General features: G+C 67.3%; 99 protein-coding genes, 3 tRNA genes, 1 pseudogene and 1 riboswitch (1 of these 104 only partly in view). Of the genes and pseudogenes, 77 read left to right on the forward strand and 26 right to left on the reverse strand.

Going from position 1 to position 105,451, the window contains the following annotated elements:
* The 5 genes from Q331_RS22945 to hemB all read right to left on the reverse strand — a co-directional run.
* Positions 1-607, reverse strand: the 5' portion of a protein-coding gene (locus Q331_RS22945) for an endonuclease/exonuclease/phosphatase family protein (RefSeq protein WP_026380196.1). The gene continues 359 nt to the left of window position 1, outside the view; the window shows 607 of its 966 coding nt (coding positions 1-607); the start codon lies at positions 605-607; the stop codon falls past the left edge of the window.
* Positions 604-1,350 (reverse strand): arginyltransferase, encoded by a 747-nt coding sequence (locus Q331_RS0107635; protein ID WP_026380197.1) that lies wholly within the window; start codon positions 1,348-1,350, stop codon positions 604-606. The genes Q331_RS22945 and Q331_RS0107635 overlap by 4 nt, the downstream gene beginning before the upstream one ends.
* 25 nt (positions 1,351-1,375) lie before the next feature.
* On the reverse strand, positions 1,376-3,172 hold the full coding sequence (locus Q331_RS0107640) for an SLC13 family permease (RefSeq protein ID WP_026380198.1): 1,797 nt from the start codon (positions 3,170-3,172) through the stop codon (positions 1,376-1,378).
* 93 nt (positions 3,173-3,265) lie between these two features.
* The gene (locus Q331_RS0107645) at positions 3,266-3,751 is read right to left on the reverse strand and encodes an RDD family protein (protein ID WP_034491439.1); all 486 of its coding nucleotides are present in this window, start codon (positions 3,749-3,751) and stop codon (positions 3,266-3,268) included.
* Between the two features lie 97 nt (positions 3,752-3,848).
* Entirely contained in the window at positions 3,849-4,880 is a 1,032-nt protein-coding gene (gene hemB, locus Q331_RS0107650; protein ID WP_084174883.1) for a porphobilinogen synthase, read from the reverse strand.
* A gap of 122 nt (positions 4,881-5,002) precedes the next feature.
* On the opposite strand from hemB, the gene Q331_RS0107655 reads away from it, so the two are divergent.
* From Q331_RS0107655 to Q331_RS20535, 18 genes are all read left to right on the forward strand, one after another.
* Entirely contained in the window at positions 5,003-6,142 is a 1,140-nt protein-coding gene (locus Q331_RS0107655; RefSeq protein WP_026380201.1) for an isobutyryl-CoA dehydrogenase, read from the forward strand.
* Positions 6,143-6,144: 2 nt separating this feature from the next.
* Positions 6,145-7,206, forward strand: a complete 1,062-nt coding sequence (locus Q331_RS0107660; protein WP_026380202.1) for an enoyl-CoA hydratase/isomerase family protein — start codon at positions 6,145-6,147, stop codon at positions 7,204-7,206.
* Positions 7,203-7,613: a DUF6163 family protein gene (locus Q331_RS20520; protein ID WP_051630799.1), complete on the forward strand. Its 411-nt coding sequence runs from the start codon at positions 7,203-7,205 to the stop codon at positions 7,611-7,613. Before Q331_RS0107660 ends, Q331_RS20520 begins: the two co-directional genes overlap by 4 nt.
* Before the next feature lie 14 nt (positions 7,614-7,627).
* A complete protein-coding gene (mmsB, locus tag Q331_RS0107670) occupies positions 7,628-8,530 on the forward strand; it encodes a 3-hydroxyisobutyrate dehydrogenase (protein WP_026380203.1) in 903 nt (300 codons plus the stop codon).
* Between the two features lie 128 nt (positions 8,531-8,658).
* On the forward strand, positions 8,659-9,174 hold the full coding sequence (gene ldtR / locus Q331_RS0107675; RefSeq protein WP_026380204.1) for a transcriptional regulator LdtR: 516 nt from the start codon (positions 8,659-8,661) through the stop codon (positions 9,172-9,174).
* 282 nt (positions 9,175-9,456) lie between these two features.
* Positions 9,457-10,713 (forward strand): L,D-transpeptidase family protein, encoded by a 1,257-nt coding sequence (locus tag Q331_RS20525; RefSeq protein WP_051630802.1) that lies wholly within the window; start codon positions 9,457-9,459, stop codon positions 10,711-10,713.
* 202 nt (positions 10,714-10,915) lie between these two features.
* Entirely contained in the window at positions 10,916-12,220 is a 1,305-nt protein-coding gene (glyA, locus tag Q331_RS0107685) for a serine hydroxymethyltransferase (RefSeq protein WP_026380205.1), read from the forward strand.
* 18 nt (positions 12,221-12,238) lie between these two features.
* Positions 12,239-12,751 (forward strand): transcriptional regulator NrdR, encoded by a 513-nt coding sequence (gene nrdR / locus Q331_RS0107690; RefSeq protein WP_026380206.1) that lies wholly within the window; start codon positions 12,239-12,241, stop codon positions 12,749-12,751.
* The gene (gene ribD, locus Q331_RS0107695; RefSeq protein WP_051630804.1) at positions 12,744-13,847 is read left to right on the forward strand and encodes a bifunctional diaminohydroxyphosphoribosylaminopyrimidine deaminase/5-amino-6-(5-phosphoribosylamino)uracil reductase RibD; all 1,104 of its coding nucleotides are present in this window, start codon (positions 12,744-12,746) and stop codon (positions 13,845-13,847) included. Before nrdR ends, ribD begins: the two co-directional genes overlap by 8 nt.
* Positions 13,847-14,458, forward strand: a complete 612-nt coding sequence (locus Q331_RS0107700) for a riboflavin synthase (RefSeq protein WP_026380208.1) — start codon at positions 13,847-13,849, stop codon at positions 14,456-14,458. Before ribD ends, Q331_RS0107700 begins: the two co-directional genes overlap by 1 nt.
* Before the next feature lie 22 nt (positions 14,459-14,480).
* Positions 14,481-14,933 carry a 6,7-dimethyl-8-ribityllumazine synthase gene (gene ribH, locus Q331_RS0107705; RefSeq protein ID WP_026380209.1) on the forward strand — a complete coding sequence of 151 codons (453 nt, stop codon included), beginning with the start codon at positions 14,481-14,483 and terminating at the stop codon, positions 14,931-14,933.
* The gene (gene nusB, locus Q331_RS0107710) at positions 14,920-15,417 is read left to right on the forward strand and encodes a transcription antitermination factor NusB (protein WP_026380210.1); all 498 of its coding nucleotides are present in this window, start codon (positions 14,920-14,922) and stop codon (positions 15,415-15,417) included. The genes ribH and nusB overlap by 14 nt, the downstream gene beginning before the upstream one ends.
* Positions 15,418-15,424: 7 nt before the next feature.
* Complete coding sequence (gene thiL / locus Q331_RS20530; protein WP_034491441.1) at positions 15,425-16,399, forward strand: thiamine-phosphate kinase; 975 nt, start codon at positions 15,425-15,427, stop codon at positions 16,397-16,399.
* Positions 16,396-17,655 (forward strand): MFS transporter, encoded by a 1,260-nt coding sequence (locus Q331_RS0107720; RefSeq protein WP_245615544.1) that lies wholly within the window; start codon positions 16,396-16,398, stop codon positions 17,653-17,655. The genes thiL and Q331_RS0107720 overlap by 4 nt, the downstream gene beginning before the upstream one ends.
* 157 nt (positions 17,656-17,812) lie before the next feature.
* The gene (locus tag Q331_RS0107725; protein WP_026380212.1) at positions 17,813-19,927 is read left to right on the forward strand and encodes a sodium-translocating pyrophosphatase; all 2,115 of its coding nucleotides are present in this window, start codon (positions 17,813-17,815) and stop codon (positions 19,925-19,927) included.
* A gap of 317 nt (positions 19,928-20,244) precedes the next feature.
* Positions 20,245-21,075, forward strand: a complete 831-nt coding sequence (locus Q331_RS0107730) for a hypothetical protein (RefSeq protein WP_026380213.1) — start codon at positions 20,245-20,247, stop codon at positions 21,073-21,075.
* Positions 21,076-21,082: 7 nt separating this feature from the next.
* On the forward strand, positions 21,083-21,742 hold the full coding sequence (locus Q331_RS0107735) for a Fe2+-dependent dioxygenase (RefSeq protein ID WP_026380214.1): 660 nt from the start codon (positions 21,083-21,085) through the stop codon (positions 21,740-21,742).
* A gap of 27 nt (positions 21,743-21,769) precedes the next feature.
* Complete coding sequence (locus Q331_RS20535; protein WP_034491444.1) at positions 21,770-22,156, forward strand: DUF6746 family protein; 387 nt, start codon at positions 21,770-21,772, stop codon at positions 22,154-22,156.
* Between the two features lie 164 nt (positions 22,157-22,320).
* On the opposite strand, the gene Q331_RS0107745 is transcribed toward Q331_RS20535, so the two are convergent.
* Positions 22,321-22,396: transfer RNA gene (locus tag Q331_RS0107745), tRNA-Asn, on the reverse strand.
* 90 nt (positions 22,397-22,486) lie between these two features.
* On the opposite strand from Q331_RS0107745, the gene Q331_RS23400 reads away from it, so the two are divergent.
* The 8 genes from Q331_RS23400 (at position 22,487) to Q331_RS0107785 (ending at position 31,660) form a co-directional block, all read left to right on the forward strand.
* On the forward strand, positions 22,487-22,852 hold the full coding sequence (locus tag Q331_RS23400; protein ID WP_156953288.1) for a hypothetical protein: 366 nt from the start codon (positions 22,487-22,489) through the stop codon (positions 22,850-22,852).
* Positions 22,851-23,065, forward strand: a riboswitch (cobalamin riboswitch). Its footprint overlaps the gene before it by 2 nt.
* Before the next feature lie 29 nt (positions 23,066-23,094).
* Positions 23,095-23,277 carry a CbtB domain-containing protein gene (locus Q331_RS0107755; RefSeq protein ID WP_026380215.1) on the forward strand — a complete coding sequence of 61 codons (183 nt, stop codon included), beginning with the start codon at positions 23,095-23,097 and terminating at the stop codon, positions 23,275-23,277.
* A 7-nt stretch (positions 23,278-23,284) separates the two neighbouring features.
* The gene (locus tag Q331_RS0107760) at positions 23,285-23,986 is read left to right on the forward strand and encodes a CbtA family protein (RefSeq protein ID WP_026380216.1); all 702 of its coding nucleotides are present in this window, start codon (positions 23,285-23,287) and stop codon (positions 23,984-23,986) included.
* Positions 23,983-24,522, forward strand: coding sequence for a bifunctional adenosylcobinamide kinase/adenosylcobinamide-phosphate guanylyltransferase (gene cobU, locus Q331_RS0107765; protein WP_026380217.1), 540 nt, complete (start codon positions 23,983-23,985; stop codon positions 24,520-24,522). The genes Q331_RS0107760 and cobU overlap by 4 nt, the downstream gene beginning before the upstream one ends.
* Positions 24,519-25,580 carry a cobalamin biosynthesis protein CobW gene (gene cobW, locus Q331_RS0107770; RefSeq protein WP_026380218.1) on the forward strand — a complete coding sequence of 354 codons (1,062 nt, stop codon included), beginning with the start codon at positions 24,519-24,521 and terminating at the stop codon, positions 25,578-25,580. The genes cobU and cobW overlap by 4 nt, the downstream gene beginning before the upstream one ends.
* Positions 25,581-25,583: 3 nt before the next feature.
* Positions 25,584-29,537, forward strand: a complete 3,954-nt coding sequence (gene cobN / locus Q331_RS0107775; protein WP_026380219.1) for a cobaltochelatase subunit CobN — start codon at positions 25,584-25,586, stop codon at positions 29,535-29,537.
* Complete coding sequence (cobO, locus tag Q331_RS0107780) at positions 29,534-30,157, forward strand: cob(I)yrinic acid a,c-diamide adenosyltransferase (RefSeq protein ID WP_034491447.1); 624 nt, start codon at positions 29,534-29,536, stop codon at positions 30,155-30,157. Before cobN ends, cobO begins: the two co-directional genes overlap by 4 nt.
* 30 nt (positions 30,158-30,187) lie before the next feature.
* Positions 30,188-31,660: a cobyric acid synthase gene (locus tag Q331_RS0107785; RefSeq protein ID WP_245615547.1), complete on the forward strand. Its 1,473-nt coding sequence runs from the start codon at positions 30,188-30,190 to the stop codon at positions 31,658-31,660.
* Here the strand turns inward: Q331_RS0107785 and cbiB are convergent.
* Both cbiB and Q331_RS0107795 read right to left on the reverse strand, forming a co-directional pair.
* The gene (cbiB, locus tag Q331_RS0107790; protein ID WP_026380222.1) at positions 31,635-32,600 is read right to left on the reverse strand and encodes an adenosylcobinamide-phosphate synthase CbiB; all 966 of its coding nucleotides are present in this window, start codon (positions 32,598-32,600) and stop codon (positions 31,635-31,637) included. The genes Q331_RS0107785 and cbiB overlap by 26 nt on opposite strands.
* On the reverse strand, positions 32,597-33,592 hold the full coding sequence (locus Q331_RS0107795; RefSeq protein ID WP_026380223.1) for an aminotransferase class I/II-fold pyridoxal phosphate-dependent enzyme: 996 nt from the start codon (positions 33,590-33,592) through the stop codon (positions 32,597-32,599). Before Q331_RS0107795 ends, cbiB begins: the two co-directional genes overlap by 4 nt.
* A gap of 123 nt (positions 33,593-33,715) precedes the next feature.
* Here Q331_RS0107795 and Q331_RS0107800 point away from each other — a divergent pair.
* The 7 genes from Q331_RS0107800 (at position 33,716) to Q331_RS20545 (ending at position 42,803) form a co-directional block, all read left to right on the forward strand.
* A tRNA-Cys gene (locus Q331_RS0107800) sits at positions 33,716-33,789 on the forward strand.
* Between the two features lie 176 nt (positions 33,790-33,965).
* Positions 33,966-34,622, forward strand: coding sequence for a protein-L-isoaspartate O-methyltransferase family protein (locus tag Q331_RS0107805; protein ID WP_026380224.1), 657 nt, complete (start codon positions 33,966-33,968; stop codon positions 34,620-34,622).
* 148 nt (positions 34,623-34,770) lie between these two features.
* A complete protein-coding gene (locus tag Q331_RS0107810; protein WP_245615549.1) occupies positions 34,771-36,141 on the forward strand; it encodes a TolC family outer membrane protein in 1,371 nt (456 codons plus the stop codon).
* Between the two features lie 210 nt (positions 36,142-36,351).
* Positions 36,352-37,095, forward strand: coding sequence for a PopZ family protein (locus tag Q331_RS0107815; protein ID WP_026380226.1), 744 nt, complete (start codon positions 36,352-36,354; stop codon positions 37,093-37,095).
* A gap of 182 nt (positions 37,096-37,277) precedes the next feature.
* Positions 37,278-39,983 carry a valine--tRNA ligase gene (locus Q331_RS0107820; protein WP_026380227.1) on the forward strand — a complete coding sequence of 902 codons (2,706 nt, stop codon included), beginning with the start codon at positions 37,278-37,280 and terminating at the stop codon, positions 39,981-39,983.
* 335 nt (positions 39,984-40,318) lie between these two features.
* Positions 40,319-42,043: a dihydroxy-acid dehydratase gene (gene ilvD / locus Q331_RS0107825; RefSeq protein WP_026380228.1), complete on the forward strand. Its 1,725-nt coding sequence runs from the start codon at positions 40,319-40,321 to the stop codon at positions 42,041-42,043.
* Complete coding sequence (locus Q331_RS20545; protein ID WP_034491449.1) at positions 42,030-42,803, forward strand: tetratricopeptide repeat protein; 774 nt, start codon at positions 42,030-42,032, stop codon at positions 42,801-42,803. The genes ilvD and Q331_RS20545 overlap by 14 nt, the downstream gene beginning before the upstream one ends.
* An 83-nt stretch (positions 42,804-42,886) precedes the next feature.
* On the opposite strand, the gene Q331_RS0107835 is transcribed toward Q331_RS20545, so the two are convergent.
* Positions 42,887-43,165: a hypothetical protein gene (locus Q331_RS0107835; RefSeq protein ID WP_026380229.1), complete on the reverse strand. Its 279-nt coding sequence runs from the start codon at positions 43,163-43,165 to the stop codon at positions 42,887-42,889.
* 144 nt (positions 43,166-43,309) lie between these two features.
* On the opposite strand from Q331_RS0107835, the gene Q331_RS0107840 reads away from it, so the two are divergent.
* The gene (locus Q331_RS0107840; RefSeq protein ID WP_026380230.1) at positions 43,310-43,699 is read left to right on the forward strand and encodes a hypothetical protein; all 390 of its coding nucleotides are present in this window, start codon (positions 43,310-43,312) and stop codon (positions 43,697-43,699) included.
* Between the two features lie 60 nt (positions 43,700-43,759).
* Complete coding sequence (locus Q331_RS0107845; protein ID WP_026380231.1) at positions 43,760-44,233, forward strand: copper chaperone PCu(A)C; 474 nt, start codon at positions 43,760-43,762, stop codon at positions 44,231-44,233.
* Between the two features lie 16 nt (positions 44,234-44,249).
* Here the strand turns inward: Q331_RS0107845 and xth are convergent, their stop codons facing one another.
* Both xth and Q331_RS0107855 read right to left on the reverse strand, forming a co-directional pair.
* The gene (gene xth / locus Q331_RS0107850) at positions 44,250-45,038 is read right to left on the reverse strand and encodes an exodeoxyribonuclease III (protein WP_084174897.1); all 789 of its coding nucleotides are present in this window, start codon (positions 45,036-45,038) and stop codon (positions 44,250-44,252) included.
* A gap of 43 nt (positions 45,039-45,081) precedes the next feature.
* Positions 45,082-45,477 (reverse strand): HesB/IscA family protein, encoded by a 396-nt coding sequence (locus tag Q331_RS0107855; RefSeq protein WP_084174889.1) that lies wholly within the window; start codon positions 45,475-45,477, stop codon positions 45,082-45,084.
* A gap of 70 nt (positions 45,478-45,547) precedes the next feature.
* On the opposite strand from Q331_RS0107855, the gene Q331_RS0107860 reads away from it, so the two are divergent.
* The 14 genes from Q331_RS0107860 to Q331_RS22955 all read left to right on the forward strand — a co-directional run bounded on the left by Q331_RS0107860 (position 45,548) and on the right by Q331_RS22955 (position 60,261).
* On the forward strand, positions 45,548-46,747 hold the full coding sequence (locus Q331_RS0107860; RefSeq protein WP_034491452.1) for a deoxyguanosinetriphosphate triphosphohydrolase: 1,200 nt from the start codon (positions 45,548-45,550) through the stop codon (positions 46,745-46,747).
* A 68-nt stretch (positions 46,748-46,815) separates the two neighbouring features.
* A complete protein-coding gene (locus tag Q331_RS0107865) occupies positions 46,816-48,591 on the forward strand; it encodes an arginine--tRNA ligase (protein WP_026380235.1) in 1,776 nt (591 codons plus the stop codon).
* A gap of 47 nt (positions 48,592-48,638) precedes the next feature.
* Positions 48,639-50,690 carry an SPOR domain-containing protein gene (locus Q331_RS0107870; protein ID WP_026380236.1) on the forward strand — a complete coding sequence of 684 codons (2,052 nt, stop codon included), beginning with the start codon at positions 48,639-48,641 and terminating at the stop codon, positions 50,688-50,690.
* Positions 50,691-50,719: 29 nt separating this feature from the next.
* Positions 50,720-51,742, forward strand: a complete 1,023-nt coding sequence (gene nagZ / locus Q331_RS0107875) for a beta-N-acetylhexosaminidase (RefSeq protein ID WP_026380237.1) — start codon at positions 50,720-50,722, stop codon at positions 51,740-51,742.
* Positions 51,739-52,536 carry a segregation and condensation protein A gene (locus Q331_RS0107880; protein WP_026380238.1) on the forward strand — a complete coding sequence of 266 codons (798 nt, stop codon included), beginning with the start codon at positions 51,739-51,741 and terminating at the stop codon, positions 52,534-52,536. The genes nagZ and Q331_RS0107880 overlap by 4 nt, the downstream gene beginning before the upstream one ends.
* Positions 52,529-53,191, forward strand: a complete 663-nt coding sequence (gene scpB, locus Q331_RS20550) for an SMC-Scp complex subunit ScpB (protein ID WP_407637767.1) — start codon at positions 52,529-52,531, stop codon at positions 53,189-53,191. Before Q331_RS0107880 ends, scpB begins: the two co-directional genes overlap by 8 nt.
* 57 nt (positions 53,192-53,248) lie before the next feature.
* Positions 53,249-54,367 (forward strand): ABC transporter ATP-binding protein, encoded by a 1,119-nt coding sequence (locus Q331_RS0107890; protein WP_026380239.1) that lies wholly within the window; start codon positions 53,249-53,251, stop codon positions 54,365-54,367.
* Between the two features lie 64 nt (positions 54,368-54,431).
* Positions 54,432-54,659 carry a twin-arginine translocase TatA/TatE family subunit gene (locus Q331_RS0107895; RefSeq protein WP_026380240.1) on the forward strand — a complete coding sequence of 76 codons (228 nt, stop codon included), beginning with the start codon at positions 54,432-54,434 and terminating at the stop codon, positions 54,657-54,659.
* A 33-nt stretch (positions 54,660-54,692) separates the two neighbouring features.
* Positions 54,693-55,247: a Sec-independent protein translocase protein TatB gene (gene tatB / locus Q331_RS22950; RefSeq protein ID WP_051630807.1), complete on the forward strand. Its 555-nt coding sequence runs from the start codon at positions 54,693-54,695 to the stop codon at positions 55,245-55,247.
* The gene (gene tatC / locus Q331_RS0107905; RefSeq protein WP_026380241.1) at positions 55,244-56,065 is read left to right on the forward strand and encodes a twin-arginine translocase subunit TatC; all 822 of its coding nucleotides are present in this window, start codon (positions 55,244-55,246) and stop codon (positions 56,063-56,065) included. The genes tatB and tatC overlap by 4 nt, the downstream gene beginning before the upstream one ends.
* A gap of 116 nt (positions 56,066-56,181) precedes the next feature.
* On the forward strand, positions 56,182-57,486 hold the full coding sequence (gene serS / locus Q331_RS0107910) for a serine--tRNA ligase (protein ID WP_026380242.1): 1,305 nt from the start codon (positions 56,182-56,184) through the stop codon (positions 57,484-57,486).
* Positions 57,483-58,277: a 5'/3'-nucleotidase SurE gene (gene surE, locus Q331_RS20560; RefSeq protein ID WP_051630809.1), complete on the forward strand. Its 795-nt coding sequence runs from the start codon at positions 57,483-57,485 to the stop codon at positions 58,275-58,277. Before serS ends, surE begins: the two co-directional genes overlap by 4 nt.
* Before the next feature lie 5 nt (positions 58,278-58,282).
* Positions 58,283-58,945, forward strand: coding sequence for a protein-L-isoaspartate(D-aspartate) O-methyltransferase (locus Q331_RS0107920; RefSeq protein WP_245615555.1), 663 nt, complete (start codon positions 58,283-58,285; stop codon positions 58,943-58,945).
* Positions 58,946-59,061: 116 nt separating this feature from the next.
* Complete coding sequence (locus Q331_RS22955; protein ID WP_051630811.1) at positions 59,062-60,261, forward strand: M23 family metallopeptidase; 1,200 nt, start codon at positions 59,062-59,064, stop codon at positions 60,259-60,261.
* Between the two features lie 120 nt (positions 60,262-60,381).
* On the opposite strand, the gene Q331_RS0107930 is transcribed toward Q331_RS22955, so the two are convergent.
* On the reverse strand, positions 60,382-61,290 hold the full coding sequence (locus Q331_RS0107930) for an ATP-binding protein (protein ID WP_084174893.1): 909 nt from the start codon (positions 61,288-61,290) through the stop codon (positions 60,382-60,384).
* Positions 61,291-61,425: 135 nt separating this feature from the next.
* On the opposite strand from Q331_RS0107930, the gene yajC reads away from it, so the two are divergent.
* From yajC to Q331_RS20570, 5 genes are read left to right on the forward strand one after another with little or no spacing between them, the layout of a single operon-like run.
* Positions 61,426-61,761 carry a preprotein translocase subunit YajC gene (yajC, locus tag Q331_RS0107935; RefSeq protein WP_026380245.1) on the forward strand — a complete coding sequence of 112 codons (336 nt, stop codon included), beginning with the start codon at positions 61,426-61,428 and terminating at the stop codon, positions 61,759-61,761.
* A 27-nt stretch (positions 61,762-61,788) separates the two neighbouring features.
* Positions 61,789-63,393 (forward strand): protein translocase subunit SecD, encoded by a 1,605-nt coding sequence (gene secD, locus Q331_RS24130; RefSeq protein ID WP_026380246.1) that lies wholly within the window; start codon positions 61,789-61,791, stop codon positions 63,391-63,393.
* An 8-nt stretch (positions 63,394-63,401) separates the two neighbouring features.
* Positions 63,402-64,340 (forward strand): protein translocase subunit SecF, encoded by a 939-nt coding sequence (gene secF / locus Q331_RS24135; protein ID WP_026380247.1) that lies wholly within the window; start codon positions 63,402-63,404, stop codon positions 64,338-64,340.
* A complete protein-coding gene (locus Q331_RS0107950) occupies positions 64,340-64,753 on the forward strand; it encodes an Mth938-like domain-containing protein (RefSeq protein WP_034491455.1) in 414 nt (137 codons plus the stop codon). The genes secF and Q331_RS0107950 overlap by 1 nt, the downstream gene beginning before the upstream one ends.
* Before the next feature lie 17 nt (positions 64,754-64,770).
* On the forward strand, positions 64,771-65,613 hold the full coding sequence (locus tag Q331_RS20570; protein WP_051630813.1) for a phytoene/squalene synthase family protein: 843 nt from the start codon (positions 64,771-64,773) through the stop codon (positions 65,611-65,613).
* 10 nt (positions 65,614-65,623) lie between these two features.
* Here Q331_RS20570 and trmFO read toward each other — a convergent pair whose 3' ends face one another.
* Positions 65,624-67,018, reverse strand: coding sequence for a methylenetetrahydrofolate--tRNA-(uracil(54)-C(5))-methyltransferase (FADH(2)-oxidizing) TrmFO (gene trmFO, locus Q331_RS0107960; RefSeq protein WP_026380248.1), 1,395 nt, complete (start codon positions 67,016-67,018; stop codon positions 65,624-65,626).
* Between the two features lie 115 nt (positions 67,019-67,133).
* Between trmFO and Q331_RS20575 the strand changes: the two genes are divergently transcribed.
* The 4 genes from Q331_RS20575 to Q331_RS0107980 all read left to right on the forward strand — a co-directional run bounded on the left by Q331_RS20575 (position 67,134) and on the right by Q331_RS0107980 (position 71,230).
* Positions 67,134-68,093 (forward strand): cation diffusion facilitator family transporter, encoded by a 960-nt coding sequence (locus Q331_RS20575; protein WP_034491457.1) that lies wholly within the window; start codon positions 67,134-67,136, stop codon positions 68,091-68,093.
* A 225-nt stretch (positions 68,094-68,318) separates the two neighbouring features.
* Positions 68,319-69,377, forward strand: a complete 1,059-nt coding sequence (locus tag Q331_RS0107970; protein ID WP_026380249.1) for a cytochrome-c peroxidase — start codon at positions 68,319-68,321, stop codon at positions 69,375-69,377.
* Positions 69,378-69,541: 164 nt separating this feature from the next.
* Positions 69,542-70,375 carry an aldo/keto reductase gene (locus Q331_RS0107975; RefSeq protein WP_026380250.1) on the forward strand — a complete coding sequence of 278 codons (834 nt, stop codon included), beginning with the start codon at positions 69,542-69,544 and terminating at the stop codon, positions 70,373-70,375.
* A gap of 48 nt (positions 70,376-70,423) precedes the next feature.
* On the forward strand, positions 70,424-71,230 hold the full coding sequence (locus Q331_RS0107980) for a YdcF family protein (protein WP_026380251.1): 807 nt from the start codon (positions 70,424-70,426) through the stop codon (positions 71,228-71,230).
* On the opposite strand, the gene Q331_RS0107985 is transcribed toward Q331_RS0107980, so the two are convergent.
* Positions 71,227-72,171, reverse strand: coding sequence for a DMT family transporter (locus Q331_RS0107985; RefSeq protein WP_026380252.1), 945 nt, complete (start codon positions 72,169-72,171; stop codon positions 71,227-71,229). The genes Q331_RS0107980 and Q331_RS0107985 overlap by 4 nt on opposite strands.
* A gap of 93 nt (positions 72,172-72,264) precedes the next feature.
* Here Q331_RS0107985 and Q331_RS20580 point away from each other — a divergent pair, with 93 nt between their 5' ends.
* The 8 genes from Q331_RS20580 to Q331_RS20590 all read left to right on the forward strand — a co-directional run bounded on the left by Q331_RS20580 (position 72,265) and on the right by Q331_RS20590 (position 79,907).
* Positions 72,265-73,650 carry a mechanosensitive ion channel family protein gene (locus Q331_RS20580; RefSeq protein WP_084174895.1) on the forward strand — a complete coding sequence of 462 codons (1,386 nt, stop codon included), beginning with the start codon at positions 72,265-72,267 and terminating at the stop codon, positions 73,648-73,650.
* A gap of 523 nt (positions 73,651-74,173) precedes the next feature.
* On the forward strand, positions 74,174-74,302 hold the full coding sequence (locus tag Q331_RS24290; RefSeq protein ID WP_281173894.1) for a hypothetical protein: 129 nt from the start codon (positions 74,174-74,176) through the stop codon (positions 74,300-74,302).
* 155 nt (positions 74,303-74,457) lie between these two features.
* A complete protein-coding gene (locus tag Q331_RS20585; protein ID WP_051630817.1) occupies positions 74,458-74,907 on the forward strand; it encodes a rhodanese-like domain-containing protein in 450 nt (149 codons plus the stop codon).
* The gene (locus Q331_RS0108010; protein ID WP_034491459.1) at positions 74,904-76,520 is read left to right on the forward strand and encodes a carboxyl transferase domain-containing protein; all 1,617 of its coding nucleotides are present in this window, start codon (positions 74,904-74,906) and stop codon (positions 76,518-76,520) included. Before Q331_RS20585 ends, Q331_RS0108010 begins: the two co-directional genes overlap by 4 nt.
* A 136-nt stretch (positions 76,521-76,656) precedes the next feature.
* Entirely contained in the window at positions 76,657-78,093 is a 1,437-nt protein-coding gene (gene lpdA / locus Q331_RS0108015) for a dihydrolipoyl dehydrogenase (RefSeq protein ID WP_026380254.1), read from the forward strand.
* Positions 78,094-78,137: 44 nt separating this feature from the next.
* Positions 78,138-78,392 (forward strand): GlsB/YeaQ/YmgE family stress response membrane protein, encoded by a 255-nt coding sequence (locus Q331_RS0108020; RefSeq protein ID WP_026380255.1) that lies wholly within the window; start codon positions 78,138-78,140, stop codon positions 78,390-78,392.
* Positions 78,393-78,401: 9 nt separating this feature from the next.
* Positions 78,402-79,379, forward strand: coding sequence for a lipoyl synthase (gene lipA / locus Q331_RS0108025; protein ID WP_026380256.1), 978 nt, complete (start codon positions 78,402-78,404; stop codon positions 79,377-79,379).
* Between the two features lie 12 nt (positions 79,380-79,391).
* Positions 79,392-79,907, forward strand: coding sequence for a type II toxin-antitoxin system RatA family toxin (locus tag Q331_RS20590; protein WP_051630818.1), 516 nt, complete (start codon positions 79,392-79,394; stop codon positions 79,905-79,907).
* A gap of 33 nt (positions 79,908-79,940) precedes the next feature.
* Here the strand turns inward: Q331_RS20590 and Q331_RS0108035 are convergent, their stop codons facing one another.
* Both Q331_RS0108035 and Q331_RS0108040 read right to left on the reverse strand, forming a co-directional pair.
* The gene (locus tag Q331_RS0108035; RefSeq protein ID WP_051630820.1) at positions 79,941-80,471 is read right to left on the reverse strand and encodes a CinA family protein; all 531 of its coding nucleotides are present in this window, start codon (positions 80,469-80,471) and stop codon (positions 79,941-79,943) included.
* Positions 80,468-81,643 (reverse strand): bifunctional 2-C-methyl-D-erythritol 4-phosphate cytidylyltransferase/2-C-methyl-D-erythritol 2,4-cyclodiphosphate synthase, encoded by a 1,176-nt coding sequence (locus tag Q331_RS0108040; RefSeq protein ID WP_026380258.1) that lies wholly within the window; start codon positions 81,641-81,643, stop codon positions 80,468-80,470. Before Q331_RS0108040 ends, Q331_RS0108035 begins: the two co-directional genes overlap by 4 nt.
* A 124-nt stretch (positions 81,644-81,767) precedes the next feature.
* On the opposite strand from Q331_RS0108040, the gene dusB reads away from it, so the two are divergent.
* From dusB to hflX, 9 genes are all read left to right on the forward strand, one after another.
* A complete protein-coding gene (gene dusB, locus Q331_RS20595) occupies positions 81,768-82,799 on the forward strand; it encodes a tRNA dihydrouridine synthase DusB (RefSeq protein WP_281173895.1) in 1,032 nt (343 codons plus the stop codon).
* The gene (locus tag Q331_RS20600; protein WP_034491462.1) at positions 82,799-83,944 is read left to right on the forward strand and encodes a two-component system sensor histidine kinase NtrB; all 1,146 of its coding nucleotides are present in this window, start codon (positions 82,799-82,801) and stop codon (positions 83,942-83,944) included. Before dusB ends, Q331_RS20600 begins: the two co-directional genes overlap by 1 nt.
* Positions 83,941-85,377, forward strand: a complete 1,437-nt coding sequence (gene ntrC / locus Q331_RS0108055) for a nitrogen regulation protein NR(I) (protein WP_026380259.1) — start codon at positions 83,941-83,943, stop codon at positions 85,375-85,377. The genes Q331_RS20600 and ntrC overlap by 4 nt, the downstream gene beginning before the upstream one ends.
* 181 nt (positions 85,378-85,558) lie before the next feature.
* Complete coding sequence (locus Q331_RS20605; RefSeq protein WP_084174899.1) at positions 85,559-87,769, forward strand: sensor histidine kinase NtrY-like; 2,211 nt, start codon at positions 85,559-85,561, stop codon at positions 87,767-87,769.
* A 2-nt stretch (positions 87,770-87,771) separates the two neighbouring features.
* Complete coding sequence (gene ntrX, locus Q331_RS0108065; protein WP_026380260.1) at positions 87,772-89,133, forward strand: nitrogen assimilation response regulator NtrX; 1,362 nt, start codon at positions 87,772-87,774, stop codon at positions 89,131-89,133.
* 44 nt (positions 89,134-89,177) lie between these two features.
* Positions 89,178-90,554, forward strand: coding sequence for a Trk system potassium transporter TrkA (gene trkA, locus Q331_RS0108070; RefSeq protein ID WP_026380261.1), 1,377 nt, complete (start codon positions 89,178-89,180; stop codon positions 90,552-90,554).
* Positions 90,555-90,667: 113 nt separating this feature from the next.
* A complete protein-coding gene (locus Q331_RS0108075; protein WP_026380262.1) occupies positions 90,668-91,531 on the forward strand; it encodes a D-amino-acid transaminase in 864 nt (287 codons plus the stop codon).
* A gap of 101 nt (positions 91,532-91,632) precedes the next feature.
* Positions 91,633-91,878, forward strand: coding sequence for an RNA chaperone Hfq (gene hfq, locus Q331_RS0108080; RefSeq protein ID WP_026380263.1), 246 nt, complete (start codon positions 91,633-91,635; stop codon positions 91,876-91,878).
* Positions 91,879-91,937: 59 nt separating this feature from the next.
* On the forward strand, positions 91,938-93,278 hold the full coding sequence (gene hflX / locus Q331_RS0108085) for a GTPase HflX (protein WP_051630834.1): 1,341 nt from the start codon (positions 91,938-91,940) through the stop codon (positions 93,276-93,278).
* A gap of 48 nt (positions 93,279-93,326) precedes the next feature.
* On the opposite strand, the gene mazG is transcribed toward hflX, so the two are convergent.
* The 8 genes from mazG to Q331_RS20610 form a co-directional block, all read right to left on the reverse strand.
* A complete protein-coding gene (gene mazG, locus Q331_RS0108090) occupies positions 93,327-94,181 on the reverse strand; it encodes a nucleoside triphosphate pyrophosphohydrolase (protein ID WP_026380265.1) in 855 nt (284 codons plus the stop codon).
* Positions 94,182-94,459: 278 nt separating this feature from the next.
* A complete protein-coding gene (locus Q331_RS0108095) occupies positions 94,460-95,302 on the reverse strand; it encodes an MBL fold metallo-hydrolase (RefSeq protein ID WP_026380266.1) in 843 nt (280 codons plus the stop codon).
* A 2-nt stretch (positions 95,303-95,304) separates the two neighbouring features.
* The gene (locus Q331_RS0108100; protein ID WP_026380267.1) at positions 95,305-96,084 is read right to left on the reverse strand and encodes a TatD family hydrolase; all 780 of its coding nucleotides are present in this window, start codon (positions 96,082-96,084) and stop codon (positions 95,305-95,307) included.
* Complete coding sequence (metG, locus tag Q331_RS0108105) at positions 96,084-97,658, reverse strand: methionine--tRNA ligase (protein ID WP_026380268.1); 1,575 nt, start codon at positions 97,656-97,658, stop codon at positions 96,084-96,086. Before metG ends, Q331_RS0108100 begins: the two co-directional genes overlap by 1 nt.
* Before the next feature lie 16 nt (positions 97,659-97,674).
* On the reverse strand, positions 97,675-98,766 hold the full coding sequence (locus Q331_RS24085) for a DNA polymerase III subunit delta' (RefSeq protein WP_026380269.1): 1,092 nt from the start codon (positions 98,764-98,766) through the stop codon (positions 97,675-97,677).
* 3 nt (positions 98,767-98,769) lie between these two features.
* Complete coding sequence (gene tmk / locus Q331_RS0108115; protein WP_026380270.1) at positions 98,770-99,420, reverse strand: dTMP kinase; 651 nt, start codon at positions 99,418-99,420, stop codon at positions 98,770-98,772.
* The gene (locus Q331_RS0108120; protein ID WP_026380271.1) at positions 99,411-100,583 is read right to left on the reverse strand and encodes a D-alanyl-D-alanine carboxypeptidase family protein; all 1,173 of its coding nucleotides are present in this window, start codon (positions 100,581-100,583) and stop codon (positions 99,411-99,413) included. The genes tmk and Q331_RS0108120 overlap by 10 nt, the downstream gene beginning before the upstream one ends.
* Before the next feature lie 56 nt (positions 100,584-100,639).
* On the reverse strand, positions 100,640-101,644 hold the full coding sequence (locus Q331_RS20610) for a septal ring lytic transglycosylase RlpA family protein (RefSeq protein WP_245615551.1): 1,005 nt from the start codon (positions 101,642-101,644) through the stop codon (positions 100,640-100,642).
* 339 nt (positions 101,645-101,983) lie between these two features.
* On the opposite strand from Q331_RS20610, the gene Q331_RS0108130 reads away from it, so the two are divergent.
* Complete coding sequence (locus Q331_RS0108130; RefSeq protein WP_026380272.1) at positions 101,984-103,504, forward strand: undecaprenyl-phosphate glucose phosphotransferase; 1,521 nt, start codon at positions 101,984-101,986, stop codon at positions 103,502-103,504.
* Between the two features lie 28 nt (positions 103,505-103,532).
* On the opposite strand, the gene Q331_RS0108135 is transcribed toward Q331_RS0108130, so the two are convergent.
* Complete coding sequence (locus Q331_RS0108135) at positions 103,533-104,777, reverse strand: O-antigen ligase family protein (RefSeq protein WP_026380273.1); 1,245 nt, start codon at positions 104,775-104,777, stop codon at positions 103,533-103,535.
* 255 nt (positions 104,778-105,032) lie between these two features.
* Here Q331_RS0108135 and Q331_RS0108140 point away from each other — a divergent pair.
* A tRNA-Pro gene (locus Q331_RS0108140) sits at positions 105,033-105,109 on the forward strand.
* A gap of 44 nt (positions 105,110-105,153) precedes the next feature.
* Here Q331_RS0108140 and Q331_RS0108145 read toward each other — a convergent pair.
* Positions 105,154-105,451: pseudogene (locus Q331_RS0108145) on the reverse strand (IS5/IS1182 family transposase); the annotation flags it as partial.

A 105,451-nucleotide genomic window follows, 5' to 3' on the forward strand; every position in this document is an offset into this window, starting at 1 on the left:
AATGCGTCGCCCACAAGGTGACGGGCATGCCGTCCTTGACGATTTGCAGGCGTGCCAGGGCCGGAAAGCGCGGCTCCGGCGGATCGTCCGGCCCGGGCCGCCACACCTTGGCGGAGCGGAAGGGCAGGCGGCTCAGGACCGAGATATCGCAGCTCCTGGCCTCAAAGCAGTCGAAGCGGTAGGGCATCAGCTCCTCGACCCGGTCAAGGGTCGCAACGACATTGGGCCAGGCCTCGACAAGGACGAGAACATCGGGCCGCTCGCGCTCCACGAAGCTTACAAGCGCCTGCGGATCGGTGCGGGTGTCGAGCATGTTCAAGGTGACCAGCTTCAGCCGGGCATTGCTGGCGAGTGCCCGCTCCACGCCGATCTTGGGGGCAAGCTCGGTGGCCAGGAAGTAGAACTGGGCAGCCGCCAAGAACAGCGCGGCAAGCATGGCCGCGCGCGCCCGCAAGAACGCGGCGAAAGCCGCCAGCGCCAGGAAAGCGGCGAAGATGAAGGGCCGGAAATGGTTGATGGCGTCGAGATTGGGCGAGAGCGCACCAGCGAAGCTCAGAGCCGACAGGAAGAGCGCGGCGAACAGACCAAATCGTAGAACAAGCTTCAAGCAAAGCGCTCCCAGCCCCGCAGGGTCAAACGCTCCTGCGGGCGAAAGCGCGACTTATAGGCCATCTTCTTCGATCCCTCGACCCAGTAGCCGAGATAGACATAAGGCTTTCCCAACCGCTTGGCGCGCTCGATGTGGTCGAGAATGATATAGGTGCCGAGCGAGCGGTCCTTCTCCCTTGGGTCGAAGAAGGAATAGACCATCGACAGGCCGTCGGAGAGGATGTCGGTGAGAGCACAGGCGACGAGCTCGCCGTCGCCGCGCACGCCGGTCGCCGAATCGGGCGTGCGGCGACGATATTCCACCAGCCGCGTATCGGCGTGGCTGTCCTCCACCATCAGCGCATAGTCGAGCACCGTCATCTGCAGCATGCCGCCGCCGGAATGGCGCTCCTCCAGATAGCGATAGAACAGGGAGTACTGATCGCTGGTGGCCCGGTTCTCGCACCATTGGGTGACCAGATCGCGGTTGCGCTCGGCGATGCGGCGCATGGAGCGGGTGCGCACGAAAAGATCGGCGCAGACCCGCACCGAAACGCAGGCCGCGCAGCGGTCGCAGGCCGGCCGATAGGCGATGGTCTGGCTGCGACGGAAGCCGCCCTGGCTCAAGATATCGTTCAGTGCCGGCGCGTGCGGTCCGGCCATCTGGGTGAAGACCTTGCGCTCCTGGCGGTCCGGCAGATAGGGGCACGGGCTCGGCGCCGTCAGATAGAATTGCTGGGCTTCGGCAATCGGCCGCGTCATCGCGATAGTCTCTTATGAACCGGCTTCAAAAATCATAATACCATGGCGCAAACAGCGAAAACACAAGCCAGGCAATCACGGTGAGCGGTGCGCCGGTGATGAGAAAATCGCGGAAGCGGTAGCCGCCGGGACCCATGACGAGAAGATTGGTCTGGTAGCCGACGGGCGTGGCGAACGAGGCGTTGGCGGCGAAAATCACGGCCATGACGAAGGGCAGGACCGGCGCGCCGGCCGTCACCGCGGCGGAGACGGCGATCGGCGTGAAGAGAACGGCCGTGGCGTTGTTGGAAAGAAGATTGGTGAGCACCGCCACCAGCGCAAAAAGCGCCGAAAGCAGGATATGCGGGCCGCCGGCCTCCGTCACGCGCACCAGCTCGCCGGCGAGGAAATGCGCGCCGCCTGTTCGTTCCATGGCCGTGGCGAGGGCGATGGAGGCGCCGATCAGCATGAAGATGCGTGCATCGAAGGCGCGGCGCGCCTGACGCACGTTGAGGCAGCCGGAGACGAGCATGAGAAGCGCCGCGATGAGTGCGGCGATGGCGATGGAGACGAGCCCCGTCGCGGCGACCACAACGAGGCCGGCGAAGATGAGGATGGCGCGGGTGGCGTCGCGCCGGGCCGGCAGCGGCGCGAAGGATTTTTCCAGGATGAGGATGTCGCGGTTGCCGCGCTGGCGGTCGAAGGCGGCGTCGCTGCCGGAAAGAAGCAAGACGTCGCCGGCCTCCAGGCGGATATCGGAGAAGGCCTGACGCGTCATGCGTCCCCGCCGTTCCACCGCGGCGACGCGCAGGCCGGTGCTCTGCTCGATGCCCGTCTCTTCCGGAGAGCGCCCGATGATGCGCGCTCCCGGCGCCACGATGGCCTCCGCCACCGAGAGTGTGCCGGAAGCCTCGCCGCTCTTCTCCATCCGCGGCCCGCCGACGATGCCGAGACGGGCGAGATCCTCGCGGATGCCGCTGACGACGACCAGATCGCCCTGTTTCAGCGTCACGTCCTCGAAGGGCGGCAGGTGCACCGTGTCGCCGCGCTTGACGAAGCGCACGGTGACGTCGCGCAGGCCCGGAAAAAGACCGGCGACCGATTGCGTGCCGACGAGCGGATGCTCTTCGGGCAGAACCAGTTCGGCGATGAATTGCTTGCGGCTCAGCGCCTTCTCGGTCGCCGTCGGGGCGGCGGCGAAGAAGCGGGGAACGATGAAAAGAATATAGGGGATGGCGAAGAGGGCAATGACGAGGCCGGGCACCGTGAGGTCGAAGAGACCGAGGCGGATATCGGCCGCGTTGCGCGCCACCTCGGCCACCAGAAGGTTGGTGGAGGAGCCGATGAGCGTGGTGGAGCCGCCGACGATGGTGGCGAAGTTGAGCGCCATCAGAAAGCGCGCCGGAGAGGTGCGCCGCTCACGGGCGAGCGAGATGAGCACCGGTATCATCATCACGACGACCGGCGTGTTGTTGAGAAAGGCCGACAGGACGGCGGCGAAGAGGATGAGGAGCGCCACGACGGCCCAGGGCTTCAACGCCGTGGTGCGGGCAAGACGCCGGCTCGGCCTGTCCAGGGCGCCGGTCTGGAAGAGCCCCTGGCCGACGATGATGAGGCTGAGGACGGCGACAAGCGCCGGATTGGCGAAGCCGGCGAGAAGGTCGGCGAAGCCGAGCGGGCTGGCGAGCCCGAGAAGGTCGGGAGCGACGACAAAGACGAGGGTCAGCGCCACGAGGGCGGCGAGCGCCACGGTCTCCACGGCCAGCCGCTCCAGCGAGAAGCCGACGACGGTAAGGGCGATCACCGCGAAGGTGAGCCACATCTGCGCATCAAGAAAGCTCATGCCGCACCCCCTTCCAGATTATGCGGGGGCCGGGCGGCTCACAATGCGCGGCGGGCGCGAGCGCGCCGGGCTGTGGAGAGGGCGTGCCAGCGTTCAGAGATCGGCGCGGATGACGGTCGTGCCGATCGCCATGTCGTGCAGCATGCGCTTTCTCGCCGAGAACAGCGAGACGAGCAGGATGAAAGGCGTCAAAATGGTGACGGAGAACCAGTAGAGCGCGGCATGGACGGCCGCTAAGAGGCTGTACATGCGCCCGCCGTCATAGGTGCGCATCTCAAGTCCCATCATGCGCATGCCGACGGTCGCCGAGTTGGCGCCGCCCAGCGTGAACATGTTGTAGAGAATCGGCACGACCGGCCAGATCAAGGCGTAGAGAAGGAAGCCGAGGCCGAGCGTGAAAAGGCCAAGCACGGTGATGACGAAAAACGCGACCACCATCAGCACGAACATGATGACGGCGTCGAAGAGGAAAGCCAGTATGCGGCGCGTGCGCACATTGTCGTAAAGCTCGGGATGCAGCGCCGGATCGAGGCGCGGCGGGCCGCCGGCGTCGATAAGGTCGTTGGTCGTCGCGCTCATGAAGCATGAGCCTGCCGGCGAAGAAGTGGGGCCGGCAGGCTCATGCTTCAAGGTTTGCGCTTTCAAGCCGTCGGAGGCGAGCCGGGAGCCTGAGCGCTCAGGCGCCTTCCTTCAGGAGCGCGGCGGCGCGCGGGGCGAAATAGGTCAGGATGGAATCGGCGCCGGCGCGCTTGAAGGCGATGAGGCTCTCCAGCATGGCGCGCTCGCCGTCGAGCCACCCGTTGGCCGCGGCCGCCTCGATCATGGCGTATTCGCCAGAGGTGTTGTAGGCGACCGTCGGCATGCCGAAGGTCTGTTTGAGGCGGAAGATGATATCGAGATAGGGAAGGCCCGGCTTGACCATGATCATGTCCGCCCCCTCGGCGATGTCGAGCTCGGCCTCGCGCAGGGATTCGTCGGTGTTGGCGGGGTCCATCTGGTAGGTCTTCTTGTCGCCCGACAGCATCTTGCCGGAGCCGACCGCGTCGCGGAACGGGCCGTAGAAGGCGGAGGCGTATTTCGCCGTATAGGCGATGATCTGCACCTGGGCGTGGCCGGATGCGTCGAGCGTCTCGCGGATGGCGCCGATGCGCCCGTCCATCATGTCGGAGGGCGCGACGACATCGGAGCCGGCATCGGCCTGGACGATGGCCTGGCGGGTGAGCACGGAGACCGTCTCGTCGTTGATGATCTCGCCCTCGCGCAACAGCCCGTCATGGCCGTGGCTGGTATAGGGGTCGAGGGCGACATCGGTCATCAGCCCGACTTCCGGCACCGCCGCCTTGATCGCCCGGCAGGCGCGGCAGATGAGATTGTCCTCGTTCAACGCCTCGGAGCCGTCGTCGTCGCGCTTGTCGGGCTCGGTGTTGGGGAAGAGGGCAAGAAGCGGGATGCCGAGCTCGCGCGCATGGACGGCGGCGGCGACCGCCGCGTCGACCGACAAGCGCTCCACGCCGGGCATGGAGGGCACCTTGTGGCGCTGGCCCTCGCCCTCGATGACGAAAATCGGCCAGATGAGATCGTCCACCGTCAGAAGGTTCTCTCGGATGAGGCGGCGCGACCAGTCGGTGCGGCGGTTGCGGCGCATGCGACGGCGCCCGGTGATGCGGTCGATGTCCGGCATGGCTTCGCTGCCGAAGGTGACATTCATGAGAGCCCCCTTTGTCGGACCGACCATAGCCCCGGCGACCCGGCTAGCCAAGAGAGAGCGAAGCTGCGGCAAAAACGTGCCGCGATTGACGCTCCCTGAGGCTCTCAATAAAGCACGAGGGCATGGACTTCGAACTCTCCGAGGAGCAGCGCTCCTTCCTCGATCTGGCCGAAAGCTTCGCCCGCGACGAAATGGCGCCACATGCCAGACGCTGGGATGAGGAGCACCATTTCCCGATGGATGTGCTTCGCCGCGCGGCCAAACTCGGCTTCGGCGCCATCTATGCGCGCGAGGATGTCGGTGGCTCCGGTCTCGGCCGCCTCGACGCGGCGCTGATCTTCGAGGGCCTGGCGCAGGGCTGCACCTCAACGGCGGCGTATCTTTCCATCCACAACATGGCGACCTGGATGATCGATGCCTTCGGCAGCGATGAGCAGCGCCGACGCTTCGTGCCGAAGCTCGCCACCATGGAGCATTTCGCCTCCTATTGCCTGACGGAGCCGCAGGCCGGCTCCGACGCCGCCGCTCTTCGCCTGAAGGCCGTGCGCGAGGGCGGGGAATATCTCCTCAACGGCACCAAATCCTTTATCTCCGGCGCCGGCAGCTCCGACATCTATGTCGTCATGGCGCGCACCGGCGCGGACGGCCCCTCCGGCATTTCCTGCCTGGTGGTGGAGAAGGACACGCCCGGCCTCGCCTTCGGAGCGCAGGAGGCCAAGCTCGGCTGGCACAGCCAGCCGACGGCGCAGGTGATCTTCGAGGATTGCCGGGTGCCGGCGGAAAACCTCCTCGGCGCGGAGGGCGACGGCTTCAAGATCGCCATGGCGGGGCTCGATGGCGGGCGCATCAATATCGCCGCCTGCTCGCTCGGCGGGGCGGGGGCGTGCCTGCGCCAGTCGCGCGATTACCTGAAGGAGCGCAGCCAGTTCGGCAGAAGGCTCGCCGATTTCCAGGCGCTGCAATTCCGCCTCGCCGACATGGCGACGGATCTGGAGGCGGCGCGGCTGATGGTGCGCCAGGCAGCCGCCAAGCTCGACGCCAAGGCGCCGGACGCGACCATGGCCGCGGCGATGGCCAAGCGCTTTGCGACCGATGCCTGCTTCGCCATCGTCAACGAGGCGCTGCAGCTGCATGGCGGCTACGGCTATCTGCGCGACTATCCGGTGGAGCGCTTCCTGCGCGATCTGCGCGTTCACCAGATTCTTGAAGGCACCAACGAGATCATGCGGGTCATCGTCGCCCGCGCGCTCCTGAAGGACTGATCGTGAGCGAAGCGGAAATCTTCTGCGACAAGCGCGGCCGGCTCGGCCTCATCAGCCTCAATCGCGGCACGGTGCTGAACGCGCTCAGCCACGACATGGTGCGCGCCATCGGCAAGGCGCTTCAGGAATGGGCGCGCGATGACGACATCGCCCATGTGGCCATCCGCTCGCTCGACGAGAAGGCTTTCTCGGCCGGCGGCGACCTTAAGGGCCTGTCGGAATCGGGACTGAGGGCGAAGGCGGAGAACGCCCCGCCGCCCACCGACTTCTTCTTCGACGAATACCGGCTGAACCACGCCATCAAGACCTTCCCCAAGCCCTATGTGGCGCTCATCGACGGCATCGTCATGGGCGGCGGCGTCGGGGTGTCGCTGCATGGCAGCCATCGCGTCGCCGGCGAAAAGATCAGCTTCGCCATGCCGGAGGTCGGCATCGGCTTCTTTCCCGATGTCGGCGGAACCCATCTGTTGCCGCGGCTGCCCGCGTATGCCGGCACCTATCTGGCCCTGACGGGCGCGCGTATCGGCCGCGAGGACTGCCTGTGGGCGGGACTTGCGACGCATGGCGTGGCCGGCGCGCGGTTCGATGAGGTGGTTCAAGCGCTTGCCTCGGAGACCGATACGCAGGCGGTGCTCGACAGCTTCGTGGAGCCGGGTGGCCCGTCGCAGCTTGCCGAGGATGCGCCGCGCATCGAAAAGGCCTTCTGCGCGTCGAGCGTGGAAGAGATCGTCGCGCGGCTGGAGGCGATGCCGGATTGGCGGCGCGGCCAGAAGGCGCTGGAGGCGATGAGGCATAAATCGCCGACCAGCCTCAAGATCGCCCTTCGCCAGATGCGGCTCGGCGCCGGGCTCGATTTCGCCGAGGCGATGCGCACCGAATACCGTATCGTGCACCGCGTGCTTGCGGGCCATGACATCTACGAGGGCATCCGCGCCCAGATCCTCGACAAGGACCGGGCGCCGAAATGGCGGCCGGGCTCTCTCGCGGAGGTGAGCGAGGCGGATATCGACGCCTATTTTGCCCCGCTCGGAGATGAACTCGACCTGCCGGAGACGGCGCGATGAGCGACGTGGTGGAACTCGTCGACGCGAAGGCTCAGCCGGGGCAGGCGACGCGTCATTACCTGCGCTTCGTGGCGCTTCTGTTTCTGGCGCTGGGGCTGTTTCGTGCCGCCGGTCTGATGGGGCTGTCTCCGGACGGGGAGCATTTCCTCGCCCTTTCGCCGGCCTGGCGCACCGCGCTGGTGACGCTTTGTGTTCTCAATCTCCTGACTGCGGTCGGGCTCTGGGTGGGCGCGGCATGGGGGCCAGTGATCTGGGCCGTCGCGGCGGTGGCGGAAGTCGCCATGTATACCGTGTTCAGAGACGTCTACGGCAGCGCGCCGAGCCAGGTGCTTCTGCATCTCGGCTTCTTCGGCCTTTATCTGGCATTTCTTTTCGCCGATTGGCGCCGCTGGCGTCGGGAGGAATAGAACGGGAGGGGAGTATGGCACGCATTGCGTTTTTCGGCCTCGGCAATATGGGCGCGCCGATGGCCCGCAACCTTGCGAAGGCCGGGCACGAGGTCGTCGGCTACGATGTCAGCGAGAAGGCCGTCTCGGCCTTCGTGGAGGCCGGCGGGCGGGCGGCGGGATCGCTTGCGGAGGCGGTGCGCGAGGCGGGTATCGTGGTTACGATGCTGCCGGCAGGGCCGCAGGTCGACGCGGTTTATCGCGGCGAGGGCGGTATCCTCTCCAGTGCCCGCCAGGGCACGCTTCTCATCGACTGCTCCACCATCGACGTCGCCACGGCCCGCGCCGTCGCCGCCACGGCGGCGGAGGCCGGCATGGCGATGCTCGACGCGCCGGTCTCCGGCGGCACGGGCGGCGCGGAGGCCGGCACGCTGACCTTCATGGTGGGCGGCGAGAAAGACGCCTTCGCCACGGCCGAGCCGCTGTTCCAGGCGATGGGCAAGACGATCGTGCATTGCGGCGCCTCCGGCACCGGCCAGGCGGCGAAGATGTGCAACAACATGATCCTCGGCATCTCCATGATCGGCGTGGCGGAGGCTTTCGGGCTCGCCGACCGGCTGGGGCTGGACCGCCAGAAGCTCTTCGACGTCTCCTCCAAATCCTCCGGCCAGTGCTGGTCGCTGACGACCTATTGCCCGGTTCCCGGACCAGTGCCGACCTCGCCGGCCAACCGCGACTACCAGGCGGGCTTCACCGCGGCGATGATGCTGAAGGATCTGAAGCTGGCCCGCGCGGCCGCCAGCGAGACGGGTGCGGCGGTGCCGCTCGGCTCGGGCGCGACAGAACTCTTTAACCTTTTTTGCGCCACCGGCGGCGGGGAAACAGACTTTTCCGGGATTTTCCGCTTCCTGGAGGGCCAAGTCCCTAAACAAATGTGAAAATTTACCATTTCAAGCGCAAGCTTTCGTTCATCGTGACGCTTAAAGCTCCATTCAAATTGGCTCGCCTATGCTGCAAGCAAGGGTGGCAAGAACGCTACCGGCCAAGATGATAACGGAGAGGCGACATGTTGCTTGCAGAGAGGACGGCGCTTGCCTACGAGCAAGGCGATGCCGAGCCGGAGGATCTGAAGACCCTCTATCTTGACGCGCTGACGCTGGTGGAGCGCCTGCACCGGCGCCTGCTCGACGTCATCAAGGACGAGTTCGACCGCATGGGCCGATCCGACGTCAACAGCGTCCAGGCGCTGCTTCTGTTCAATATCGGCGATGCCGAGCTGACGGCGGGCGAATTGCGCACGCGCGGCTATTATCTCGGCTCCAACGTCTCCTACAACCTGAAGAAGCTGGTGGATGCCGGCTACCTCTATCACGAGCGCTCGCGCGTCGACCGGCGCTCGGTGCGCGTCTCGCTGACGGAGAAGGGCAAGGAAGTCGCCGAGATCGTCGACCGCCTCTACGAGCGCCACATCTCCTCGGTGGAGAAGGTGGGCGGCGTCTCTGAGGACGATTTCAAGCGTCTCAACAAGACGCTGCACCGGCTTGAGCGATTCTGGACCGATCAGATCCTCTACCGCCTTTGAGCGATCGCCGCTTCCGTAGCTGCTCTTGATGAAAGGGCCCGGCGCGTCCGGGCCCTTTCTCTTTCGTGTCGGGTGCTGCCATCACGGATTGGCCATAAAACCATGGAAGAAAACGGGAAGCGGGTGGAGCTGCGATTCGCCAAGCCGATTCTCGGCGCAGCGGGCAAGGAGAGGCCCGTGGAAGGTTTGTAGCCGGGTGCCCGCATGGTAGACGGGAATCGGCCTGTTCGGAGTTCCCCGTTTCGAACCGCATCGCGACCGACAAGAGGCACACTTTTCAATATGAGCCCATTCTCGCTCCTGCGACCCATCCTCTGCGCCGCGGCGCTCAGCATGCCCGTCGCCGCCCTGGCGCAGAACGCCGCCACACCCGTCAACCAGTCGGAATGGGCCGATACCTTCGATAGCGGGCCGCGTACCGCGCCGACGGTGGCCAGCAACGTGCCGGTTCTGTCGCCCTACACGCTGCCGGCGATGGACCAGGCGATCGAATGGTATCAGGGCCTCGTGGATGCCGGCGGCTGGGTTCAGGTGCCGGCCGACACGGTGCTGAAGATCGGCATGCGCCATCCCAACGTCCTGGCGCTGCGCCAGCGGCTCGTCGCCTCCGGCGATCTGCGGCAGGTGACGGGGGCGGGCGATGCCTTCGATTCCTACGTGCAGGCCGCCGTCATGCGCTTTCAGGAGCGGCACGGCATTCCCGCCGACGGCATGGTCGGCCCCAGCACCTTCGCAGCTCTCAACGTTCCGGCGCATGTGCGCCTGGGGCAGCTTAAGACCAACCGCGAGCGCATCGCGCCGATGAAGGACGCGGTCGAGCGTTACGTCATGGTCAACGTGCCCGGCGCTCAGATCGAGGTGGTGGAGGGCGGCCGGGTGGTCTCGCGCCATACCGCCGTCGTCGGCAAGGTCGACCGGCAGACGCCGCTTCTGTCGAGCCGCATCCACGAGATCAATTTCAATCCCTACTGGACGGTGCCGCGCTCCATCATCCGCAAAGACCTCATCCCGAAGATGCAGAAGCAGCCGAGCTATCTGACGGACAACCGCATCCGCATCTTCAACCAGCAGGGCGAGGAGATCCCGCCGAGCCAGGTGAACTGGAACAGCGACGAGGCGGTCAACTACATGTTCAAGCAGGATCCGGGCGACCAGAACTCGCTCGGCTCCGTGCGCATCAACTTCCATAACCCGCATGCGGTGTTCCTGCACGACACGCCCTCCAAGGGATTGTTCGGCTCCGACTACCGCTTCGAATCCTCCGGCTGCGTGCGCGTCATGAATGTGCGCGAGCTGGTCGCCTGGGTGCTGCGCGGCAATGGCTATACCCGCGCCACGGTGGATCAGGCGATCCGCTCCGGCGAGCGGTTGGACGTGAAGGTGGAAAACCCGCCGGCACTGTTCACGGTGTATTTCACCGCCTGGACGACCGGCGACGGCGTCGTGCATTTTCGCGACGACATCTACAACTTCGACGGCCCCGGCGTGATGGCGCTCAATCAGCCGGCCGAGTTGATCGGCTCTCCGGTGCCGCAATAGGCGGCCGGGATAGGCTGCAGGCAGCCCCGGTGCGCCAAGCGCTCCGGGGCTTTTTTGTGAGGGCCGCCGCGCCGGCATGAGCGCCCGGCATGGGAGGCCGGCGGGGCCGCGTCCTTCCCGTGCCGGGGCTTCTGTGTTATCGCCCGCCAGAGCCGGGGCGCAGAACGCCGCCGGCCACCGCCAGCCAATGGAAATTCTGCCCATGCAAGATGCCGCCCGCGTGACCGCCTTGCCGTCGCGATTCTTCTCCGCCTCGCTGAAGGAGGCGGATCCAGCCATCGCCGATGCCATCAAGGCCGAGCTCGGCCGCCAGCAGCACGAGATCGAGCTGATCGCCTCGGAGAACATCGTCTCGCGCGCCGTTCTGGAGGCGCAGGGCTCGGTGCTGACGAACAAATACGCCGAGGGCTATCCGGGCCGGCGCTATTATGGCGGCTGCCAGCATGTGGACGTGGCGGAGAACCTGGCGATCGAGCGGGTGACGCAGCTGTTCGGTTGCGGTTTTGCCAATGTGCAGCCCAATTCCGGCAGCCAGGCGAACCAGGCCGTGCTCCTGGCGCTGGCGAGCCCGGGCGACACCATCCTCGGCCTCAGCCTCGACGCCGGCGGGCATCTCACCCACGGCGCCAAGCCGAACCTTTCCGGCAAGTGGTTCAACGCCGTGCAGTACGGCGTGCGCCAGCAGGACGGACGCATCGACGAGGCGCAGCTGGAGGAGCTGGCCGTCACCCACAAGCCGAAGATCATCATCGCGGGCGGCTCGGCCTATAGCCGGGTGATCGATTTCGCCAAGTTCCGCGAGGTCGCCGACAAGGTCGGCGCCTATCTGATGGTCGACATGGCGCATTTTGCCGGCCTCGTCGCCGGCGGCCAGCATCCGAACCCGTTCCCGCATGCGCATGTGGTGACCTCCACCACCCACAAGACGCTGCGCGGGCCGCGCGGCGGTCTCGTCCTCACCAACGACGAGGCCATCGCCAAGAAGATCAACTCCGCCGTCTTTCCGGGCCTGCAGGGCGGGCCGCTGATGCATGTCATCGCGGCCAAGGCCGTGGCCTTCGGCGAGGCGTTGAAGCCGGAGTTCAAGGTTTACGCGAAGAACGTCGTGGAAAACGCCAAGACGCTTGCCGAAACGCTGCAACGCGGCGGCTGCGATATCGTCTCCGGCGGTACCGACACGCATGTCCTGCTTGTCGATCTGAGGCCCAAGGGACTGACCGGCAAGGCCACCGAGGCGTCGCTCGGGCGTGCCTATATCACCTGCAACAAGAACGGCGTGCCCTTCGATCCGGAGAAGCCGACCATCACCTCCGGCATCCGCCTCGGCTCGCCGGCGGCCACCTCGCGCGGCTTTACCGCGGCGGAGTTCGCCGAGGTTGGCGAGATGATCGTGGAGGTCCTCGACGGGCTGAAGGCCAATGGCGAGGAAGCCAACGGTACGGTGGAAGAGGCGGTGCGCCAGCGCGTCAAGGCGCTGACGGCGCGCTTTCCCATCTACCAGGAATAACGCGAGAGGCGGACCGGCATGCGCTGTCCCTATTGCGGGTCCGACAACACCCAGGTGAAGGATTCGCGCCCCACCGAGGATGGCAACGCCATCCGCCGGCGGCGCGTCTGCAGCGATTGCGGCGGCCGCTTCACCACCTTCGAGCGGGTGCAACTGCGCGAGCTCACCGTGGTCAAGAAATCCGGCCGGCGCGTGCCCTTCGATCGCGACAAGCTGATGCGTTCCGTCCAGGTGGCGGTGCGCAAGCGCGACGTCGATCCGGAGCGGGTGGAGCGCATGGTCTCCGGCATCGTGCGGCAGCTGGAATCGCGGGGCGAGGCGGAAATACCTTCCAGCGATATCGGCGTCCTGGTCATGGAGGGGCTGCGCAATCTCGACGACGTCGCCTATGTGCGCTTTGCCTCCGTCTATCGCGATTTCCGCGAGGCGAAGGATTTCGAGGAGCTTCTGACGGAGATTTCCGGGCGTGGGCGCGAGGAGCGCGACCTGGAAACGCCGCAACGACCGCGCCTTCCCGAAGACGATGTCTGAAGCTGAGGGGGCGCTCGACGCCCGCTTTCTTGCCGCGGCGATCCGCCTTGGCCGGCTGTCGCTCGGCGAGACGGCCCCCAATCCGGCCGTCGGCGCCATTCTCGTCAAGGACGGAAAGGTGGTCGGGCGCGGGCGCACCGCGCTCGGCGGAAGACCGCATGCGGAGACCGTGGCGCTGGCGAGGGCCGGCGAGAAGGCGCGCGGCGCCACGCTCTATGTCTCGCTGGAGCCTTGCAACCATTTCGGCCTGACGCCGCCCTGCACGGAAGCCGTGGTGCGGGCGGGCGTCGGGCGCGTGGTGGTCGGCCTCGGCGACCCTGATTCGCGCGTCGCCGGAAAGGGCATCGCGGCATTGCGGCAGGCCGGCATTGAGGTATGCGAGCGCTTCGATCCGGCGGCGGGGGAGGCGCATCGCGGCCATATCTCCCGCCTGACGAAGGCGCGGCCCTTCGTGACGCTGAAGCTTGCCGTCTCCGCCGACGGCGCCATCGGGATTACGGGCAAGGGCCAGGTCGCCGTGACCGGAGAGATCGCCCGGCGCCACGTCCACGCCTTGCGCGCGCGCGTCGATGCGATCCTGGTCGGCGCCGGCACGGTCCGCGACGACGATCCGGCGCTCACCTGCCGGCTGCCCGGACTGGCGCATCGCTCGCCGATCCGCCTCGTTCTCAGCGCTTCCGGCAAGGTGCCGGAGGAGGCCGGTCTCTTCCGCGAAGGCCCGCCGACCTGGCTCATCTCGGCGGACGAACCGCCGCCGGGGCTGGCGGCGAGGATGCGCGGCAAGCGGAGCGGCCTGCGCCGGCTGGCGATCGAAAAGGGCGAGGAGGCGATACCCTCCGCGCTCGGTCTGCTCGCGGTGGAGGGCATCACCTCGCTGCTGGTGGAAGGCGGCGCGAGGACGGCCGCCGCCTTTTTGCAAGCCGATTGCGTCGACGAGGTACTGTTGTTCCAAAGCCCCGCCGAGCTCGGGGCCGGCGGCGTTCCGGCGCTTGCCGGCATGGAGCTTTCTGCCATAACGCAGAGCGCGAAATTCAACCGCGTCGGCCGCCGCCGCTTCGGCGAGGACATGCTGACGCGCTACCTACGGGCAGGCTGATGTTTACCGGCATCATCACCGATATCGGCGAGGTCATCCGCGTGGAGGAACTCGCCGCCGGGCGGCGGTTTCGCCTCGCCACTTCCTACGATCCGGAGACGATCGCCATCGGCGCCTCCATCGCCTGCGGCGGACCCTGCCTGACGGTGGTGGAGAAGGGCGAAGGCGAGGCGGCGAGCGGCGGCAGGCCGTGGTTCGCCGTGGAAGCTTCCAGCGAGACGCTGGCGCGCACGACGACCGGCAATTGGGCACCGGGAAGGCGGGTCAACCTGGAGCGGGCGCTGAAAGCCAGCGACGAGCTCGGCGGGCATATCGTCACCGGCCATATCGACGCCATCGCCACGATCGAGGAGCGGCGAGGGGAGGGCGATATGGCGGAGTTCCGCTTCGCCGCGCCGGAGAACCTTTCCCGCTTCATCGCCGAGAAGGGCTCGGTGGCGCTCGATGGCACCTCGCTGACGGTGAACGCCGTGGACGGGGCGCGCTTTTCAGTCATGATCATTCCGCACACGCTCGCCATCACCACCTGGGGCGAGCGGCAGGCGGGCGATCAGGTCAACCTTGAGATCGACCTCGTGGCGCGCTACCTCGAGCGCCTGCGCAGCGGATAGGCCGCTGACAAGAAACGGGTAAATGAGCGATTTTCTGATCATCGAGGCGCGGTTCTACGAGGACCTCGCCGACGAGCTTGTGCGTGGCGCAAGCGGGGCGCTGAAGGAGCGTGGCCACAGCTTCGAGCGGATTGCCGTGCCGGGCGTCCTGGAAGTGCCGGGCGCGCTCGCCATGGCGCTGGCGGCGGCACAGAAGGGCAGCCTTCGCGCCTATGACGGCTATGTGCTACTGGGCTGCGTCATCCGCGGCGAGACCTCGCATTACGACATCGTGGCCAACGAATCGGCGCGCGTGGTGATGGAGCTCGTCGCCCGCCACGGGCTGGCCCTCGGCAACGGCATCCTGACGGTGGAGAACGCCGCGCAGGCCTGGGCCCGCGCCGGCGTGGAGGCGAAGAACAAGGGCGCGACCGCCGCGGCGGCCGCATGCGACATGCTGGAACTGAAGAAGAGGTGGGGTCTTGCCGCAGGCTGAGCCCGAAGGGGCAAGCAAGGCTGCCAATCAGCGCGGCGCCGCCAGGCTCGCCGCCGTGCAGGCGCTCTATCAGATGGATGTGGGCGGCGTGAGCCTGCCGCGCGTGGTGGCCGAGTTCGAGACCTACCGGCTCGGACAGGAACTGGAGGGCGTCAAGCTGAAGGAGGCGGACGCGGCCTTCTTCCGCCTGCTCGTCGCCGGCGTCGTCGCCGACCAGACGGTGATCGACCCCATCATCCACGCCACGCTGCCGCCGACCTGGCCGCTTTCGCGGCTCGACGTGACGCTGCGCGCGCTTCTGCGCTGCGGCGTCTACGAGCTGCGCTCGCGCCGCGACGTGCCGGCCCGCGTCGTCATCTCCGAATATCTCGACGTGGCGCATGCCTTCTTCGACAACGACAAGCCGGGGCTGGTGAACGCCGTCCTCGACAAGGTGGCGCACGATCTGAGGCCGGAGGAATTCGACCCAGCGTTGACCGGCTGATCCTGCCGTGGACGAGCTGGAACTCATCGACCGCTTCTTCCGCCCGCTCGCCGGCAAGGGCGCGCTCGGCCTCCTCGACGATGCCGGCTTCCTCGCCCCGGCGGCCGGCGAGGATCTCGTCCTCACCAAGGACATGATCGCCGAGAACGTGCATTTCCTTTCCGGCGATCCGCCGGCCTCGGTGGCGAGGAAGGCGCTGAGGGTCAACCTCTCCGACCTTGCCGCCAAGGGCGCGCGGCCGCTCGGCTATCTGATGGCGCTGGCGACGAGCGAGGCCTGCGACGAGGCCTGGCTTGAGGATTTCTGCCAAGGGCTGAAGGGCGACCAGGAGCTCTACGGCATCGATCTCATCGGCGGCGACACCATCGCCTCGCCGGACCGGGTCACCGTCTCCATCACCGCCATCGGCGCCCTGCCGCGCGGGACGATGGTGCATCGCACCGGCGGCCGGCCTGGCGACGCGCTCTATCTTTCCGGCGCCATCGGCGGCTCCGGGGCGGGGCTTGCCCTCTTGCAGGGAAGGGCGGGCGAGGGGCTCTCGCAAACGGAGCGGGCGCGGCTGATTTCCCGCTACCGCGAACCGCAGCCGCGCGTGGCGCTCGCCGAAGCGGTGCAGCGGCATGCCAGCGCCGCCATCGACATTTCCGACGGGCTTGCCGGCGACGCCGACAAGCTGGCCGCGGCGAGCGGCGTCAGCGCCGTCATCGACGCCGGCAAGGTGCCGCTCGATCCGGCCGTGGCGGCGCTTGAGGGCAAGGGCTTTTCGCTGCAGGAGGCGCTGACGGGCGGCGACGATTACGAGATCCTCGCCGCCGTGCCGCGTGCTGGCGAGGATGCCTTCCGACAGGCGGCGGCGAGGGCCGGCGTGCCGCTCGCGCGCATCGGCGAGCTTGCCGAGGGCGAGGGCAGGGCGCGCCTGATGAAGGACGGCGCCGAGATGGAGCTGACGCATCGCGCCTTCGTGCATGGAGGCGCAAAGTGAGCTCCGCGGCCGAGACAGCCACGAGCGAGATGGAGGCCGCGGAGGTTGGCGCCGCGCCGCCCGTCGACGATCGCACCGCCAAGCGCAACGTCTTTGTCCTGGCGAGCGCCCAGGCCATCGCCGGGGCCGGCGCGCCGATCAACTTCGCCATCTCCTCGCTCGCCGCGCATATGCTGCTCGGCCCCGACAAATCGCTGGCGACGCTGCCCCTGACGACCTTCGTCATCGGCACGGCGGTCGGCACCATGCCGGCGGCGCTCCTGCAGCGGCGCTTCGGCCGGCGGCTCGGGCTCATCGCGGGCATGCTGGTGGGAGCGGGCGGAGCGCTCATGGAAGCGGTGGCGATGGCGCTGCCTTCCTTCCTGCTTCTGTGCCTCGGCGCCTTCCTGATGGGTTTTGCCGCCGCCTTCGTGCAGCAATTCCGCTTCGCCGCCGCCGATACGGCAAGCCCCGCCTTCCGCCCGAAAGCCATCGCGCTGGTTCTGGTCGGCGGCATCTTCGCGGCCATCATCGGTCCGCAGGCGGTCATCCACACCAAGGAAGCCTGGCCGCTGCTGCCCTTTGCCGCGCCCTATCTCGCTGCCGCGGTGCTGATGCTTATCGCCGCCGTGGTGCTTGCCGGGCTGCACGCGCCGCGTCCGGTCGTGGCGGAGGCGCGGCCCGCCGGGCGGCCGCTGATGCAGATCGCGCGCCAGCCGCGCTTTCTGGTCGCCGTCGCCTGCGCCATCGTCTCCTACGCGTTGATGAACCTGATGATGACGGCGGCGCCGCTCGCCATGATCTTCTGCGGCCTGCCGGAGGAGGCGGCCTTCCTAGGCATCCAATGGCATGTCATCGCCATGTTCGCGCCGAGCTTCTTCACCGGCACCCTCGTCGCCCGTTTCGGGGCGGAGCGCGTCGTCATCGCCGGTCTCGTCCTTCTCGTCGCCTGCGCCGGCATCGCGCTGATGGGCGTCGACCTCATCCATTTCTGGGCGGCGCTCGTCGTTCTCGGTATCGGCTGGAATTTCGGCTTCCTCGGCGCAACCGCGCTGGTGGCCTCCACCTACCGGCCGGAAGAGCGCGAGCGCGTGCAGGGCCTTAACGACTTCCTCGTTTTCGGCGCGGTGGCGCTCGCCTCGCTTTCCTCCGGGCGCATCCTGGTGGCGGGCGGCTGGCCGGCGATCGCCTGGACGATGATCCCGTTTGCGGCCATCGCGCTGGTCGGCCTGCTCGCCCTCCTGGCGAATCAGAAAAAGCGGAGCCGGCGCGCCTGAGACAGTGTTAACGCTGTCTTTAGGAGGCCTTGACGGGGATGACGCTTTCGTCAATACCCCCGCGCGATAGTGGAGGCTCCCGCGCCGCGCATATGGCGGCGCGCACGGGGCCTCGTTTCACGTCCGGCAATCGGCCGGCCCGCCCCCGGGGGAACCTATGATATTGCTTTACATCGTCATCGCCTGCGGACTTTTGTCCATCGTCTATGCGGTCTGGGCGATCCAATCGGTCATGTCGGCCGATACCGGCAACCAGCGCATGCAGGAGATCGCCGGCGCCATCCGCGAGGGCGCGCTCGCCTATCTGACGCGCCAGTACACCACCATCGCCATCGTCGGCGTCGTCGTCTGCGCGCTGGCCTGGTACCTTCTCTCCTTCGAGGCGGCGGTGGGCTTTGCCATCGGCGCCATCCTCTCCGGCGCGGCCGGCTTCATCGGCATGCTGGTATCGGTGCGCGCCAATGTGCGCACCGCGCAGGCGGCCTCCGTCTCGCTCGCCGGCGGGCTGGAGATCGCCTTCAAGTCCGGCGCCATCACCGGCCTTCTCGTCGCCGGCCTGGCGCTGCTCGGCGTCGCCGGCTACTTCACCATCCTGACGCAGCTTCTGGGCTACGAGGTCACCGACCGCGCCGTCATCGACGCGCTGGTGGCGCTCGGCTTCGGCGCCTCGCTGATCTCCATCTTCGCGCGTCTGGGCGGCGGCATCTTCACCAAGGGCGCTGATGTCGGCGGCGATCTCGTCGGCAAGGTGGAAGCGGGAATCCCGGAGGACGATCCGCGCAACCCGGCGACCATCGCCGACAATGTGGGCGACAATGTCGGCGACTGCGCCGGCATGGCCGCCGACCTTTTCGAGACCTACGCGGTGACCATCGTCGCCACCATGGTGCTCGCCTCCATCTACTTCACCGGCGAGCAGGCGACGAGCCTGATGATCTTCCCGCTCCTCATCGGGGCGAGCTGCGTCGTCACCTCCATCATCGGCACCTTCTTCGTGAAGCTCGGCGCCAACAACTCCATCATGGGCGCGCTCTATAAGGGCTTCATCGCCACCGCCGTCCTGTCGGCCGTGGCGCTCGCCGCCATCGTCTTCTTCGTCACCGGCTGGGACACGCAGTTCACCACCCCGGCGGGGCTCTCCTTCACCGGCGGCGACCTCTTCTATTGCGGCATCGTCGGCCTGGCGGTGACCGGCCTCATCATCTGGATCACCGAATACTACACCGGCACCAACTACCGGCCGGTGCGCTCCGTCGCCGACGCCTCCGTCACCGGCCACGGCACCAACGTCATCCAGGGCCTCGCCGTGTCGCTGGAATCGACGGCGCTGCCGGCCATCGTCATCATCGCCGGCATCCTGAGCGCCTACGGCCTTGCCGGCCTCTTCGGCATCGCCATCGCCGTCACCACGATGCTGGCGCTCGCCGGCGTGGTCGTGGCGCTCGACGCCTTCGGCCCGGTCACCGACAATGCCGGCGGCATCGCCGAGATGGCCGATCTGCCGGCGGAGGTGCGCGCCACCACCGACGCGCTGGATGCGGTCGGCAACACCACCAAGGCCGTCACCAAGGGCTACGCCATCGGCTCGGCGGGCCTCGGCGCCCTGGTGCTCTTCGCCGCCTATACGGAGGATCTGGCCTTCTTCTCCGCCCAGGCGGAACCCGGCTCCTTCTTTGAGGGCGTGTCGGTCGATTTCTCCCTCTCCAACCCCTACGTGGTCGTCGGCCTCCTCTTCGGCGGGCTTCTGCCCTACCTCTTCGGCGGCATCGCCATGACGGCGGTCGGGCGCGCCGGAGGCGCCGTGGTGGAGGAGGTGCGCCGGCAGTTCCGCGAGAAGCCGGGCATCATGGAGGGCAAGGAAAAGCCCGATTACGGCCGCGCCGTCGACATGCTGACAAGGGCCGCCATCAAGGAGATGATCGTTCCCTCGCTCCTGCCGGTGCTCTCGCCCATCGTCTGCTTCTTCGTCATCTACCTCATCGGCGGCAAGTCGGACGCCTTCGCGGCGGTCGGCGCCATGCTGCTCGGCGTCATCGTCACCGGCCTCTTCGTCGCCATCTCCATGACGGCGGGCGGCGGCGCCTGGGACAACGCCAAGAAGTACATCGAGGACGGCCATCACGGCGGCAAGGGCTCTGAGGCCCACAAGGCGGCCGTCACCGGCGACACGGTGGGCGATCCTTACAAGGACACGGCCGGCCCGGCGGTGAACCCGATGATCAAGATCACCAACATCGTGGCGCTCTTACTGCTCGCCGTCCTCGCCCACTGAGGACGCTTTTGGGAGATCGGGGCGGCGCGGGCCGCTCCGGCCTGAGAATCAAGAACGCCGGTCGGGGCAACCCGGCCGGCGTTTTCGTCTGATTTGAGGAGGAAGGCTTCCTTTGCCGGGCTGGAACCAGTTGGCGGAAGGGCAGCGCTTTAGAGCGGCAAAGCGCGCCACAGGTCAGAGCCGGGCATCGCCGCGGATCGGCAAACTCTCTCGCCAAAGGGCTGCGGTGCACATCCTTCGGAGGTTGGAGGCATTGACACAAACTCCGCATTCACATTTATTGACTCTAATAGTCAGGAATAAATGAGGGATGGTCGATGTCTGCGACGGACACAAGAAAGCGCCGCCTGGTAAGAGCCCGTCGGACGCTCGCGCTGGGCACAGCCGCGGCGACCGTCGCTGGCAGCCTAGTTCAAGCTCAGCCGGCCGAGATACCATCCATCGGCGCGGATAATCAGGTTCTGCTGGCCCAGACCGCGACGGGCGGCGAGGGGGAAGGCGAAGGTGAGGGAGAGGGCGCGCGCCTCGATCCGACGGTCGTGCTCTTGCGCGACCTCGGCTTCATCGAGGGCCATCTGCGCGCCGGCATGGCGCTCTACGAAGCGGGTGACCGGGAGGCGGCCCGCACGCATATGGGCCACCCGATCGAGGAGAAGTACGACGCCGTCGCACAGCCGCTGGAAGAGCGCGCGCTGGAACGGCTCCGCTCCGAAATCCTGGCGCTGGCCAAGGCGAGCGAGGCGGATGCGCCCTTCGCCGAGCTTGAGCCGCTGTTCGCCGCTGTGCGCGCCACCATCGAGGAAGCCCGCGGCCAGACGACGGCGCGGGAGCAGATTAAGGGTCTCGCCGAGCTCACCCGTATCGCCGGCGCCGAGTATCAGATTGGCCTGGAAGGCGGCACGGTCTCGAACCTACACGAATACCAGGATGCGTGGGGCTTCCTGCGCGTCGTGGAGACCGAGGCGCGCCAGATGGCGGAAAGCGACGATCCGGAGATCGCGGAGGCCGGCACGCGCATTCTCGGCCATCTTGCGGCCACCGACGCGACCTTTGGCGATCTGCAGGGCCAAGGGGATTTCGAGGTGGATCCGAGCCGGCTCTTCGGTGCGGCGGCGCGCATCGACATCGTCGCGCTGCGGATCGAATGAGCCGATGATGGTCCTGGTGATTGGAGACGTCCTCGCCCGGGAGGAGGTGGCGGCGCTGCGCGAGGCCGCCGAAGACATCCCTTTTGAGGACGGTCGCGCGACGGCCGGGCGCTATGCGCGCGACGTGAAGTCGAACCTCCAGGCGCGGCCTTGCCGGGATCTCGAGGCGCTTCTCGCCACGGTCCGCGAGAAACTCCTGGCCAACGAGGTATTCCGCTCCGCGGCGCGGCCCCGAGGTTTCGCACGGATGCTGCTGTCGCGCTACCGAACCGGCATGGAATACGGCTTCCACATCGACGACGCGATCATGAGCGGCAGCCGGACCGACCTTTCCTTCACTCTGCCGCTTTCGGACATCGCCGAGTACGAGGGCGGGGGGCTGGTGATCGCCGACGGCGTGGAGGATCGGGTCTTTCGCCCCGGCGCCGGCGATATGATTCTCTACCCGACGAGCGCCTTGCACCGGGTGGAGCCCGTCTCCTCGGGCGAGCGCCTTGCCGTGGTGGGTTGGATCACGAGCTGGGTGCGCGACCCGGCCCGGCGCGAGATCCTGCACGACCTCGACGCGGCCGCGCGCGGCATCTTCGAATACATCGGCAAGAGTGCCGATTTCGACCGACTTCTCAAGGCCAAGAGCAACCTGGAACGGCTCTGGGCCGGCGACTGATTCTGTATGATGAAAAGGAGAACTGTCATGCGCTTTGGGACCACGCTCGCTGCCGGGGCAGTCTTCGCGCTCCTCGCGACCGCCTCTTCGATCGCCGCGGAGGACAAGGTCGAACACTACGCGGCCGTGCCCTCGGAGACGATCGAAGAGGCGGTTGACAACTTCGTCGAATACAATGCGAAGGTCCGGGACGTCCTTTCCAGAGACCCGCTGGCCGTCGCGGACATGGAGGAAATCCACGAATACACCTATACGATCGAGCTGGCGCTGGCGAAGATCAACGAGGAATTCGGCGCGCTTGCTGCAACGCTGGAGACGCTGCACCTCGCCTCGGAGGCGTATAACGAGGAAGAGGTGCGCGGCGTGGCGGAGGTGTATTTCGAGACCGCCGACGCGTTGGACAAAGGACGATAGCGGGTTTGCCGAGACGCGCGGTATCGGGATGCGGCCCGCCGCGGTGGCAGTGCGAACCGACAATTTGGTAGGCGAAATCCGCTATTGAAGCGGGCGGCCTGCCGCCGTGTTAGCGCGCCGGGCGATACCAATCGGCCGGCGTTTTTGTTCGATTTTGAGAGAGGTGGCTCCCCGGGCCGGACTCGAACCAGCGACCCAGCGGTTAACAGCCGCTTGCTCTACCAACTGAGCTACCGGGGAATTGGGTCGCGATATAGCAAACCCGGCGGGCATTGCAAGCGCGTCGTGTCATCCCATCTTTGCGCGATGGGCAAGGAAGAGAAGGACGCCATGCAGCCAGGCAACGACGAGCGCAGGCAGACCGGCCTGCACCTGTTCGGACGCTCCGTGCCGCTGCCGCAGAGCCGGCTTTTCCGCATGGGTCTCGGCATCGCCCTCATCTTCGGCGGATTCGTCGGCTTTCTGCCCGTCGCCGGCTTCTGGATGCTGCCGCTCGGCCTCATCATCCTGTCCATCGACATGCCCGTCGTGCGGCGCTGGCGGCGGCGCCTGGCCGTCTGGTTCCACAGCCGCTACCCCGACATCGCCAGGAAGCTCGACGGGGCGACACCGAAGGTCGGCGCGCGCCCCGTGCCGGCCCGCGCCGCCCGCCCGCGCAGCGAGGCGGCCTTGCGCAAAGGGCGCGATTCGTCATAATTCCAAAATTAGCTCCGGTTCCCGGGATGGCGCAAAGCGCCTGGGGTTCAAAAGGGAATGCGGTCGGGACGACCCAATCAGGGGTCCTGAAGCCGCAGCTGCCCCCGCAACTGTGCGCGGCGAGCCCACCTGCAAGACGCCACCGGCAACGGGAAGGCGCGGGATGGGCGGTGACCCGCAAGCCAGGAGACCTGCCGGAGCCGGCAACTCAAACGCCGTCGGAGGGACGGCAAGGAGATATCATGCAGGTTTCCCATCACGCTCATGCCGGCGACGCCGGCGCCACGCGCGCCGCACTCGTCCCGGCGCTCGCCGCCCTGATGCTCGGCGCGCTCATCGTCGCCACGGCAGGCTTTGCCGGTGCGGACGTGTTGCACAATTCCACGCACGACACGCGCCACGCCTTCGCGCTTCCCTGCCACTGAGGCTTCGATGTTTCGCAATATCGTTCTGAGCGCGGCCGCGGCCGGGCTCGTCGCGGGGCTCGTGGCCGCGCTCTTCCAGCATTTCGTCACGACGCCGCTCATCCTTGAAGCGGAGACCTACGAGATGGCCGCGCTGGGAACGCCGGCGCCGGGCGAGGAGGGTCTTTCGGTCACCGCCTCCACGCATGGCGACGGCGCGGCCTGGGCGCCGCATGACGGGCTGGAGCGCACGCTTTATACGACCGGGGCTTCCATCGTGATGGGCCTTGGCTATGCGCTCCTGCTTCTGGGCGCGATGGTGGCCCTCGGCCGCAAGATCGACGCCCATAGGGGGCTTCTGTGGGGGCTCGGCGCCTTCGCCGCCACCTCGCTGGCGCCCGCCCTCGGCCTGCCGCCGGAGCTTCCCGGCAGCGCCGCGGCCGAGCTCGGCCTGCGCCAGACCTGGTGGATCGCCACCGCGCTCGCCACGGCCATCGGCCTTGCGGCGATGTTCCTGTCGCAGAACTGGGCGGTGCGGATCGTCGGTCTCGCCATCCTCCTGGTGCCGCATGTCGTCGGGGCGCCGCCTCCGCCGGCGCCGGCGAGCGGTGTGCCGGCCGAGATCGCCGGGCATTTCGCCGCCGCCTCGCTGGTGCTTGCCGGCATCACCTGGTCGCTGATCGGGCTTGTCGGCGGGGCGAGCTATCGGCGTCTTGCCGAAAGGCCATGAGCGGCGGCGCCACGCTGATCCTCGGCGGGGCCCGTTCCGGCAAGAGCCGCTATGCGGAGAAGCTGGCAACGGCAAGCGGGCTGCGGCCCGTCTACCTCGCCACCTACCGGCCGATGCAGGACGCGCCGGACAAGGAGATGGAGGCGCGGATTGCCGCGCACCGGGCGCGCCGGGGGTCTTCCTGGCGCAACCTTGAGGTTCCCGTGGCGCTGGCTGAGGCCATCCGCGATGAAAGCGATAAGGAGAGCATTCTCCTTATCGACTGCCTGACCCTTTGGCTCACCAACATCCTGCTTGCCGACAAAGAGCCGGAAGAAGCGAGCGAAGCGCTCGTCGCCGCGCTCCGTGAGGCGAGGGGGGAGGTGGTGCTCGTCGCCAACGAGGTCGGGCTCGGCATCGTGCCGGAGAACGCGCTCGCGCGCCGTTTTCGCGATGCGCAAGGCCGGCTCAACCAACAGATCGCGGCCATGGCGGAAACCGTCGTCTTCCTCGCGGCGGGCCTGCCGATGGCCCTGAAAGGAAAGCTACCCGCATGAGCGCAGAGCCACGCACACAAGCGACCGCCCGCATACCCGCGACCATCGTCACCGGCTTTCTCGGCGCCGGCAAGACGACGCTGATCCGGCACATTCTGGAAAACGCCGGCGGGCGGAAAATCGCCCTCATCGTCAACGAATTCGGCGATACCGGTTTCGACGGCGGCATCCTTTCCGATTGCGGCAGCCCGGCCTGCGGCGAGGAGGATATCGTGGAGCTTGCCAATGGTTGCATCTGCTGCACCGTCGCCGACGATTTCCTGCCGGCGATGGAGGCGCTTCTGGCACGCGAGAGCCCGCCGGACCATATCGTCATCGAGACGTCCGGCCTTGCCCTGCCGCAGCCGCTGGTGAAGGCCTTCGCCTGGCCGGCGGTGCGCCACCGGGTGACGGTGGACGGGGTGGTGACGGTGGTCGACGCGGAGGCCGTCGCGGCCGGGCGGATGGCGAGCGACGAGGCGAGGCTCGTCGCCCAGCGCGAGGCCGACGCGTCTCTGGGCCACGACGACCCGATCGAGGAACTCTTCGAGGACCAGCTGCGCTGCGCCGACCTCATCGTGCTTTCCAAGGCCGATCTCGTCGACGAGGCGGGGATTTCGACCGTGGAGGCGCGCATCGGCGAGGACAAGCGCGGCCCGGCCTCCGTCATCCGCGCGGCGCGCGGCATCGTCCCGCCGGAGGTGCTGCTCGGCCTCGGCGCCGGAGCGGAGGGCGACAGCCATAACCGCCTCAGCCACCACGAAATGGAGGGCGAGGAGGATCACGAGCACGACGATTTCAGCTCCTTCAGCCTCACGGCCATGGCCGCCGACAAGGCGGAGGCGGAAGCGCGGGTGAAGCGCGCCCTTGCCGTGCCGGGCGTTCTCAGGATCAAGGGACGCATGGCGATCGACGGCAAGCCGGCGCCGCTCCTGGTGCAGGCCGTCGGTCAGCGGCTGGAGAGCTGGTTCGACGCGCCGAAGGACAACGGCGCAGGCGCCGGGCAAGACCTCAAGCTCGTCGTCATCGGCCTTGCCAGCATCGACCGGCAAGAGGTGGCGGAGGCTCTCGGAGGCTGAGCCTTGCATATCCTCCAAGGGCAGAGCCGCGGTCTCGACGCGGCGGCCGAGGCCGTCGATCTCGGCCAGACGCCGGGCGAGATCGTGGTGCTGTCCGCCGCCGATACGGAGATTGCGGGCCTGGCGGCGGCGGCGAACCGGCTGCCGGAGGACTTTCCTCGCCTTCGCCTCGCCAATTGGATGGGGCTCGCCCATCCCTATTCGGTCGACCTTTACGTGGAGAGCGTCGCCGCCCATGCGCGGCTCGTCGTTATCCGCCTTCTGGGCGGCATCGGCTATTGGCGCTACGGCGTTGAGGAGGTGCTGAAGGCGGCGCGCGCGAGCGGCGCCAAGGTGGCGCTGCTTCCCGGCGAGGCGGTCTGGGACGGCACGCTCGCCGCTGCCGGCACGCTCGGCGCCGACGAGAGCCGGCTCTTGTGGTCCTATCTCGCCGAAGGCGGGGCGGAGAACTTTGCCGGGTTCCTGCGCTTTGCCGGCCACCTCATCGGCCATGGCGCCATGCCCAAACCGCCACAGACGCTGCCCGCCTTCGGCCTCTACGAGCCGCAGGGAATGGCGGCGGCAAGCGGGCGCGAGGCCGCCATCGTCTTCTACCGGGCGCTCCTCCAGTCCGGGCAAACGGCGCCGGTCGACGCGCTCGCCAAAGCGCTCGCGGGGCGAGGCTTGAAACCGCTGCCCGTTTTCGTCTCCAGTCTGAAGCAGGCGGGCGATGCGCGCTTCGTGGAAAACCTCTTTGCCGAACGCGAGCCGGCGCTCGTCGTCAACGCCACCGCCTTCGCCCTCGGCAGAGCGGGCGAGGCGGCGGGGCGCACCGTTCTTGACGGCGGCGTGCGGCCGGTGCTGCAGGCGACCTTCGCCGGGGTGCCGCGGGAGACGTGGCGGGCGCATCCGCGCGGCCTTTCGCCCGCCGACCTTACCATGAACGTCGTCCTGCCGGAGGTGGACGGGCGGCTGATTGCCCGCGCCGTCTCCTTCAAGGAGGAGGGCGAGCTGGAGCCGCGCACCGAATGCCGGCCGATGGCGCACCGCCCGCTCGCCGACCGCATCGACTTTACCGCCGACCTCGCCGCCGCCTGGGCGCGGCTTGGCGACACGCCGAACGGGGAAAAGCGCATCGGCATCGTCCTTTCCAACTATCCGAACAAGGACGGGCGGCTCGCCAACGGCGTCGGCCTCGACGCGCCCGCCTCCACGGCCAATCTGGTGCGGGCGATGGCGGCGGCGGGCTACGAGGTTGCGGACGCGCCGGTCACGGGCGAGGCATTGATGGCACGGCTCCTCGCCGGGCCGACCAACGCGCTTAATGAGCGCGAGAAACGGCAAGGCGGCGAACTCCTCTCGCTCGCCGATTACAACGACGTCTTCCGCTCGCTGCCGGCGGCCGTGCGCGAACAGGTCGCGGAGGCCTGGGGGGCGCCGGAGGCGGACCCGTTCTTCCGGCAAGAAGAGGGCGGCTTTCGCCTGGCGCTGCACCGGTTCGGGCATCTGGCCATCGGCGTGCAGCCGGCGCGCGGCTACAATATCGACCCCAAGACCAGCTATCACGATCCGGCGCTGGTGCCGCCGCACGGCTATTTCGCCTTCTATGCCTGGCTCCGGGAAACCTTCGGCGCCGACGCGCTGGTGCATATGGGCAAGCACGGCAATCTGGAATGGCTGCCGGGCAAGGCGCTGGCGCTGTCTGAGGAATGCTTTCCGGAAGCCGCGCTCGGGCCAACGCCGCTCGTCTATCCCTTCATCGTCAACGATCCGGGCGAGGGGGCGCAGGCCAAGCGCCGAGCTGCGGCCGTCATCGTCGACCATCTGATGCCGCCGATGACGCGGGCGGAAAGCCACGGCGCGGCGGCGGAGCTGGAATATCTCATCGACGAATACGCCGCGGCCGATCTTCTCGACCAGAGGCGGGCGAAGGAGGTCGGCGAGGCGATCGCCGAGATGGCGGCGCGGCACGGCTTCCTGGAGGATCTTAAGCTTCGCCCCGACGCGGCGTGCGAGGAGATCGTCGTCAGGCTGGACGAGCAGATCTGCGACCTGAAGGAGCTGCAGATCCGCGACGGGCTGCACATTCTGGGCGAAAGCCCTGAAGGCCGGCTGCGCGCCGATACGCTGGCCGCGCTCGCCCGCGTGCCGCGCGCCCCTTCCGGCCAAGGCGGCGGGGAGGGGGACGCCTCGCTGCTGAGGGCGCTGGCGGAAGACCTCTCGCTCGCCTTCGACCCGCTCGACTGCCCGCTCGCCGCCAAATGGGAGGGGCCGAAGCCGGCAGCGCTGGCGCGGCTCTGCGAGGCGCCCTGGCGCAGCAACGGCGATACGGTGGAGCGGCTGGAGCTGTTGGCGGCGGAGCTGGTGTCAGCGATTCCACAGGCGCGGGAGGGCACCCCTCGTAACGGAAATTGCGTGCCGGCTGGGCCGGCGCAGCGAAGCGCTCCACCTCCCCCTGGAGGGGGGAGGTCACTCGGCCCGGCAAAGCCGGGAGGAGTGGGAGGGGGTGAGGCGCCGGTCCCTGCGGGTGATGGCGACACCCCACCCCGGACCTGCGGTTCGGGCCTCCCCCTGGAGGGGAGGGTGGGGGCGTCCATCGGAGCACCCGGTCCCCAAACGGCGGCCGTCCTGAAGGCCATCGCCGAGGATATCGCCCCGCGTCTCGACGCTTCGGGCGAGCGGGAAATCGCGGCAACGCTCGCCGCGCTTTCCGGCCGCTTCGTGCCGCCGGGCCCTTCCGGCGCCCCGACGAGGGGCCGCGACGATTGCCTGCCGACGGGGCGCAACTTCTATTCCGTCGATGTGCGCGGCGTGCCGACCAGAGCCGCCTACGAGCTCGGCCGGCGCTCCGCCGACCTTCTCGCCGAACGCTACTATGCCGACGAGGGCGAATGGCCGAAGGCATTCGCACTGACGGTCTGGGGCACCTCCAACATGCGCACCGGCGGCGACGACATCGCCCAGGCGCTGGCGCTGCTCGGCGTCAGGCCGCAATGGGAGCCGGCTTCGGGCCGGGTCACCGGCGTCGAGGTTCTGCCGCTCGCCGAATTGGGGCGGCCGCGCATCGACGTGACCTTGCGCATTTCCGGCCTTTTCCGAGACGCCTTTCCGCATCAGATCGACCTCTTCCATCAGGCGGTGCTGGCCGTCGCCGAACGTGAGGAGCCGGAGGAGGCGAACCCGGTCGGCGCGCGCATTGCCGCGGAGAGCCGGCGCCTTGCCGCCGACGGGCTTTCTGAGGAGGAGGCGCGGCGGGCCTCTGCCTTCCGCGTCTTCGGCTCCAAGCCGGGCGCCTACGGGGCCGGCCTGCAGGCGCTCATCGACGAGGGCATCTGGGAAAGCCGGGCCGACCTTGCCGGCGCCTTCCTGGAATGGTCCGCCTATGCCTATGGCGGCGGGGCGCAGGGCGAGGGCGGCCAGGTGGCGCGCGGGCTCCTGGAGAGCCGGCTGAGGGCCACCGACGCCATCGTGCAGAACCAGGACAACCGCGAGCACGACCTTCTCGATTCGGACGATTACTACCAGTTCGAGGGCGGCCTTTCCTCGGCGGTGGAAACGCTGAAGGGCGCCGCGCCGCGCGCCTACCACAACGACCATTCCAGGCCCGAACGGCCGGTCATCCGCGGCCTCGACGAAGAGCTGGCGCGCGTCGTGCGCGGGCGGGCGGCCAACCCCAAATGGATCGCCGGCGTCATGCGCCACGGCTACAAAGGCGCTTTTGAGATCGCCGCCACGGTCGACTACCTCTTCGCCTTCGCGGCGACGACGCCGGCGGTGAAGCACCACCATTTCGACCAGCTTTACGCCGCCTATCTGGAGGACGAGGATGTGCGCGCCTTCCTGGCGGAGAACAACGCGCCGGCCCTCAAGGAGATCGCCGCACGCTTTGCCGAGGCGATCGATCGCGGCCTGTGGGCGCCGCGGCGCAATTCCGTCCATGAAGAGCTGGCGCTGATGGCCAGCGGAGAGAGACAATGACGAAGCCTGAAATGAGCGAGGAGGAGCTGAACGCCCGCCACGCGGAGAAGATGCGCCGCAAGAAGGCCGCGCGCGACAAGATCGTCGCCACCAAGACGATCGAGAAGGGCCTTCTCATCGTCCATACCGGCAAGGGCAAGGGCAAGTCGACGGCCGCCTTCGGCCTCGTCTTCCGGGCGCTCGGCAATGGCATGAAGGTCGGCATCGTCCAGTTCGTCAAAGGCAAATGGGAGACGGGCGAGCGCCAGGCGCTGGAAAAGTTTTCCGATCAGGTGACGATGGCGACGATGGGCGAGGGCTTCACCTGGGAGACGCAGGACCGGGCCCGCGACATCGCCGCCGCCAGAGGCGCCTGGGAAAAGGCCAAGGCGATGATCGAAGACGAGGAGCACGGTCTGGTGCTTCTCGACGAGCTCAATATCGTCCTGCGCTACGACTATCTGCCGCTCCAAGAGGTGCTTGAGACGCTCGCCAAGAGGCCGGCGATGAAGCATGTCGTCGTCACCGGCCGCAACGCCAAGGACGAGCTTGTGGAGGCGGCCGATCTCGTCACCGACATGACCCAGGTGAAGCATCCCTTCCGCTCCGGCGTGAAGGCGCAGCGCGGCATCGAGTTCTGAGCGGCGGCCGGAGGCCAGAAAGCTATCTTCATGTCGAAGACGCCCGCCATCATGATCCAGGGCACCGGCTCGCATGTCGGCAAATCGCTGCTGGTCGCCGGGCTCTGCCGCGCCTTCGCCGATCGCGGCCTGAAGGCGATGCCGTTCAAGCCGCAGAACATGTCCAACAACGCAGGCGTGACCGCCGATGGCGGGGAGATCGGGCGGGCGCAGATGACCCAGGCGCTGGCGGCGCGCGTGCCGCCGTCGGTGCATATGAACCCGGTGCTTCTGAAGCCGGAGAGTGATGTCGGCGCGCAGGTCATCGTGCAGGGTCGGCGCCTCGCCACGATGAAGGCGCGCGACTATACCGCGCGCAAGGCGGAGCTTCTCTCTCATGTGATGGAGAGCTTTAATAGGCTCTGTGAAGGTGTTGATATCGTTGTCGTCGAAGGTGCGGGCTCGCCGGCCGAAACCAATCTGAGAGAGGGCGACATCGCCAATATGGGCTTTGCCGAGGCGGCCGGGGTGCCCGTCGTCCTCGTCGGCGATATCGAGCGCGGCGGGGTCATCGCCAGCCTGGTGGGCACGCATCACGTGCTCCACCCGCTCGACCGGGCGCGCATTGCCGGCTTCATCGTCAACCGCTTTCGCGGCGATGTCACGCTGTTCGACGAGGGGGTGCGGGAGATCGCCCGGCGCACGGGCTGGCTCGGCCTCGGCGTGGTGCCGCATTTTGAGGATGCGCGGAAGCTGCCTGCGGAGGACGTGCTGGGGATAGAGGAGGGGCTGCGGGGCGGGGGCGGCGCGGTCAAGATCGTCGTGCCAAAACTGTCGCGCATCGCCAATTTCGACGATCTCGATCCGCTGCGCATGGAGCCAGGCGTGGAGCTTCTCGTCCTGGAGCCGGGCACGGCGCTGCCGGGCGATGCCGACCTCGTGCTCCTGCCGGGTTCCAAATCGACCATCGCCGACCTTGCGGTGTTGCGGCAGGCGGGCTGGGACATCGACCTTGCCGCGCATCTTCGCCGCGGCGGCGCCGTCCTCGGTATTTGTGGCGGCTTTCAGATGCTGGGAAGGCTGATCGCCGATCCTGAGGGTATCGAAGGCCCAGCCCAGAATGTGCGCGGGCTCGGCATGCTCGACGTGACGACGCGCCTCACCGCCGAGAAGACCACCGTCCCGGTCACCGGCACGCATGCGGCGAGCGGCGCGGCCTTTTCGGGCTACGAGATCCATGTCGGCGCGACCAGCGGGCCGGGGCTTTCTGAGCCCTTTTCACGGCTGGATGACGGCAGGCCGGACGGGGCGGTCGGTCATGGGGGGCGGGTGATGGGCACTTATGTGCACGGCCTTTTCGGCTCCGACGCTTTCCGCCGCGCCTTCCTTGCCGGGCTCGGGGCGAAGAGCGAACTCGCCTATGGCGAGAGTGTGGAGGCGGCGCTCGACGGCCTGGCGCGGCACCTGGAGGCGCATCTCAATCTCGATGCGATCCTCGCTATGGCGCAAACAGAGTTGCGCTGACGGCCACGAGAGCGAGCAGCACCAGCCAGGCCCCGTCGGCCAGGCGGATGCCGCGGCGCAGCTCCGCATTGCTCGGCTCGTAGCGGCCCTCCTTGTTGAGCCAGGCGCCGTCGACCACCAGCGAGCCGTAACGGCGCGGTCCGCCGAAGGCGAGATCGAGCGCCCCGGCCATCGCCGCTTCCGGCCAGCCGGCATTGGGCGAGCGATGCGCGGCGGCGTCGCGCCGGGCGATGTCGAAGGCGCGGCGCGGCGAGCCGCCGACGAGCGGCGCTGCCAGGGCGATGAGGGCGGCGGAGATGCGGGCGGGCAGGTAGTTGGCGAGATCGTCCAGCCTGGCGGCGGCATAGCCGAAGGCTTCGTGGCGCTCGGTGCGGTGGCCGATCATGGAATCGGCGGTGTTGAGCGCCTTGTAGGCGATGAGGCCCGGCAGGCCGGCGAGGAGATACCAGAAGGCGGGCGCGACGACGGCGTCGGAAAAATTCTCCGCCAGGGATTCCAGCGCCACGCGGTTCACCCCGCCGCGGTCGAGGGCGCTGACATCGCGGCCCACGATGTGCGACAGGGCAAGGCGGGCCGCCTCCAGACCGCTCTTCTCCTCTGCCTCGGCGACGGCCGAAACGTGATCGAGGAGACCCTTCTGGGCGAGAAAGACGGAGACGAGGAAGGCTTCCAGGACGAAGCCGAGAGGCAGGGCGGCGGCAAGGCCGTGAAGGAACCAGCCGGCGAGGACGGCGAGGGCGAGGATGAGGGCCAGAGCGAGAATGCCGCGGCCACGCCTTGCCTCCGGCGACAGTCGCTCGTCGTTAAGGCCGGCATCGAGCGTGGCGATGAGCCGGCCGATCCAGGCGATGGGGTGGCCGCTCGTCGCCCAGAGGCGGTCCGGATCGCCCAGGATGCGGTCGGCGACAAGGCCGAGGACGAGAATGGCGAGGCGGCTCATGGGCGCATGCCTTGAAGGGTCTCGCTCAGCGCCTCCTCCAGGCGGGCGAGGCCGGCCGCGTCGGCGGGCAGGCCGAGGCGGAGGCTATCGGGACGCTCCTCGAAGCGGCGCGTCCAGATGCCTTTCTGGGCGAGACGGCGGTGCAGGACGGTTGCGCCGGGATGGCGCAGCAGGGTGAAGAGCGGGCAATGCCCGCAGGAGCCGAGGCGGTGGCGCTTCAGCATGGAACGCAGGGCCCCGGCCTGGCTGGCGAGCCAGCGCCGGCTCTCCTGCCGCCAGGGCCGGTCGGCGAGGGCGGCGGCGCCGATGGCGATAGCCGCCTGCGACACGGGCCAGTCGCCAAGCCGCGCGCGCAAGGCGCGAATCGGCTCGGCCCGGCCGACGGCGAAGCCGAGGCGAAGGCCCGGCAGGCCGTAGAACTTGCCGAAGGAGCGCAGGACGAGAAGATTGCCGGCCTCTTGCAGCAGCGGCAGCGCCGAAGTGTGCGGCGGCAGGGCATCGGCATAGGCCTCGTCGACAACGACGAGCCGCTGCGGGCGCTCAGCCGCCAGGCGCGCGATCGCCGCCGGCGAGAGGAGGCGGCCATCGGGATTGTTGGGATTGACGAGAATGAGGCTCTCCTCGCCTTCGGCCTCGTCCGGCTCGGCGATGGGACGCAGCGAATCGCCGAAGGCCGCCCGATAGGAGGAGTAGGAGCTGGCAAGAAAAGCGGCGCGATCGATGAGGGCCGGCAACTGGCGGATGGCGAGCTCAGTGCCGGCGAGCGGCACGATCTCGGCCTCGCGCGGCAAGCGATAGGCCTGCCGCGCCGCCGCCTCCAACGCCGCGATCTCCGCCCTGGTCGGCAGCCGCTCCAAGCCGAGCGCGCTTGCCTGAAGCCGCTCGCGCCAGGGCCAGGGACGCGGATTGATGCCGGTCGAAAGGTCCAGCCAATCGTCGCTCACAATGCCGTAAAGGCCAGCCCCTTCGACCGGGTCGCCACCGTGCCGCATTCGTTCTCCCCGCTTTGCCTCATGGCCTGATAGCGCGATCGGCTCCGTTGCACGAGAGGCCGGAAGGCCCCAATTGCATGCCAGCTTGTCGGCTCCCGAAAGCTTTGCTACGGGAACCGCGCTGGCCTCGTGGCGGAGTGGTGACGCAGCGGACTGCAAATCCGTATACCCCGGTTCGATTCCGGGCGAGGCCTCCATCTTTCCAGCGCTATCGTCCCGCCGATGCGGGGGGCAGGGCCGAATCGCGCATCGCTGCATGCGCGGCTGCGTCTCGCGCCGATCGTGCCTCATTCGCTTGGCTGGCCGCTTGTCTGGCCGCGCCCGCGCCGCTACAGCATGCCGCCACGAGGATGTTGCAAGGGCTCATGCAAGTATGACCGATTACGCCACGCTGCGGCAGAGGATGGTCGACAGCCAGGTGCGCACCTGGGACGTGACCGATCGCGATCTGATCGAGGCTTTCCTGGAGGTTCCGCGCGAGCGCTTCGTCAGCGGCGTGCAGCTGCCCTTCGCCTATTCGGACATGGACCTGCCGCTGGATGGCACGAACAGGGTCCTGCTCGCGCCCGCCGTGCTCGGACGCATGATCCAGGCGCTGGAGATCGACAAATCGGAAGTGGTCCTCGATCTCGGCTGCGGGCGCGGCTATTCCTCCGCGCTGCTCGGCCAGCTGGCCGAGGCGGTGGTCGCGGTGGAGCCGGACGAGGATTTGCGCCATTCCGCCGAGGCCAATATGGCGGCGCTGAAGATCGACAACGTCGCAGTGGTGGAGGGCGCGCTCACCGAGGGATATCCGGCGGAGGGGCCTTACGACGCGATTTTGATCGCGGGCGGGATAGAGGTGATCCCCCAGGCCATCTTCGAGCAGCTCGCCGAGGGTGGCCGGCTGGTGGTGGTGGAGCGCAACGGTGAGTTCGGCCGGGTGATGCTGTACACGCGCATCGGCGAGCATGTGAGCCATCGCGGCGTCGTCGATGCCGCGGCGCCGGTTTTGCCGGGTTTTGAGCGCAAGGCGGCGTTCGTTTTCTGACTATTGGTGCCTGCGTGAGGGTGTTGCAAATCGGCCGCAATGCCCGCCAAAACGACGGGTGCGCCCTCCTCACCCAGGCGACGAACCCGCATGCGATGTTACAACCCTACTGGCCGCAACGAGACGGTAAACGATTCCTGGTGGCAACGTGCGCATTCGCCTGTTTCATATCTGGCTGAGCTTGGCGGGGACTTCTCTGCTTGCCGTGCCGACGGCACAGGCGGAGAGCATTACCGAGGCGCTGGCTTCGGCCTATTGGAACAACCCGACCATCAACGCCGAGCGCGCCCGTACGCGTGCCAATGACGAGAACGTGCCGATCGCCAAGGGCGGTCAGCGGCCGCAGATTTCGGCTTTCTCGGAAATAGACGGCACCTATGCCGGCGCCCGCACGCGCGTCGGCCGGCAGGAGGACACCACCTCCGATCTGGCGGTCGGGCTGCAGATCCAGCAGAATCTCTTCGATGGCTTCCAGACCCGCAACGCCGTTCGCGGCGCGGAGGCCGGGGTCTTTGCCAGCCGCTTCGCGCTGCGCTCGACGGTCCAGGACGTGCTGCGCGATGGTGCCGAAGCCTATATGAACGTCTTGCGCGACGAGGCGATCCTGCAGCTGCGCCGTCAGAACGTGGAGTTCCTCAACGAGCAGCTGCGGGCCGCGGAGGATCGGTTCGAGGTCGGCGAGAATACGCGCACCGACGTCGCCCAAACGCGCGCCGCTCTCAGCCAGGCTCAATCGGACGTCGCGCTCGCGGAAGCCAATCTGGTCGCCAGCCGCGCCATCTACCGCCAGATTATCGGTCGTGAGGCCAATGGACTGTTTCTGAGCTTTCCCTTCCGCAACAATCTGCCGAACTCGCTGTCGCGGGCGCTTGCGCTCGGCCAGGAGGAGCATCCCTCCATCGTTGCCGCGCAATACGCCATGGACGCCGCCTCTTTCGACGTGAAGCGGATTGAGGGCGAGCTTCTGCCGACGATCAGCGTCAACGGCACGGCGCAGAAGACCATCGGCGTCGGGCGTCCGGAGAACTCCGAAGTCGCCGCCATCACCGGGCGCGTCTCCGTGCCGCTCTATCAGGGTGGCATCGTCTCGGCACGCGTGCGGCAGGCCAAGGAAATTCTCGGTCAGCGGCGCATCGAGGTGGATATCGTGCGCGACCAGGTGCGGGCACTCACCGTCGCCGCCTGGGGCACGGTGGAGGCGACCAACGCGCAGATTCTCGCCGCCACCGCCGAGGTGCGGGCTTCGGAGATCGCGCTTTCGGGCGTCATCGAGGAGCAACGGGTGGGGCAGCGCACGCAGCTCGACGTGCTCGATGCGCGCAGCACACTGGTCGATGCCGAGGTCAACCGCGTGGTTGCCCAGCGCGACCGTATCGTCGCGGCCTTCGCGCTTCTGGCGGCGATCGGCCGGCTCGACGCCGACGCGCTCAATCTGCCGGTGCAGCGCTACCGGGCCGAGGCGCACTACCAGGCCGTCAAGGACAAGTGGAGCGGCCTCAGGACGCCCGACGGGCGCTAGACCGCAGCCGGCGCCAAACCGCGGGCGCGGCCGCTGGGGCCGCACATATCCCTTGTCCTGCATCTGTATATTGCATCCGTCCGCCCCTCCGACCGCATTATATGGTGAGGAAAGGCGATTTGAGGGTTTTCTTAACCCACTCATGCTCATGTAAAATCCAAAACGATTCGAGGTGCAGGCGCACCGGCTGAATTCGCAGGGGAAATGGGCATGGGCAATCCGAGTGCGGCGCACGAGCCGACCATGGAGGAGATTCTCGCCTCCATCCGGCAAATCATCTCCGAGGATGGGGAGCGGGCACAGCCCAAGCCGAAATCCTTCCGCGTTCCGGCGGAAGTGGAGGAAGAGGCCTCCGAGACGAGCGCCGAGCCCGCCGCCGAGAATCCCGACGATGCCGATGACGCCCAGGCAACCTATGAGGATCCCGCCGAGGAGCCTGGCGCCTACAGCGTCGGCGAGGAGAAGGTGACGGAGAGCGCCTATATGCCGGAGGACGCGCTGGAGGCGGCCGAGAGTTCCGCCGCGGCTTCCGGCGAGCCGTCCTATGACGAGACGGAGCCGGTCGAGGCTTTCGCGGGCGAGGACGAGGCGCCGGCCTATGCGCAAGAGGAACCGGAGCCGCAGGCCCCGCCCGTCAATCATGCAGCGCCGGCAGGCGCCGATGAGACTGCGCGCGGCTATGAAGAAGCCGAGCCCGGCCCGACGAGCGGCTATCGCCAGGAGCGCCCCCACGGCGATGAGCGGCTGCTTTCCCCGCAAGCCGACGATGCCGTCGCCGGTGCCTTCTCCGCCCTGGCACACACGATTTTGTCGCAGAACGCCCGCACGCTGGAAGACCTCGTCACCGAGATGCTGCGGCCGATGCTGCGCGACTGGCTGGACGACAACCTGCCGACGCTGGTGGAGCGGCTCGTCAAGGAAGAGATCGAGCGGGTCTCGCGCGGCCGCCGCTGAACGGCGGCGTGTGAACGGCGGCGTATGGACAGCGGCAGGGGGGCGGCTTGCCGCCACGCTCGGCCCGTCCAAAGGCCGCCTTCCCGGCGTCTTGGCCATCCGCCTTGTTGACAGGGGCCGAAGGCGCCAGTTTAACCGCCCCGGTTTGAGAGCCCGCTTCGGGCCTACGGTGCGATTCCCTCATGCTGGACAAGATTTTCGACGCCAAGAACGTCGAGCCGCGTATTTCGCAGAAATGGCTTGATGCCGATGCCTTCCGCGCCGGTGCCGGCGCGGGGACGGGCGCGGAGCCCTTCACCATCGTCATCCCGCCGCCGAACGTGACGGGCTCCCTGCATATGGGGCACGCGCTCAACAACACGCTGCAGGACGTTCTGGTGCGTCATGCCCGCATGTGCGGCAAGGACGTGCTCTGGCAGCCCGGCATGGACCATGCCGGCATCGCCACCCAGATGGTGGTGGAGCGGCAGATGATGGAGCGCCAAGAGCCCGACCGGCGCGCCATCGGCCGCGAGGCCTTTCTCAAGAAGGTCTGGCGCTGGAAGGACGAATCCGGCGGCATGATCATCAACCAGCTGAAGCGCCTCGGCGCCTCCTGCGACTGGTCGCGCGAGCGCTTCACCATGGATGAGGGGCTGTCGGCGGCGGTGCTGAAGGTCTTCGTGCAGCTCTACAAGGAAGGGCTGATCTACAAGGACAAGCGGCTGGTCAATTGGGACCCGAAGCTGCACACCGCCATCTCCGACCTGGAAGTCCAGCAGGTGGAGACGAAGGGGCACCTTTGGCATTTCAAGTATCCGGTCGAGGGCGAGGAAGGCCGCTTCATCACCGTGGCGACGACGCGGCCGGAGACGATGCTGGGCGATACCGGCGTCGCGGTGCATCCGGACGATGAGCGCTACAAGGACCTCGTCGGCAAGCACGCCATCCTGCCGCTGGTCGGCCGCAAGATCCCCATCGTCGCCGACGATTACGCCGATCCGGAAGCCGGCTCCGGCGCGGTGAAGATCACCCCGGCGCACGATTTCAACGATTTCGAGGTGGGCAGGCGCAACGCTCTCGCCATGGTCAACATCATGGATATCGAGGCCAATATCGTCCTGAAGGATAACGAGGATTTTCTTGCCGGCGTGGCCGAGAGCGAGGCGCTTGGCGCCACCGTCTCGGCCCTTCACGGCCTCGACCGCTTCACCGCGCGCGCGCGCGTCGTCGCCATGATGGAGGAAAGAGGCCTTCTGGAGAAGGTGGAAGAGCATCTCCACGTGGTGCCGCATGGCGACCGCGGCGGCGTGCCGATCGAGCCCTTTCTCACCGACCAATGGTATGTCGACGCGGCGACGCTGGCGAAGCCGGCCATCGCCGCGGTGCACGAGGGGCGCACCGTCTTCGTCCCGAAGAGCTGGGAGAAGACCTATTTTGAGTGGATGGAGAACATCCAGCCCTGGTGCATCTCGCGCCAGCTCTGGTGGGGCCACCGCATCCCGGCCTGGTACGGGCCGGACGGCGAGGTCTTCGTGGAGGAGAGCGAGGAGGAGGCGGAGGCCGCCGCCTACCGCCATTACGGAAGCCGGGTGAAGCTCGACCGCGACGAGGACGTGCTCGACACCTGGTTCTCGTCGGCGCTGTGGCCCTTCTCCACGCTCGGCTGGCCGGATGAGACGCCGGAGCTTGAGCGCTACTATCCCACCTCCGTTCTCGTCACCGGCTTCGACATCATCTTCTTCTGGGTCGCCCGGATGATGATGTTCGGCCTGCATTTCATGAAGGAGGAGCCCTTCGCCGACGTCTACATCCATGCGCTGGTGCGCGACGAGCACGGCGCCAAGATGTCGAAATCGAAGGGCAACGTCATCGACCCCTTGGAGCTCATCGAGGCATACGGGGCCGATGCGCTGCGCTTTACCCTGGCGGCCATGGCGGCGCAGGGACGCGACATCAAACTTTCGCCGCAACGCGTTGCCGGATATCGAAATTTTGGCACGAAGCTTTGGAACGCGGCGCGCTTCTGCCAGATGAAGGAATGCCGCCTTGCGGCGGATTTCGATCCGGCTTCGGCCAAGCTGCCGGTCAATCGCTGGATTCTGACGGAGGCCGGCCGCACCATCGAAGCGGTCGGGCAGGGGATCGCCGCCTATCGCTTCAACGAGGCGGCGGACGCCATCTACCATTTCGTCTGGGCGACCTTCTGCGACTGGTATCTGGAGCTGATCAAGCCGGTGCTCGAGGGCGAGGACGCGGCCGCCGCCGCGGAGACGCGGGCCGTCGCCGCCCATGTCCTCGCCGATATCCTGAAAATGCTGCACCCCTTCAGCCCCTTCATCACCGAGGCGCTGTGGGAGGATCTGGCAGGCGCGGAAGGCGGGCTTCTGGCGCTGACGGCCTGGCCGCAGGGCGTGGTGGCCGACGAAGAGGCGGCGGCCGACATCAACTGGCTGGTGGCGCTGGTTTCCTCCATCCGTTCGGTGCGCTCTGAGATGAACGTGCCGGCCGGCGCCAAGACCCCGCTGGTGCTTTGCGGAGCGAGCGCGGAGAGCGAGGCGCGCTTAACGCGGCACGAGGCGGCGATCGCCCGTCTTGCCCGGGTGGAGGCGATGTCGCTGGCGCCGCAGCCGCCGAAGAGCTCGGCGCAATTCCTCATCGGCGAGGCGACGGCCGCGCTGCCGCTTGCCGGCATCATCGACTTTGCCGCCGAGCGCAGCCGCCTCACCAAGGAGATCGCCCGTATCGACGCGGAGATCGCGCGCCTCGACAAGAAGCTCGGCAACGAGAAATTCGTCGCCCGGGCGCCGGAAGAGGTGGTGGCGGCCGAGCGCGAAAAGCGCGCCGATTACCTCGCCGACCGGGAACGGCTGGAAGCTGCGCTCGGGCGTATCGCCGAGACGGCGTAGCGGGGCGATTCCGCCACGCTCGCGAAACGGCGCCGGAGCCATTTCCGGCGCCGGGAAGGCCGATGCGTCTCGGCCACATTGTGACGATTTCGCAACAGCTTCCGACGACGGGCCCGGCTCGCCTTGCGCGGCATTAACAGCGCCACGTTTCAGTCATAAACGAGGCGCAGGCGGATGAGCATGCGAGGCTTTTCGGCCTGGCCGTAGGAGCGGCGCGGCAGATGCGCGCCGCCGCGGCCGAGCCGATACCGGATCCGGTTGCGGATGCCGGCATGCCTTGCGAACGAGGCCCGCGTGCCGGCGGGCGGAACAACAGGGAAACGAGGCGCGTAGGCATGGACGCAAAGACCTTCTCCAAAGCAAATTTGCCGAGCCGGCACGTCACCGAAGGGGCCTCGCGCGCGCCGCACCGCTCCTACTATTACGCCATGGGGCTGTCGGCGGAGGAGATCCATCAGCCTTTCGTCGGTGTCGCCACCTGCTGGAACGAGGCGGCGCCCTGCAACATCGCCCTATCCCGCCAGGCGCAGGTGGTGAAGAAGGGCGTCGTCGCCGCGAGCGGCACGCCGCGCGAATTCACCACCATCACCGTCACCGACGGCATCGCCATGGGCCATGCCGGCATGAAGGCCTCGCTGGCCTCGCGTGAGGTGATCGCCGATTCGGTCGAGCTGACGATGCGCGGCCACTGTTACGACGCGCTTGTCGGCCTTGCCGGCTGCGACAAATCTCTGCCCGGCATGATGATGGCCATGGTGCGGCTCAACGTGCCGTCGATCTTCATCTATGGCGGCTCCATCCTGCCCGGCAGCTTCCGCGGCCGGGAAGTGACCGTCCTCGATGTCTTCGAGGGGGTCGGCCGGCATCTGACGGGCGAGCTCTCCGACGAGGATCTTGCCGAACTGGAATCGGTCGCCTGTCCGTCCGCCGGCGCCTGCGGGGCGCAGTTCACCGCCAACACCATGGCGACGGTTTCCGAAGCGATCGGTCTGGCGCTGCCCTATTCGGCAGGCGCCCCGGCGCCCTACGAGTTCCGCGACCGCTTCTGTCACGCCGCCGGCGAGCAGGTGATGGAGCTCCTCGCCCGGCAGCTGCGCCCGCGCGACATCGTCACGCGCAAGGCGCTGGAGAACGCGGCCACGGTGGTCGCCGCTTCCGGCGGCTCGACCAATGCCGGCCTGCATCTGCCGGCCATCGCGCATGAATGCGGCATCGATTTCGATCTCTTCGAGGTCGCCAAGATCTTCAAGCGCACGCCCTATATCGCCGACCTGAAACCGGGCGGCAAATACATCGCCAAGGACATGTTCGAGGCGGGCGGCATTCCCTTGCTGATGAAGACGTTGCTCGATCACGGCTATCTGCATGGCGATTGCATGACGGTGACCGGCCGCACAATTGCCGAAAATTTGGAGCATGTTGATTGGAACGCTGAGCAGGACGTGGTTCGGCCCGCAGACAACCCGATCAGCCCGACTGGCGGTGTGGTCGGTCTCTCCGGCAATCTTGCCCCGGACGGCGCGATCGTGAAGGTCGCGGGCATGACCAACCTGCACTTCAGAGGCCCCGCGCGGTGCTTCGATACTGAAGAGGAGTGCTTTCAAGCCGTGAGCCGTGGCGAATATCAGGAAGGGGATGTGCTGGTCATCCGCTACGAGGGCCCGAAGGGCGGGCCCGGCATGCGCGAGATGTTGTCCACCACCTCCGCGCTCTACGGACAGGGCATGGGCAACAAGGTGGCGCTCATTACCGACGGGCGTTTCTCCGGCGCCACGCGCGGCTTCTGCATCGGCCATATCTCGCCGGAAGCGGCGGTCGGAGGGCCGATCGGGCTCTTGAAGGATGGCGATATCATCGAGATCGATGCCGTTGCCGGCACGATCGACGTCGAACTCGACGAGGCCGAACTTGGCCGGCGGCGGCAGGAATGGCAGCCGCGCGAGACGGATTACCGCTCTGGCGCGCTGTGGAAATACGCCCAGACCGTTGGCTCGGCGAGGAAGGGGGCCGTCACCCATCCGGGAGGGGCGGCCGAGACGGTGTGCTATGCGGATCAGTAATGCTCTGTCGGTTGCGGCCCTCGCCGTCGCCCTGACGGCGCCGGCCTTCGCCTTCGACCCCGATACGACGGCGCGGGACGCCTTCCGCAGCGGCTATTTCGCCTACAAGAAGGGCCATACCGCCGAGGCGATCGAGGCGCTCTCCTTCGCCGCGGAGAAGGGCCATACGGCGGCGCTGTGGAAGCTCGGGCGCATCTACGCGACCGGCGATGGCGTGAGCGAGGACGATGCGCGCGCCTTCGATATCTTCTCGCGCATCGCCAACGAGTATGCCGACGGCAATCCGCGCGGCTCGGATGCACGCTTCGTCTCCGACGCCTTCGTGGCGCTCGCCGGCTATTTCCGCGACGGCATCGCCGGCAAGGTATCGTCGGACGAGGTGAGGGCGCGGCGCTTCTATACCTACGCCGCAGCCTATTTCGCCGATCCGGAGGCGCAGTACCAGCTCGGCATGATGTATCTCAACGGGCGTGGCGGCGAGCGCAACGCCCGGCAGGCGGCGCGCTGGCTGAAGCTTTCCGCCGACAAGGGCCATGCGCAAGCCCAGGCCGAGTTCGGCCGCATCCTGTTTGAGGGCGTCGGTATCCGTCGCAACACCGTCAAGGGTCTGATGTGGCTGTCGATCGCCCGCGACAATTACCGCGGCGACGACGAGATCCAGTCGCTGCACGAGGAGGCCTTCGCGGCGGCGAGCGAGAACGACCGGCGCACGGCGATGGCGCTCGCCGAAGACTGGCTGGCCAAGAGCAGCCCGAAGTAAAGCCGTATCTCGGCGCCGCCTTCCCAAGCGTCTGTGCGAGCCGCCTTTTTGAACCGCCTTTTCCGGCCGCCTTTTCGGGCCGCCTAGGGTTGCGCAGAAACGAGCCGCGACAGGCGTGGCAATGGCCGCGAGGCGGTCGGGCAGGGCGATTCCAGAAACCGCCATGACGTATTGTTCAGCACCTTTTCGCAGCGTGCCATCTGCCGCCCGTTCGGCGTGGCGATGCAAACCGTCTCGCCTTCGCGCGCGATGACGCCGTCACTCGCCCGGCAGGTGCAATCGCCGGCGGCCGCGGCGAAGGAAGCGCCGAGAAGCGCCAGGACGGGCGCCAGCGAGAGAGTGATGAGACGTTTTCCCACCATCCACCAAGCATAGCATGATAGCGGCCTGTTGCGACATCTGCCGGAAGGCCCGGCAACTCTGCGCGCAACATCGGCATGTGTGGGAAATACTCGCCCTGTGCATCGGGCCTTGCCTTTGCCGGCGCGGGAGCGCAGAAGCAGACCATGTCTCTCCTCCGGCGGCTCCTGCGGGATCGGCTCGCGGGCGGCCTGTTGCCGGCAATCCTCGCCTATACGCTCTGCTTCCAGGCGATGGTCGTCGTCGTGGCCGATGCGGCGATGGCGGCGGGCGGGGCCGCGCCGGGCCTGGTTCTGTGCCAGCCTTCCAACGCGGCACAGGAAGCCCCGAATCGGCGTGGCGAACATGCCTGCTGCGATGCGCTCTGTCAGGCCGTCTGCGGGCTCGGCGCCGCGCTTGCCTGCGCATCTGGAGGCGAGCCGGGCTTTCGCTCCTCCCACCACATCGTGCCTGGCCTTGCGGCAACGAACGGCATCCATCCCGCCTCGCTCGGCCTTGCGGGGGCGGCGCGGGCGCCGCCGCTCTTCCTCTCGTGACGCAGCCTCATGCCCGCCGCCGCGGCGCGGGCCTTCCCCCATGCGCATTAGGAGAGAAAGATGCGAACCCTTCTTGCAGCCGTCGCGACCGCTTTCATGGCGGTCGCATCCCCCGTCTTCGCCGCCGATTACACAGCCGGTCCGATTGAGATCGACACGCCCTGGACGCGGGCGACGCCACCCTCGGCCAAGGCCGGCGGTGGATTCTTGAAGCTGACCAACACCGGGAGCGAGGACGACCGCCTCGTCTCCGTCGCCTCGCCGATCGCCGGCCGCACGGAGCTGCACACCATGGACATGTCCGGCGGCGTGATGAAGATGCGGCATCTGCCGGACGGCATCGCCCTGCCTGCCGGCCAGAGCGTGGAGCTGAAGCCCGGCAGCCTGCACGTCATGTTCATGGATCTCGCCGGCCCGATCGAAGAAGGCGCGGCCGTGCAGGTGACGCTCACCTTCGAGAAGGCGGGCTCCGTCGATATCGAGATGCGGGCGGCGGGTATCGGCGCGCCGGGGCCGGCGGATATGGCGCACTGACGCCGAAGGGCGGCGGCTAGCTCAGCTGCAGCGCCGCCCAGACCGGAACATGGTCTGAAGGCTTCTCCCAGGCGCGGACATGCTTGTCGATGCCCGCGCCTGCAAGACGGTCGGCCGCCTCCGGCGACAGCAAGAGGTGGTCGATGCGGATGCCGTTGTTCTTCTGCCAGGCGCCGGCCTGATAGTCCCAGAAGGAGTAAAGGTCGGGCGCGTCGCTGACGCAGCGCACCGCATCGGTGAGGCCGGCGGCGAGAAGCCGGCGCCAGGCGCGACGCGACTGGGGCTGGAACAAGGCGTCGTCCGTCCAGCGCTCGGGAAAGCGGGCGTCGAGGGGCCCCGGAATGATATTGAAGTCGCCGGCAAGGACGAAGGGTTCCTCCAGCGCCAGACGGTCCTTCACCCAATCCTGAAGACGCTCAAGCCAGGCGAGCTTATAGTCGAATTTCTCGCCGCCGACGGGATTGCCGTTCGGCATATAGGCGGAGGCGACGCGCAACACGCCCTCCCTGGTGGAGACGACCGCCTCCAGGAAGCGGGCCTGTTCGTCGGCATCGTCGCCGGCAAGGCGGGGGGTGACGTCCTCCAGCGGCCGCTTGGAGAGGATGGCGACGCCGTTGAAGCCCTTCTGGCCGTGCGTCTCGACATTGTAGCCGAGCGCTTCCAGCGGCTCGCGCGGGAAGGCCTCGTCGAGCGACTTGATCTCCTGCAGGCAGGCGATGTCGGGCGAGGCTTCCGCAAGCCAGCCGAGAAGCGCGTCCTGGCGCGCCTTGACGCCGTTGATGTTCCATGTGGCGACCTTCAGCATGCCGCGCACGCCACGCCGCGCCGGCGCCCCACAATGTGCATCGTCAGACGGCGAAGCTGGTGCCGCAGCCGCAGGAAGAGGCCGCGTTGGGATTCCTGATCTGGAAGGACTGGCCCATCAGATCGTCGACGAAATCGATCTCCGAGCCCTCCAGGAAAGGCAGCGAGAAGGGGTCGATGAGGACGATGGCGCCCTCGCCCTCCAGCACCAGATCGTCTTCCTCGCGGCCGTCCTGCACCAGATCGTAGCGGTACTGGAAGCCGGAACAGCCGCCGCCTTCCACGGAGATGCGCAGCGCCGTGCCTTCGGGCTCGCCAGCGAGAATCTTCGCCACGCGCCGTGCGGCGCGCTCCGTCAGGACGACCTCAGTCGCCTGCGGCGCGTCGGCATTCTCCTGCCTGGTTTGGCCTGTCGTCGTGTTTGGGTCCGGCTCGGTCATCGCTGGCGCTTGCTCCTTCGCCTATTGGCTAGCTAAGAACCGCGGGGGTGCAAGTCAATCGCAGGGGCCGATGAGAAACAGCCTGCCGGAGAGCCTGCTGAGGGGCGGCGCACGCTGGCGCGCGCCTTATGCCGCCGATCTTGAGGCCGGCGCCAGGCGCCTTCACGATGAGGCGATGGACCCGCTGCGCTCGCCCTTCCAGCGCGATCGGGACCGAATCGTTCATTCCACCTCCTTCCGGCGCCTGAAGCACAAGACCCAGGTTTTCGTGCGCCCGGAGGGCGACCATTTCCGCACGCGGCTGACGCATTCGCTGGAGGTGGCGCAGGTGGCGCGCTCGCTGGCGCGCCCGCTCGGGCTCGACGAGGATCTGACGGAGGCGATCGCGCTTGCGCACGATCTCGGCCATCCGCCCTTCGGCCATGGCGGGGAGCGGGCGCTGGCGAGCGCCCTCGGCGCGTATGACGGCTTCGACCACAATATCCAGAGCCTGCGGGTGGTGACGTCGCTGGAGCGGCGCTATCCGCGCTTCGACGGGCTCAATCTCTGCCGGGCGAGCCTTGAGGGCCTCGTCAAGCATAACGGGCCCTACAGGGCCGGGCCGGCGCCGGCGGTCGCGGCCGAACTGGCGGGCGAGCTCGGCCTCGAACTCGCCGCGCAGCCGAGCCTGGAGGCGCAGGCCGCCGCCATCGCCGACGACATCGCCTATGACGCGCATGACATCGACGACGGGCTCAGGGCGGGTCTGTTGACGCTGGACGACCTCGCCGACGTGCCCCTCACCGGGCGGCTGCTTTGCGCGATCAAGGCCGAGTATCCGAGGCTGGATCGCTCGCGCCTTGCCGCGGAGCTGGTGCGCCGGCTCATCACGGTGATGATCGCCGACGTGCTGGCGGAGACGGTAAGGCGGCTTGAGGCCGTTGGCATCGCAACGCCGCAGGATGTGGGGGCGGCGCCATCCTTCCTGGTCGGTTTTTCGGCCGCCCTGGAGGCGGAGGAGGATGTGCTGAAGCGCTTTCTCTTCGCCAGGCTCTACCGCCACGAGGAGGTGATGGCGCGCGTGAAGGTCGGCGGCGAGGTGGTACAGGCACTGTTCGAGCGGTTCATGACGCGCCCCGAGCTCTTGCCGGCGGAATGGCAGGCGGGGCTGGAGACGGGCGATAAGAAGCGGCTGGCGCGCCGCGCCGGCGACTACATCGCCGGCATGACGGACGGCTATGCGCTTGCCGAATATCGGCGGCTGTTTGACCGGACCCCCGATCTCGGCTAGGGCCCGCTCCGATTCACTCAAGAACGCCCGACGAACGCCGCAGGAAGCGGCGAGGGAACCGATTTCGCATGAACCTATTCGATGTTTTTGCCGAGCGGATCAGATCCGCTCTCGGCAAGGCCGTTCCGCAAGCTGCCTCGCTTGCCGACGACATTCTGGCGCGGGTCGTCGTGGAGCCGCCGCGCGATCCGGCGCATGGCGACCTTGCCAGCAACGCCGCGCTGATCCTCGCCAAGCCGCTCGGCATGAAGCCGCGGGACATCGCCACGCGCCTGGCCGCGGAGCTCGCCCACGATCCTGAGGTGGAGGCCGCCGAGGTCGCCGGGCCGGGCTTTCTCAACCTGCGCCTGGCGCAGGGCTTCTGGGCGCGCGAGCTTGGCGCCATCCTTCACGCCGGCGAGCGCTACGGCTATGGCGAGCCCGGCTCCGGCGAGGCGGTCAACGTGGAATACGTCTCGGCGAACCCGACCGGGCCGATGCATGTCGGCCATTGCCGGGGCGCCGTCGTCGGCGACGCCATCGCCAATCTCTTGGCGGCGATCGGCGAGGCGGTGAGCCGCGAATACTATATCAACGATGCCGGCGCGCAGGTCGACGCGCTCGCCCGCTCCGTCTATCTGCGCTACCTGGAAGCGCTTGGCGAGGCGATCGGCGAGATTCCGAAGGGGCTCTATCCGGGCGACTATCTGGTGCCCGTCGGCAAGGCGTTGGCGGAGACGCACGGCGCGGCGCTGAAGGCGATGCCGGAAGAGGAATGGCTGCCCCTGGTGCGCGATTTCGCCATCGAGGCGATGATGGCGACGATCCGTGACGACCTCGCCAGGCTGAATATCTGCCATGACGTCTTCTTCTCGGAGCGCACGCTGACGGCGGAGGGCAACGACAAGGTAGCCGAGCTCATCGATTGGCTGGAGGCGCGCGATCTCGTCTATTGGGGCACCCTGCCGCCGCCCAAGGGGCACGAGCAGGATGGCGGCGAGGAAGAGGCCTGGGACGAACGCGAGCAGCTTCTCTTCCGGGCGACCGAGTTCGGCGACGACGTCGACCGGGCGCTGAAGAAGGCGGATGGCAGCTACACCTATTTCGCCTCCGACATCGCCTATCACTACGACAAGTACCGTCGCGGCTTCGCCCATATGATCGACATCTGGGGTGCCGATCACGGCGGCTACGTCAAACGCATGCGTGCCGCAGTGAAGGCGATCTCGGAAGGCGAGGCGGAGCTGGAGGTGCAGCTCTCCCAGCTCGTGCGCCTGTCTCGCGGCGGCGAGCCGGTACGCATGTCCAAGCGGGCGGGCGATCTCGTCACCCTGCGCGACGTGGTGGAGGAGGTCGGGCGCGACGCGGTGCGCTTCATGATGCTGACGCGCAAGGCCGACGCGCCACTCGACTTCGACTTTCAGGCCGTGACCGAGCAGTCGAAAGACAATCCGGTCTTCTATGTGCAGTACGCGCATGCGCGCACGGCCTCCGTGCGGCGGCAATTTCGCGAAGAGCTGCCGGAAGTTCCGCTGGAGGCTTCCTTGCTGGCCGCCGCGGACCTCTCCAGGCTCGCCGATCCGGGAGAACTGCAGCTGGTCAAGATCCTGTGTGACTGGCCACGCGTTTTGCGGGCGGCAGCACTAAGCAGGGAGCCGCATCGTATCGCGTATTACCTTTATGACCTTGCGAACGCTTTTCACGTTCACTGGAACAAAGGCAAGGAGTCGCCGCAATTACGCTTCATTAAGTCTGATGATATAGAAACGTCGAGGGCTCGGCTCGCGCTGGTGACAGCCGTTGGAATGGTGATTCGAGCCGGCCTCAATGTTCTCGGGGTCGCAGCGCCCGAGGAGATGCGCTAATCTAAAAGGGCGCGACGTTACCCGTAACAACGCGTAAGGTTTAGCTGATGGCGGATAATCGCCCGAAGACTCCCGGTGGAAGCTGGGGCCGTGGCAACCAGCCTGGCGAGCACGAAGAGGACGATCCTCTCGTCGAGCTCGCCCGCATCGTCAGCGAGGACGGCTCGTATTTCGGCTCCCATGGCCGAGGCGATCGGCCGGCCGCTCCGGAACGGAGCGAGCCGGAACTGGAGACCTTTTCCTCCGAGCTGGAAGCGGAGCTGATGCGCGAGTTCGAGCAGACGCAGGGCGATGCCCCGGCGCAGCCGGGCTCGATGCCCGCGAGCCCCTCGGCCTATCGCCCCATCGGCGAAAGCCTGCCCGATTGGAGCGCGGAGCAACGCGAGGCCGCCGCCGCCGAGCCTGCCCCGGAAGAGCCGCCGGCCGGCGCCGGCCCCAGCCCTTACGATCCGCACGAGAGCGACATTCTCGCCGCACTCGCACAGGAGCTGGAGCAGGAAGGCAGCTACCGGCCGGAGCCGACCGCCGAGGAACGCCGCGAGGCCGGCCATGCGGATTGGTCGGGCGAGGAGGATTTCGAGACGCTTCTGGAAAGCGATTTGAGGCGCGAGGAGGACGATTGGGGCGGCGAGGCGCCGGCGGAAGTCTACGAGGACGAGCCGCCGAGCGAGGAATATGCGCCCGCCGGATACGACGTTGCGGAGGATTACGACGCGCCCGGCCGATATGAGAGCGCCGGCTTTTCCGAGCCCGCCAATCCTTATCTGGACGAGCCGGAGACGCGCGACTTCCAGGAGCCGCAGACGGGCGCGCTTCACGGACGCGATCTTCGTCGTTCGGGTGGGCTGGAACTGCGTCTCGACCATGCTGATGCGCTGGAGAGCCGCTTCGGCGAGCCGCCGCGGCGCGAGGGCGGGGCGGACGATTTGGAGGAACTCGGTAGCGAGTTTCCCTTCCTCAACGAAAGCGAGCCCTTGGTCACGCCCGCGGATGCGGAGCCTGATGGGCCCTCGGAGCTCGCCGGAAAGGCCCGGCAGGGCAAGACGAAGCGCGCCGGGCTGATGGCCCTTGCCGGGGTGCTGGGCGTCGTGGTGATCGGCGGCGGCGTTTTCGCCATGCTCGGCGGGCAGGAGGGCGATCCGGACGAGGTGCCGGTGATCACCGCCGACAGCGAACCGGTGAAGGTGCCGGTGGAAGATCCGGAGGACGGCGGATCGGAAGAGGTCGGCCAGGCCGTTTTCGACCGCGTGGCCGGCCGCGAGACGACGACGGAAGGACAACTCGTCGACCGCAACGAGGAGCCGCGCGAGATCGCACGCATCGTGCTGCCCAACGGGCAGACGGGAGAGGCGGGCCAGGCAGACGAGGACGGCAAGATCGCCGCGCGCATCTCCGACGAGACGCAGGTGCCGGAAATCGGCCCCGAGGTGACGCCGATCGGACCGAAGAAGGTGCGCACGGTGATCGTCAGGCCGGACGGCACCATCGTGGAAAGTCCCGAGCCGCAGACGACGGCTTCCGACGAGCCGACAGAAATCGCCGGCCCGGCGCCGGCGGAGAACCCGGAGCCTGTGCGCGTGCAGAGTGTGCGCGTGGGCGAGGACGCGGCCGCAACCGGGTCCGAGAGCCCGGCGCTCGGCTCCCCGAGCGGCCCTCTGGCCGGGGGGCAGCCGCAGGAGCCGACTGCACGTGAGAGCGAGCCGGTCGATTTCGCCAACCTGCCCGCGCCTCGGCCGGCGCCGCCGGCCTTGCAGGCGCCCGAGCCGACAGCGACGCCAACCGCGACGATGACCGCGCCGGAGCCACAGGTCGCCGCCGTCGAAACCCAGCCGGTCGTCACTGAGACGCCGCCTGCCGGCTGGGCCGTGCAGGTGAGCTCGCAGCGTAGCGAGGAACAGGCGCGGGCGAGCTTCACCAGCCTGCAGCAGCGCTTCCCAACGCTGCTCGGCGACCAGCAGCCCTATATCCAGGAGGCCGATCTCGGCGACAAGGGCGTCTATTACCGGGTACGCGTCGGCCCGATGGCGGACCGCAACGCCGCCATTTCCCTGTGCGAGGATCTGAAGAGCGCCGGCGGCTCGTGCTTCGTCACGCGCTGAGCCGCCAATACGACAGCCGGACCGCCTGAATGCCCACCAAGGCGTTCATCTGTGGCCTGGCGGGAACCTCGCTCGGCTCCGAAGAGCGCGCTTTCCTGCGCCAGGAACGACCATGGGGCGTGATCCTCTTCGCCCGCAACGTCGGCACGGCCGAGACGTTGCGGCGGCTATGCGCCGATATCCGCGAAGCTCTGGAGGCGCCGGATCTGCCCATCCTCATCGACCAGGAGGGCGGGCGCGTGCAGCGCATCCGCCCACCCTTGGCGCCGGCCTATCCGCCGGCCGCGGCCTATGGCGCGCTCTATCGGCGCGATGCCCAGGCGGGCATCGAGGCCGCACGGCTCGGCGCGCAGCTCATCGGCCTCGACCTGACATCCTTCGGCATCAACGTCGATTGCCTGCCGGTGCTCGACATTCCCGCGCCGGGCAGCAGCGAGGTTATCGGAGACCGCGCCTACGGCACGACGCCGCAAGCCGTCGCCGCGCTCGGGGCCGCGGCCATGGCGGGCCTCAAAGCGGCCGGCGTCGCGCCGGTCATCAAGCATCTGCCCGGACACGGCCGGGCGAGCCTCGACACGCATCTCGCCCTCCCGGTCGTCGATGCCGACGCGGGATGTCTGGCCGATTGGGATTTCGTGCCGTTTCAGGCGCTGGCGGATAGGGCGAGCCTCGGCATGACCGCCCATATCGTCTTCTCCGCCGTGGATAGCGAGCGGCCGGCGACGCAATCGCCGACGGTGATTGCTAACATCATCCGTGAGCGAATCGGTTTCGATGGCCTGTTGATGACCGACGATATCTCCATGCAGGCGCTTTCCGGCGATCTTGGCGAGCGCGCGCGGCTCGCCCTTCGGGCGGGATGCGATCTCGTGCTGCACTGCAACGGCGAGATGGCGGAGATGCGCCTGGTGGCAAAGGTGGCGCCAGAGCTTGCCGGCGCCGCGCTGGAACGCGCGCGAAGGGCCGCCGCGGCCATGCCGCAAGCGAAGGCTGCCGACCGCGGCGCCGTTGCGGCGCGTCTGTGCGAGCTGATGGGCGAGGGGGTGGCATGAACGGCAAGCGGGACTTCTTCGAGGAGGAACTGGCGCCACGGCCTGGCGATGAGGATATCCTGCTCATCGATATCGACGGCTTTGAGGGACCGCTCGACCTGCTTCTGGCGCTGGCGCGGCACCAGAAAGTCGATCTGACCAAGATCTCCGTGCTCGCCCTCGCCGAGCAATATCTCACCTTCATCGACAAGGCGCGCAGCCTGCATCTTCAGGTCGCCGCCGACTATCTGGTCATGGCCGCCTGGCTCGCCTACCTCAAATCGCGTCTCCTCCTTCCCGATCCGGAGCCTCTGGAAGAGCCGAGCGGGGAGGAACTCGCCGCCCGGCTCGCCTTTCGCCTGACGCGCCTGCAGGCGATGCGCGAGGCGGCGGAGAAACTGACGGAGCGCGAGCGTCTCGGCCACGATGTCTTCGCCCGCGGCATGCCGGAAGGCGTGGCACTCGGCCAGGCGACGGCCTGGCAGGCCGGTCTCTACGATCTCCTGGCGGCCTATGCGGCCCGCCGGGCACGGCATTTCGCCAGCACCATCCAGATGAAGAAGCGCACGGTCATCCCGCTGGCGGAGGCGCGCGAGCGGCTGATGCGTCTCATCGGACCGAGCTCCAGCTGGGCACCGATCGATCACTTCCTCAGCGAATATCTGGTGCGACCGGAATTGCGCGCCACGGCCCGCGCCAGCGCGCTGTCGGCGAGCCTGGAGCTGGTGCGCGAAGGCGAGTTGGAGCTGATGCAGGCGGCGAGTTTCGCGCCGCTCTATGTCCGACGTAAGCCGAAGGAGGACGCGCGTGCCTGATCTCTTCGTCGCCACGGCCGCTTCCAGCAACGTCACCAGCCTGTCGCCGGAGGATCGGCGGCTGCATCTGCGCATGCTGGAGGCCATCCTTTTCGCCGCCACGCAGCCCCTGACGGAGGCCGAGCTCGCAAGCAAGATGCCGGAAGGTATCGAGATCAAGCCGCTGCTGCAGGAATTGCAGACGGCCTATGCCAGTCGCGGCGTCAATTTGCGCCCATCCGGCGACGCCTGGGCCTTCCGCACCGCGCCGGATCTCGGCTTTCTGCTGGAGGAACACCGGCAGGAGGAGAAGAAGCTCTCGCGCCCGGCGCTGGAGACGCTCGCCATCATCGCCTATCACCAGCCGGTGACGCGCGCCGAAATCGAGGAGGTGCGGGGCGTCTCCACGTCCAAGGGAACGCTCGACGTCCTGTTGGAGACAGGCTGGGTGCGCCCGCGCGGCCGCCGGCGCTCGCCGGGCCGGCCGCTCACCTTCGGCACGACGCGGGAGTTCCTCGATCATTTCGGCCTGTCGGAGATCGGCGATCTTCCCGGGCTCGCCGAGCTCAAGGCGGCGGGGCTCCTCAGCGCCACCATCCCGCCCGGCTTTGAGGGCCAGCCGCCTTTCGGCGTGGATGCGGCCGAAGAGGACCTCTTGGAGCGGGAGACCAGCTAGAGCCGCCGCAGCACCGTGGCGCTTGCGTCGCCGGGCGGAATTCCCTAAGGCCCAGCCATGCCAGCCGCGCACCCGACGAAGCCGGCGCGCCGCCGGCGTGCCGCCGCCACGATCGCCTCCTCGCTGAGCTTCGAGGACGTTTCACGCCGCTATGGGCCGGTGACGGCGCTGGCGGGCGTCGACCTGAAGGTGCGCGCCGGCGAGGTTGTCTCGCTGCTCGGCCAGTCGGGCTGCGGCAAGACCACGTTGTTGCGGATCGCCGCCGGGGTGGAAGCGCCAAGTTCCGGCCGCGTCCTCATCGACGAGCGGGTGGTGGCCTCCGAAGCCGTTCTGGTGCCGCCGGAAAAGCGCTCCGTCGGCCTCGTCTTCCAGGATTACGCCCTGTTTCCGCATTTGACGGTGCTGCACAACGTCATGTTCGGGCTCGCGGCGCTTTCTCGCCAGGCGCGCCAGGCGGAAGCGGGAGCGGCGCTGGCGCGCGTCGGCCTCTCGCATCTCGCCCAGGCCTATCCGCACGAAATCTCCGGCGGCGAGCAGCAGCGCGTGGCGCTCGCCCGGGCGGTGGCGCCGCGGCCGGGCATTCTGCTGATGGACGAGCCCTTCTCCGGCCTCGATTCCCGCCTCAGGGAGGCGGTGCGGGCGGAGACCCTGGCGGTGCTGCGCGAGGCCGGGGCGACGGCGGTGATCGTCACCCACGACCCGGAGGAGGCGATGGCCATCTCCGACCGTATCGTGTTGATGCGGGCGGGGCGGATCGTCCAGGAAGGCCGCTCGGAGGATCTTTATCTCAGCCCAGCCTCTCTCTTCGCGGCGCGCTTCTTCTCCTCCCTCAACGAGATCGAGGCGAAGGTCTCGGCCGGCGAGGCGGTGACACCGATCGGGCGCTTCGCGGCTCCGGCGCTTTCGGAGGGGGCGAGGGCGGTGGTGGCGATCCGCCCGCAAGGCGTGCGCCTTGCCCGGCTCAACGGCGAGGCGGCGGGTGTGCGCGGGCGTATCGTCTCGCGGCGCTTTCTTGGCGAAGTGCAGCAATTCGACGTAGCGCTGCAAGGCCTCGACACCTATATCACGGCACGGGGGCGATTGGAGGAAACGCTGGCGGTCGGCACGGAAGTGGCGGTCGGCTTCGATCAGCGAGATGCCTTGGTGTTCCCGGTCGAGGACGAGGGCGTTGGTTGATGGCCGTCTGGCGATTTGCCATAGTCGAACACAACCGACAGCGATGTTTTGAAAGGTTCAAGCCATGTCGATAGGCTTCTGGCAGATCGCGATTATCGCGATCATCATCGTGCTTCTTTTCGGGCGCGGAAAGATTTCCGACCTGATGGGCGATGTTGCCAAGGGTATCAAGAGCTTCAAGTCCGGCCTTGCCGAAGACGACACGCAGAACGAGCCGAAGCAGTCCAAGACCATCGAGCATAACGAAACGCCGACGGTGGAGCCGGCTGAGAAGAAGAGCAACGTCAGCTGATCTCTTCGGCCGCCAGCGGCCTCGGAAGGTTCCATGCTCGATATCGGTTGGACGGAGATCGTAGTTATCGCCGGCGTGGCGATCATTGTCGTCGGTCCGAAGGACCTGCCCGGCATGCTGAGGACGTTCGGCCGCACCATGGGCCAGGTGCGGCGGACCGCCAACGATTTCAAGCGCCAGTTCGACGAGGCGCTGCGCGAGGCGGAGCGGCAGTCGGGCATGGAGGAAACCAAGAAGACCCTGCAATCGGTCTCCAAGATGGACCCGCTCGCCGACGTGAAGAAGGATGTGGAGAAGGCGGTCAACGCCTCCGGGAAAGGTGCATCCGCGAAAAGCCCCTCCGGCAAAGACGCCTCCGGCAAGGACGGCGCCGAAGACGACACCAAGAGCGTGGACGAGCAGAAGCCGGTTCCTTCGGCGCTGGCTGCGGCGCCGGCCACGGGCGCCGACGCGGATGCGCCGTCTGGCGGGACGGTGACACCTGCAAGTGATGCGGGCGATGCCGCGCCTGACGCCGCGCCGCCACGCCAACGCTCCGATGCGCCCGCAACAGGCCAGCGCGACGGGCCCAAGAGCGACGCCGCATGAGCGCGGAGAACAGCGTGGACCCGCGCGAGGATGAGATCGAAGCCTCCCGCGCACCGTTGATCGAGCATCTTATCGAGCTGCGTTCCCGGCTCCTTAAGGCACTCGTGGCGGTGATGATCGCCTTCGTCGTCTGTTTTTACTTCGCCGACACGATCTTCAACCTGTTGATCATCCCCTATGAGCGGGCGGCAGGCTCGGAGCGCGATATCCGCCTCATCTTCACCGCGCCGCAGGAATATTTCTTCACGCAGATGAAGCTCGCCTTCTTCGGTGCTCTCTTCATCGCCTTTCCGGTGATCGCCAATCAGCTCTACAAATTCATCGCGCCCGGCCTCTACCGGCACGAGCGCCAGGCCTTCTATCCCTACCTCATCGCCACGCCGGTTCTCTTCCTCATCGGCGCCGCCCTCGTCTATTTCGTCGTCATGCCGCTCGCCCTCGGCTTCTTCCTGTCGATGGAGCAGACCGGCGGAGAGGGCAAGGCGACGATCGAGCTGCTGCCGAAGGTCAACGAGTATCTCGGGCTGATCATGACGCTGATCTTCGCATTCGGCCTGGTTTTCCAGCTGCCGGTGGCGCTGACGCTCCTGGGACGGGTCGGTATTGTCGATGCGGCCGGCCTGAAGGCGAAGCGCAAATGGGCGATCATGCTGGCCTTCGTCGCCGCGGCGATCCTGACGCCGCCCGATCCCATCAGCCAGATCGGCCTCGCCTTGCCGACCATCCTTCTCTACGAAATCTCCATCTGGGCCGTACGGCGGGTGGAATTGAAGGAACAAGCCGCCGGCAGCGAGAGCGGGGCAGCTTCCAGCAGCTGATCTGGCCTTGGCGGCGCGGCGCTGGCGAGACTTGACCCAGCCACCCGTTGCGTTAGGCCGTTCGGCGCGATTCTAACCTCGGCCCCGCCTGGGGCCCTTCGGAGGTTTCACGAGATATGCTCGACATCAATTGGATTCGGAAGAATCCGGAGGCGCTCGACCGGGCGCTGGCCGACCGCGGGGACGAGCCGGCGGCCGGGCGCCTGATCGCCCTCGACGAGGCCCGCCGCGCCCATGTCCAGGAGCTGCAGAAAGCCCAGGGCGCGCGCAATGCCGCCTCCAAGGAGATCGGCAAGGCCAAGGCCAGCGGCGACGAGGACGCGGCGCAGAAGCTGATTGAGGAAGTCGCCAAGCTGAAGAGCTTCCTGCAGGAGGGCGAGGCCAAGGAACGGGCTCTGGAGGAGGAACTGCGTGCGGCGCTGGCGCAAATCCCCAACGTGCCGCTCGACGACGTGCCGGTCGGCGCGGACGAGAGCGCCAATGTCGAGCTCAGAACCTTCGGCAACCCCAAGCTCGACGATCGAGCCCCGGAGCATTTCGAGATCGGCGAGAACCTCAGCCTGATGGATTTTGAGACGGCCGCCAAGCTTTCCGGCGCGCGTTTCGTCGTCCTCAAGGGCGAGCTTGCCCGGCTGGAGCGGGCGCTCGGCCAGTTCATGCTCGACCTGCATACGCGCGAGCATGGCTATACGGAGGTGTTGCCTCCAATGCTGGTGCGCGACGAGGTGCTCTTCGGCACGGCGCAGCTGCCCAAATTCGCCGAGGATCAATACGCGGCGAACGCGCCGGATGAGGAAGAGGGCGAAACCTCCAGCCGGCTGTGGCTGATCCCGACGGCGGAGGTGCCGCTGACCAACCTGGTGCGCGAATCGATCCTGACGGAGGAGGAGCTGCCGTTGCGCTTCACCGCGCTGACGCCCTGCTTCCGCTCCGAAGCCGGCTCGGCGGGCCGCGATACGCGCGGCATGCTGCGCCAGCACCAGTTCAACAAGGTGGAGCTTGTCTCCATCACCTCCGGCGCGACGAGCCAGCAGGAGCAGGAGCGCATGACCGCCTGCGCGGAGGAGGTGCTGAAGCGCCTGGAGCTGCCCTATCGGGTGGTGGTCCTTTCCACCGGCGATATGGGCTTTGCCGCGCAGCGCACCTACGACATCGAGGTGTGGCTGCCGGGGCAGGGCGCTTATCGGGAAATCTCGTCCTGCTCGGTCTGCGGCGATTTCCAGGCGCGGCGGATGAACGCCCGCTACCGGCCCAGCGGCGAGAAGCAGCCGCAATTCGTGCATACGCTGAACGGCTCGGGCGTCGCCGTCGGGCGCGCCCTCATCGCCGTCATGGAGAATTACGTGAACGCCGACGGCTCCATCACCGTGCCGGCGGCGCTTCGGCCCTATCTCGGCGGCCAGGAGCGGATCGGCGCATGAAAATCCTCGTCACCAACGATGACGGCATCTACGCGCCGGGCCTGAAGATCGCCGAGGAGATCGCCCGCCGGCTCTCCGACGATGTCTGGGTGATCGCGCCGGAGACCGACCAGTCGGGCGTCGCCCATGCCCTGACCCTCAGCGATCCTCTGCGCCTGCGCAAGGTGGACGAGCGCCACTTCGCCGTGCGCGGCACGCCGACCGATTGCGTCATCATGGGGCTGAAGAAGGTGCTCGACGGTAGGCCGGATCTCGTCATCTCCGGCGTCAATCGCGGCCAGAACATCGCCGACGACGTCTCCTATTCCGGTACCGTGGCCGGCGCCATCGAGGGAACGCTGCTCGGCATCCGCTCCTTCGCCCTGTCGCAGGCCTTCGGGCGCGAGAGCGTGGAGCACCCGCACTTCGATTGCGCCCTCACGCATGGCCCGGAGATCATCCGCCGGGCGTTGGAGGCCGAGATCCCCGTCGGCGTGCTGATGAACGTCAATTTTCCCGACCGGGCGGCGGGGAACGTCGCGGGCGTCTCGGTGACCCGGCAGGGACGCCGCGCGGAGGGCTGGCTGCGTATCGAGGAGCGTGCCGACGGGCGCGGCCGGCCCTATTACTGGATCGGCTTCCGGCACACCCAGATGGAGGCGCCGCCGGAGACCGATCTCGCCGCGCTGGCGGCGGGGCGCATCTCCGTGACGCCGCTGTCCCTCGACATGACCGACGAAGCCACGCGCAGCGACCTTCTCGACCATTTCGCCGATCCTCTGGCCAAGCAGCGGGAAGCGAGCGGCACGTGAGCGACATCCCGCCGGTGGAGCCCGATCCCGATGCCCGCATCCGGCTTGCCAGCCTGATCCTGCGGCTGCGCGAGCTCGGCATCTCGAACCGGCGGGTGCTGGCGGCCATCGAGACGGTGCCGCGGGAGGTCTTCGTGCCGGAGGAATACCGCGACGAGGCCTATCTGGACCGGGCGCTGCCGATCGCATGCGGCCAGACGATCAGCGCGCCCTCGGTGGTGGCGATGATGACGGCGGCGCTGGAACCGGAGGAACGGCACCATGCCCTGGAGATCGGCACGGGCTCCGGCTACCAGGCGGCCATTCTCGCCAAGCTCTGTCGCCGGGTGACGACGCTGGAGCGTTACCGGACGCTGCTGGAGGGGGCCGAGACGCGCTGGGCGGCGCTCGGCATCACCAACATCGCCGGCATCGTCGCCGACGGCTCCAAGGGCTGGCCGGCGGGGGCGCCCTTCGACCGTATCCTGGTGACGGCGGCGGCGGCGGTGGCACCGGCCAAGCTGGTGGCGCAGCTCGTCGATGGCGGCATCCTGGTCGCGCCCGTCGGACCGGCCGACGGGGTGCAGCGCCTGACGCTCTTCCGCAAGGAAGGGACGAAGGTGGAGACGCGCGATCTCGGCGCGGTGCGCTTCGTGCCGCTCCTGGAGGGCGTGGCGCGCAATCTTTAGGGATTCTGGCATCGCCCGCGAACCGATTTGCGGCGATTTCGCTCCGTTCTTAACGCCTTTTCAATGTTAATGCTTTTTGATCGCGGCAGCTTTCGGTTGCAGTCGCGAGTTCCTCAATGAGGCAGTATCCACGGTCCACCAATCCCGTCGCCTGGCCGACGCGCATCAGCGTGCTTGCCCTCGTTGCAGGGCTTGGCGCCGGATGCAGCGCCGACGCCGTGCGTCTGACGGAGCCCATCTATACCGGCTCTACGGCGAACCAGCGCCAGGTGATCGCGGCGCAAAGCGCGCCCGGTTATCAAGGCTCGCAGATGGCATCCGCAGGCCCCGTTTCGTCCCAGCCGCTGCCGCCGCCCGCGCCGAGCTATCAGACGGCCTACAATTATCCCGGGCCGAGCGGGGCTCCCCAGCCAAGCTATCAGCAGCAACAGCAGCCTGCGGCGCCGCAAGCCTATACGCCGCCCAAACCTTACGCGCCGAGCGGCATGCCCAAGCCTCTCGGCCGTCTCAACGTCGACGAAAGCGGGCGCCCGGCGCAGCGCGCGCAGCCGGCGAGCGCGCCGGCGCCGCGCCCGGCAACGACGGCTCCGAGGCAGGTCGCCTCGCCGGCGGCTTCCGGCGGAAGCTACACCGTCCAGTCGGGCGATTCGCTATGGACGATCGCCCATAATCACGGCCTGACGACGAGCGAGCTCGCACGCGCCAACAATCTCCAGGACGGCACCATCCGGCCCGGCCAGCGCCTTGTCATCCCAGGTTCCGGCACGACGCAGGTCGCCAGCGTCGATCCGAAGGCGGTGCCGGCGCCCGCCGCCCAGCCGGCCCAGAGCGCGCCGAGCCAGGCGCAGCAGAGCTATTCACCGCCTTCCTCCGACGCCGCGAGCGGCGGCGGGGCGACGCCGGTCGCCACGACGCCAAGCGCCCCGCAGCCTTCGGCGCTCGGCTTCCGCTGGCCGGTCCAGGGCCGCATCATCGACGAGTTCGGCAGCAAGCCCAATGGCGAGCGCAACGACGGCATCAACCTCGCCGTGCCCGAAGGCACGGCGGTGAAGGCCGCCGAGGACGGTACCGTCATCTATGCCGGCAACGAGCTGAAGAGCTACGGCAATCTCGTCCTCATCCGCCACGAGGGCGGCTGGGTCTCGGCCTATGCGCATAACAGCCAGCTGGACGTGAAGCGCGGCGACACGGTACGGCGCGGTCAGATCATCGCCAAGTCCGGCATGACCGGCAACGTGACGACGCCGCAGGTGCATTTCGAGCTCAGGAAGGGCGCAACGCCCGTCAACCCGCTGGAGCACATGGCCTCGGCCTAAGGGCCGTTCCCCGGGGCAAGGGGATGAAAGGGGCGGCTTCGGCCGCCCTTTTCGTGGCTGGGCCTTTTCGTGCCCGGGCCTTTTCGCGTCAGTGCCTTTTCGTGTCAGGCCGTTTTCGTGTCAGGCAAGCCGCTTGCCGACGCGCCCGGCGAGATCCTGAATGAACTGCCAGGCGACGCGGCCCGAACGCGCGCCCCGGGTCGTCGCCCATTCCAGCGCCTCGGGTCGCCATTCGGCCTCCGGCACGCCGAGCGAGAAGTGCTCCACATAGGCGCGCACCATGGCGAGATAATCGTCCTGGTCGCAATGGTGGAAGCCGAGCCAGAGGCCGAAACGGTCCGACAGGGACACCTTCTCCTGCACCGCCTCGGACGGATTGATGGCGGTGGAGCGCTCGTTCTCGATCATGTCGCGGGGCAGAAGATGCCGCCGGTTGGAGGTGGCGTAGAAGATGACGTTCTCCGGACGTCCCTCCACGCCGCCCTCAAGCGCGGCCTTCAACGATTTGTAGGACGTATCGTCCGCATCGAACGACAGATCGTCGCAGAAGAAGATGAAGCGCTCCGGCCGGGCGCGGATGAGATTCATCAGCGCCGGCAGGCTGGCGATATCCTCGCGGTGGATCTCCACGAGCTTCAAGGGCGTATCGGGATGCTCCGCCGCGACGGCGGCATGGGCCGATTTCACCAGCGAGGACTTGCCCATTCCGCGCGCGCCCCAGAGCAGGGCGTTGTTGGCGGCAAATCCCCGCGCGAAGCGACGGGTGTTGTCGAGGAGCGTGTGGCGGGAGCGTTCGATGCCCTGCAAGAGCTCGATTTGAAGGCGATTGACCTTCTTCACCGGCTGAAGGCGCGGCGGATCCGGCTCCCACACGAAGGCTTCGGCCGCGTCAAGGTCGAGCGGCGGGGGGGCAGGCGGCGCCAGGCCCTCCAACGCGCCGGCGATGCGTTCCAGGAGCGGGCGGATTTTTTTCGTTGCGTTCTTCGACACGAGGTTCTGGCCTTTCCCAAGAGCTCGTGCCGGTAGCATGGGCGCGCCCGTCGCGGAAGCGCCTCCCCAGGAGGAAGGTTAGGTGGCCAGGGCGGTTGCAAAGGGGCGCGCCACAGCTATAGTCCGCGCCGATTTGGGCCCCTGTGGCCCTCACACACGAATTCCGAGGCCTTCATGTTCATCACTCCGGCCTATGCCCAGGGCGCAGGCGCCGGCGGCAGCGAAATGCTGATTTCGCTGCTGCCCTTTATCCTGATCTTTGTGATCATGTATTTCCTCATCATCCGGCCGCAGCGCCAGCAGGCGAAGAAGCGCGAGGAAATGCTGAAAGCCATCCGCCGCGGCGATACCGTCGTCACCGGCGGCGGCCTCATCGCCAAGGTCACCAAGGTGGTGGACGACAACGAGCTGGAGCTACAGATTGCCGACGGCGTCAAGGTGAGGGCACAAAGAGGGCTCATCTATGACGTTCGCAGCAAGGCGGAGCCGGTGAGCGGCTCTGCCTCGTAAGCCGGCAATTCCGGGACCATCCTTTTCATGCTCTATTTTCCGCGCTGGCAGATAGCTCTCGTAGCTCTCATCGTCCTGGCCGGCATCGTCATCGCTGTGCCGAACCTGTTCTCGGCACCGACGGTACAGTCCTGGCCGTCCTTCCTGCCCAAGCGACAGATCGTGCTTGGCCTCGATTTGCGGGGCGGGGCGCATCTGCTCTTGCAGGTGGAGCGCGATTCCCTCGTCAAGGATCGGGTGGAGACGCTGACGGACGATGTGCGCCAGATCCTGCGCGAGGAGCGCATCGGCTACCGCAATCTGCGCGCCCGCGGCGAAAGCGTCTCCTTCACGCTGCGCGATCCGGCCGACGCGGAACGCGTGCGCGAGCTTCTGGAGCCGCTGACGCAGCCTATCCAGTCGGGCCTCTTCGGACAGGGGGCGGTCAGCGAGGTCGACATCGCGCGCAGCGGCGACAGCTTCGTGCTGGAGCTGCGGGAAGCCGGTATCGAGGAACGCATGCGCTCGGCCGTGGAGCAGAGCCTGTCGGTCCTGGGGCGGCGCGTCAACGCGCTCGGCACCACCGAGCCGACCATTCAGCGCGAAGGGACCGACCGCATCCTGGTGCAGGTGCCGGGGCTGGAGGATACCCGACGGCTGAAGGATATCCTCGGCCAGACGGCGCGCATGACCTTCCATCTGGAATGCCCGGAGGGCGACATCATCTCCGCGCAGCAGAGCCGCCCGCCGGCCGGCTGCGAGATCGCCGAGCCGGTCGACCCGAATGACGGGCCGATCCTGATCGAATCGCGTGCCAGGCTTTCCGGTGACGATCTCGTCGACGCGCAGCCGGCCTTCGACCAGCAGACCAACACGCCGATCGTCACCTTCCGCTTCAATTCGCGCGGCGGCTCCGTCTTCGGCCAGCTCACGCAGGAGAATGTCGGCCGGCGCTTCGCCGTCGTGCTCGACGACAAGGTGATCACGGCCCCGGTGATCCGCACGCCCATCCTCGGCGGCTCGGGGCAGATCGAAGGCAATTTCACCGTGGAGAGCGCGCAGAACCTCGCCGTGCTGTTGCGCGCCGGCGCCTTGCCGGCGGACCTCACCATCGTGGAGGAACGCACCGTCGGGCCGAGCCTCGGGCGCGATTCCATCGCCGCGGGCGAGACGGCCGCGCTGATCGGCACGGTCGCTGTCGTCCTGTTCATGTTCCTGGTCTACGGGCTGTTCGGGCTCTTCGCCAATATCGCCCTCATCGCCAATATCGTGCTGTTATTCGCGCTGCTGACCATCCTGCAAGCGACGCTCACCTTGCCCGGTATCGCCGGCATTGTGCTCACCGTCGGTATGGCGGTCGACGCCAATGTGCTGATCTTCGAGCGCATACGCGAGGAGGCACGGCAGGGCCGCTCGGCCATCAACGCCATCGAAGCAGGCTTCAGCCGGGCGCTCGGCACCATCCTCGACGCCAACATCACCACGCTGATCGCCGCCTTCGCGCTGTTCGCGCTCGGCTCCGGCCCGATCCGCGGCTTCGCGGTCACCCTGGCGCTCGGTATCCTGACGACGATGTTCACCGCCTTCATGCTGACCCGCCTCATCGTCGCCTTGTGGGTACGCAGCCAGCGCCCCAAGACCGTGCCGATCTGAGACCCGCCATGCCGATACGCCTCATCCCCGACGACACCAATATCGCGTTCATGAAATATGCGCGCTGGGCCCTCCCGGCGTCGCTGGTGGCGATGGTCGCCTCCATCCTGCTGTTCTTTGCCGTCGGGCTTAATCTCGGAATCGACTTCAAAGGCGGCACGCTCATCGAGGTCCAGAGCAAGGCCGATGTGGCCGATCTTGCGGAAATCCGCAGCCGGCTCGCACCGCTCGGGCTCGGCGATGTGGAGGTGCAGGGCTTCGGCACGCCGAACGACGTGCTCATCCGCATCGTGGCCCAGCCGGGCGGCGACGAGGCGCAGCAGGAGGCCGTGCGCAAGGTCCAGGACGTGATCGGCCTGGACGAATATACCTATCGACGCGTGGAAGTGGTGGGGCCGCGCGTCTCCAGTGAATTGGCGCAGACCGGCACGATCGCCGTCCTGGTGACGCTGGTGGGCGTCCTCTTCTACATCTGGTTCCGCTTTGAGTGGCAGTTCGCCGTCGGCGCCATCGCCTCGCTGCTGCACGACGTTATCCTGACCATCGGCTTCTTCGCCGTCACACAGCTGGAGTTCAACCTTTCCTCCATCGCTGCGATCTTGACCATTGTCGGGTACTCGCTGAACGATACGGTGGTGGTGTTCGACCGGGTGCGCGAGAATTTGCGCAAGTACAAGCAGATGGTGATCGGCAATCTCATCGACATGTCGATCAATCAGATGCTGTCGCGCACGCTGCTCACCTCGGTGACGACGCTGATCGCTCTCTTCGCCCTGTTCTTCTTCGGCGGGGCGGTGATCCGCTCCTTCACCGCTGCGATGATCTGGGGCGTGTTCATCGGCACTTATTCCTCCATCTTCATCGCCGCTCCGGTGCTTATCCGCCTCAATCTGCGCCCCGACAGCGTCGCCAAGCCGGCCGCCTCGGGCGAGAGCACGGCGGGCTGATGGCGCCGCCGAAGGCGGAGGGGCAGGCGGTTTCGCAAGGCGGTCGCTATCCCGGCCGGGCGGCCATCGACGCCTATGGCAATGGCGGCTTCCGCTTCGCCGAGATGTCGCATCGCGGCTCCATCCTCCTGTTGCCGAGCGCCATCCTCGCCTGGCCGGTGATGCGCCCGGAGGAGATCACGCTCGCCGCGTTCGACGCGGTGCTGGCGGAGGCTAGGGCCATCGACGTCCTGCTGGTTGGTACGGGGACGAGCGCCGTGCCGCTGGCACCGGAACTCCGCCGGGCATTGGAGCGCGCCGAGTTGTGGCCGGAGGTGATGCCGACCGGGCCGGCGGCGCGCACGTTCAACATCCTCCTTTCGGAAGACCGGGCCGTCGCCGCGGCGCTCATCGCCGTCGACGACGCCTACTAGCACCGCAAGCTCGGAAGATGACCGAGCCTGACCCAAACCTTGCCGAGACCGTCAAAGCGCGCGACCTGCCGCGCTATTACGCGACGCTGTTCGCGCCGGCCGCGCGGCGCGACGACCTCATGGCGCTCTATGCCTTCGCGGCGGAGGCGGAGAAGGTGGCCGAGCTCGTCAGCGAGCCGGCGCTCGGCGAGATCCGCCTGACCTGGTGGCGCGATGCGCTCGGCGCCGCGCTCGCCGGCGAGAAAAGCGGCGTGCCCATCATCGACCGGCTGGCGCCGGCGCTCGCGGCGCGGCGTCTTTCCGGCGAGGCGCTGGCGGCGCTCACCGAAGCGCGTCAGGCCGATCTCTACGCCGATCCGCCGGAAGATTTCCCCGAGCTGGAAGGACGCCTCGGGGAGACCCAGTCGAGCCTCTTCCAACTCGCCGGTCTGCTTCTGGAGGGCGAGGCGGCAAGCCTTTCGGAGGCGGCGGGCCATGCCGGCATCGCCTACGGCATCGCCATCGGCCTTTGGCGCTTCGCCCAAGAGCGGGCGAGGGGGCGGCTCATTCTCCCGCTTCAGGTGCTGAAAGAGGCTGGTCTCGACGCGGAGACGGCCTACGCGGCGGAGCCCGCGCGCCTCGCCGAGCCGCTGGCCGCGACCGCCGCCTTCGCGCAAGGGCATCAGCAGAAGGCGGTGAGGGCGCTCGCCGGCGTCAAGGGGGATGCCCGCGCCGCCTTCCTGCCGCTGGCGGCCGCCGCGCCGATGCTGCACCGTCTCCGGCGCCATCCGGCCCGGTTCGTGGCGGGCGCGCCGCGCACGCCGGCCCTGACGATGCTCAGCCGCATCGCGCTCGCCGCCGCAAGGGGCGGGCCGCGCTGAAGCTGCGTCTTCAGGCCGCTTGCCTGAGCTCGTTCTTCTCCAGCCAGGCGGCGAAATCGGCGAGCGCGCGCGCCGCCAGCGCCCGCTTGCGGGCAAGGCCGCGCTCCTTGCCCTTCATGCGGCTACCGTCTTCGCGCTGCTGCGGCGCCTCGATTTCCGGGAAAAGGCCGAAATTGACGTTCATCGGCTGAAAATCCGCGTCGGGATCAACGAGGCTTCGCCCGGTGATATGCGCCAGAAGGGCGCCATGGGCGCTGGTCTCGGGCGGCGAGGCGAGCGGGGCGCCAAGCGCCTCGGCGGCGGCGAAACGCCCGGCGATGAGGCCGATCGCCGCCGATTCCACATAGCCCTCGCAGCCGGTGATCTGACCGGCGAAGCGGATATGCGGCGCCCCCTTCATCCTGAGACGCTCGTCGAGAATCTTCGGCGAGCGCAGGAAGGTGTTGCGATGAATGCCGCCGAGGCGGGCGAATTCGGCGCTCTCCAGCCCCGGAATCAAGCGAAAGGCCTTCACCTGCTCGCCGTATTTCATCTTGGTCTGGAAGCCGACCATGTTGAAGAGCGTGCCCTGGCGGTTGTCCTGGCGAAGCTGGACGACGGCGTAGGGCTTTTCCTCCGGGCGGTGGCGGTTGGTGAGGCCGACCGGCTTCATCGGGCCGTAGCGCAGCGTCTGGCGCCCGCGGCTCGCCATCACCTCGATGGGCAGGCAGCCCTCGAAATAGGGCGTGTCCTTCTCCCAATCCCGGAAATCGGCGGTCTCGGCGGCAAGGAGCGCGTCGATGAAGGCCTCGTAGGTCTCGTGCGAGAGCGGGCAGTTGAGATAGGCGGCGGCATCGCCGCCGGGGCCTGGTTTGTCGTAGCGCGACTGGAACCAGGCGACGTTCATGTCGATGCTGTCGCGATGGACGATGGGCGCGATGGCGTCGAAGAAGGCAAGCTCGTCCTCCCCCGTGGCGGTTCGGATGGCGGCCGAAAGCGCGTCGCTGGTCAAGGGCCCGGTGGCGACGACGAGGCTTTCATCGGCGGCGGGCAGGGCGGTCAGCTCGGCCCGCTCCACCTCGATCAGCGGATGGGCGAGGATCGCCTCGCCGACGCTGGCGGAGAAGGCGTCGCGGTCGACGGCGAGCGCCGAACCCGCCGGAAGCTGATGTCGGTCGGCGGAGCGCATGATCAGCGAGCCGGCGAGCCGCATCTCCTGATGCAGGACGCCGACGGCATTGGCGCCGGCATCGTCGGAGCGGAAGGAATTGGAGCAGACGAGCTCGGCGAGCCCGTCGGTCTTGTGGACGGGCGTGGCAACGCCCGGCCGCATCTCCATGAGGATAACGGGAACGCCGGCGGAGGCGATCTGCCAGGCGGCCTCCGAGCCGGCGAGGCCGCCGCCGACGACGCGGACCGGCTTCATAGGTCGGTCTTTCGATTGAATGGGGGAATGCAACGCTTCATGGCCGTAAATGTTGACGCTGGGACCTGCGACCGCAAGGGGCGAGATGGCGGGCCACAACAAAAGCGGGGCGGTTATGGCGGCAGGCACGAAAAGGGTCATCTACGCGGCGCTGGTCGGGAACTTCCTCATCGCCGTGACCAAATTCGCGGCAGCGAGCTATACCGGCTCCTCCGCCATGCTGTCGGAAGGCATCCATTCGCTGGTGGATACGGGCAATCAGGGGCTTCTGCTTCACGGCATGCGGCGCGCCCGCCGGCCGGCCGACAAGCACCATCCTTTCGGCTACGGGGCGGAGGTGTATTTCTGGGCCTTCGTCGTCGCCATCCTGATCTTCGCCGTCGGCGCCGGCGTGTCGATCTACGAGGGGGTTCTGAAAATTCTTGATCCGCACGAGATCGAAAGCCCCTATGTCAACTACATCGTCCTGGCGCTGGCGATGGTCTTTGAGGGCGTTGCCTGGGTCATCGCCTATCGCGAGTTCCAGGCGAGCCGCAACGGCCGCGGCTTCGTCGCCGCCATCCGCCAATCGAAGGATCCTACCGTCTTCACCGTCCTGTTCGAGGACACGGCGGCGATGCTCGGCCTTATCGTCGCGCTCATCGGCGTTTATCTCGCCACGGCGCTCCAGCTTCCCTGGCTCGACGGTGCCGCCTCGATCGGCATCGGCCTCATCCTGGCGGCGACGGCGGTGCTCCTGGCCATCGAGACGAAGGGCCTGCTCATCGGCGAGGCGGCCGATCCGCAGGTGGTGCGCGACATTCGGGCAATCGTGGAGGCGACCCCGACGGTCGACGCGCTCAACGAGATCCGCACGCTGCATCGCGGTCCTTCCGATATCCTCTTGGCGATCTCCGTCGACTTTGAAGACAACCTCACCGCCGGCAAGGTTGAGGAGGCGATCCAGCGTCTGGAAGTGGCGATCAAGGAGCGCTTTCCAGCGGTGCGCCGCCTGTTCATCGAGGTGCAGTCGGCAGGGGATCACCGGGCGATGCAAGCCGCAGAAGCGATGCAGGCGGCGAAGACCCGGGCCTGACGCCTTGGCGCGGTCGGCGCTGCGGCATAACGGCAAGGCTTCTTTGGAATTGATATAAATCAAATCCGGTGTTGAAACGAGTCTCCTAGGCTCTCGTGCGCGACCTTTGAGATAACGGGGCTGGGCGCGGGGAACCGAAGAGCATCGATGGAGGAGGATCGTCTGGTCGCCGATCCGAATCGTTGCCGTCCTTTTCGCCGATGCCTCTGGAAAATGGAGTGCATAATGAACCGCTTGCTGGTCTCGCTCCTGATGGCAGCCGGGCTTGGCACGGCTGCGCAGGCTGCCGATGACGAGTTGATGAACCGGGCGAAGGAGCTGTTCGAGCCCATTCCGACGATGGTGCAGGCGCCGGACGGCAACGCCATCACCCGCGAGAAGGTCGAGCTCGGCAAGATGCTCTACTTCGATCCGCGGCTGTCATCGAGCCAGATCCTGAGCTGTAATACCTGCCACAATCTGGGGCTTGCCGGCACCGACCTGCAGCGGACCTCCGTCGGCCATGGCTGGCAGCGCGGCCCGCGCAACGCCCCCACGGTGTTCAACGCCGTGTTCAACATCGCCCAGTTCTGGGATGGGCGCGCGGAAGACCTGAAGGCGCAGGCTGTCGGGCCGATCCAGGCGGCCGTGGAGATGAACGCAACGCCTGATCATGTCGTCAAGGTCCTGAACAGCATGCAGGAATACAAGGACCGCTTTGCGCTCGCCTTCCCGGGCGAGGAGGATCCGATCCAGCTTGGCAATGTCGGCAAGGCCATCGAGGCCTTCGAGGTAACGCTCGTCACGCCGGCCTCGCCGTTCGATCAGTTCCTGGAGGGCAACGCCAACGCGCTCAACGAGAAGGAGCGCGAGGGGCTCGCCCTGTTCATCGACAAGGGCTGCGCGGTCTGCCATGCGGGCGTCAATGTCGGCGGCCAGGCCTACTTCCCCTTCGGCGTCATGGAACGTCCGGGCGCCGATATCCTGCCGCCGGACGACAAGGGCCGCTTCGCAGTGACGAAGACCGCCTCCGACGAGTACGTCTTCCGGGCCGGCTCGCTGCGCAACATCGCGCTGACGGCGCCCTACTTCCACAGCGGTCAGGTGTGGAGCCTGCGCCAGGCTGTGGAGGTCATGGCGACGTCGCAGCTCGGCACCGAGCTGACCGAGACCGAGGTCGACGCCATGGTCGCCTTTCTGCACACGCTGACCGGCGAGCAGCCGCAGGTGGAGTATCCGCTCTTGCCGCCGAGCACCGACACGACGCCTCTGCCCGAGCTGATGGTGCCCGGCCAGGATGGCTGAGCGCTAAAGGGCGCAAGACGATGCCAAGAGGGGCCGCCGCGCGCGGCCCCTTTCCTTTGCGGCTGTGATGGCGCCGCCTTAGCGTTGAAGGCGCCGGCGAGCGCGCCAATTGCGCGTTCAAGCGAGGCATTCTGCCCAAGCGTCCGGCCCATGAAGGAGGAAAGATGACCCTTACCGTCTCCGCGAACGGCGCCGAAATCCCGGCCATCGGCTTCGGCACCTGGGAATTGCGCGGCGAGACCTGCCGACAGATGGTCACGCGCGCGCTCGATGCGGGCTACCGGCATATCGATACGGCGGCGATGTATGCCAACGAGCGTGAGGTGGGCGATGCCATCCGTGACCATGTCACCGCGCGCGAGGATATCTTCCTCACCACCAAGGTCTGGTACACGGATGTCGGCGACGGGGCGCTGCAACGCTCCGCCGAAGCCAGCCTTGAGAAGCTCGGCATCGACAAGGTCGATCTTCTCCTCATCCATTGGCCGAGCCCGAGCGTGCCCTTCGACGAGCAGATAAGGGCGCTCTGCAAGGCGAGGCGGCAAGGACTTGCCGCCCATATCGGCATCTCCAACTTCCCCTCCGACCTGGTGGAGGCGGCGATGCGGCATGCGAGCGAGCCGCTCGTCGCCAACCAGGTGGAGTATCATCCCTATCTCGACCAGCGTGCCGTCCACGCCGCCTGCCGCAAGCACGGGCTGGCGCTCGTCGCCTATTCGCCGATCGACCGCGGCCAGGTGCTGCAGGAAGCCGTCATCGAAGAGATCGCGGAGGAAAAGGAAAAGACGCCCGCCCAGATCGTCTTGCGCTGGCATATCCAGCAGGAAGGCGTCGTCGCCATTCCGCGCTCCTCCAGGGCGGAGCGCGTGGAAGAGAATATCGACATCCACGATTTCGCCTTGACGCCACAGGAGATGGGCCGCATCTCCGCCCTGGCGCGGCCCGACGGGCGGCGCATCGACCCGCAATGGGCGCCGCGCTGGGACGCGGCGGCCTAGCATCGCGCGGCCTTGGCGAGCTAGCGTTCCGGAGATAAGCGGGAGGGCATGTTCTTCGTCCTCTCCAAGGTCGGCGGCTTCTTTCTCGCCCCTTCCAATGCGCTCCTCATCCTCGCCTTCCTCGGGGCGGGACTGCTCATGCTACGCCTGCCTCGCCTTGGCGGGGCGGCACTCGCCCTCGCGCTTCTCGGCATTGCCGCCTGCGGCTGGGGGCCGCTCGCCAATTGGCTGATCCTGCCGCTGGAGAACCGCTTTCCCCGGCCGGCCGCCAGCGCCTCGCCGCCCGACGGCATCATCGTCTTGGGCGGGGCTCTCTCCGACCGGGTGAGCGCCTTGCGCGGTTCCGGGCTGGAAATGACGGAAGCGGGCGACCGGGTTCTGGCGATGATCAGCCTCGCCCAGGCCTTCCCGCAAGCGCGCATCGTCTTTTCCGGCGGCAGCGGCAGCCTCGTCTTCGCCAGCCCCGTCGCCGAAGCGGCGCTGGTGGGCGGGCTCGCCGAGAGCTTCGGCCTGGCGCCTGGGCGGGTGGAGGTGGAGAGCGGATCGCGCAACACCGCCGAGAACGCCGTCTTCTCGCGTGAGCTCGCCGCGCCGAAGCCGGGCGAGACCTGGTGGCTGGTGACCTCCGCCTATCATATGCCGCGCGCCATCGGCGCCTTCCGCGCCGCCGGGTTCAATGTCACCGCCTATCCGGTCGATTACCGGGCCGCCGAGGACGATTGGTTCCTGCCCTTCCGCCGTATCGGCGAGGGATTGCAGCGCACCGATATCGCCTTTCGCGAATGGGTCGGGCTTCTCGCTTATCGCTTCACCGGCCGCATCGACACCCTGTTTCCGGGCCCCGAACCAGGCTAGCGGCTGGCAAGGCGGGCGACGAAGAAACCGGAAAGCACGAGAAGAAGCGCCAACGCCACGCTCGGCGAAACGCTCTCGCCGAGCGCCAGGGCGGAGATGAGGATGCCGGCGACCGGCATCAGATAGGAAGCGAGCGACATGAAGGAATAGCCGACGCTCGCCGCGATGTGGAAGCGCAGCACATAGGAAAGCCCGGTGCCGACGACGCCGAGCCACAGAACGGCAAACAGCGTCATGCCGCTCAGCGGCTCGACCGGCGGCAGACCCCACCAAAGGGCGACCGGCACCAGAAAGAGAAACGCGCAGGCCAAATTGCCGAGCGCCATCGTTTCGCGTCCGACGCCTGGGACGTAGCGGATCATCGCCCCGGCCGCGACATAGCACAGATTGGCGCAGAAGACGGCGAGCTGAGCGGTGAGCTCGCGGCCGATACCGGAGAAGGCCTCCACCCCGATGATCGTGAGGACGCCGGAAAAGCCGAGGGCGACGCCGATGAGCTTCGGCCAGCTCAACCGGTCGTCGCGCGTGGTCAAATGGCTGACCACGAGCGCCAGGAAAGGCCCCGAGCCCATCAACAGCGAGGCGACGCCGGCGTCGATATATTGCTCGGCCCAGGCGATGAGGAAAAACGGCACGACCGTGTTGAGCGCCGCCATGGCGGCGAGCATCGCCCAGGTTCTTGTGCCCCGCGGCACGCCGGCGCCGATCATCTGCGTCCAGGCGAGCATGACGAGAAAGCCGATGCCGACCCTCAGCATGACCACCTCGACGGGCGCATAGGCCGTCACGGCGACCTTGATGGCGGGAAAGGCGGAGCCCCAGACGAAGCCGAGAAGCACGATGAGACCGAGATCGCCGAGGCCAGGCCGGCGGATGGGGGCGAGGCCTCCATTCGCGCGCCTTGCATCGAAATCCGTCGAATCTGAATGCAGGCGGGACATGGCGGCGGGCTTCGGGTGTGCGGGCCTAGCGGAGGGCGGGCGAAGTTGCGGGCAGCGGATCGCCTTCGCCCCGGACGGCGTTAAAGTGTTTGCGTGCCGGAAGAAAGGGTCCAGGGCGTGGACTGGCTGACGGAAAGCGGGCTGACGAGCCTCCTCGGCGAGGCCGAAAGCGCCATCACGGATGGGCTGGAGCTCTTCTCCCGTCCCTGGCCGGCGATCCAGCTCATCCTCATCCTGGCGCTTTTCGCCGTCAGCATGTTCGCCGGCCACATGATCGAGAAGCGGCTGGAGCCGAGGGTGCGCGCCATCCGCGGCCAGCCGCGGCTGTTGCGCTTTGTGGCGCTTCTCCTGCGCCGCACGCGCTGGATCGTCTTCGCCGTGGCGCTGCTGGCGGTGTTGACCGTCATGCGCACGCTGACCTGGCCAAGCCGCAGCTATCTCATCGCCGTCGCCGCCTCGCTGGTCGGCGCCTGGGTGATCATCTCCATCGTCGCCCGCCTCATCCGCAACCGTATCCTCGCCCGCGGCGTGGCGATCATCGCCTGGATCTATGTCGCGCTCAGGATCACCGGCCTTCTCGACGAGGCGACGCTGCTTCTCGACACGGCCGCCATACAGCTCGGCAGCTTTCGGCTGTCGCTGCTCTTTCTCATCCAGGCGGGGCTGCTGCTTGGCGGCCTCCTATGGCTCGCCATCGTCTTCGGCAATTTCGTGGAGCAGCGCCTGGAGAAGGCGAGCGATCTCACGCCTACCTTGCGCGTGCTTCTCGGCAAGGTGGCGAAATTCGCCCTCATCGTCGCGGCCGGGGCGACCGCGCTGACGGCACTCGGCATCGACCTGACGGCGCTCACCGTCTTTTCCGGCGCGCTCGGCGTGGGCATCGGCTTCGGTCTGCAGAAGGTGGTCTCCAACTTCATCTCCGGCATGATCATCCTGCTCGACAAGTCGATCAAACCGGGCGACACGATCTCGCTCGGCGATACTTTCGGCTGGATACGCGAGCTGCGCGCGCGCTTCGTCTCTGTGGTGACCCGCGACGGCAAGGAGTTCCTCATTCCGAACGAGGATTTCATCACCCAGCAGGTGGTGAACTGGTCGTTCACCGATACGCTCATCCGCCTCGACGTGCATTTCGGCGTCGCCTATTCCTCCGATCCCCACGAGGTGAGCCGCCTCGCCATCGAGGCGGCGAAGGAGGTGGAGCGTGTCCAGCCGGCGCCGCCACCGGTCTGCTGGCTCACCGGCTTCGGCGATTCCTCACTCAACTTCATCCTGCGCTTCTGGATCCGCGACCCGCAGAACGGCCTCACCAATGTGCGCGGCCAGGTGCTTCTGGCCTGTTGGGACGCCTTCAAGGACGCGGGCGTTTCGATCCCGTTCCCGCACCGCGAGGTCATTTTCCAGGGACCGCTTGAGGTGCGGGGCAAGGGGAGGGAGAGGAGCGCCCCGCAAGACCGGACAAACCCGCCCAAGCGCTAGGCGATCGGCCCCAGCCGAGCGGTAGATGAGAGGGCCCGCCGCGCGGGCCGTTGAGGCATGTTCCGGCGCCATATCAGCCATGTCTTAAGGCATGTGCTCACGGGCCTGATAGCGCTTGCCTTTCTCGCGCCGCATCGCCACATTCCGGCCGCCTGAAAGCCGCAAGGCTTAAGGCAGTCCTAACGGCGGGCGTATGTCGCCGAAGGGGTCGTCCATGGCTTGGTCTGTGCCATGGCGCGAGCTTCCGCGGACGGATCTTTGCTTTTCCCCAGCCTTCTTGGCGCAAATCGCGCCGGTCAATCGAGGCGCTCCAGCGCTCGCGAAGGCGTCGGAAAAGGCGGGACACGACGCGGCTTGAACCTTCCAGGTTAAGGGAAGGTGAAGCTCCGGGGCCACATCACGGCGGAAATGCGGCGTAATCGCGCATCTTCGACTTGAAGCGGCTCGTAACAGATTGTAATTTTTCGGTTGTTCAGGGGCACCTGAGGAGGGCCCTGGGGCAACCGGGGAAAAGGGGATTTCCATGCCCGACTTGAACGAGCCGTCCTGCTGGCGGGCGGCGGCGCTCACCTTTGCGGTCTGTGCTGGACTGCTGTTGGTGATCTCTCTGATCGTCAGCGATGGTGCGACGGCGGTCGTCGCCGTTAGCTAACTCGTCCCAAAGGCACGTGGCGAAGGCGCGGGTCCCGCAAGGCCCGCGCCTTCGTTTTTCGCCTCCCGCGCAGGTCGTCGCGCGGCAAGCCCCTGCGCCCGCTTTTCTTTCACATTCGCGAAAGGCTATGGTCCGGCGCGAAAACGGGAGGAAACATGGCGCAGCACATCGTCAAGGGATATCGACGGCTCCTTGAGGAGGCCGAGGCCAAGATCACCACGCTGTCGGCCGAAGATGCGATGGCGCGGCACAAAGACGGCAGCGCCGTCCTCGTCGACCTGCGCGATATCCGCGAATTGCGGCGCGAAGGCCGCATACCCGGCGCCGAGCATTGTCCCCGCGGCATGCTGGAGTTCTGGATCGATCCGGAAAGCCCCTATCACAAGCCGGTTTTCGCGAAGGACAAGACCTTCATCTTCTTCTGCGCCGCCGGCTGGCGCTCGGCGCTGGCAGCCAGAACGGCGCAGGAGATGGGACTTTCGCCCGTCGCGCATATCGGCGGCGGCTTTGCCGCCTGGAAGACGGCCGGCGGCGAGGTGGAAACGCCGGAGCCCGGGAATGACAGGGCGCGCGCCACGCCAGCGCCCGGAGACGCCACCGCATGAGCCTCATCAGGGCCGGCCGGCCTGTCGCCGATCCCGAGGCCAACGCTGCCGCCTGGGCCGAGCTGGTGGCGGCCTATCGGCGGCGCCGGCTCGAGGCGGCGCTGGGCGGGCCGGAACGCGCGCGCGAGCGCCATCTTTCCCGCGGCAAGCTGTTGCCGCGCGAGCGCGTGGCGCGGCTGCTCGACCCCGGCGCGCCGTTCCTGGAGCTATCGCCGCTCGCCGCCAACGGCATGTACGAGGACGCCATCCACGGCGCCGGCCTCATCACCGGCATCGGGCGCGTCTGCGGCCGCCTCGTCGTCATCGTCGCCAACGACGCGACCATCAAGGGCGGCACCTACTACCCGATGACGGTGAAGAAGCATCTGCGCGCCCAGGAGATCGCGCTGCAGAACCGGCTCCCCTGCCTCTATCTGGTCGATTCGGGCGGCGCCAACCTGCCGCACCAGACCGAGGTCTTTCCCGACCGGGAACATTTCGGGCGCATCTTCTACAATCAGGCGAACATGTCGGCGCAAGGCATTGCGCAGATTGCCGTCGTCATGGGCTCCTGCACGGCGGGCGGGGCCTATGTGCCGGCCATGTCCGACGAGACGGTGATCGTGCGCGGCGCGGGCGCGGAAAGCCAGGGCACCATCTTTCTCGGTGGGCCGCCGCTGGTGAAGGCGGCGACCGGCGAGGTGGTCTCGGCGAGCGATCTCGGCGGGGCGGAAGTGCATGCCAAGAAATCGGGCGTTGCCGACCATATGGCGGTCGATGATGCGCATGCGCTCGCCATTGCGCGCGAGATCGTCGCCCATCTCGGTGCGGCGCCGCGGCCCAATATCGACATCAAGCCGGCCTCAGAGCCCTTCTATCCGGCCGAGGAGCTGGAGCGCTTCGTGCCCGTCGACCTGAAGCAGCAATACGATGTGCGCACGGTGATCGCGCATCTCGTCGACGGCTCCAGATTCCAGGAGTTCAAGCCGCTCTACGGCACCAGCCTGGTGACGGGCTTTGCGCGTCTTGCCGGCGTGCCCATCGGCATTCTCGCCAATAACGGCATCCTCTTCTCCGAATCGGCGCTGAAGGGGGCGCATTTCATCGAGCTCTGCGCGCAGCGGAAAATCCCGCTCCTCTTCCTGCAGAACATTACCGGCTTCATGGTCGGCTCGGCCTACGAGGCGGGCGGCATCGCCAAGGACGGGGCGAAGCTGGTGACGGCCGTGGCGACGGCGGCGGTGCCGAAGATCACCGTCATCATCGGCGGCTCCTACGGCGCCGGCAATTACGGCATGTGCGGGCGCGCCTATTCCCCGCGCTTCCTTTTCGCCTGGCCGAATGCGCGCATCTCGGTGATGGGCGGCGAGCAGGCGGCCTCGGTGCTGGCGACCGTCAGGCGCGACAATCTGGAGGCGGAGGGCAAGGCCTGGAGCGCGGAAGAGGAGGAGGCCTTCAAGGCCCCGATCCGCGAGAAATACGAAGTGGAAGGCAATCCCTACTACGCCACGGCGCGGCTGTGGGACGACGGCATCATCCTTCCTTCCGAAACCCGGCAGGCCCTGGCGCTCGCCTTCCATGCCTGCCTTCAGGCGCCGGTCGAAGAGACGCGCTTCGGCGTCTTCCGCATGTAGCCGCCGGCAAGGATCGCCCCCGCGCATGGCAGCTTCCGCGGCCTGGCGCTTGATCGGGCGGTCGGGGAAGCTAGGGTGCGCGCTCAACGCGCACCCCCGGAGCGGGCGTCGCGACTCAAAACAAGCGCGAGGCATAATGGCGACCACCAATGCGAGCGAGAACGCCTATGACGTCATCGTCATCGGCGCGGGACCCGGCGGCTATGTGACGGCAATCCGCGCCGCGCAGCTCGGCTTCAAGACGGCGGTCGTGGAAGCGCGCCATCTCGGCGGCATCTGCCTCAACTGGGGCTGCATCCCGACCAAGGCGCTCCTGCGCTCCGCGGAAGTCTATCACCTGATGCAGCACGCCAAGGATTACGGGCTTTCGGCCGACAATGTCGGCTTCGACATCGGCGCCGTGGTCAAGCGCTCGCGCGGCGTCGCCGGCCAGCTCAGCCAGGGCGTCGGCTTTCTTCTCAAGAAGAACAAGGTCGACGTCATCTGGGGCTGGGCGAAGCTTTCCGGCAAGGGCGAGGTCACCGTCTCGCCGAGCGATGCGCCGACGCCGAAAGGCGCCAAGGGCAAGGGCACCTATGCGGCCAAGCACATCGTCGTCACGACCGGGACGAAGCCACGCGTCCTGCCGGGCGTGGAGCCGGACAAGAAGCTCGTCTGGACCTATTTCGAAGCGATGGTGCCGGAAAGGCTGCCGAAATCGCTGCTCGTCATCGGCTCGGGCGCCATCGGCATCGAGTTCGCCTCCTTCTACCGCTCGCTCGGCTCGGAGGTGACGGTGGTAGAGGTGCTGCCGCAGATCCTGCCCGTTGAGGACGCGGAGATCGCCGCGCTGGCCCGAAAACGCTTCGAGAAGCAGGGCATCACCATCCATACGGAGGCCAAGGTCACCAAGGTGGAGAAGGGCGAGGACGAGGTGACCGCCACCATCGAGACCAAGGACGGCAAGGGCCACAAGAAGAGCTTTGAGCGCGTCATCTCCGCCGTCGGCGTCGTCGGCAACGTGGAAGGTCTCGGCCTGGAGGAGATGGGGGTGAGGACGGAGCGCGGCCTCATCGTCACGGACGGCTACGGGCGTACCAACGTGGAGGGCATTTACGCCATCGGCGACGTTTCCGGGCCGCCGATGCTGGCTCATAAGGCCGAGCACGAGGGTGTCGTCTGCGTGGAGGCGATCAAGGGGCTGGCGCCGCATCCGATCGACAAGCTGAAAATCCCGGGCTGCACCTACTGCCAGCCGCAGGTGGCCTCGGTCGGCTTGACGGAGGCGAAGGCGAAGGAAGCGGGCCGGGAGATCCGCGTCGGCCGCTTTCCCTTCATCGGCAATGGCAAGGCGATCGCGCTCGGCGAGCCGGACGGTCTCGTCAAGACGGTTTTCGACGCCAAGACCGGCGAGCTCCTCGGCGCGCATATGATCGGCGCGGAAGTGACGGAGCTCATCCAGGGCTTCGTCATCGCCATGAACCTGGAGACCACCGAGGAAGAGCTGATGCACACCATCTTCCCGCATCCGACCCTGTCAGAGACGATGCACGAAAGCGTGCTTGACGCCTATGGGAAGGTTATACACGTATGAGGGCGGTCGGCACTGGGTGCTGAGCAAGCCAGAAGGAGAGCGGGATGGCAGGCTTTGGTTGGATCATGACGATCATTATCGGCGGTCTTGCCGGTTGGATCGCCGAGAAGGTGATGAGCGCCGATCATGGCCTGATTACCAACATCATCCTTGGCATTCTTGGTGCGGTTCTGCTCAATGCGATTCTCGTCGGCCTCTTCGGCTCCACCCTCGGAGGCTTCATCGGTCAGCTCATCGTAGCGGCGATCGGTGCGAGCCTGCTCATTTTCCTCTGGCGCGCCATTCGCGAGCGCAGGTAGTTCCGACCCTTGGTTACTCTCATCGATACGTTTGAGGCGTCCGGCACCGCGCCGGACGCAGCCGCCCGGCCGCGGCATCCCGAAAAGGCGAAGCGGCCCGACCAGCCCATCCAGCGCAAGCCCGCCTGGATCCGGGTCAAGGCCCCGGTCTCGCGCGGCTACCGCGAGACCGCCGACATCGTGCGCGCCGGCAAGCTCGTCACCGTCTGCGAGGAGGCGGGCTGTCCCAATATCGGCGAATGCTGGGAGAAAAAGCACGCCTCCTTCATGATCCTCGGCGACACCTGCACGCGGGCCTGCGCCTTCTGCAACGTCAGGACGGGGATGCCGGGGCCGGTGGATGCGCACGAGCCGGAGAACCTGGCGAGCGCCGTCGCCCAGATGGGGCTCACCCATGTCGTCGTCACCTCCGTCGACCGCGACGATTTGGAAGATGGCGGCGCGGCCCATTTCGCCGCTGTGATAAGGGCTCTTCGCCGCACGACGCCGGAAACGACGGTGGAAGTGCTGACGCCCGATTTTCTGCGCAAGAAGGGAGCGCTGGAGACGGTGGTGGAGGCCGAGCCCGACGTTTTCAACCACAATCTGGAGACGGTGCCCTCGCTCTATCGCACCGTTCGGCCAGGCGCGCGCTACTTCCACTCCATCCGGCTGTTGCAGCGCGTCAAGGAGCTGAATCCGCAGATGTTCACCAAGTCCGGCATCATGGTCGGGCTTGGCGAGGAACGGAACGAGGTCTTGCAGCTGATGGACGATCTGAGGACCGCCGAGGTCGATTTTCTCACCATCGGGCAGTATCTGCAGCCCTCGCGCAAGCACCATCCGGTGAAGGATTTCGTGACGCCGCAAGCCTTCAAAAACTACGAGGCGATCGCCTACGCCAAGGGTTTCCTGCTCGTCTCGGCAAGCCCGTTGACGCGCTCCTCGCATCACGCCGGCGAGGATTTCGCGCGGCTGCGCGAGGCACGGGCTGCCCGATCAACGTAAGCCCGATCCACCATGCATCGCCACGACACGTCCCGCATCGTTGAGCATTCGGCGCACGAGATGTTCGATCTCGTCGCCGACGTGGAGAAGTACCCCGAATTCGTGCCCTTCTGCGAGCGGCTGGTGGTACGCGGGCGCAAGCATCTGGAAGGGCACACCATCATGGTCGCGGATATGACGGTGGGCTACAAGATGCTGCGCGAGACCTTCACCTCCAAGGTGACGCTCGACCGGCAGGCTCTGACCATCCGCGCCGACTATCTCGACGGTCCGTTTCGCACCATGGAGAATGTGTGGCGCTTTGAGCCGCTCGGCGAGCACCGGTCGAAGATCCATTTCTGCATCGAGTACGAGTTTAAGAGCCGCACCCTTGCAGCGCTTATGGGCGCCATGTTCGACCGGGTGTTCCGCACCTTCGCGCATTCCTTCGAGAAGCGGGCGGACACGCTCTATGGCACCGGGGAGGCGGCCCCTTCGCAGGCCACAAAGGCCTACCAGCCCGCGGAGGCGGGGGACAAAGCGGGCTGAGGCGATTGTTGCGCCTTGCCGCAGGCGCGGGCCTTATCCCGTCCTTGCCAGTTCCATCAAGAGCTTCAATGCCTCCGCCACGCTGGCGGTGCGAATGCCAGACCGGCCGAGCTCGGGGTTGAAGCGACGCTCGGTGCTTATCGGCTCGGCGCCGCGACGCGCTGCCGCGAACCAAACGAGGCCGACCGGCTTTTGCGCCGTGCCGCCGCCCGGCCCGGCAACGCCGGTGACGGCGACGGCAAGCTCGGCCGGCGCACGGGCGAGCGTGCCCGCCACCATGGCCCGCGCCACTTCCTCGCTGACGGCGCCGTGGCGGGCGAGGACATCCTGCGGCACGCTAAGAAGCTCGGCCTTGGCCTCGTTGGAATAGGTGACGAAGCCGCGCTCGAAGACGGCCGAGGAACCGGCGATATCGGTCAGCGCGGCGGCGACCCCGCCGCCGGTGCAGGATTCGGCCGTGGCGATGCGCAAACCCTTTGCCTGGCACAGGTCGAGAAGGGCGGCGGATAGAGCTGCAATGTCGCCATCGAGACTGTCATCGAGGCTGCCACCTGCGGCGCTCATGCGTCGCCCGCTGGCAGGGAGACGCTGGCGCTTGCCAGGCTGGCAATGCCTTCGCCGCGTCCGGTGAAGCCGAGTTTCTCACTGGTCGTCGCCTTGACGTTCACCCGCTGCGGCGAAATGCCGAGAATCTCCGCAAGGCGCTCGGCCATGGCCTTGCGATGCGGGCCGATCTTCGGCGCCTCGCAGATGAGGGTGACGTCGGCATTGACGATGTGTCCGCCCCGCGCGGCGATGCGCTCGGCGGCACCGCGCAGAAATATCTCCGAGGCGGCTCCCTTCCATTGCGGATCGCTCGGCGGGAAGTGCTGGCCGATATCGCCTTCGCCGATGGCGCCATAGAGAGCGTCGGTCAGCGCATGCATGCCGACATCGGCATCCGAATGGCCAAGAAGGGCGCGCTCGTAAGGGATGCGCAACCCGCACAAGATGACATGGTCGCCCGGGCAGAAGGCATGCACGTCGTAGCCCTGGCCGGTGCGGGTCTCGCGCGCCCCTTCCAAAAGGCGGGCGGCGCGGTCGAAATCGGCGGAGGTGGTCAGCTTGATGTTCCTTTCATCGCCTTCAACGGCGCGCACGGCAAGGCCGGCCGCCTCGGCGACCGCGGCATCGTCGGTCAAGTCGCCGCGGCTGGCGAGGCTGCGATGAGCGGCCAGGATGGGGGCGAGAGGGAAAGCCTGCGGCGTCTGCACCGCGCGGCAGCGCGCCCTGTCGACGGTGGCGACGACGCGCTCGCCCGCCACCTCTTTCAGCGTGTCGGAGACGGCGATCGTCGGCACGGCGCCCGTCTCCCCATCGAGCGCGGCGATAATCCGGGCGATCAGTTCGGGCGTGACGAAACAGCGCGCCGCGTCGTGGATGAGAACGAAATCCGGTGCCTCGCCCTCTAAGGCCTCCAGGCCGAGGCGGACGGAGGCCTGGCGGCTGTCGCCGCCGGCAATCGGCGCGCCGAGGCCCGACAAGCCTGCGGAGGCCGCCTCGTAGAGATCGCGGAAAGCGGGCTGAATGACGCAGCGGATGGAAGAGATCTGAGGGGCGGCGGCGAAGGCCAGCAAGGTGCGGCGCAGCACCGGCATGCCGCCGAGACATGCGTATTGCTTGGGCAGCGACAGGCCGGAGCGCTGGCCGACCCCCGCCGCCACGATCAAAGCCGCATAGCTCGCCTTCTTCGTCATCTTCCCACTATCGCCCAAACCGGTACCCCGCTCGCCGATCCCGGCTTAGCCGCTTGTCGCACTTGCCGATGCCGTCAATCTGACTAGATAATCGGCACGCCAGTTTTTGCCGGATTTTTGATCATTGAACGATCCTGAACCAGCCATCGATAGCTTGAAGGTCGCCGGGCTGTCGATTCCAAATCGTGCCGTTCTGGCACCCATGTCGGGCGTCTCCGATCTGCCCTTCCGGCGCCTGGCGGCGCGCTTCGGCGCCGGGCTGGTGGTGTCGGAGATGGTGGCCTGCGACGCTGTGCAGCGGCGTTCCGAAGAGGCGCGGCTCAGGGCGGAAGGCGAGGGGCTGCCGCTCCATGTCGTGCAGCTCGCCGCCCGCGACGAGGAGGCGATGGCCGAGGGCGTGCGCGTCGCCGAGGCGGCCGGCGCCGATATCGTCGACATCAATATGGGCTGCCCCGCCAAGCGGGTGACGGGCGGCTATGCCGGCTCGCATCTGATGCGCGACCTCGATTTGGCCGAACGGCTGATCGATGCCGCCCTCGCCAGCGCCAGCGTGCCGGTGACGCTGAAGATGCGGCTCGGCTGGGACGAGCGCTCGCGCAACGCTGCCGAGCTGGCGCGCCGCGCCGAGGCCGCCGGCATCGCCATGGTCAGCGTGCACGGGCGCACGCGCTGCCAGTTCTACAAGGGCAGGGCGGATTGGCGCGCCATCCGCGAGGTGGCGGAGGCGGTTCGCATCCCGGTCATCGCCAACGGCGATCTTGCGCATGCGGAGGACGCGCCGGCGATGCGCGCGGCGGCCGGCGCGGCGGGGGTGATGATCGGGCGCGGCGCCTATGGAAGGCCGTGGCTGGTGGGGCAGGCGGGGGCGGTGCTTGCCGGCCGGACGCCTCAACAAGCGCCCACCGGCGCGGCGCTCGCCGATCTCGTTGTGGAGCATTACGAGGCGATGCTCGCCCATTACGGCGAGGTGCCGGGCTTGCGCATCGCGCGCAAGCATCTTGGCTGGTATCTCGACACGCTTGCGCAAAGCCCCGGCCTTGCGGCGGCGCGCCAGCGTATCCTGCGCGAGGCGGCGCCGCGCCGGGTCATGGCGGAGGTGGCTGCCGCTTTTGCAGGCAGCGAGCCCGCTCTTCTGCCACCCAGAAAGGCTGCCTGATGGCTTTGGCACTTGCCGGCAAGAACGGCCGCGAAGAAGGCGTGCCGGCGCTTGCCGTCCTCAACGCTTTGCCGCATCCCATCCTCGTCGTGGGCGGCGGCAACGCCATCCTGTCCGCCAACCAGGCGGCGGAAATCTTCTTCGGGGCGAGCGCGGCGGTGATGCAGCGCGACGGGCTTGAACGGCTGGTGCCCTTCGGCAGCCCGCTCTTTCCGCTCCTGGAGCAGGTGCGCGAACGCGGCGCCGCCATCACCGAATACCGCGTCGACATGAGCTCGCCGCGTATCGGCTCCGACAAGCTCGTCGATATCTACGCCTCGCCCGTCACTGTCAGCGACGGCTATGTCTCGGTGATGCTGCTGCCGCGCTCCGTCACGGAGAAGATCGACCGGCAGCTCACCCATCGCGGCGCTGCGCGCACGGTGATGGGGCTCGCCGCCATGCTGGCGCACGAGATCAAGAACCCGTTATCGGGCATTCGCGGGGCCGCGCAGCTCCTGGAGAGCACCGCGGCGGAGGAGGATAGGGGCCTGACCCGCCTCATCTGCGAGGAGACCGACCGGATCGCCAGCCTCGTCGATCGCATGGAGACTTTTGGCGATGCCCGCCCGGTGGAGCGCCATCCGGTGAACATCCATCAGGTGCTGGAGCGGGTGAAGACGCTCGCAAGCTCCGGCTTCGCCCGCAAGAGCCGCATCCACGAGGAGTACGATCCCTCGCTACCGCCGGTGTTGGCAAACCGCGACCAGCTTTTGCAGGTCTTCATCAATCTTGTGAAGAACGCGGCGGAAGCTCTTGAAGGGCAATCCGATGGCGAAATCATCTTTCGCACGGCCTACCGCCCCGGCATTCGCCTTTCGGTGCCCGGCACGCGCTCGCGGGTGAGCCTGCCGCTGGAATTCACCGTCATCGACAACGGTCCCGGCGTGCCGGACGATCTGTTGCCGCATCTCTTCGACCCCTTCGTCACCTCCAAGGCAAATGGCACGGGACTTGGATTGGCTCTGGTAGCGAAGATCATCGGCGACCACGGAGGGATCATCGAGTGCGAATCACAGCCACGCCGCACCATGTTCCGCATTCTCATGCCGACCCTGGAACAGGCGTCGGACGAGCTGGACCCGAAGGAGGCTGGAAGCTCGTGACACAGGGCACGATCCTCGTCGCCGACGACGACGCGGCGATCCGTACCGTCCTCAACCAGGCTCTGTCGCGCGCCGGCTATACGGTGCGCCTGACCTCCAACGCGGCGACGCTGTGGCGCTGGGTGGCGGAAGGCGAGGGGGATCTCGTCGTCACCGATATCGTCATGCCCGACGAGAACGCCTTTGAGCTTTTGCCGCGCATCAAGCGGGTGCGGCCGGACCTGCCGGTCATCGTCATGAGCGCGCAGAACACCTTCATGACGGCGATCAAGGCCTCCGAGCGCGGCGCCTACGATTATCTGCCCAAGCCCTTCGATCTGAAGGAGTTGATCGCCACGATCGGGCGCGCGCTGTCGGAGCCGCATGGGCGCGTCTCCGCCGGCCAGGAGCAGGAGGAGGCGATCCCGCTCGTCGGCCGCTCGGCCGCCATGCAGGACATCTACCGGGTTCTCGCGCGGCTGATGCAGACCGACCTGACGGTGACCATTTTCGGCGAATCGGGCACCGGCAAGGAGCTCGTCGCCCGGGCGTTGCACGATTACGGCAAGCGCCGCAAAGGCCCGTTCGTGGCCGTGAACATGGCCGCCATTCCGCGCGAACTCATCGAATCGGAGCTTTTCGGCCATGAGCGCGGCGCCTTCACCGGCGCCCAGCACCGCTCCGCCGGCCGCTTCGAGCAGGCCGACGGCGGCACGCTCTTCCTGGACGAGATCGGCGACATGCCGATGGACGCGCAGACGCGGCTCCTGCGCGTGTTGCAGCAGGGCGAATACACGACGGTCGGCGGGCGCACGCCGATCCGTACCGATGTGCGCATCGTCGCGGCGACCAACAAGGATCTGAAAAACCTCATTCGCCAGGGGCTTTTCCGCGAGGATCTGTTCTTCCGCCTCAACGTCGTGCCGATCCGCCTGCCGCCGCTGCGCGAGCGCACGGACGATATTCCCGACCTCGTTCGGCATTTCCTGGCGGAGGCGGAACGCGAGGGCCTGCCGGCCAAGACCATCGAGAACGAGGCGCTTGAAGCGCTGAAGCGGCATCGCTGGCCCGGCAATGTGCGCGAATTGGAAAACCTCGTCCGGCGTCTGACGGCGCTCTATCCGCAAGAGACGATCGCCGCCGACCTGGTGCGCCAGGAGCTGGAGCCGACCGGCGAGATGGAGGAGACGACGCGCATCCCGGAAGAGGAGGGCCTTGCCGATTGCGTCGCCCGGCACATGGCCAACCTCTTCAACGAGTTCGGCGACGCCCTGCCGCCGCCCGGGCTTTATCACCGGGTTTTGCGAGAGATCGAGGTGCCCTTGATCGGCGCGGCGCTGGGCGCTACCAACGGCAATCAGATACGCGCGGCCGAGCTTCTTGGCGTCAACCGCAACACGTTGCGCAAGAAAATCCGCGATCTGCAAATTCTCGTCGTGCGGGGGCCACGATGAACACTTGTCGATTGACTGGTCGAACGCCGTTTTTGTGACATATTAGTCACGTCCACTCTGTTTAGCTCAGAGAAAGGCGATCTGACGATCGGCCCCAACACTTATGTCAGTCGCGACCTCATCCGACGTGCCGCCCGGGCGCATCCGTCCGGGCTTTAGTGAGCGCAACCGTGTTGCGCGCATGGTGGGCTTGCTCGCCGTGCTCTTGGCGCTGACCAGCGCCGTCGGATCTTTCCTTGTCCTGACCGGTCAGACCTCCATCGAGCCGACACCGGCGGTGGTGCGGGCGGCCGGTCTTCTCAACGGCGTCGTCGTCCTGTTTCTCCTGGCGACCGTCGTCTACGAGGCGGCCGGACTTTGGATCGCCCGCCAGCGCGGGCGCGCCGCCGCGCGCCTGCATGTGCGCATCGTGGCGCTTTTCTCCATCATCGCCGCCCTGCCGGCGATCCTGACGGCGGGCATCGCCTCCATCACGCTCAACAAGGGTCTCGACCGCTGGTTCGCCGAGCGCACCACCGCCATCATCGAGAATTCGCGCGAGGTGGCGGAGGCCTATGTGCAGGAGCACAGCCGCATCCTCGCCATCGACCTTCTGGCGATCGCCAGCGAGTTCAACCGCGTCAGCCCCGATCTTGAGCTGAACCGGCAGGCGATCGCCGCCTATCTCTCCAATCAGGCGCAGCTGCGCGGCCTATCGGCGATCTCGCTCATCCGACGCGACCGCACGCCCATCGTGGAAGGCACCACGGCCACCAATCTGAAGGTGCCGCCGCCGCCGGCCCAGGTCTTCGAGGATGCCGACAAGGGCCGACCGGCGCTGATCGCGCCTGGCACAACCAACCTTGTCGGCGGTGTGTTGAAACTCACAAGCCTCGACGACGTTTACCTCTACCTTGCGCGGCCACTCGACCCCAAGGTCACTCGTCAGGTTCGCCTGACCGCGGAGAGCGCCGCCGAATATGGGCAATTGCAGGAAAACCGCTTCGGCGTGCAGATCGCCTTCGCCATCCTGTTCGTGGGCATGGCGCTGGTGGTGCTGTTATCGGCCATCTGGATCGGCCTTGGTTTTGCCAACCGTCTCGTGCAGCCGATCCGGCAATTGATCGGCGCGGCCAGTGACGTTTCGGCGGGAAATCTCGATGTCAGCGTGCCAGTGGAGCAGGAGGCCGGCGATCTCGGCCTGCTCTCGGCCACCTTCAACCGCATGACCGGCCAGCTTCGCTCGCAGCGCAATGCCCTCCTTTCCGCCAACAGCCAGCTCGACGAACGCCGCCGCTTCACCGAGGCGGTGCTCTCCGGCGTCTCGGCGGGCGTCATCGGCCTCGATCCGGAGGGCGTGGTGACGCTGGCCAACCATCCCGCCATCGAATCGCTCGGGGAGGGCGATAGCGGCCTCGTCGGCCGCAAGATCACGGATGTCGTGCCCGATTTGTCGCGTGTCCTGGAGGAGGTGTCGAGCCGCGGCCGGGGCACGGCGCGCGACCAGATCACCGTCAGCCGCAATGGCGAGAAACGCACGCTCAACGTGCAGGCGACGATCGAGCAGTCGAGCGATTCAGAGAGCGACGGCTTCGTGCTGACGCTCGACGACATCACCGACCTGGTGGCCGCGCAGCGCCGTTCGGCCTGGGCGGACGTCGCCAGGCGCATCGCCCACGAGATCAAGAACCCGCTCACCCCGATCCAGCTCTCGGCCGAGCGCATCCGCCGCCGCTTCGGCCCGCAGGTGGAGGAGGAGAAGGACCGTCAGGTCTTCGACCAGTGCACCGAGACGATCATCCGCCAGGTCGGCGACATCCGCCGCATGGTGGACGAATTCTCCGCCTTCGCGCGCATGCCCAAGCCGGTGATGGAAAAGCGCGACCTGCGCGAGCTCATCCGCGAGGCGGTGTTCCTGCAGGAGGTCGGCAACCCCAATATCGGCTTCGCCCTCGACATGCCGGAGGAGCCGGTGGAGGCGCCGGTGGACCATCGGCTGGTCACCCAGGCGCTGACCAACATCGTCAAGAACGCCACGGAGGCCATCGAAAGCGCCATCGAGGCCGAAGGCGGGGCGCGCAAGGGCGGAGAGATTCGCGTGCGGGTGAAGGATGGCGGCGATTTCGCCGTCGTCGACGTCATCGACAACGGCAAGGGTTTGCCGCAGGAGGGCCGAGAGAAGCTGCTTGAGCCCTATATCACCACGCGCCAGAAGGGGACGGGCCTCGGGCTTGCCATTGTCCGCAAGGTGATGGAGGAGCATGGCGGCTCCATCGAACTTTACGACGCCAGCGCCGTTGGCGTCGACGAGCCGGGCGCCTGTGTCCGGCTGAACTTTCCCTACAGCAACCAAGCGGCTGCCGCGCCGGCTCAGGAAACGCCGGACGAGCGCGCCGTACAGGAGGCGAAGTGAAGATGTCTACCGACATCCTGGTGGTGGACGACGAGGCCGATATTCGCGAGCTCGTCGCCGGAATTCTGGAGGATGAGGGATACGGCACGCGCACGGCCGCCAACAGCGACCAGGCGCTGGAGGCGATCGCGGAGCGGCGCCCGGGGCTGATCTTCCTCGACATCTGGCTGCAGGGCAGCCGTCTGGACGGCCTCGCCCTGCTCGACGTCATCCACAAGGAGCATCCGGAGCTGCCCATCGTCATCATCTCCGGACACGGCAATATCGAAACCGCCGTCTCGGCCATCAAGCGCGGCGCCTACGACTATATCGAAAAGCCCTTCAAGGCCGACCGGCTGGTGCTGGTCGCCCAGCGCGCCATCGAGGCCTCGCGGCTGAAGAAGGAAGTGGCGGAGCTGAAGCAGCGCTCCGGCGAGAGCAACGATCTCGTCGGCTCCTCCTCCGCCATGCACCATCTGCGCCAGACGGTGGAGCGGGTCGGGCCGACCAATTCGCGGGTGATGATCTTCGGCGCCTCCGGCGCCGGCAAGGAGCGCGTGGCGCGGGCCATCCACGCCGTCTCGCGGCGCGCGGAGGGGCCTTTCGTCGTCCTGTCATCGGCCAGCATCACGCCGGAGACGATGGAGGTGGCGCTTTTCGGCACCGAGGCGATGAACGGACACGGAAGGCGCGTCGGGGCGCTGGAAGAGGCGCATGGCGGCATCCTTTATCTCGACGAGGTGGCCGACATGCCGCGCGAGACGCAGGGCAAGATCCTGCGCGTTCTCGTCGAGCAGACCTTCGAGCGCGTCGGCGGCTCCAAGAAGGTGAAGGTCGATGTGCGCATCCTCTCCTCCACGGCGCGCGACCTGGAGGCGGAGATCAAGGAAGGCCATTTCCGCGAGGATCTGTTCCACCGCCTGGCGGTGGTGCCGATCCGCGTGCCCTCGCTGGCGGAGCGGCGCGAGGACGTGCCGGAACTCGTCGACTACTTCATGGCGCAGCTCGCCCAGACTTCCGGCCTGCCGGTGCGGCGCATCGCCGATGATGCCATGGCGGTGCTGCAGGCGCATGACTGGCCCGGCAATCTGCGCCAGCTGCGCAACAACGTGGAACGGCTGATGATTCTCACCCAGGGCGACCCGGAAGCCATGGTGACGGCGGCGATGCTGCCGCCGGAGATCGGCGAGATCCTGCCGGCGACGCCCGCCGACGGCTCGGCGCATATCATGTCGCTGCCGCTGCGCGAGGCGCGCGAGGTCTTTGAGCGGGAGTATCTTTCCGCCCAGATCAACCGCTTCGGCGGCAACATCTCGCGCACGGCCGAATTCGTCGGCATGGAACGGTCGGCCCTGCATCGCAAGCTGAAGAGCCTCGGCGTATAAGAGCGCCGGATTGAGGCACCGCACGCGGCGGGCAAGGGGCATTCATGCGTATCATTATTTGCGGCGCCGGCCAGGTCGGCTACGGCATCGCGGAGAAGCTGGCGACGGAGAACAACGACGTCACGGTGATCGATCAGTCGCCGCGCCTCGTCAACGCCATTCGCGACACGCTCGACGTGCGCGGCTTCGTCGGCCACGGCTCGCATCCGGACGTCCTGGCCAGGGCCGGCGCGGAGGAGGCGGACATGCTGATCGCCGTCACCTTCTACGACGAAGTCAACATGATCGCCTGCCAGGTGGCGCATTCCCTTTTCAGCCTGCCGACGAAGATCGCCCGTATCCGCTCGCAGACCTATCTCGCCAAGCATTGGAGCAATCTGTTCTCGCGCGACAATCTGCCCATCGACGTGGTGATCTCGCCGGAGGTGGAGGTCGGCGAGATGGTGCTGCGGCGCCTGGCGCAGCCGGGCGCGGTGGAGACCATTCCCTTCGCCGACGACAAGGTGACGGTGCTCGGCATCGCCTGCGACGAGGAATGCCCGGTGATCGATACGCCGCTGCGCCAGCTCACCGAGCTGTTCCCGGATCTCAACGCCACGGTGGTCGGCATCTTCCGCAGCGGCCAGCTCTTCGTGCCGCGCTCGGCCGACCAGATGATGGCCGGCGATCTCGTCTACGTGGTGACCAATTCGGAGCGGGTGAAGCGCACGCTCACCATCTTCGGCAAGGAGGACACGCTCGGCTCGCGCGTCGTCATCGGCGGCGGCGGCAATATCGGCCATTACGTCGCCAACCATCTGGAGGAGCGCAATCCGCGCGCCAAGATCAAGGTGATCGAGGTGGACCGCGAGCGCGCCGTGCACATTGCCGAGGCTCTCGACCGGACGGTGGTGCTGCACGGCTCGGCGATGGACGAGGTGATCCTGAAGGAGGCCGATATCGCCGATGCCGACACGATGATTGCCGTCACCAACGACGACAAGGTGAACATCCTTTCCTGCGTCATGGCCAAGCGCCTCGGCGCGCGGCGGACGATGAGCCTGCTCAACGATCCGGCCTTCCCGCCGCTGGTGCGCACGATCGGCATCGACGCTTTCGTCGATCCGCGCGCCGTCACCATCTCGCGCATCCTCCAGCATGTGCGGCGCGGGCGCATCCGCAACGTCCACACCATCCAGAACGGCGCGGCGGAGGTGATCGAGGCCGAAGCGCTGGAAACCTCGCCGCTGGTCGGCCGGCCGCTCAGCGAGCTCGATCTGCCGAAGGGCATCCGCATCGGCGCCATCCTGCACGAGAACGAGGTGATCGTGCCGACCGGCGCCAGCCAGATACGCAAGGGCGACCGGCTGGTCATCTTCGCCACCGCCGATCAGGTGCCTCGCGTGGAGCAGATGGCGCGGGTCAGCCTTGAATACTTCTGAGCGCGGCCCGGCGTTCCGGGGCAGGGGGGAAGTGCGCGGCCGGCGCGCGGCGGGCCTTGTGCCGATGACGCTTCGCGCCTATGCCGGCTGAGAGTTGCCGAGGAGTCGCGTGAATGTCGAGAGTGGCCTATGTCAACGGCCGGTACGTGCCGCACCGCGCAGCCTGCGTCCATATCGAGGATCGCGGCTATCAGTTCGCCGACGGCGTCTACGAGGTCTGCGAGATCTGGCACGGCCATATCGTCGATATGCGCGGACATCTCGACCGGCTGGAGCGCTCGCTCGACGAGCTTGAGATCGCCATGCCGATGACACGCGCGGCGCTGCGCGTGGTGCTGCACGAGGTAGCGCGGCGCAACCGCGTCAGGGAAGGGCTCGTCTATGTGCAGGTGACGCGCGGCGTCGCCCCGCGCGACCACGTCTTTCCCGGCCCCGATGTGCGCCCTTCCATCGTCGTGACGGCCCGCTCCAGCGACCGTGCGAAGGCCGATCGGACGGCCGAGGAAGGCATCGCCGTCATCACCGTGCCAGACAATCGCTGGGAGCGGGTCGACATCAAGTCCGTCGGCCTGCTGCCGAACGCGATCGCCCGGCAGCGGGCGAAGGAAGCCGGCGCCAAGGAGGCCTGGTTCGTCGACGATGAAGGTTTCGTCACCGAGGGCGCGGCGACGACGGCATGGATCGTCACCAAAGACGGCACGCTCGTCACCCGCCCGAACGGTACCGGCATCCTGCCGGGAATCACGCGCAGAACCGTGGAAGAGGTCGCCCGGCGCGACGGCTACCACGTGGAGGCGCGCAAGTTTACGCCGCAGGAGGCCAAGGAGGCGCGCGAGGCCTTCATCACCGCGGCGACGACGCTGATCATGCCGATCGTAACCATCGACGGCACCACGATCGCGAACGGCAAACCGGGCTCCGTGGCGACGGCTATCCGGCAGCGCTTCCACCAGGTGGCGGAACTGGAAGCCGTCTAAGCGGAGCCTATATTGTGGTTATCCCGGCCAGGGGTGACAGCTGGCCGCAAAGCAGGCAATCTGCTGGTGCGGCGCAACAAGAATAAAGGTCGGCAAATCGAATGGGCGAAAAGAACCAGAACTTGCAAGATACCTTCTTGAACCATGTGCGGAAGGCAAAAACTCCACTTACGGTTTTTCTCATCAACGGCGTGAAGCTCCAAGGCATCGTCACGTGGTTCGACAACTTTTGCCTGCTGTTGCGGCGCGATGGGCATTCGCAGCTGGTCTACAAGCACGCCATCTCCACGGTGATGCCCAATCAGCCCGTGCAGTTGTTCGAGCCCGACGATGGCGACAACGGATAGGCATTGCGGCGGATAGGCATTGCGGCGGATAGGCATTGCGGCATCACGATCGCAAGGAGCTGACAGGAGAGGGCGCGCCCGAGGAGGCGCGCGATCCTGAGCGCACGCTCGTCCTGTTGCCGGAGCTGCGCGGCCAGGACGAGGGAGCGCCCTCGCGCCCGCCGGAGGCACGCCGGGCGGAAGCCGTCGGGCTTGCCGAAGCGATCGGCCTTCATGTGGCGGAGGCGCTTGCCATCCCGGTGCGCAAGCCGGTGCCGGCGACGCTGTTCGGGGCAGGGAAGGTGGAGGAGCTGAAGCTCGCCATCCGCACGCTCCAAGCCGGTCTCGTCATCGTCGACCATCCGATCTCCCCGATCCAGCAACGCAATCTGGAGCGGGCCTGGAACGTCAAGATCCTCGACAGGACCGGGCTCATCCTGGAGATTTTCGGCGAGCGCGCCCATACCAAAGAGGGCACGCTGCAGGTGGAGCTCGCCCATCTCAATTACCAGAGAAGCCGGCTGGTGCGCTCGTGGACGCATCTGGAGCGCCAGCGCGGCGGCTTCGGCTTCCTCGGCGGGCCCGGCGAGACGCAAATCGAGGCCGACCGGCGGCTGATCCAGGACCGCATCCGGCGCATCGAAAAGGCGCTGGAGAGCGTGCGCAACACACGCAACGTGCACCGCGCCAAGCGCCAGAAGGTGCCGCATCCGGTGGCGGCGCTGGTCGGCTACACCAATGCCGGCAAATCGACGCTGTTCAACCATCTTACCGGCGCCTCGGTGATGGCGCAGGACCAGCTCTTCGCCACGCTCGACCCGACGATGCGCCGCGTGGCGCTGCCGCACGGCGAAACGCTGATCCTCTCCGACACGGTGGGCTTCATCTCCGACCTGCCGACGAGCCTGGTGGAGGCCTTTCGGGCGACGCTTGAAGAGGTGATCGACGCCGATCTCATCGTGCATGTGCGCGACATCGCCTCGCCGGAGACGCAGGCGGAGGCGCAGGACGTCGCCGGCGTTCTCGCCGAGCTCGGCATCGAAGCCTCCGATCCGCGCCTCGTCGAGGTGTGGAACAAGGTCGACCTGCTTGAGCCGGCGGCGGCGGATGCGCTCCGGCGCAAGGCCGCGGCCGCGCACAACACCGTCGCCGTCTCCGCGCTCACCGGCGAGGGGCTCGCCGAACTCCTGGCGCTTCTGGAGGCGCGGCTGTTTGAGGGCAGGGCGGTGGTGGAGGTGATGTTCGAGGCGGCCCGCTCCGGCGAGGCCGCCTGGCTCTACGAGAACGGCGAGGTCCTGGCCCGCCACGACGACCCTGAGACCGGCGTCTCCAGCTTGACGGTGCGGCTGCCGAGCGGGCGGCTCGAGCAATTGCGCGAACGGGCGCGGGGCGAGGGAATCCGGCTGTCGGTCTCGCGCTGACCCGCGTTTATTTGTCTAGACAAATCCAATCGACGCGCCATCCGCGTCTCAGCCGCCCGAGGTTTCGCCGGCCTTGGCCGCCTGCCACAGGGTTTCCATCTCCTCCAGCGAAGCCTCCTCGATCGGCCGCCCGGCGGCGCCGAGGCCCTTTTCGATGGCGGCGAAGCGGCGGCGGAATTTCTCGTTGGTGCCGCGAAGCGCCGCGTCCGGCTCCACGCCGGCCAGCCGCGCGACATTGACGAGGGCAAAGAGCGCATCGCCGATCTCGTCCTTCAGCCGGGCCGGATCGCGCGGCTCGCCCGCAAGCTCGCTCTCCATCTCGCCGATTTCCTCCTTCAGCTTTTTCAGCGCGCCTTCGACATTTGGCCAGTCGAAGCCGAAGGAGGCCGCCTTCCTTTGCAGCTTCAGCGCCTGAAGAAGGCCCGGCAGGCCCCGCGGCACGCCCGCCAGCTCGCCGTCTTCCGTCGCAAGGCCGCGGGCGGCGCGCCGTACCTTGCGCTCCGCCTTTTCCTCCGCCTTGATCTCCTCCCAGCGCTGCTTCACCGCCTCGGCGGCGTCCGCCTCCCCATCACCGAAGACATGTGGACCGAAGACATGCGGATGGCGCCGCAGCATCTTTTCGGAGATCGCCTCGGCAACGTCGTCGAAGGCGAAGGCGCCGGCTTCCTCGGCCATGCGGGCATGGAAGACGACCTGCAGGAGAAGGTCGCCGAGCTCGTCCCTCAGATCCTCCAGGTCGCCGCGCTCGATGGCGTCGGCGACCTCGTAGGCTTCCTCGATGGTGTAGGGCGCGATGGAGGCGAAATCCTGCCGCACATCCCAGGGGCAGCCGGTCTGCGGGTGGCGGAGCGCTTCCATGATGGCGATGAGCCGGTCGATGGCGGGTGGTTCTTGTCTGTGCATGGGCCTTCGCATAGCGCAGCCGCGCGCGGTGCGCCAATGAGGCGCGTGGCTTTCACACCGGAACGGCATGCGCGCCGATCGCGTCCTCGACGACCGGCCGGAGGTCGCGCGAAGTTTTCGAGACGTCTCGACGTGGAGGGGAGCGGCTTGTCAGGTCCTCGGCGGCCGACGCGGAAGCGAGGCGCAACCGACAACGCTCAACACGCAAGTCGCATAAGATGCATTATGGAACATAATTGAGGTCGGAAAGGGCGCCTTGAGAGCCTTTCTCGGCGGCTCTAACCGCGCCGCGCCGGCCGCCTTTCGTCCGGATCGTAGGCAAGCTCCACCACCATGCCGTCATAGGCCGGCTCGACGTTCTCCGGCAGCTCGCGTTTCAGCGCGTTGTAGTCGAGATCGACATGCATATGCGTCAGGATCGCGCGGCGCGGGCGCACCGTCTCGATGACGCCGAGCGCTTCCTCCACGGAGAAATGCGAGGGATGCGGCTTGTGGCGCAGCGCATCGAGCACCCAGATATCGACGCCGTGCAGCGCCGCCAGCGCTTCGCCGGTGAGCCCTGAGACGTCCGGCGAATAGGCAAAGCCGCCGAAGCGATAGCCGAGCGAAGGCATGGAGCCGTGGATTTGGCGAAACGGCAGCGCCGTCAGCCTGCCGCCCGGCCCGTCGATGACGACCGGCTTTGCCGGCTCGATGACATGCGCATTGACGATCGGCGGATATTCGCTGCCTTCGGGCGTGCGGATGCAATAGCCGAAGCCTTCCTCCAGCCGTTCCATGGTCGGCCGGTCGGCGTAGATATCGACGCGCCGGCGCATGGTCATGACGAAGCCCCTGAGGTCGTCGATGCCGTGGATGTGGTCGGCGTGCGGATGGGTGTAGAGGACGCCGTCGATCTTCGTCAGTTCGGCCGCAAGCGCCTGTTCGCGCAGATCCGGCGAGGTGTCGACGAGCACCTGCGTCGCCTCGCCGGAAGGCTTCACCCGCTCCACCAGCGCCGAGCAGCGCAAGCGCCGGTTCCTCGGCTCGGCCGGATCGCAGGCGCCCCAATCGCCGCCGATGCGCGGCACGCCCGGCGAGGAGCCGCAGCCGAGAATGCGCACGCGCAGAATGTCCGCCACGTTCAGGGCCGCGTCACTTTGGAGAAGAGGCGGAAGAAATTCTCGCTCGTCGTCTCGCCGATCTCCTCGGGCGAGACGCCGCGGCATTCGGCCAGAACGGCCGCCGTATGGGCGACATAGGCCGGCTCGTTGCGCTTGCCGCGAAACGGTGTCGGGGCGAGATAGGGCGCGTCGGTCTCCACCAAGAGCCGGTCGGCCGGCAGATCGCGCGCGATCGCCCGCAGCTCCTCGGACTTCTTGAAGGTGAGAATGCCGGAAAAGGAGACGTAATGGCCAAGGCGGATACCCGTCTCGGCAAGAGCGCGGCCGGAGGAAAAGCAGTGCAGCACCGCCGGAAAGGCGCCCTTTTGCGTTTCCTCCTCCAAAATGGCAGCCATGTCCCGATCGGCGTCGCGGGCATGGATGATGAGCGGCAGGCCGGTCTTTCGTGCCGCTTCGATATGGCGGCGAAGGCCCCTCGCCTGTCCCTCGCGCGAGGCGTTGTCGTAGAAATAGTCGAGGCCGGCCTCGCCGATGCCGACCACCTTCGGGTGCTCGGCAAGGGCGATGAGATCCCCGGCGGTGACGTCCGGCTCCTCGTCGGCGTTGTGCGGATGGGTGCCGACGGAGCCATAGACGTCGTCATAGGTCTCCAGGAGCGCGCGGATCCTGTCGAAGCTGGCGAGCCGCGTGGAGATGGTGACCATGCGCAGGACGCCGGCGGCGCGGGCGCGCTCCACAACCGCGTCGCGCTCCTCGTCGAAATCGGGAAAATCGAGATGGCAGTGGCTGTCGACGAGCATCAGGTCGTGGCCTTGGCCGTCCCGGCGGTCGTCTCCGCTTCCACATAGCGCGGAAAGATGGCCGCGGGCGGCGGCAGCGCCGTGCCGGGAACAAGACGGCCGCCCTGCCCGAGAGCGGCGAAGTCGCGCTTCTCGGCGGGGACGGCGAGAAGGTCGAGAAGCTTTATCGCCGAGCCGGGCATCACCGGCTGAACGAGCACGGCCACCTGGCGGACGACCTCGGCGGTGACGTAGAGCACCGTCGCCATGCGCTGCGGATCGCTCTTGCGCAGAGCCCAGGGCTCCTGCGAGGCGAAGTAGCGGTTGGCCTCGCCGACCACCTGCCAGATGGCGGCGAGCGCCTGGTGGATCGCCTGCTCGCCCATGGCGGCGCGGCAGCGCTCAAGGAGCCCGTCGGCGGCGGCCAGCATGGCCTCGTCGGCCGGCGAAAAAGCGCCCGGCTGCGGCACGGCGGCGGCGCAATGCTTGCCGACCATCGACAGGGAGCGCTGGGCGAGATTGCCGAGATCGTTGGCAAGATCGGCGTTGATGCGCCCGACGATGGCATCGTGGCTGTAGGAGCCGTCCTGGCCGAAGGAGACCTCGCGCAGGAAGAAGTAGCGTACCGCATCGAGGCCGTAATGCTCCACGATGGCGAACGGGTCGACGACGTTGCCGACCGACTTCGACATCTTTTCCCCCTTGTTGAAGAGGAAGCCGTGGGCGAAGACGCGCCGCGGCAGAGCAACGCCCGCCGACATCAGGAAGGCCGGCCAGTAGACGGCGTGAAAGCGCACGATGTCCTTGCCGATGAGGTGGATGTCGGCCGGCCAATAGCGCCAGCGCGGGGCGCTTTCGTCGGGAAAGCCCGCGGCGGTGATGTAGTTCGTCAGGGCGTCCACCCAGACATACATGACGTGGCGCTCGTTGCCCGGCACCTTGATGCCCCAGTCGAAGGTGGTGCGCGAGATGGAAAGGTCCTTCAGGCCCGATTTGACGAAGCTGACGACCTCGTTGCGACGCTCCGCCGGCCCGATGAAACCCGGATGCGCGCGATAATGCTCAAGCAGCTTGTCCTGGTAGGCGGAGAGGCGGAAGAAGTAACTTTCCTCCTCCACCCATTCGACGGGCGAGCCGAGCGGCTCGCGGCGCACGCCGTCCTCGCCGAGGCTCGTCTCCTTCTCGTCGAAGAAGGCTTCCTGGCGAACGGAATACCAGCCGGAATACGTGTCCAGATAGATGTCGCCGTTCGCCTGCATGCGCTCCCAGATCGCCACGCAGGAGCGATGGTGGCGTTCCTCGGTGGTGCGGATGAAGTCGTCGTGGGAGACGTTGAGCACCTCCATCATGTCGCGGAAGCGCTGTGAATTGCGGTCTGCAAGCTCGGTCGGCGTGATGCCTTCCTTGGCCGCCGTCTGCTGCATTTTCTGCCCGTGCTCGTCCGTGCCGGTCAGAAAGAAGACGTCCCGGCCGTCGAGCCGCTGAAAGCGGGCAAGCGCGTCCGTCGCCAACGCCGTATAGGCGTGGCCGATATGGGGGACGCCATTGGGGTAGAAGATGGGCGTGGTAATGTAAAAAGTCGGCTTTGCGGTCATCGCATTCGGCCCGCGATCAAGTGAAAATGGGGCGGTGGGGATGACGCGCGGCTTCGGCAACGGTCTCAAAGACGTTGAGCACGAATTGCCTGCGGTCGAGATTGAAGGTTTCCACCTCCGCCGAGCGTCGGGCCACCTTTTCCCATAGCTCCGCCCACCTGGCAAGCGGCAGAGAGGGCGGCGAAGCGCCCTCCTCCGGCTCCGCAAGACGGCGCACGCGCCGGTCGAGATAGCCGCCGACGAGATCGGCGAATTCGGCCCAGGCGGCGCCGCGGGCGGAGGCCGCCTGCTCGGCGACGGCCTGCAGGCTGGCATGGTCGGTGGCGGCGAAGGCGCGCACGATGGCGCGGTAAAGGGAGAGGCCGTTGCCGCCGGCAAGCTCCAGGGCGCGGCGGGCGCTGCCGCCGGCGAGCGCGGCGACCGTGGCCAGATCCTTCTGCGGCGGCCGGGCAACGCCGAGCGCATCGAAGATGCGGGCGATCTCCGTCTCGCTGAGGAGCCCGAAGTGAAAGCTGCGGCAGCGCGAGCGGATGGTGGGCAGAAGCTGGCCCGGCCTGGCGGTGACGAGGACGAAGACGGTGCGCTCCGGCGGCTCCTCCAGCGCCTTCAAGAGCGCGTTGGCGGCGCTGCGGTTCATCTCCTCGGCGCCGTCGACGATGACGATGCGCCAGGCCCCCTCGCCTGCCGTGGTGCCGAGGAAGGGCACGATGCGCCGGACCGTGTCCACCGAGATCACCGTGCGGAAGGTCTTGCGCTTGTCGTCCCAGGGGCGCTGCAGATGCAGGACGTTGGGATGGGCGCCCTCGGCGAGGCGCCGGTGCAGCGGATGGCGCGCGGCGATGGCGAGGTTTTCGGCCGCCGCCACATCGGCCGCCGCCGGGTCGGGCTCGGCCAGCAGGAACTTTGCCAGGCGGAAGGCGAGCGTCGCCTTGCCGACGCCCACGGGACCGCAGAACAACAGGCCGTGATGCAGGCGGTTGCCGCGATAGGCGGTCAGAAGCTGGCGCTCGGCCGCTTCGTGGCCGATGAGATGCGGGTTCTCCTGCGGCAAGGGCACGCCGGCCAGGCGGTCCAGCGAGGGACGCTCCTCAACCGGCTTCCTGGCCATGGCTCAACATGCCTCGGCGGCAAGGCCGAGACGGGCGCGCACCGCGCTGGCGATCGCCGCGGCGACGGCCTCCTCGTCCTTGGAGGCGTCGATGACGGTGCAGCGTTCCGGCTCGGCCGCGGCGATCTGGAGAAAAGCCTGCCTGCGGGCGGCGTGCACCGCCTCGACATCGGCCTCGAAACGGTCGGCGAGGCTGCGCCGCGCGGCGCGGGCAAGGCCCTCGGCGATGTCGATATCGAGGATCAATGTCAGGTCCGGGCGGGTGTCGCCGACGGCGATCTCCTCCAGCCGGTCGAGCTTCTCAGGCTCGGCGCCCGCCGTGCCCTGATAGGCCCTGGTGGAATCGGCGAAGCGGTCGGAGATGACCCAGGTGCCGGCCGAAAGCGCCGGACGGATGACGCTCTCCACATGGTCGCGCCGGGCCACGGCGAAGAACAGCGCCTCGGCGGTCGGCCCGAAGGGCTTCACCAGGCCGGCGAGAAGAAGCTGGCGGATCGTCTCCGCCTCGGGGCTGCCGCCGGGCTCGCGGGTCATCAGGACGTCGTGGCCGGCGCTCCGGATCAGATCGGCGAGGCGCCATGCCTGCGTCGACTTGCCGGAGCCCTCGCCGCCTTCCAGCGTGATGAAGCGGCCGCGGGCGGGGCTCACAGCCATCCGAAGAGGAGCTCGCCCAAGGCGTCGAAGGCGCGCCGATGCAAGGGTCCGACGGCGATTGCCTCGGCGGTGTAGAGCGGCGTTTCCTGGATAAGGCGCTCGCCTTCCCAGACCTTGAGGCTGCCGACCTTGATGCCGGCCTCGACCGGCGCCTCGATCGGCCCCTGATAGACGGCGCGCGCCCGCAAGGGCTCGGTGGAGGAGCGGGCGATGAGGACGCGGATCGGTCCTTGCGCCTTCAGAGCCACCCCGCCTTTCTCGCCGCCATAGACGCTCGCCTCCGCCACCACCTCGTCCGCCTCGAAGGCGGTGATCTGACGGAAGGCGCGGAAGCCCCATTCCAGCAGCTTGCGGGCCTCCGAGGCGCGCTCGCCGGGGCTCTTGCAGCCATTGACGACGACGATGAGCCGCTGGGTATTGGCGACGGCCGAGCCCACGAGCCCGTAGCCCGATTCCCGCGTGTAGCCCGTTTTCAGGCCATCGGCGCCGATACCGGCGTCAAGCAGCGGGTTGCGGTTGCGCTGGGTGATGTTGTTCCAGGTGAAATCCGGCTCGGCGAACATTTTGTAGAGCTCGGGGTATTCGGCGATCATGTGCCGCGCCAGGATGGCGAGGTCGCGCGCCGTCACCCGCATCTCCGGGTCCGGCAGGCCGGTCGCGTCGCGGAAGGTGGAATTGGTCATGCCAAGCTCTTCCGCCCGCCTGTTGAGAAGGTCGGAAAAGGCGATCTCGGAGCCGGCGATGCCCTCCGCCACCGCCATGGCGGCATCGTTGCCCGACTGGATGATGATGCCGCGCAGCAAATCCTCCAGGCGCACGCGCGAGCCGAGCTCGGCGAACATGGTGGAACCGCCGGAGGCCGCCCCGCCCTCGCGCCAGGCATGCTCGGAGATGACGAACTCGTCGTCGAAGCTGAGCTCGCCCTCCTTCAACAGATGGAAGACGTACTCCACCGTCATCAGCTTGGCCATGGAGGCGGGCGCCATCGGCTCGTCGGCGTTCTTTTGCAAAAGCACCGTGCCGCTATCGAAATCCATCAGGATGGCGAAGGGCGCACTGGTGTCGAACTCCTGCGCAAGTGCCTGTTGCGGCAGCCACAAAAGGAGAAACACGCCAAGCAGGCGGTAAAGAAGGCTTCGTGCTGAGAAGGGAATCGCGCGCATTTCCAGACGTATCGCTTGCTCGCCCCGCGCACATAAAGCGCGGCTTGCCGGCAGAATCAACGGGATGCGAGGCGCTTCAGGCGATTTTGCTCAGCTTCGCCGAAGGCGGTGGACGGCTGTGCCGCGAACTCGTCGAGAGCGGCGAAAGCAGCGTTCACGCGCTCCTCAGGCACATAGGAGCTGCGCAGAGCCAGGCGGCGCGGCGCCGGCTGCGGCAGCGTGAAGCTGGCCGGTTGCGCCGATGGCCGGGCTTCCTCGGCAGCGGCGAGCTGGGCGCTCGCGCCGAGCGCCGCGGCCGGATCGAAGGGCGTGCCGGAGGCGACCTTCTCGCTGTCGACCGGTCCATCGAAAGCCTCATCAAGCGCCGTCGCGCCGGGCTCGGCCTCCGGGGCATAGGCGACCATGATATTGGCCGCCGCATCCGCCGGATCGGGCGCGCTCGGAAGCTCCGGGCCGCGATAGGAGGCAAGAAGGAACTGCGTGTCGTCCTCTTTCAGCGGCGCATGCTCGACATACTCCACCTTCACCTTGGCCATGCCGGCATGCTTGAAGTCGAGCACCTCGGCCGCGCGCTTGGAGACATCGATGAGACGATCGGAGTGGAACGGGCCGCGATCGTTGACGCGCACGATCACCGAGCGGTCATTGGCGAGGTTGGTGACGCGCACATAGCTCGGGAGCGGCAAGGTCGGATGCGCGGCCGTCAGCATGGCCATGTCGAACACCTCGCCATTGGCCGTCAGCTTGCCGTGGAAGGCATCGCCGTACCAGGAGGCGGTGCCGGTGCGCTCGTACTCGTCCTCATGTTTGGGCTTGTAGACGCGGCCGGCGATCTCATAGGCCTTGCCCACCTTGCGGTAGGCATTGGCGCGAAGCGAGGCGACGGCGCTCTCCGAGGCCCCCTCCCCGCCCTCGGCCGCGCCAGATTGGCCTTTCGATGTCAGCGAGGTCGTCAGGGAGGCCTGTTCGTCGGGCGTTGCAACGCAGCCCGCCATCAGCCCGGCAAGGGCTGCAGCGGCGATGACGACCTTCATGCCTGGCCGGCGCTTTTCTGGCTCCACCCTGCTCTTCCCCTGGATACCGGCGCGAGGGGACGCGGCGCTGCGTCCTTCCCGACCGATACCTTGCCTGCCATCCGGCCTTCGGCCTTATGCGACGGCGCGGCTTGCCCCTGTTAAGGATTACTCCTTCCTCCAGAATACGACGAAGCCGGGGCGAAGGTCTGCCCCCCGGCGGCAAAGGTTCGAGGAGTGTGGCGGATCGGCCACGCAGCGATGGCGGAGGCGGGCCTCGCCGGCTTGTCCGCGTCCGCTTTTGGTTAACCGTAGCCCACGGAAAAGATTGAATAAAATTCGTATCGGCAGCACTTAACCGTCAGAACAAGATGCGGAAATGTGACCATGTCGCTGGCAAATGTGGACGCGCCTAAGGCGTCCGGCAAAGATCCGTCCGGGGCGGGACACTCGGCCCTCAATCTGGCGGCGGCCCGCGTGGCGGCGAATCTGCGCCATCGGCCGGTCTCCGTCGCCTTCCTGGCCACCTTTCTGCGCCTTGCGGATTTCGTCACCCTCTTCGCCATCGGCGCGGCGATCTACGCGCTCTACGTCGTGCCCGGCGGCGAGGCGTACAGCCTGCACTATCTCTTCCCGCTGATCATTCTGCCGGCGCTGACCGTTTCCTTGATCGGCACCTTCAAGGGCTACGCCCTGCCCGCCTATCGGCGTCCGCTCGGCTATATCGGCAAGACGGCCGGCCTGTGGGCGGCGGTCTTCGGCTGTTTCAGCCTGTTCATCTTCTTCTTCCGGGCCGGCGAAGATTTCTCCCGGCTGTGGCTCGCCGTGTGGTTCGTGTGCGGCTTCGCCTCGCTCGGCATCGTGCGCCTGATGATGGCGCGGCTGGTGCGGGAATGGACGCGCAACGGGCTCTTGGAGCGGCGCGCCGTCCTGGTCGGCGGCGGGCCGGAAGCGGTGGCGCTCATCCACGCCCTGGATGCCGAGCCAGACAACGATATCCGCATCTGCGGCATCTTCGACGACCGCGAGGGCGATCGCGCGCCGGCGGTGCAGGAGGGCTTTCCGCGGCTCGGGCGCATCGACGAGCTGGTGGAGTTCGGCCGGCGGGCGCAGATCGACATGCTGATCGTGGCGCTGCCGCTGACGGCCGAGCGCCGGCTCTTGGAGATGATGAAGCGGCTCTGGGTGCTGCCGGTGGATATCCGCCTGGCGGCGCATACGACGCGGCTGCGCTTTCGCCCGCGCGCCTATTCCTTCATCGGCTCCGTGCCCTTCCTCGACCTGTTCGACAAGCCGATCGCCGGCTGGGATTCGGTGGTCAAGCGCGTCTTCGACGTCACTTTCGCCAGCCTGGCGCTGGCCGCGCTGTCGCCGATCATGCTGGCGGTGGCGGTCGCCATCAAGCTCGACAGCCGCGGCCCGGCGCTCTTCCGCCAGCGCCGCTACGGCTTCAACAACGAGCTGATCGAGGTCTTCAAGTTCCGCTCCATGTATGTGGAGATGGCCGACGCCAATGCCGCCAAGCTCGCCACGCGGGACGATCCGCGCATCACCCGCGTCGGCCGCTTCATCCGCAAGACCAGCCTCGACGAGCTGCCGCAGCTCATCAACGTGCTGAAAGGCAATCTCTCCCTGGTCGGCCCGCGCCCGCACGCGCTGCTGGCCAAGGCGGCGGACCAGCTCTACGAGCAGGTGGTCGACGGCTATTTCGCCCGCCACCGGGTGAAGCCGGGCATCACCGGCTGGGCGCAGGTCAATGGCTGGCGCGGCGAGACCGACACGCAGGAGAAGCTGGAGCGGCGCGTGGAGCACGACCAGTTCTATATCGAGAATTGGTCGGTGCTTTTCGACCTCTACATCCTGCTGCTGACGCCCTTCCGTCTGTTCAACGACGAGGCGGCCTACTAGGCCGAAACGGCCCGCCGCCCCTCAAGGCTCAGCGAAGATCGGCAAGCGAGAGACGCGGCGGGCGCCCCCTCGCCACGCGGGCCGGAGGCGGGCTCGCCGCCTGCGTCCTTTGAAAGCGGGCCGGGTTGAAGCCCCAGAGGATGCCGAGCAGCAGCCAGAAATGCCGCCAGTGCTCGCCCTCGTGCAAAAGGGCGCATAGGAGCGGCCCCAGAAAGCAGATGAAGACCGCGACGGCGGCCGGGTGATGCCCGGTCGTTCGGTAATTGGCGAGGCTGAGAAGCACGGAGGATATGAACAGGGCCAGGAAGGAAAAGCCCGCCAGCCAGCCGTAGTTGAGGAAGGAGGAGAGGAAGATGTTATGGATCGGCTCCTCGAAGATCTTGTCGAGCTGCAGGATGCCGAGCCCGGCCGGGTTCTCCAGGATCAAGGGAATGGAGCGCACATAGCGGCCGTAGCGTCCCTCGCGGCCGGAATCGTAGGATTCGGCGAGCGTCGCGCGCTGGGTGAATTTCTCCGCGAATTCCGGCGAGCTGACCAGGGCCGCCGTCAGGATCATGCCCGCAAGCACCACCAGCGCCGTGCCGTAGGCGAGGACCCGGCCGAGATGGCCGCGGTTGAGAAAGACGATGTAGCCGATGGAGCAGATCAAGGTGGCGGTGATGGCCGCGCGCGAGAAGGAGACGAGGATGCCGAGCACCAGGATGGCGATGGCGGGCCCGAGCAGCGCCGCCCGGCCGATGCGCTCGTGCAGCATGTAAAGGCACATGATGAGGCCGGGCAGCAGGAAGGAGGAGTACATGTTGGGATCGTCGATGAACCCCTTGCCCCGCCCGTCCCATGTCAGCGCGTCGATGCCCAGGGCGAAGCCGACGATGCCCAGACAGGCGGCGATCACCGTGGAGACGATGTAGACGCCCATGAAGGCGTGCAGCTGGCGCGGCCCCCAATCGTTGGAGATGTAGGCCGCGCTGATGCCCAGGACGACGACGAAGGTCTTCTTGAAGGCCTCCTGCCCCACCTCCGGCTCGCCGATAAAAGGGATGGAGGCGATCCAGAAGGACACCGTCCAAAGCACCAGAAGGGTGAAGAAGACGAAGAAGGTGAGGCGCACCTTCTGCCAGACGAAGACCGACAGGGCGAGCGCCAGCATGAACAGGAAATCGACCGGCGAGGGCCGCGACAGCGTGTAATTCATGGCCAGCACGGCGATAAGGAAGACTGCGTTCCTCACCGTGGTCGGATAAAGCCTCCAACGGCCGACTTCAGCCTGCATCGGCCAACGGTCCCATGCGATACGGAGCGGGTCGCCAGTTAGGGGCGAGAATGGTTAATTTTGGCTGAGGCTGGCGCCCGCGAAGAGGTTGCCGCCCGCTCCCCCGCCGGCGTCCCCTGCCCTCGCTTCCGCCCCACCGGGAGCGCCTTGGCGGCGGCCCTTTTCGGGCGCGGCGGAAGGGTCTTGGATTTGTTCCGGCAAAGCGGCTTATGCGCATTGCGTGGGGCGAAGCGGCTCACTATAGTCCGCCGCGCTCGGAGCGTAGCGCAGCCTGGTAGCGCACTTGCATGGGGCGCAAGAGGTCGTGGGTTCGAATCCCGCCGCTCCGACCATCCCCCCACTTTTCCCCGAACGGCCCCCACTCTTTCGTTGACTGTTAAGAAGCCGTCTGGAGCGCGGTTTTGGGGCCAATGGCTTTGGCAAAGGCCTCCAGGATGAGGCGCAAGAGAAGCCTCAGCCAGCGGAGGATGAGGCGGAAGTTGTAGCCGGCGGCGGTGAGGACGGCATTGGCGTGGTCGCCGTGGCGTCCCTTGAGGAAGTTGCGGCCCATGTGGCCGTCGGTCTTGAGGTGTCCGATAACGGCCTCGATGGCGGATCGTCTTCTGAGCTCCTTCTTGATGGCCCCGAACACGCCCCGCTTCTGCCCGGAGCGGAAGACGCCGAGCGGCCTTGGC

Origin of the sequence: Afifella pfennigii DSM 17143 (assembly GCF_000688515.1) — a bacterium.
Lineage (GTDB): Bacteria > Pseudomonadota > Alphaproteobacteria > Rhizobiales > Afifellaceae > Afifella > Afifella pfennigii.

Coding starts and splice junctions, on each gene's coding strand:
- Q331_RS0107635 (WP_026380197.1), bottom strand. CDS start 1,350: ATGACGCGGCCGATTGCCGAAGCCCAGCAATTCTATCTGACGGCGCCG.
- Q331_RS0107640 (WP_026380198.1), bottom strand. CDS start 3,172: ATGAGCTTTCTTGATGCGCAGATGTGGCTCACCTTCGCGGTGATCGCC.
- Q331_RS0107645 (WP_034491439.1), bottom strand. CDS start 3,751: ATGAGCGCGACGACCAACGACCTTATCGACGCCGGCGGCCCGCCGCGC.
- hemB (WP_084174883.1), bottom strand. CDS start 4,880: ATGAATGTCACCTTCGGCAGCGAAGCCATGCCGGACATCGACCGCATC.
- Q331_RS0107655 (WP_026380201.1), top strand. CDS start 5,003: ATGGACTTCGAACTCTCCGAGGAGCAGCGCTCCTTCCTCGATCTGGCC.
- Q331_RS20520 (WP_051630799.1), top strand. CDS start 7,203: ATGAGCGACGTGGTGGAACTCGTCGACGCGAAGGCTCAGCCGGGGCAG.
- mmsB (WP_026380203.1), top strand. CDS start 7,628: ATGGCACGCATTGCGTTTTTCGGCCTCGGCAATATGGGCGCGCCGATG.
- ldtR (WP_026380204.1), top strand. CDS start 8,659: ATGTTGCTTGCAGAGAGGACGGCGCTTGCCTACGAGCAAGGCGATGCC.
- Q331_RS20525 (WP_051630802.1), top strand. CDS start 9,457: ATGAGCCCATTCTCGCTCCTGCGACCCATCCTCTGCGCCGCGGCGCTC.
- glyA (WP_026380205.1), top strand. CDS start 10,916: ATGCAAGATGCCGCCCGCGTGACCGCCTTGCCGTCGCGATTCTTCTCC.
- nrdR (WP_026380206.1), top strand. CDS start 12,239: ATGCGCTGTCCCTATTGCGGGTCCGACAACACCCAGGTGAAGGATTCG.
- ribD (WP_051630804.1), top strand. CDS start 12,744: ATGTCTGAAGCTGAGGGGGCGCTCGACGCCCGCTTTCTTGCCGCGGCG.
- Q331_RS0107700 (WP_026380208.1), top strand. CDS start 13,847: ATGTTTACCGGCATCATCACCGATATCGGCGAGGTCATCCGCGTGGAG.
- ribH (WP_026380209.1), top strand. CDS start 14,481: ATGAGCGATTTTCTGATCATCGAGGCGCGGTTCTACGAGGACCTCGCC.
- Q331_RS0107725 (WP_026380212.1), top strand. CDS start 17,813: ATGATATTGCTTTACATCGTCATCGCCTGCGGACTTTTGTCCATCGTC.
- Q331_RS0107730 (WP_026380213.1), top strand. CDS start 20,245: ATGTCTGCGACGGACACAAGAAAGCGCCGCCTGGTAAGAGCCCGTCGG.
- Q331_RS0107735 (WP_026380214.1), top strand. CDS start 21,083: ATGGTCCTGGTGATTGGAGACGTCCTCGCCCGGGAGGAGGTGGCGGCG.
- Q331_RS20535 (WP_034491444.1), top strand. CDS start 21,770: ATGCGCTTTGGGACCACGCTCGCTGCCGGGGCAGTCTTCGCGCTCCTC.
- Q331_RS23400 (WP_156953288.1), top strand. CDS start 22,487: ATGCAGCCAGGCAACGACGAGCGCAGGCAGACCGGCCTGCACCTGTTC.
- Q331_RS0107755 (WP_026380215.1), top strand. CDS start 23,095: ATGCAGGTTTCCCATCACGCTCATGCCGGCGACGCCGGCGCCACGCGC.
- Q331_RS0107760 (WP_026380216.1), top strand. CDS start 23,285: ATGTTTCGCAATATCGTTCTGAGCGCGGCCGCGGCCGGGCTCGTCGCG.
- cobU (WP_026380217.1), top strand. CDS start 23,983: ATGAGCGGCGGCGCCACGCTGATCCTCGGCGGGGCCCGTTCCGGCAAG.
- cobW (WP_026380218.1), top strand. CDS start 24,519: ATGAGCGCAGAGCCACGCACACAAGCGACCGCCCGCATACCCGCGACC.
- cobO (WP_034491447.1), top strand. CDS start 29,534: ATGACGAAGCCTGAAATGAGCGAGGAGGAGCTGAACGCCCGCCACGCG.
- Q331_RS0107785 (WP_245615547.1), top strand. CDS start 30,188: ATGTCGAAGACGCCCGCCATCATGATCCAGGGCACCGGCTCGCATGTC.
- cbiB (WP_026380222.1), bottom strand. CDS start 32,600: ATGAGCCGCCTCGCCATTCTCGTCCTCGGCCTTGTCGCCGACCGCATC.
- Q331_RS0107795 (WP_026380223.1), bottom strand. CDS start 33,592: ATGCGGCACGGTGGCGACCCGGTCGAAGGGGCTGGCCTTTACGGCATT.
- Q331_RS0107805 (WP_026380224.1), top strand. CDS start 33,966: ATGACCGATTACGCCACGCTGCGGCAGAGGATGGTCGACAGCCAGGTG.
- Q331_RS0107815 (WP_026380226.1), top strand. CDS start 36,352: ATGGGCAATCCGAGTGCGGCGCACGAGCCGACCATGGAGGAGATTCTC.
- Q331_RS0107820 (WP_026380227.1), top strand. CDS start 37,278: ATGCTGGACAAGATTTTCGACGCCAAGAACGTCGAGCCGCGTATTTCG.
- ilvD (WP_026380228.1), top strand. CDS start 40,319: ATGGACGCAAAGACCTTCTCCAAAGCAAATTTGCCGAGCCGGCACGTC.
- Q331_RS20545 (WP_034491449.1), top strand. CDS start 42,030: ATGCGGATCAGTAATGCTCTGTCGGTTGCGGCCCTCGCCGTCGCCCTG.
- Q331_RS0107835 (WP_026380229.1), bottom strand. CDS start 43,165: ATGGTGGGAAAACGTCTCATCACTCTCTCGCTGGCGCCCGTCCTGGCG.
- Q331_RS0107840 (WP_026380230.1), top strand. CDS start 43,310: ATGTCTCTCCTCCGGCGGCTCCTGCGGGATCGGCTCGCGGGCGGCCTG.
- Q331_RS0107845 (WP_026380231.1), top strand. CDS start 43,760: ATGCGAACCCTTCTTGCAGCCGTCGCGACCGCTTTCATGGCGGTCGCA.
- xth (WP_084174897.1), bottom strand. CDS start 45,038: ATGCTGAAGGTCGCCACATGGAACATCAACGGCGTCAAGGCGCGCCAG.
- Q331_RS0107855 (WP_084174889.1), bottom strand. CDS start 45,477: ATGACCGAGCCGGACCCAAACACGACGACAGGCCAAACCAGGCAGGAG.
- Q331_RS0107860 (WP_034491452.1), top strand. CDS start 45,548: ATGAGAAACAGCCTGCCGGAGAGCCTGCTGAGGGGCGGCGCACGCTGG.
- Q331_RS0107865 (WP_026380235.1), top strand. CDS start 46,816: ATGAACCTATTCGATGTTTTTGCCGAGCGGATCAGATCCGCTCTCGGC.
- Q331_RS0107870 (WP_026380236.1), top strand. CDS start 48,639: ATGGCGGATAATCGCCCGAAGACTCCCGGTGGAAGCTGGGGCCGTGGC.
- nagZ (WP_026380237.1), top strand. CDS start 50,720: ATGCCCACCAAGGCGTTCATCTGTGGCCTGGCGGGAACCTCGCTCGGC.
- Q331_RS0107880 (WP_026380238.1), top strand. CDS start 51,739: ATGAACGGCAAGCGGGACTTCTTCGAGGAGGAACTGGCGCCACGGCCT.
- Q331_RS0107890 (WP_026380239.1), top strand. CDS start 53,249: ATGCCAGCCGCGCACCCGACGAAGCCGGCGCGCCGCCGGCGTGCCGCC.
- Q331_RS0107895 (WP_026380240.1), top strand. CDS start 54,432: ATGTCGATAGGCTTCTGGCAGATCGCGATTATCGCGATCATCATCGTG.
- tatB (WP_051630807.1), top strand. CDS start 54,693: ATGCTCGATATCGGTTGGACGGAGATCGTAGTTATCGCCGGCGTGGCG.
- tatC (WP_026380241.1), top strand. CDS start 55,244: ATGAGCGCGGAGAACAGCGTGGACCCGCGCGAGGATGAGATCGAAGCC.
- serS (WP_026380242.1), top strand. CDS start 56,182: ATGCTCGACATCAATTGGATTCGGAAGAATCCGGAGGCGCTCGACCGG.
- surE (WP_051630809.1), top strand. CDS start 57,483: ATGAAAATCCTCGTCACCAACGATGACGGCATCTACGCGCCGGGCCTG.
- Q331_RS22955 (WP_051630811.1), top strand. CDS start 59,062: ATGAGGCAGTATCCACGGTCCACCAATCCCGTCGCCTGGCCGACGCGC.
- Q331_RS0107930 (WP_084174893.1), bottom strand. CDS start 61,290: ATGCTACCGGCACGAGCTCTTGGGAAAGGCCAGAACCTCGTGTCGAAG.
- yajC (WP_026380245.1), top strand. CDS start 61,426: ATGTTCATCACTCCGGCCTATGCCCAGGGCGCAGGCGCCGGCGGCAGC.
- secD (WP_026380246.1), top strand. CDS start 61,789: ATGCTCTATTTTCCGCGCTGGCAGATAGCTCTCGTAGCTCTCATCGTC.
- secF (WP_026380247.1), top strand. CDS start 63,402: ATGCCGATACGCCTCATCCCCGACGACACCAATATCGCGTTCATGAAA.
- Q331_RS0107950 (WP_034491455.1), top strand. CDS start 64,340: ATGGCGCCGCCGAAGGCGGAGGGGCAGGCGGTTTCGCAAGGCGGTCGC.
- Q331_RS20570 (WP_051630813.1), top strand. CDS start 64,771: ATGACCGAGCCTGACCCAAACCTTGCCGAGACCGTCAAAGCGCGCGAC.
- trmFO (WP_026380248.1), bottom strand. CDS start 67,018: ATGAAGCCGGTCCGCGTCGTCGGCGGCGGCCTCGCCGGCTCGGAGGCC.
- Q331_RS20575 (WP_034491457.1), top strand. CDS start 67,134: ATGGCGGCAGGCACGAAAAGGGTCATCTACGCGGCGCTGGTCGGGAAC.
- Q331_RS0107970 (WP_026380249.1), top strand. CDS start 68,319: ATGAACCGCTTGCTGGTCTCGCTCCTGATGGCAGCCGGGCTTGGCACG.
- Q331_RS0107975 (WP_026380250.1), top strand. CDS start 69,542: ATGACCCTTACCGTCTCCGCGAACGGCGCCGAAATCCCGGCCATCGGC.
- Q331_RS0107980 (WP_026380251.1), top strand. CDS start 70,424: ATGTTCTTCGTCCTCTCCAAGGTCGGCGGCTTCTTTCTCGCCCCTTCC.
- Q331_RS0107985 (WP_026380252.1), bottom strand. CDS start 72,171: ATGTCCCGCCTGCATTCAGATTCGACGGATTTCGATGCAAGGCGCGCG.
- Q331_RS24290 (WP_281173894.1), top strand. CDS start 74,174: ATGCCCGACTTGAACGAGCCGTCCTGCTGGCGGGCGGCGGCGCTCACC.
- Q331_RS20585 (WP_051630817.1), top strand. CDS start 74,458: ATGGCGCAGCACATCGTCAAGGGATATCGACGGCTCCTTGAGGAGGCC.
- Q331_RS0108010 (WP_034491459.1), top strand. CDS start 74,904: ATGAGCCTCATCAGGGCCGGCCGGCCTGTCGCCGATCCCGAGGCCAAC.
- lpdA (WP_026380254.1), top strand. CDS start 76,657: ATGGCGACCACCAATGCGAGCGAGAACGCCTATGACGTCATCGTCATC.
- Q331_RS0108020 (WP_026380255.1), top strand. CDS start 78,138: ATGGCAGGCTTTGGTTGGATCATGACGATCATTATCGGCGGTCTTGCC.
- Q331_RS20590 (WP_051630818.1), top strand. CDS start 79,392: ATGCATCGCCACGACACGTCCCGCATCGTTGAGCATTCGGCGCACGAG.
- Q331_RS0108035 (WP_051630820.1), bottom strand. CDS start 80,471: ATGAGCGCCGCAGGTGGCAGCCTCGATGACAGTCTCGATGGCGACATT.
- Q331_RS0108040 (WP_026380258.1), bottom strand. CDS start 81,643: ATGACGAAGAAGGCGAGCTATGCGGCTTTGATCGTGGCGGCGGGGGTC.
- Q331_RS20600 (WP_034491462.1), top strand. CDS start 82,799: ATGGCTTTGGCACTTGCCGGCAAGAACGGCCGCGAAGAAGGCGTGCCG.
- Q331_RS20605 (WP_084174899.1), top strand. CDS start 85,559: ATGGTGGGCTTGCTCGCCGTGCTCTTGGCGCTGACCAGCGCCGTCGGA.
- ntrX (WP_026380260.1), top strand. CDS start 87,772: ATGTCTACCGACATCCTGGTGGTGGACGACGAGGCCGATATTCGCGAG.
- trkA (WP_026380261.1), top strand. CDS start 89,178: ATGCGTATCATTATTTGCGGCGCCGGCCAGGTCGGCTACGGCATCGCG.
- Q331_RS0108075 (WP_026380262.1), top strand. CDS start 90,668: ATGTCGAGAGTGGCCTATGTCAACGGCCGGTACGTGCCGCACCGCGCA.
- hfq (WP_026380263.1), top strand. CDS start 91,633: ATGGGCGAAAAGAACCAGAACTTGCAAGATACCTTCTTGAACCATGTG.
- mazG (WP_026380265.1), bottom strand. CDS start 94,181: ATGCACAGACAAGAACCACCCGCCATCGACCGGCTCATCGCCATCATG.
- Q331_RS0108100 (WP_026380267.1), bottom strand. CDS start 96,084: ATGCTCGTCGACAGCCACTGCCATCTCGATTTTCCCGATTTCGACGAG.
- metG (WP_026380268.1), bottom strand. CDS start 97,658: ATGACCGCAAAGCCGACTTTTTACATTACCACGCCCATCTTCTACCCC.
- Q331_RS24085 (WP_026380269.1), bottom strand. CDS start 98,766: ATGGCCAGGAAGCCGGTTGAGGAGCGTCCCTCGCTGGACCGCCTGGCC.
- tmk (WP_026380270.1), bottom strand. CDS start 99,420: ATGGCTGTGAGCCCCGCCCGCGGCCGCTTCATCACGCTGGAAGGCGGC.
- Q331_RS0108120 (WP_026380271.1), bottom strand. CDS start 100,583: ATGCGCGCGATTCCCTTCTCAGCACGAAGCCTTCTTTACCGCCTGCTT.
- Q331_RS0108130 (WP_026380272.1), top strand. CDS start 101,984: ATGTCGCTGGCAAATGTGGACGCGCCTAAGGCGTCCGGCAAAGATCCG.
- Q331_RS0108135 (WP_026380273.1), bottom strand. CDS start 104,777: ATGCAGGCTGAAGTCGGCCGTTGGAGGCTTTATCCGACCACGGTGAGG.